The organism is Sphingomonas sp. (assembly GCF_035998645.1).
GTDB lineage: Bacteria > Pseudomonadota > Alphaproteobacteria > Sphingomonadales > Sphingomonadaceae > Sphingomonas.
The window spans coordinates 446,102-557,342 of the sequence record NZ_DASYHL010000002.1; the positions used below are offsets into that span (position 1 = coordinate 446,102).

112 protein-coding genes and 2 tRNA genes (1 of these 114 only partly in view) are annotated in these 111,241 nt (G+C 67.4%); 63 read left to right on the forward strand and 51 right to left on the reverse strand.

Annotated elements, in window-relative coordinates; translation table 11 throughout:
- A protein-coding gene (feoB, locus tag VGN66_RS02440) for a ferrous iron transporter B (protein ID WP_327517252.1) crosses the window boundary here: on the forward strand, positions 1-1,326 show its 3' portion. Its footprint begins 522 nt before the window's first position; 1,326 of the gene's 1,848 nt are visible here — the last part of the coding sequence; its start codon lies off the left edge, out of view; it ends in the stop codon at positions 1,324-1,326.
- A 760-nt stretch (positions 1,327-2,086) separates the two neighbouring features.
- Here the strand turns inward: feoB and VGN66_RS02445 are convergent.
- Positions 2,087-2,260 (reverse strand): DUF4169 family protein, encoded by a 174-nt coding sequence (locus tag VGN66_RS02445; RefSeq protein WP_327517253.1) that lies wholly within the window; start codon positions 2,258-2,260, stop codon positions 2,087-2,089.
- Between the two features lie 35 nt (positions 2,261-2,295).
- Here VGN66_RS02445 and ssb point away from each other — a divergent pair, with 35 nt between their 5' ends.
- Positions 2,296-2,874 (forward strand): single-stranded DNA-binding protein, encoded by a 579-nt coding sequence (ssb, locus tag VGN66_RS02450; RefSeq protein ID WP_327517254.1) that lies wholly within the window; start codon positions 2,296-2,298, stop codon positions 2,872-2,874.
- A gap of 79 nt (positions 2,875-2,953) precedes the next feature.
- Here the strand turns inward: ssb and VGN66_RS02455 are convergent.
- A tRNA-Leu gene (locus VGN66_RS02455) sits at positions 2,954-3,040 on the reverse strand.
- Between the two features lie 119 nt (positions 3,041-3,159).
- On the opposite strand from VGN66_RS02455, the gene VGN66_RS02460 reads away from it, so the two are divergent.
- The gene (locus tag VGN66_RS02460) at positions 3,160-4,518 is read left to right on the forward strand and encodes an MATE family efflux transporter (protein WP_327517255.1); all 1,359 of its coding nucleotides are present in this window, start codon (positions 3,160-3,162) and stop codon (positions 4,516-4,518) included.
- On the opposite strand, the gene VGN66_RS02465 is transcribed toward VGN66_RS02460, so the two are convergent.
- A complete protein-coding gene (locus VGN66_RS02465) occupies positions 4,490-5,170 on the reverse strand; it encodes an MJ0042-type zinc finger domain-containing protein (protein ID WP_327517256.1) in 681 nt (226 codons plus the stop codon). The genes VGN66_RS02460 and VGN66_RS02465 overlap by 29 nt on opposite strands.
- A 185-nt stretch (positions 5,171-5,355) precedes the next feature.
- On the opposite strand from VGN66_RS02465, the gene ftsE reads away from it, so the two are divergent.
- From ftsE to VGN66_RS02485, 4 genes are read left to right on the forward strand one after another with little or no spacing between them, the layout of a single operon-like run.
- On the forward strand, positions 5,356-6,063 hold the full coding sequence (ftsE, locus tag VGN66_RS02470; protein WP_327517258.1) for a cell division ATP-binding protein FtsE: 708 nt from the start codon (positions 5,356-5,358) through the stop codon (positions 6,061-6,063).
- Positions 6,063-6,950 (forward strand): cell division protein FtsX, encoded by an 888-nt coding sequence (locus VGN66_RS02475; RefSeq protein WP_327517259.1) that lies wholly within the window; start codon positions 6,063-6,065, stop codon positions 6,948-6,950. The genes ftsE and VGN66_RS02475 overlap by 1 nt, the downstream gene beginning before the upstream one ends.
- The gene (locus VGN66_RS02480) at positions 6,947-7,489 is read left to right on the forward strand and encodes a YdcF family protein (RefSeq protein WP_327517260.1); all 543 of its coding nucleotides are present in this window, start codon (positions 6,947-6,949) and stop codon (positions 7,487-7,489) included. The genes VGN66_RS02475 and VGN66_RS02480 overlap by 4 nt, the downstream gene beginning before the upstream one ends.
- Positions 7,482-8,180: a lysophospholipid acyltransferase family protein gene (locus VGN66_RS02485; protein ID WP_327517261.1), complete on the forward strand. Its 699-nt coding sequence runs from the start codon at positions 7,482-7,484 to the stop codon at positions 8,178-8,180. The genes VGN66_RS02480 and VGN66_RS02485 overlap by 8 nt, the downstream gene beginning before the upstream one ends.
- Here the strand turns inward: VGN66_RS02485 and VGN66_RS02490 are convergent.
- On the reverse strand, positions 8,177-8,926 hold the full coding sequence (locus VGN66_RS02490; protein WP_327517262.1) for a prephenate dehydrogenase/arogenate dehydrogenase family protein: 750 nt from the start codon (positions 8,924-8,926) through the stop codon (positions 8,177-8,179). The genes VGN66_RS02485 and VGN66_RS02490 overlap by 4 nt on opposite strands.
- Positions 8,923-10,029 (reverse strand): histidinol-phosphate transaminase, encoded by a 1,107-nt coding sequence (gene hisC / locus VGN66_RS02495; protein ID WP_327517263.1) that lies wholly within the window; start codon positions 10,027-10,029, stop codon positions 8,923-8,925. The genes VGN66_RS02490 and hisC overlap by 4 nt, the downstream gene beginning before the upstream one ends.
- A 77-nt stretch (positions 10,030-10,106) precedes the next feature.
- Between hisC and VGN66_RS02500 the strand changes: the two genes are divergently transcribed.
- The 6 genes from VGN66_RS02500 (at position 10,107) to VGN66_RS02525 (ending at position 18,954) form a co-directional block, all read left to right on the forward strand.
- The gene (locus VGN66_RS02500) at positions 10,107-11,669 is read left to right on the forward strand and encodes an NAD(P)/FAD-dependent oxidoreductase (RefSeq protein ID WP_327517264.1); all 1,563 of its coding nucleotides are present in this window, start codon (positions 10,107-10,109) and stop codon (positions 11,667-11,669) included.
- Positions 11,670-11,701: 32 nt separating this feature from the next.
- On the forward strand, positions 11,702-12,817 hold the full coding sequence (gene metX, locus VGN66_RS02505; RefSeq protein ID WP_327517265.1) for a homoserine O-acetyltransferase MetX: 1,116 nt from the start codon (positions 11,702-11,704) through the stop codon (positions 12,815-12,817).
- A complete protein-coding gene (locus VGN66_RS02510; protein WP_327517266.1) occupies positions 12,814-13,146 on the forward strand; it encodes a DUF6881 domain-containing protein in 333 nt (110 codons plus the stop codon). Before metX ends, VGN66_RS02510 begins: the two co-directional genes overlap by 4 nt.
- Positions 13,143-13,733: a methionine biosynthesis protein MetW gene (gene metW / locus VGN66_RS02515; protein WP_327517267.1), complete on the forward strand. Its 591-nt coding sequence runs from the start codon at positions 13,143-13,145 to the stop codon at positions 13,731-13,733. Before VGN66_RS02510 ends, metW begins: the two co-directional genes overlap by 4 nt.
- A gap of 77 nt (positions 13,734-13,810) precedes the next feature.
- Entirely contained in the window at positions 13,811-17,008 is a 3,198-nt protein-coding gene (locus VGN66_RS02520; RefSeq protein WP_327517268.1) for an amidohydrolase family protein, read from the forward strand.
- 119 nt (positions 17,009-17,127) lie between these two features.
- A complete protein-coding gene (locus VGN66_RS02525) occupies positions 17,128-18,954 on the forward strand; it encodes a family 43 glycosylhydrolase (protein WP_327517269.1) in 1,827 nt (608 codons plus the stop codon).
- Here the strand turns inward: VGN66_RS02525 and VGN66_RS02530 are convergent.
- A complete protein-coding gene (locus VGN66_RS02530; protein ID WP_327517270.1) occupies positions 18,951-19,940 on the reverse strand; it encodes a LacI family DNA-binding transcriptional regulator in 990 nt (329 codons plus the stop codon). The two genes, VGN66_RS02525 and VGN66_RS02530, sit on opposite strands and share 4 nt — an antisense overlap.
- A 179-nt stretch (positions 19,941-20,119) precedes the next feature.
- Here VGN66_RS02530 and VGN66_RS02535 point away from each other — a divergent pair, with 179 nt between their 5' ends.
- Positions 20,120-22,417, forward strand: a complete 2,298-nt coding sequence (locus VGN66_RS02535) for a glycoside hydrolase family 3 N-terminal domain-containing protein (protein WP_327517271.1) — start codon at positions 20,120-20,122, stop codon at positions 22,415-22,417.
- A gap of 85 nt (positions 22,418-22,502) precedes the next feature.
- On the opposite strand, the gene VGN66_RS02540 is transcribed toward VGN66_RS02535, so the two are convergent.
- From VGN66_RS02540 to VGN66_RS02560, 5 genes are read right to left on the reverse strand one after another with little or no spacing between them, the layout of a single operon-like run.
- On the reverse strand, positions 22,503-23,837 hold the full coding sequence (locus VGN66_RS02540; protein ID WP_327517272.1) for a glycoside-pentoside-hexuronide (GPH):cation symporter: 1,335 nt from the start codon (positions 23,835-23,837) through the stop codon (positions 22,503-22,505).
- Positions 23,834-27,247 (reverse strand): chromosome segregation SMC family protein, encoded by a 3,414-nt coding sequence (locus VGN66_RS02545; RefSeq protein WP_327517273.1) that lies wholly within the window; start codon positions 27,245-27,247, stop codon positions 23,834-23,836. The genes VGN66_RS02540 and VGN66_RS02545 overlap by 4 nt, the downstream gene beginning before the upstream one ends.
- 27 nt (positions 27,248-27,274) lie before the next feature.
- Positions 27,275-28,015 carry a thioredoxin domain-containing protein gene (locus VGN66_RS02550; RefSeq protein ID WP_327517274.1) on the reverse strand — a complete coding sequence of 247 codons (741 nt, stop codon included), beginning with the start codon at positions 28,013-28,015 and terminating at the stop codon, positions 27,275-27,277.
- A 29-nt stretch (positions 28,016-28,044) separates the two neighbouring features.
- Positions 28,045-28,746: a DsbA family protein gene (locus VGN66_RS02555; protein WP_327517275.1), complete on the reverse strand. Its 702-nt coding sequence runs from the start codon at positions 28,744-28,746 to the stop codon at positions 28,045-28,047.
- Positions 28,746-29,258, reverse strand: coding sequence for a DUF721 domain-containing protein (locus VGN66_RS02560; RefSeq protein ID WP_327517276.1), 513 nt, complete (start codon positions 29,256-29,258; stop codon positions 28,746-28,748). The genes VGN66_RS02555 and VGN66_RS02560 overlap by 1 nt, the downstream gene beginning before the upstream one ends.
- A 27-nt stretch (positions 29,259-29,285) precedes the next feature.
- On the opposite strand from VGN66_RS02560, the gene mutY reads away from it, so the two are divergent.
- From mutY to nudC, 3 genes are read left to right on the forward strand one after another with little or no spacing between them, the layout of a single operon-like run.
- Positions 29,286-30,335 carry an A/G-specific adenine glycosylase gene (mutY, locus tag VGN66_RS02565; protein WP_327517277.1) on the forward strand — a complete coding sequence of 350 codons (1,050 nt, stop codon included), beginning with the start codon at positions 29,286-29,288 and terminating at the stop codon, positions 30,333-30,335.
- Positions 30,332-31,627 (forward strand): serine hydrolase domain-containing protein, encoded by a 1,296-nt coding sequence (locus tag VGN66_RS02570; RefSeq protein ID WP_327517278.1) that lies wholly within the window; start codon positions 30,332-30,334, stop codon positions 31,625-31,627. Before mutY ends, VGN66_RS02570 begins: the two co-directional genes overlap by 4 nt.
- Entirely contained in the window at positions 31,627-32,505 is an 879-nt protein-coding gene (nudC, locus tag VGN66_RS02575; protein WP_327517279.1) for an NAD(+) diphosphatase, read from the forward strand. Before VGN66_RS02570 ends, nudC begins: the two co-directional genes overlap by 1 nt.
- Here nudC and VGN66_RS02580 read toward each other — a convergent pair.
- The gene (locus tag VGN66_RS02580) at positions 32,502-32,936 is read right to left on the reverse strand and encodes an MAPEG family protein (RefSeq protein ID WP_327517280.1); all 435 of its coding nucleotides are present in this window, start codon (positions 32,934-32,936) and stop codon (positions 32,502-32,504) included. The two genes, nudC and VGN66_RS02580, sit on opposite strands and share 4 nt — an antisense overlap.
- A gap of 204 nt (positions 32,937-33,140) precedes the next feature.
- Here VGN66_RS02580 and rpmF point away from each other — a divergent pair, with 204 nt between their 5' ends.
- The 5 genes from rpmF to VGN66_RS02605 all read left to right on the forward strand — a co-directional run bounded on the left by rpmF (position 33,141) and on the right by VGN66_RS02605 (position 36,138).
- On the forward strand, positions 33,141-33,320 hold the full coding sequence (rpmF, locus tag VGN66_RS02585; RefSeq protein WP_327517281.1) for a 50S ribosomal protein L32: 180 nt from the start codon (positions 33,141-33,143) through the stop codon (positions 33,318-33,320).
- A 26-nt stretch (positions 33,321-33,346) separates the two neighbouring features.
- Positions 33,347-34,378 (forward strand): phosphate acyltransferase PlsX, encoded by a 1,032-nt coding sequence (gene plsX, locus VGN66_RS02590; RefSeq protein WP_224922064.1) that lies wholly within the window; start codon positions 33,347-33,349, stop codon positions 34,376-34,378.
- A gap of 23 nt (positions 34,379-34,401) precedes the next feature.
- Positions 34,402-35,370, forward strand: a complete 969-nt coding sequence (locus tag VGN66_RS02595) for a beta-ketoacyl-ACP synthase III (protein ID WP_327517568.1) — start codon at positions 34,402-34,404, stop codon at positions 35,368-35,370.
- Positions 35,371-35,507: 137 nt separating this feature from the next.
- Positions 35,508-35,807: an integration host factor subunit alpha gene (locus VGN66_RS02600; RefSeq protein ID WP_327517282.1), complete on the forward strand. Its 300-nt coding sequence runs from the start codon at positions 35,508-35,510 to the stop codon at positions 35,805-35,807.
- Between the two features lies 1 nt (position 35,808).
- Positions 35,809-36,138, forward strand: a complete 330-nt coding sequence (locus VGN66_RS02605; protein WP_327517283.1) for a MerR family transcriptional regulator — start codon at positions 35,809-35,811, stop codon at positions 36,136-36,138.
- On the opposite strand, the gene VGN66_RS02610 is transcribed toward VGN66_RS02605, so the two are convergent.
- The 5 genes from VGN66_RS02610 to VGN66_RS02630 all read right to left on the reverse strand — a co-directional run bounded on the left by VGN66_RS02610 (position 36,139) and on the right by VGN66_RS02630 (position 41,371).
- A complete protein-coding gene (locus tag VGN66_RS02610) occupies positions 36,139-36,678 on the reverse strand; it encodes a histidine phosphatase family protein (RefSeq protein WP_327517284.1) in 540 nt (179 codons plus the stop codon).
- Complete coding sequence (locus VGN66_RS02615) at positions 36,675-39,395, reverse strand: ATP-dependent DNA helicase (RefSeq protein ID WP_327517285.1); 2,721 nt, start codon at positions 39,393-39,395, stop codon at positions 36,675-36,677. Before VGN66_RS02615 ends, VGN66_RS02610 begins: the two co-directional genes overlap by 4 nt.
- Positions 39,396-39,437: 42 nt before the next feature.
- The gene (locus tag VGN66_RS02620) at positions 39,438-39,704 is read right to left on the reverse strand and encodes a hypothetical protein (RefSeq protein WP_327517286.1); all 267 of its coding nucleotides are present in this window, start codon (positions 39,702-39,704) and stop codon (positions 39,438-39,440) included.
- Positions 39,705-39,773: 69 nt separating this feature from the next.
- Positions 39,774-40,433 carry a COQ9 family protein gene (locus tag VGN66_RS02625; protein ID WP_327517287.1) on the reverse strand — a complete coding sequence of 220 codons (660 nt, stop codon included), beginning with the start codon at positions 40,431-40,433 and terminating at the stop codon, positions 39,774-39,776.
- Entirely contained in the window at positions 40,430-41,371 is a 942-nt protein-coding gene (locus VGN66_RS02630; RefSeq protein ID WP_327517288.1) for a DMT family transporter, read from the reverse strand. Before VGN66_RS02630 ends, VGN66_RS02625 begins: the two co-directional genes overlap by 4 nt.
- Positions 41,372-41,429: 58 nt before the next feature.
- Between VGN66_RS02630 and VGN66_RS02635 the strand changes: the two genes are divergently transcribed.
- On the forward strand, positions 41,430-42,518 hold the full coding sequence (locus tag VGN66_RS02635) for an alkene reductase (RefSeq protein ID WP_327517289.1): 1,089 nt from the start codon (positions 41,430-41,432) through the stop codon (positions 42,516-42,518).
- Between the two features lie 21 nt (positions 42,519-42,539).
- On the opposite strand, the gene VGN66_RS02640 is transcribed toward VGN66_RS02635, so the two are convergent.
- From VGN66_RS02640 to gltX, 9 genes are all read right to left on the reverse strand, one after another.
- Positions 42,540-42,977: a hypothetical protein gene (locus tag VGN66_RS02640; RefSeq protein WP_327517290.1), complete on the reverse strand. Its 438-nt coding sequence runs from the start codon at positions 42,975-42,977 to the stop codon at positions 42,540-42,542.
- Positions 42,974-43,516, reverse strand: a complete 543-nt coding sequence (locus tag VGN66_RS02645; RefSeq protein WP_327517291.1) for a GNAT family N-acetyltransferase — start codon at positions 43,514-43,516, stop codon at positions 42,974-42,976. The genes VGN66_RS02640 and VGN66_RS02645 overlap by 4 nt, the downstream gene beginning before the upstream one ends.
- A complete protein-coding gene (gene ribH, locus VGN66_RS02650; RefSeq protein WP_327517292.1) occupies positions 43,513-43,929 on the reverse strand; it encodes a 6,7-dimethyl-8-ribityllumazine synthase in 417 nt (138 codons plus the stop codon). The genes VGN66_RS02645 and ribH overlap by 4 nt, the downstream gene beginning before the upstream one ends.
- Positions 43,929-45,068 (reverse strand): 3,4-dihydroxy-2-butanone-4-phosphate synthase, encoded by a 1,140-nt coding sequence (ribB, locus tag VGN66_RS02655; protein WP_327517293.1) that lies wholly within the window; start codon positions 45,066-45,068, stop codon positions 43,929-43,931. The genes ribH and ribB overlap by 1 nt, the downstream gene beginning before the upstream one ends.
- On the reverse strand, positions 45,055-45,663 hold the full coding sequence (locus tag VGN66_RS02660) for a riboflavin synthase (RefSeq protein ID WP_327517294.1): 609 nt from the start codon (positions 45,661-45,663) through the stop codon (positions 45,055-45,057). Before VGN66_RS02660 ends, ribB begins: the two co-directional genes overlap by 14 nt.
- A gap of 3 nt (positions 45,664-45,666) precedes the next feature.
- Positions 45,667-46,629: a bifunctional diaminohydroxyphosphoribosylaminopyrimidine deaminase/5-amino-6-(5-phosphoribosylamino)uracil reductase RibD gene (gene ribD / locus VGN66_RS02665; protein WP_327517295.1), complete on the reverse strand. Its 963-nt coding sequence runs from the start codon at positions 46,627-46,629 to the stop codon at positions 45,667-45,669.
- Positions 46,626-46,982 (reverse strand): hypothetical protein, encoded by a 357-nt coding sequence (locus VGN66_RS02670; protein WP_327517296.1) that lies wholly within the window; start codon positions 46,980-46,982, stop codon positions 46,626-46,628. Before VGN66_RS02670 ends, ribD begins: the two co-directional genes overlap by 4 nt.
- 43 nt (positions 46,983-47,025) lie before the next feature.
- Positions 47,026-47,697, reverse strand: coding sequence for a TonB family protein (locus VGN66_RS02675; RefSeq protein WP_327517297.1), 672 nt, complete (start codon positions 47,695-47,697; stop codon positions 47,026-47,028).
- 314 nt (positions 47,698-48,011) lie between these two features.
- Complete coding sequence (gene gltX, locus VGN66_RS02680) at positions 48,012-49,361, reverse strand: glutamate--tRNA ligase (RefSeq protein ID WP_327517298.1); 1,350 nt, start codon at positions 49,359-49,361, stop codon at positions 48,012-48,014.
- 87 nt (positions 49,362-49,448) lie between these two features.
- On the opposite strand from gltX, the gene VGN66_RS02685 reads away from it, so the two are divergent.
- A tRNA-Val gene (locus VGN66_RS02685) sits at positions 49,449-49,524 on the forward strand.
- A gap of 35 nt (positions 49,525-49,559) precedes the next feature.
- On the opposite strand, the gene VGN66_RS02690 is transcribed toward VGN66_RS02685, so the two are convergent.
- On the reverse strand, positions 49,560-49,922 hold the full coding sequence (locus VGN66_RS02690; RefSeq protein WP_327517300.1) for a hypothetical protein: 363 nt from the start codon (positions 49,920-49,922) through the stop codon (positions 49,560-49,562).
- Between the two features lie 107 nt (positions 49,923-50,029).
- Positions 50,030-50,599, reverse strand: coding sequence for a helix-turn-helix transcriptional regulator (locus VGN66_RS02695; protein WP_327517301.1), 570 nt, complete (start codon positions 50,597-50,599; stop codon positions 50,030-50,032).
- Positions 50,600-50,692: 93 nt separating this feature from the next.
- Here VGN66_RS02695 and VGN66_RS02700 point away from each other — a divergent pair, with 93 nt between their 5' ends.
- Complete coding sequence (locus VGN66_RS02700) at positions 50,693-51,172, forward strand: DUF6456 domain-containing protein (RefSeq protein ID WP_327517302.1); 480 nt, start codon at positions 50,693-50,695, stop codon at positions 51,170-51,172.
- A gap of 4 nt (positions 51,173-51,176) precedes the next feature.
- On the opposite strand, the gene VGN66_RS02705 is transcribed toward VGN66_RS02700, so the two are convergent.
- The 3 genes from VGN66_RS02705 to VGN66_RS02715 are packed head-to-tail and all read right to left on the reverse strand — an operon-like array spanning position 51,177 to position 54,577.
- A complete protein-coding gene (locus VGN66_RS02705; RefSeq protein ID WP_327517303.1) occupies positions 51,177-51,647 on the reverse strand; it encodes a hypothetical protein in 471 nt (156 codons plus the stop codon).
- A 3-nt stretch (positions 51,648-51,650) separates the two neighbouring features.
- Positions 51,651-52,076 carry a hypothetical protein gene (locus VGN66_RS02710; protein ID WP_327517304.1) on the reverse strand — a complete coding sequence of 142 codons (426 nt, stop codon included), beginning with the start codon at positions 52,074-52,076 and terminating at the stop codon, positions 51,651-51,653.
- 41 nt (positions 52,077-52,117) lie between these two features.
- Positions 52,118-54,577, reverse strand: a complete 2,460-nt coding sequence (locus tag VGN66_RS02715) for a DUF2339 domain-containing protein (protein WP_327517305.1) — start codon at positions 54,575-54,577, stop codon at positions 52,118-52,120.
- A gap of 104 nt (positions 54,578-54,681) precedes the next feature.
- Between VGN66_RS02715 and dapF the strand changes: the two genes are divergently transcribed.
- Both dapF and VGN66_RS02725 read left to right on the forward strand, forming a co-directional pair.
- Positions 54,682-55,626, forward strand: coding sequence for a diaminopimelate epimerase (gene dapF / locus VGN66_RS02720; RefSeq protein WP_327517307.1), 945 nt, complete (start codon positions 54,682-54,684; stop codon positions 55,624-55,626).
- Between the two features lie 88 nt (positions 55,627-55,714).
- On the forward strand, positions 55,715-57,097 hold the full coding sequence (locus tag VGN66_RS02725; protein WP_327517309.1) for an ADP-ribosylglycohydrolase family protein: 1,383 nt from the start codon (positions 55,715-55,717) through the stop codon (positions 57,095-57,097).
- 844 nt (positions 57,098-57,941) lie between these two features.
- On the opposite strand, the gene VGN66_RS02730 is transcribed toward VGN66_RS02725, so the two are convergent.
- Entirely contained in the window at positions 57,942-58,334 is a 393-nt protein-coding gene (locus VGN66_RS02730) for a hypothetical protein (RefSeq protein WP_327517310.1), read from the reverse strand.
- A gap of 232 nt (positions 58,335-58,566) precedes the next feature.
- Here VGN66_RS02730 and VGN66_RS02735 point away from each other — a divergent pair, with 232 nt between their 5' ends.
- Both VGN66_RS02735 and VGN66_RS02740 read left to right on the forward strand, forming a co-directional pair.
- Positions 58,567-59,193, forward strand: coding sequence for a hypothetical protein (locus VGN66_RS02735; RefSeq protein WP_327517311.1), 627 nt, complete (start codon positions 58,567-58,569; stop codon positions 59,191-59,193).
- Positions 59,183-60,502 (forward strand): DNA-packaging protein, encoded by a 1,320-nt coding sequence (locus tag VGN66_RS02740; RefSeq protein ID WP_327517312.1) that lies wholly within the window; start codon positions 59,183-59,185, stop codon positions 60,500-60,502. Before VGN66_RS02735 ends, VGN66_RS02740 begins: the two co-directional genes overlap by 11 nt.
- 69 nt (positions 60,503-60,571) lie before the next feature.
- Here the strand turns inward: VGN66_RS02740 and VGN66_RS02745 are convergent, their stop codons facing one another.
- Positions 60,572-61,018 carry a hypothetical protein gene (locus VGN66_RS02745; protein ID WP_327517313.1) on the reverse strand — a complete coding sequence of 149 codons (447 nt, stop codon included), beginning with the start codon at positions 61,016-61,018 and terminating at the stop codon, positions 60,572-60,574.
- Positions 61,019-61,314: 296 nt separating this feature from the next.
- Here VGN66_RS02745 and VGN66_RS02750 point away from each other — a divergent pair, with 296 nt between their 5' ends.
- From VGN66_RS02750 to VGN66_RS02770, 5 genes are all read left to right on the forward strand, one after another.
- Complete coding sequence (locus VGN66_RS02750) at positions 61,315-62,055, forward strand: NRDE family protein (RefSeq protein WP_327517314.1); 741 nt, start codon at positions 61,315-61,317, stop codon at positions 62,053-62,055.
- Between the two features lie 109 nt (positions 62,056-62,164).
- Positions 62,165-62,836 carry a spermidine synthase gene (locus tag VGN66_RS02755; RefSeq protein WP_327517315.1) on the forward strand — a complete coding sequence of 224 codons (672 nt, stop codon included), beginning with the start codon at positions 62,165-62,167 and terminating at the stop codon, positions 62,834-62,836.
- Between the two features lie 38 nt (positions 62,837-62,874).
- A complete protein-coding gene (locus VGN66_RS02760; protein WP_327517316.1) occupies positions 62,875-63,999 on the forward strand; it encodes a phage portal protein in 1,125 nt (374 codons plus the stop codon).
- Between the two features lie 65 nt (positions 64,000-64,064).
- The gene (locus tag VGN66_RS02765; protein ID WP_327517569.1) at positions 64,065-64,313 is read left to right on the forward strand and encodes a DUF6127 family protein; all 249 of its coding nucleotides are present in this window, start codon (positions 64,065-64,067) and stop codon (positions 64,311-64,313) included.
- 65 nt (positions 64,314-64,378) lie between these two features.
- Positions 64,379-64,768: an HK97 family phage prohead protease gene (locus VGN66_RS02770; protein WP_327517570.1), complete on the forward strand. Its 390-nt coding sequence runs from the start codon at positions 64,379-64,381 to the stop codon at positions 64,766-64,768.
- Here VGN66_RS02770 and VGN66_RS02775 read toward each other — a convergent pair.
- Positions 64,761-65,048, reverse strand: coding sequence for a hypothetical protein (locus tag VGN66_RS02775; RefSeq protein ID WP_327517317.1), 288 nt, complete (start codon positions 65,046-65,048; stop codon positions 64,761-64,763). The two genes, VGN66_RS02770 and VGN66_RS02775, sit on opposite strands and share 8 nt — an antisense overlap.
- 199 nt (positions 65,049-65,247) lie before the next feature.
- Here VGN66_RS02775 and VGN66_RS02780 point away from each other — a divergent pair, with 199 nt between their 5' ends.
- From VGN66_RS02780 to VGN66_RS02860, 17 genes are all read left to right on the forward strand, one after another.
- Positions 65,248-66,303 (forward strand): phage major capsid protein, encoded by a 1,056-nt coding sequence (locus VGN66_RS02780; RefSeq protein WP_327517318.1) that lies wholly within the window; start codon positions 65,248-65,250, stop codon positions 66,301-66,303.
- Between the two features lie 134 nt (positions 66,304-66,437).
- Positions 66,438-68,081 carry a hypothetical protein gene (locus tag VGN66_RS02785; protein WP_327517319.1) on the forward strand — a complete coding sequence of 548 codons (1,644 nt, stop codon included), beginning with the start codon at positions 66,438-66,440 and terminating at the stop codon, positions 68,079-68,081.
- Positions 68,082-68,443: 362 nt separating this feature from the next.
- Positions 68,444-68,722: a hypothetical protein gene (locus tag VGN66_RS02790; RefSeq protein ID WP_327517320.1), complete on the forward strand. Its 279-nt coding sequence runs from the start codon at positions 68,444-68,446 to the stop codon at positions 68,720-68,722.
- Positions 68,722-69,261: a head-tail connector protein gene (locus tag VGN66_RS02795; RefSeq protein ID WP_327517321.1), complete on the forward strand. Its 540-nt coding sequence runs from the start codon at positions 68,722-68,724 to the stop codon at positions 69,259-69,261. The genes VGN66_RS02790 and VGN66_RS02795 overlap by 1 nt, the downstream gene beginning before the upstream one ends.
- Positions 69,258-69,662 (forward strand): tail completion protein gp17, encoded by a 405-nt coding sequence (gene gp17 / locus VGN66_RS02800; protein WP_327517322.1) that lies wholly within the window; start codon positions 69,258-69,260, stop codon positions 69,660-69,662. Before VGN66_RS02795 ends, gp17 begins: the two co-directional genes overlap by 4 nt.
- A 13-nt stretch (positions 69,663-69,675) precedes the next feature.
- On the forward strand, positions 69,676-70,083 hold the full coding sequence (locus tag VGN66_RS02805; protein ID WP_294017498.1) for a phage major tail protein, TP901-1 family: 408 nt from the start codon (positions 69,676-69,678) through the stop codon (positions 70,081-70,083).
- Entirely contained in the window at positions 70,080-70,388 is a 309-nt protein-coding gene (locus VGN66_RS02810) for a gene transfer agent family protein (RefSeq protein WP_327517323.1), read from the forward strand. The genes VGN66_RS02805 and VGN66_RS02810 overlap by 4 nt, the downstream gene beginning before the upstream one ends.
- The gene (locus VGN66_RS02815) at positions 70,388-70,576 is read left to right on the forward strand and encodes a phage tail assembly chaperone (RefSeq protein WP_327517324.1); all 189 of its coding nucleotides are present in this window, start codon (positions 70,388-70,390) and stop codon (positions 70,574-70,576) included. Before VGN66_RS02810 ends, VGN66_RS02815 begins: the two co-directional genes overlap by 1 nt.
- Positions 70,569-71,120, forward strand: a complete 552-nt coding sequence (locus VGN66_RS02820) for a tail tape measure protein (protein ID WP_327517325.1) — start codon at positions 70,569-70,571, stop codon at positions 71,118-71,120. Before VGN66_RS02815 ends, VGN66_RS02820 begins: the two co-directional genes overlap by 8 nt.
- 123 nt (positions 71,121-71,243) lie before the next feature.
- Positions 71,244-73,526, forward strand: coding sequence for a DUF2460 domain-containing protein (locus tag VGN66_RS02825; protein ID WP_327517326.1), 2,283 nt, complete (start codon positions 71,244-71,246; stop codon positions 73,524-73,526).
- A gap of 75 nt (positions 73,527-73,601) precedes the next feature.
- Positions 73,602-74,303 carry a DUF2163 domain-containing protein gene (locus VGN66_RS02830; RefSeq protein ID WP_327517327.1) on the forward strand — a complete coding sequence of 234 codons (702 nt, stop codon included), beginning with the start codon at positions 73,602-73,604 and terminating at the stop codon, positions 74,301-74,303.
- Between the two features lie 113 nt (positions 74,304-74,416).
- Positions 74,417-74,674 carry a hypothetical protein gene (locus VGN66_RS02835; protein WP_327517328.1) on the forward strand — a complete coding sequence of 86 codons (258 nt, stop codon included), beginning with the start codon at positions 74,417-74,419 and terminating at the stop codon, positions 74,672-74,674.
- A gap of 1 nt (position 74,675) precedes the next feature.
- Complete coding sequence (locus tag VGN66_RS02840; RefSeq protein ID WP_327517329.1) at positions 74,676-76,814, forward strand: phage tail baseplate protein; 2,139 nt, start codon at positions 74,676-74,678, stop codon at positions 76,812-76,814.
- Positions 76,815-76,819: 5 nt separating this feature from the next.
- Positions 76,820-77,329 carry a DUF2793 domain-containing protein gene (locus VGN66_RS02845; RefSeq protein ID WP_327517330.1) on the forward strand — a complete coding sequence of 170 codons (510 nt, stop codon included), beginning with the start codon at positions 76,820-76,822 and terminating at the stop codon, positions 77,327-77,329.
- Between the two features lie 102 nt (positions 77,330-77,431).
- On the forward strand, positions 77,432-78,565 hold the full coding sequence (locus VGN66_RS02850; protein WP_327517331.1) for an OmpA family protein: 1,134 nt from the start codon (positions 77,432-77,434) through the stop codon (positions 78,563-78,565).
- Positions 78,566-78,694: 129 nt separating this feature from the next.
- Positions 78,695-79,033, forward strand: a complete 339-nt coding sequence (locus tag VGN66_RS02855; protein WP_327517332.1) for a transcription initiation protein — start codon at positions 78,695-78,697, stop codon at positions 79,031-79,033.
- On the forward strand, positions 79,033-79,698 hold the full coding sequence (locus VGN66_RS02860) for a phytanoyl-CoA dioxygenase family protein (protein ID WP_327517333.1): 666 nt from the start codon (positions 79,033-79,035) through the stop codon (positions 79,696-79,698). Before VGN66_RS02855 ends, VGN66_RS02860 begins: the two co-directional genes overlap by 1 nt.
- Here the strand turns inward: VGN66_RS02860 and VGN66_RS02865 are convergent.
- Positions 79,687-80,412 carry a folate-binding protein gene (locus VGN66_RS02865; protein ID WP_327517334.1) on the reverse strand — a complete coding sequence of 242 codons (726 nt, stop codon included), beginning with the start codon at positions 80,410-80,412 and terminating at the stop codon, positions 79,687-79,689. The genes VGN66_RS02860 and VGN66_RS02865 overlap by 12 nt on opposite strands.
- A 44-nt stretch (positions 80,413-80,456) precedes the next feature.
- On the opposite strand from VGN66_RS02865, the gene VGN66_RS02870 reads away from it, so the two are divergent.
- A complete protein-coding gene (locus tag VGN66_RS02870; RefSeq protein ID WP_327517335.1) occupies positions 80,457-81,782 on the forward strand; it encodes a dihydroorotase in 1,326 nt (441 codons plus the stop codon).
- Between the two features lie 214 nt (positions 81,783-81,996).
- Here the strand turns inward: VGN66_RS02870 and VGN66_RS02875 are convergent, their stop codons facing one another.
- Positions 81,997-83,829 carry an ABC transporter ATP-binding protein/permease gene (locus VGN66_RS02875; protein WP_327517336.1) on the reverse strand — a complete coding sequence of 611 codons (1,833 nt, stop codon included), beginning with the start codon at positions 83,827-83,829 and terminating at the stop codon, positions 81,997-81,999.
- Between the two features lie 84 nt (positions 83,830-83,913).
- Here VGN66_RS02875 and VGN66_RS02880 point away from each other — a divergent pair, with 84 nt between their 5' ends.
- On the forward strand, positions 83,914-84,144 hold the full coding sequence (locus VGN66_RS02880; RefSeq protein ID WP_224922121.1) for a hypothetical protein: 231 nt from the start codon (positions 83,914-83,916) through the stop codon (positions 84,142-84,144).
- Positions 84,145-84,159: 15 nt separating this feature from the next.
- Here the strand turns inward: VGN66_RS02880 and VGN66_RS02885 are convergent, their stop codons facing one another.
- Genes VGN66_RS02885 through crtY form a run of 5 tightly spaced genes read right to left on the reverse strand, consistent with a single transcriptional unit; the run spans position 84,160 to position 88,763 of the window.
- On the reverse strand, positions 84,160-85,107 hold the full coding sequence (locus tag VGN66_RS02885) for a phytoene/squalene synthase family protein (protein WP_414713171.1): 948 nt from the start codon (positions 85,105-85,107) through the stop codon (positions 84,160-84,162).
- On the reverse strand, positions 85,104-85,685 hold the full coding sequence (locus tag VGN66_RS02890; RefSeq protein WP_327517337.1) for a TIGR00730 family Rossman fold protein: 582 nt from the start codon (positions 85,683-85,685) through the stop codon (positions 85,104-85,106). Before VGN66_RS02890 ends, VGN66_RS02885 begins: the two co-directional genes overlap by 4 nt.
- Positions 85,682-86,125: a T6SS immunity protein Tdi1 domain-containing protein gene (locus VGN66_RS02895; RefSeq protein ID WP_327517338.1), complete on the reverse strand. Its 444-nt coding sequence runs from the start codon at positions 86,123-86,125 to the stop codon at positions 85,682-85,684. The genes VGN66_RS02890 and VGN66_RS02895 overlap by 4 nt, the downstream gene beginning before the upstream one ends.
- The gene (locus tag VGN66_RS02900) at positions 86,122-87,603 is read right to left on the reverse strand and encodes a phytoene desaturase (protein WP_327517339.1); all 1,482 of its coding nucleotides are present in this window, start codon (positions 87,601-87,603) and stop codon (positions 86,122-86,124) included. The genes VGN66_RS02895 and VGN66_RS02900 overlap by 4 nt, the downstream gene beginning before the upstream one ends.
- The gene (crtY, locus tag VGN66_RS02905; protein ID WP_327517340.1) at positions 87,600-88,763 is read right to left on the reverse strand and encodes a lycopene beta-cyclase CrtY; all 1,164 of its coding nucleotides are present in this window, start codon (positions 88,761-88,763) and stop codon (positions 87,600-87,602) included. Before crtY ends, VGN66_RS02900 begins: the two co-directional genes overlap by 4 nt.
- A gap of 108 nt (positions 88,764-88,871) precedes the next feature.
- On the opposite strand from crtY, the gene VGN66_RS02910 reads away from it, so the two are divergent.
- The 5 genes from VGN66_RS02910 (at position 88,872) to VGN66_RS02930 (ending at position 96,275) form a co-directional block, all read left to right on the forward strand.
- Positions 88,872-89,636 carry an SDR family oxidoreductase gene (locus tag VGN66_RS02910; protein WP_327517341.1) on the forward strand — a complete coding sequence of 255 codons (765 nt, stop codon included), beginning with the start codon at positions 88,872-88,874 and terminating at the stop codon, positions 89,634-89,636.
- 120 nt (positions 89,637-89,756) lie between these two features.
- On the forward strand, positions 89,757-90,323 hold the full coding sequence (locus VGN66_RS02915) for an HNH endonuclease (RefSeq protein WP_327517342.1): 567 nt from the start codon (positions 89,757-89,759) through the stop codon (positions 90,321-90,323).
- Between the two features lie 57 nt (positions 90,324-90,380).
- Entirely contained in the window at positions 90,381-91,976 is a 1,596-nt protein-coding gene (locus VGN66_RS02920; RefSeq protein WP_327517343.1) for a serine hydrolase, read from the forward strand.
- A 60-nt stretch (positions 91,977-92,036) separates the two neighbouring features.
- Entirely contained in the window at positions 92,037-94,085 is a 2,049-nt protein-coding gene (locus tag VGN66_RS02925; protein WP_327517344.1) for a S9 family peptidase, read from the forward strand.
- An 84-nt stretch (positions 94,086-94,169) separates the two neighbouring features.
- A complete protein-coding gene (locus tag VGN66_RS02930; protein WP_327517345.1) occupies positions 94,170-96,275 on the forward strand; it encodes a PBP1A family penicillin-binding protein in 2,106 nt (701 codons plus the stop codon).
- Here VGN66_RS02930 and VGN66_RS02935 read toward each other — a convergent pair.
- The 8 genes from VGN66_RS02935 to VGN66_RS02970 all read right to left on the reverse strand — a co-directional run bounded on the left by VGN66_RS02935 (position 96,272) and on the right by VGN66_RS02970 (position 106,581).
- Positions 96,272-96,973, reverse strand: a complete 702-nt coding sequence (locus VGN66_RS02935; RefSeq protein WP_327517346.1) for an SDR family NAD(P)-dependent oxidoreductase — start codon at positions 96,971-96,973, stop codon at positions 96,272-96,274. The two genes, VGN66_RS02930 and VGN66_RS02935, sit on opposite strands and share 4 nt — an antisense overlap.
- Positions 96,970-97,638 (reverse strand): glutathione S-transferase family protein, encoded by a 669-nt coding sequence (locus VGN66_RS02940; RefSeq protein ID WP_066658930.1) that lies wholly within the window; start codon positions 97,636-97,638, stop codon positions 96,970-96,972. The genes VGN66_RS02935 and VGN66_RS02940 overlap by 4 nt, the downstream gene beginning before the upstream one ends.
- Before the next feature lie 48 nt (positions 97,639-97,686).
- Positions 97,687-98,037 (reverse strand): hypothetical protein, encoded by a 351-nt coding sequence (locus VGN66_RS02945; protein ID WP_327517347.1) that lies wholly within the window; start codon positions 98,035-98,037, stop codon positions 97,687-97,689.
- Positions 98,038-98,041: 4 nt separating this feature from the next.
- A complete protein-coding gene (gene gltB / locus VGN66_RS02950) occupies positions 98,042-102,550 on the reverse strand; it encodes a glutamate synthase large subunit (protein WP_327517572.1) in 4,509 nt (1,502 codons plus the stop codon).
- Between the two features lie 8 nt (positions 102,551-102,558).
- Positions 102,559-103,188: a DUF2059 domain-containing protein gene (locus VGN66_RS02955; protein ID WP_327517348.1), complete on the reverse strand. Its 630-nt coding sequence runs from the start codon at positions 103,186-103,188 to the stop codon at positions 102,559-102,561.
- Positions 103,189-103,196: 8 nt separating this feature from the next.
- Positions 103,197-104,648 (reverse strand): NAD(P)-dependent oxidoreductase, encoded by a 1,452-nt coding sequence (locus VGN66_RS02960; protein ID WP_327517349.1) that lies wholly within the window; start codon positions 104,646-104,648, stop codon positions 103,197-103,199.
- 141 nt (positions 104,649-104,789) lie between these two features.
- Entirely contained in the window at positions 104,790-105,590 is an 801-nt protein-coding gene (locus tag VGN66_RS02965) for an undecaprenyl-diphosphate phosphatase (RefSeq protein ID WP_327517350.1), read from the reverse strand.
- A gap of 61 nt (positions 105,591-105,651) precedes the next feature.
- Positions 105,652-106,581: a complex I NDUFA9 subunit family protein gene (locus VGN66_RS02970; RefSeq protein ID WP_327517573.1), complete on the reverse strand. Its 930-nt coding sequence runs from the start codon at positions 106,579-106,581 to the stop codon at positions 105,652-105,654.
- 120 nt (positions 106,582-106,701) lie between these two features.
- On the opposite strand from VGN66_RS02970, the gene pdxH reads away from it, so the two are divergent.
- Positions 106,702-107,280 (forward strand): pyridoxamine 5'-phosphate oxidase, encoded by a 579-nt coding sequence (pdxH, locus tag VGN66_RS02975; protein WP_327517351.1) that lies wholly within the window; start codon positions 106,702-106,704, stop codon positions 107,278-107,280.
- A complete protein-coding gene (locus VGN66_RS02980) occupies positions 107,277-108,188 on the forward strand; it encodes a cation diffusion facilitator family transporter (protein WP_327517352.1) in 912 nt (303 codons plus the stop codon). The genes pdxH and VGN66_RS02980 overlap by 4 nt, the downstream gene beginning before the upstream one ends.
- Here VGN66_RS02980 and mnmA read toward each other — a convergent pair.
- Positions 108,185-109,294, reverse strand: coding sequence for a tRNA 2-thiouridine(34) synthase MnmA (gene mnmA, locus VGN66_RS02985; protein WP_327517353.1), 1,110 nt, complete (start codon positions 109,292-109,294; stop codon positions 108,185-108,187). The genes VGN66_RS02980 and mnmA overlap by 4 nt on opposite strands.
- A gap of 114 nt (positions 109,295-109,408) precedes the next feature.
- Between mnmA and VGN66_RS02990 the strand changes: the two genes are divergently transcribed.
- The 3 genes from VGN66_RS02990 to VGN66_RS03000 all read left to right on the forward strand — a co-directional run bounded on the left by VGN66_RS02990 (position 109,409) and on the right by VGN66_RS03000 (position 110,437).
- Positions 109,409-109,633, forward strand: coding sequence for a hypothetical protein (locus tag VGN66_RS02990; RefSeq protein WP_224922140.1), 225 nt, complete (start codon positions 109,409-109,411; stop codon positions 109,631-109,633).
- 100 nt (positions 109,634-109,733) lie between these two features.
- Positions 109,734-110,033, forward strand: coding sequence for a DUF1153 domain-containing protein (locus VGN66_RS02995; protein WP_224922141.1), 300 nt, complete (start codon positions 109,734-109,736; stop codon positions 110,031-110,033).
- A 143-nt stretch (positions 110,034-110,176) separates the two neighbouring features.
- Positions 110,177-110,437 carry a GlsB/YeaQ/YmgE family stress response membrane protein gene (locus VGN66_RS03000; RefSeq protein ID WP_066658922.1) on the forward strand — a complete coding sequence of 87 codons (261 nt, stop codon included), beginning with the start codon at positions 110,177-110,179 and terminating at the stop codon, positions 110,435-110,437.
- An 89-nt stretch (positions 110,438-110,526) separates the two neighbouring features.
- On the opposite strand, the gene VGN66_RS03005 is transcribed toward VGN66_RS03000, so the two are convergent.
- A complete protein-coding gene (locus VGN66_RS03005) occupies positions 110,527-111,237 on the reverse strand; it encodes an SIMPL domain-containing protein (RefSeq protein WP_327517354.1) in 711 nt (236 codons plus the stop codon).
- Positions 111,238-111,241 lie beyond the last annotated feature (4 nt).

Below are 111,241 nucleotides of genomic sequence, written 5' to 3' on the forward strand. Positions count from 1 at the left end.
GCCGCCGCGCCTGCCGTGCCCGAAGCGGATATCACCCATTTTCAGCGCGACGCCCGCCGCATCGCCGCGCTCGCCATCACCGATCAGCCGCGTGGCCGCGCCTTCACCCGCGCCGTCGATAACGTCGTCCTTCACCCCGTCGCGGGCTGGATGATCCTGATCGCCATGTTCTTCGTGATGTTCCAGGCGGTGTACAGCTGGTCCGAAGCCCCGATCGGCTGGATCGAGGGCGCTCAGGAATGGCTCGGCGTCCAGGCGCAGGCCAATCTGCCCAGCGGCTTCATCAGCGACCTGATCGTTCAGGGAATCATCGCCGGCGTCGGATCGGTGGTGGTGTTCCTGCCCCAGATCCTCATCCTGTTCTTCTTCATCCTGCTGCTCGAAGCGACCGGATACATGGTCCGCGCCGCCTTCCTGATGGATCGCCTGATGTCGCTGGTCGGCCTGTCGGGCCGCGCCTTCATCCCGCTGCTCTCGTCGGTCGCATGCGCGATCCCGGGCATCATGGCCGCGCGCTCGATCGACGATCCCAAGGAGCGGCTGACCACGATCCTGATCGCGCCGCTGATGACCTGCTCGGCGCGTGTTCCGGTCTATATGCTGATCATCGGCGCGTTCATCCCCGCGCGCGATGTCGGCCCGGGCATTGGCTTGCAGGGGCTGGTGCTGTTCGGCCTCTATGTCTTCGGCATCGTTGGCGCGATCCTCGCGGCCTTCGTGCTGCGCCTGACCGCGACGCGCGGCAAGAGCGGCGGCTTCATGATGGAAATGCCGCGCTATCAGCTTCCCTCGATCCGAGACCTGCTGATCGGCTTGTGGCAGCGCGCCTATGTCTTCCTGCGCCGCGCCGGCACGATCATCATGGGCGTCACCGTCGCGCTCTGGCTGCTCGCCTCCTACCCGGTGGCACCCGAAGGCGTGAAGCAGAGCGAATATTCGATCGCCGGCCGCATCGCATCCGGCCTCGAAGTCGTGCTCGCCCCGATCGGCTTCAACCATGAAATGAGCCTTGCGGTGATCCCGGCCATGGCCGCGCGCGAAGTCGCGGTATCGGCGCTCCAGACCGTCTACGCGATCGACGCCCCGGACGAGGAAACCGGCGCAGCGGCGCTCGGCGACCGCCTCGCCGAAAGCTGGCCGCTCCCCACCGCCCTCGCCTTCCTCGCCTGGTTCGTCTTCGCCCCGCAATGCCTCTCGACCATCGCGGTAGCACGGCGCGAAACCAATGGCTGGAAATGGCCGATCGTGATGATCGTCTATCTGTTCGCGGCGGCCTATGCGGCGGCGGGGCTGACCTATTGGGGGGCGAAGGCGCTGGGGCTTTAGGGGGCGTCGTCGGGCTCCATCGCCTCAAGCGGGGAGCTAACGGTCATCGCATCCTGGTAGCCTGCCTTTCGGCTAACGACCGCGTTGCGGATATTATCGCGTAGCGCCCAGCCAAGCCATGCCACACAACAAGGCCAAGATGAGCGCTAGATAATTTCCCAACTTGATTCGACCAACACCTACAAACACAAAGCTGGCGCAAACAAGTGCGCCAATCACCACGTATTCTCCGAGGTTGAACTCCCCCAAGACGCACCCGCTTTGAGGGATGCATCCTTGCGCTGCGAACCAGCCCTCCTGGTACTTCGTTTCCATTATCTTGCTGATAAAAAGGGTGGCGGCAATGATCGGGAGTAAAAAGGGAGTGGTGCGCCGAACTGCCGACACAAAACGGCCAGATGTCATTGCGGCGACTTAACTCGTCCAAGGTCCGTTTTCCACCCACTTTCCGACATTGCGCCTCTCAATCAGACTGGCTGAAACCGGACATTCGACAAAAGCAGAAATTTGCCGACGCCGCTTTGTCGATCTGGGACTTGCGCCTCGGGAAAGGCGACACCCCAAATCGGACCAATGACGCGTAAACCCGCGACATGTTCACTTCGCCCAATCCGCAGCGCCGCCCAACGCTGCCGGATTCGGCCAGTTCAACCTTTCGCGAATGCCTATAAGCGCTTCACATAACACGATAATATCCAACATGTTTCCTACATGTTCTCATTATGCTATACCCTGATCATGGCCAGGCCAAAGTCGAACCTCATTCCCGCCGCGCGCCGTCCAGATTTTCGGAAATCCGGGCGCGCTCGGCTTCGTCCGCCGCTTTCTGCGCCTTGGTGCGCCCGAATTTGGCGCGGTTCTCCACAGCCTTTGCGGCACTCTGTGCCTTCGCGCGTGCCTTGCGCGCCTTGTTCAGGTTAAGGATATCGGCCATTCGTCCCTCGATATCGATTTACAAGCGGAGTGAATATGGCGGGCAGCGTCAATAAGGTCATCCTGGTCGGCAATCTCGGGCGCGATCCCGAAAGCCGGTCCTTTTCCAACGGCGGCAAGGTGGTCGAACTGCGCGTCGCCACTTCCGAATCGTGGAAGGACCGCAACAGCGGCGAGAAGAAGGAGCGCACCGAATGGCATACGGTCAAGCTGTTCTCCGAAGGACTCGCGAACGTTGCCGAACGCTATCTGCGCAAGGGGTCGAAAGTCTATCTTGAGGGCCAGCTCCAGACCCGCAAATGGCAGGATCAGCAGGGCCAGGACCGCTATTCGACCGAAATCGTGCTGCAGGGCTTCGATGCCAAGCTGGTGATGCTCGACGGACCCGGCGGCGCGCAGGGCGGTGGCGCTGGCGGTGGCGGCAGCCGTGGCGGCGATGACTGGGGCGGCGGCGACGATTCGTTCGCGGGCCAGTCGAGCAGCCGTGGCGGTGGCTATGGCGGCGGTAACGCGGGTGGCGGCTTCGGCGGCGGCGCGGCGCGCGGTGGCGCGGCCAGCGGCGGCGCTGCGGGCGGCGGCTTCCCCGACGATCTCGACGACGACGTGCCGTTCTGATGTGGACTACCGGCGCGTGGCCCATGCCGCGCGTCGGTTTACCCCTTAAGGGGTTGGTTCATTTGAATTTTTAATGAAATGGTGCGGCCAAGAAGACTCGAACTTCCACGGGCTTTCGCCCACAACGACCTCAACGTTGCGCGTCTACCAATTCCGCCATGGCCGCACGGATTTCGCACACCGGATGAGACCGGAGGCGGGTAAGGCAGCGGCCCCTAGCAAAGGGCCGGGGGGCATGCAACCTCCCTTTTTTCCGCGGCAGTCTGCGGCTAAGGCGGCGGCCCCATGACGCTGACCCCCGAAACCCGCGCGGAAATCCGCCGCATCCTCGCGCTGGCCTGGCCGGTGGTGCTGACTGGCCTCAACTGGACGATCCTCCACGTCACCGACGTGATCGTCGTCGGGCTGGTCGGAACGCATGAGGTCGCCGCACTCGGCGCGAGCCGCACGCTGACCTTCATCGGCATCGTCGTGGCGCTGGGCTGGCTCACCGGCGTGCTCGTCTTCTCCTCCCGCGCCGACGGAGCCAAGGACCTTCCCGCGACCGGCGCGGTGCTGCGGCAGGGCCTCGTCCTCGGCGGCATCCTCGGCCTGATCAGCGGCGCGCTGCTGTTCGTCTTCGCCCTGCCAATGCTGCGCGGCGTCGGCGTCGATCCCGGCATCGCCCCCGAAGCGGCGCGGGTCGTTCAGGTGATGGCGCTCGCCTACCCGTTTCAGCTGATCATCGTCGCCGCGAGCTTCTTCCTCGAAGGCGTCAGCCGCCCGCGCCGCGTGATGGCGGTCAACCTCTCGATCCTGCCGCTCAACGCGGTCCTCGCCTGGATCCTCGCCACCGGCCAGTTCGGCCTGCCACAGTTCGGCGCGGTCGGCGCGGCCAGCGCCACCGTCATCGCCACGATCGTCGGCGCCGTCGCCATGACCATCGCCGCGCTCACTCTGCCCCGCGCGAAAGAGCGCGGCGTGCGCGACTGGAGCGACCTCGGCACCCCCGCGATGTGGCGCGGCGTAGGGCGGCTGCTGGCGTTCGGCGCGGTGCCTGCAGTCGCGTCGGGGCTGGAACTGGCCGGCTTCTCGATCCTGATCGCGCTGTCGACCCAACTCGGCGATTCGGTCACGCACGCGTTCCAGATCGTGTTCTCGGTCCACAACGTCACCTTCGCCTTCGCGCTAGGCTTGGGGTCCGCTGTCGGCGTGCGCGTGGGCAATGCGGTTGGGGAGGGCGTGCCGGCACAGGCGGGACCCCGCACCGCCATCGGCGCGGTGCTGGCGGCGCTGATCCTCGGCCTGCTCGCGCTTCCGCTGACGTTCGCGCCGCTGCTGATCGTGTCGGGTTTCCCGGCATCGGCAGAGGTCGCGACGCTCGCCGCGCTGATGCTGGCGCTGTGGGCACCGTTCATCCTGTTCGACGGGCTTCAAGTGGTGTTCGTCTATGCGCTGCGCTCGCTGGGGGATCAGGTCGCGGCGGGGATTAACGGCATCCTCGCCTTCTTCGTGCTGACCGGCGCGATCGGGCTGTGGACGGTCCAGCATGGCTGGGGACCGATGGGGCTGGTGTGGGCGTCGGGCAGCGGCATGGTCGCCGCCGCATTGCTCAACGGCGGGCGGCTATGGTGGACTATCCGCCGCCTTCGCCGGAAAAGCTGAACTGGATCGTCTTGCCCGTCGGCGGCACGTCGAGCTTGCCGCTGTTGAAGTCGAGGCTTCCGCCGGCGGGCAGCGTGCGCGGGTCCGGCGTGATCGTCCAGCTATAGACGATCGTGTTGTTCGCATCGCGCAGCTCGGCCAGGATGTTGGGGACGCGCTGCGTCTCCTTGGTCGGGTTCATCACCTGTCCGCTGACCACGAACAGCTCGCCGCCATTGAGGCGCGGCTTGCGCTCGACCGACTGGGCGGTGAAGATCAGCGGGGTCTGCGCCGCGCCGATCCGCAGGCCCAGTTGCGAGGCTAGGCCGGGCGCGCCGGTCCAGATGATCGCGCCCGCACCCAGTGCCATCGACAGGCCGGCGATGGCGGCGGCGGCGGTCCAGCGCTTCTCGGGATTGCGGCGCGGCTTGAATGGCGGCTCATGCGCGAACGGGTCGTATTCGCGCGGCTTGTCCTCGACCGGGGCTGGCTGCGAATAGGCGTCCGCCCGCACCACATCGGGGGCGGGCTTCGCGACGCTCGCCGCGCCACCGGCTGGGGCCTGGAACCAGCTATGCTTGCAGCTGGCACAACGCACCGTCCGCCCGTCACCGCCGATGGCGGTATCGGGGACCAAATAGCGCGTTCGGCATTCGGGGCATTCGAGGATCATGGCGGCACGCGTTGCTAGGCAGCCATCAACCCAAAACGGGCAGCCGCCAGTCCCGAATCTAAACACCCGCCGCGCGGGAATGGCAAGGCCCGAGTCGCGCGGCTGCGGCTATGCTTGAGCGGGCCGGTTGGCTGTGCGATGGCTGGCCTAGGGGCAGAAGGATCAGGAGCGGCCGACGCCGGCACATGGCCAATATCGTTCAGTTTGAGAATGTCGGCCTGCGCTATGGCACCGGGACCGAAACGCTGAGCGACGTCAGTTTCACGCTCAGCGCAGGCGCGTTCTATTTCCTGACCGGCGCATCGGGCGCGGGCAAGACGTCGCTGCTGAAGCTGCTTTACCTCGCTCAGCGGCCGACGCGCGGCGTGGTGCGATTGTTCGGCGAAGATGCTGGCGCGCTGCCGCGCCGCCGCCTGCCGGGGTTTCGCCGCCGCATCGGGGTGGTGTTCCAGGACTTCCGCCTGCTCCCGCACCTTTCGGCCTATGACAATATCGCCCTCCCGCTGCGCGTCGCCGGGATGCCGGAAGGCGAGATCGAGGCGCCGGTGCGCGAGATGCTCGCCTGGGTCGGCCTCACCGATCGCGGCAAGGCCAAGCCGCCGACGCTGTCGGGTGGCGAGCAACAACGCATCGCCATCGCCCGCGCCGTGATCACCCGGCCCGAGATGCTGGTGGCGGACGAGCCGACCGGCAACGTCGATCCCGACATGGCCGAACGGCTGCTGCACCTGTTCGATTCGCTCAACCGGCTCGGCACCACCGTCGTGGTCGCGACGCACGACTTCCACTTGCTCAACCGCATTCCCGACGCGCGGATGATGCGGATTGAAAAGGGGCGGCTGCTCGACCCCACCGGCGCGCTACGCTTCCCGCCCGATCGGGGGGAGGCATGATGGCGATCGGGCGACCGCGACCGCATCATCGCTGGCTCGATGACGGGCAGCGGACCCGTGCGATGGTGTGGATCATGGCGATCATGCTGTTCCTGACCGTGCTCGCCGGAGCGCTTGGCTTTGGCATGGCCGGTGCGGGGCGGTCGCTCGACCGGCAGCTCGCCGGACGGCTGACGGTTCAGCTGGTCGAGGCGGACGCCGCGCGGCGCGACGCCAATGCCCGCGCTCTGGTCGAGCGCATCCGCGCGATTCCCGGCGTGACTCAGGTGAGCGAGGTCGATCGCGCGCGGCTGGCCGAGCTGCTGCGCCCCTGGCTCGGCGATACCGGGCTCGATGCCGAGCTGTCAATGCCCGCGATGATCGATGTCGATCTGCGCGCGGGCGATCCGGCGCTGATCGCGCGGGTGCGCCAGACCGCACTCGCGGTGTCGCCCGCGGCGCGGGTGGACCAGCATGCGCAATGGCTGTCGCCTGTAGCCGGCTTCATCGCGACGCTAACCTGGGCGGCGGCGGGGCTGGTGCTGTTGATGGCGACGGCGACCGCAGCGGTGGTGCTGCTTGCGGCGCGCGCGGGGCTCGATACGCATCGCGACACGATCGCGGTGCTGCATATGCTGGGCTCTACCGACACTCAGGTGGCGCGCCTGTTCCAGCGCCGCATCGCGCTCGACACGCTGCTAGGCGGGGTGATCGGGACGATGGCGGCATTGGGCGCGGTATGGCTGCTCGGGCGGCAGACGTCGGCGCTCGGCTCGGAACTGCTCGGCAGCATCGCGCTGGCCGATGCCGACTGGGTGCTGCTCGCGCTGGTGCCGCTCGCCTTCGCGCTGCTGGCGATGGCGGCGGCGCGGGTCGCGGTGCTGCGGACCTTGGGGCGCACGCTGTGATCTGGCGCATCCCGCTCCTGCTCATCCTCGCCTGGGCGATCGGCTTCGGCCTGTTCATGCTGTCGCTGGGCAAGCCGCTCGATTCCGAAGTGAAGACCGACGCCATCGTCGTCCCGACCGGTGGACCGGGGCGAATCGATCGCGGGATCGCGCTGCTTCAGGCGAAGAGCGCCAAGCGCATGCTGATCACCGGCACCGACCCGACGGTGCGCCCGATCGAACTGGCGGTCGAGTACAAGACCTCGCCGCGCCTGTTCCGCTGCTGCATCGATCTGGGGCATGAGGCGGTCGACACCCGCTCCAACGCCGATGAGACCGCCGCATGGGTCGCGCAGCATGGCTATAAGTCGATCCGGCTGGTCACCGCCGACTGGCACGTCCCGCGCGCCAAGCTCGAACTCGCCAACGCGCTCGGCCCCGATGTCGAGATTCGTGGCGATGGGGTTCGCACCACCGCCAGCTGGTCGATGCTGCTGCGCGAATATCACAAATATCTGGTGCGGCGCTTCGCCTTGCTGTTCGGGATCGGCAATGGCTGACCGTATCCGCACGCTGATCTTCTCGATCATCTTCTACGGCCTGTCGGTGCCGATCGTGCTTGCCGCACCGATCATCGCCCTGTTCGGCACGCAGCGAATCCGCCGCTATTCGATGGCCTGGGCGGGCCTTGGGCTGTTGCTCGCGCACCAGATCCTCGGCATTCGGGTCGCGGTCGCGGGGCAGCGCGCCGAAGGTCCGGCGCTCTATGCGGTCAAGCATCAGGCGATGTATGAGACGCTGGCGATGGCCGCGATGCTCGATGCGCCCGCAATCGTGATGAAGCAGGAACTCGCGCGCATCCCGGTCTGGGGCTGGGTCGCGCGGCAATATGGTGTGATCGTGATCGACCGCGCCGGATCGGCGAAGGCCCTGCGCGCGATGATGAAGGAAGCCCGCGCCGCAGTCGAGGAGGGCAGGTCGGTGGTGATCTTTCCCGAAGGCACCCGCACGCCTCCGGGCGAAACACCGCCGCTGCGCTCGGGCTTTGCCGGCCTCTACCGCGCGATCAAGCTGCCGGTGATCCCGGTGGCATGCGAGACTGGGAAGGTCTGGCCGCGCCAAGGGCCAAAGCGTCCCGGCACCGTCACGTTCCTGTATGGCGATCCGCTTCCACCCGGCCTGCCCCGCGAGGAAATCGAAGCAGCGGTGCATCGCCGGATCAACGCGTTCGAGCCGGGTTTCGCGGATTAATCCGCCGCGCTGCGGTTTCCGGCGTTGAGCGCGCGGGCGAGCAGGCCGTTCGCCTCGCCGATGAACTGCTGTGTGATCTCGCCCGCGAACGGGTTGAGGTTCTGAATCGCGAAGAACAGCTCTTCGCTATCATCGCCGATCAGCGCGCACAGCTCGAGCAGATGCTGGTAGCTGTCGGTCTTCAACTCCTCATCCGGGATGCGGACATTGACCAACGTCCGGCCGATCAAATGCGTCAGCGCCTGAACATAGGCCATTTCGCGGTCATGCTCTTCGGCGCTGGTGATCGAGACCTTGAGGCCGAGCTTGCGCCCGAATTCGGCGACGCGGTGGTGGCGCTCGCCGCGCACCGGACAGACCACCAACGGCTGCCCCGCCAGCCCGCGCCGCGCGCTCTGCGGCCCGAACAGCGGGTGGGTGGCGACGATGTCGACACTGTCGGGCAGTGCCTCCGCCATCCAGCGCGCGGGCAGCATCTTGACCGATGCCACGTCCACGACCAGCGCGCCGGGCCGCACATGCGGGGCGACCGCCGCGAGCGTGCCCTCGATCGCCTGCACCGGCACTGCGAGCATGACGACGTCACTCGCGGCCACGTCTTCCAGTGTCGCGGTGGCGACACCGACTCGCGTCGCATCCTCGGCAACGTCGCGCGAATCATGCACCACCACCGTGAAATGATCGCGCAAATGCGTGGCGGCGAGCTGACCGAACCGCCCGAAGCCGATGATGCCGAAGCGCTTCATTCGGCGTCGGCGGCGGCCACCAGCTGCTGCAGGATCGCCGCGACCGCGCGCGTGTCTTCCTCATTGCCGATGGTGATGCGCAGCCCATGGGGCAGGCCCTGACCGGGCAGCCAGCGGACGATATAGCCCGCGTCCATCAGCCCCTTATAGGCCGCTTCGCCGGTCAGCTTGCCTTCGAACAGCACCAGCACGAAGTTCGCCTGGCTCGGTACCGCGCGAAGGCCAGCATTGCCGAGCTTGGCGATCTCGTCGCTGAACCAGCGGCGCCATTGGGCATTCTCCGCCTTGCAGCGCGCGACGAAGTCGTCGTCATTGAGCGCCGCGATGGCGGCTGCGGTCCCGGCGATGGTGATGCTGAACGGCAGGCGGATGCGGTGCATCGCTTCAATGATCGCAGGCGCGCCATAGCCCCAACCGATGCGCTCGGCGGCAAGCCCGTACATTTTGGAGAAGGTGCGCGTGACCAGCACGTTGGACGCAGTCATCGCCAATTCCATGCCGCCATCGTCGATGTCGCCATCGATATATTCGGCATAGGCATGGTCGAGCACGAGCAGGATGTCGTCGCGCAGCCCGGCGTGGAGGCGCGCGATCTCTTCGCGGCTGGCATGGGTGCCGGTCGGGTTGTTGGGGTTCGCGACGAACACGATGCGGGTCTTGTCGGTGACGCTGGCAAGGATCGCGTCGACATCGGTCGCATAATCCTTGTCGGGCGCGACCACCGGCACCGCGCCGACGCGCTTGGTCGCGATCGGGTACACGGTGAAGCCGTAGTTCACATAGATGATCTCGTCGCCCGGCCCGGCGAACGCGCCCGCGGCAAGGTGCAGCACCTCGTCCGATCCATTGCCGTAGATGATCCGATCGGGATCGAGCCCGTTCTTGGCGGCCAGCGCCTCACGCAATTCGGTGCCGCTGGCGTCGGGATAACGCTCGAGGCTGCTTGCGGCGGTCGCAAATGCGGCGCGTGCAGCCGGCGAGGTGCCGAGCGGATTTTCGTTCGACGACAATTTGATCGCCTTGCGGCCATCATCGGTTTTCGACTTGCCCGGCACATAGGGGGCAATGTCCATGATCCACGGCTTGGGGGTCGGTCCAGTCATGGCCGACCCCTTTGCCCAATGGTTACGCAATAGCAAGGTCGTGGCGCTAATCCCGGGGCAACGAAACCGGGGGTGGGATGCGAAGCGGGGGTCTGTTCTGGAGTGCATTGGCGGCGGCGCGGCGGCGGAATCTGGCCGCTGCCGGCGAAGCGGCACCGGTTCCGGCCCAGCCCGGCACCACGCGCCGTGCGTTGCTCAAGGGCTTTGCCGCCGGGGGTGTCGCTGCGGCGATCCCCACTGCAGCACCGGCGCGCACCGGCATCGGTCGGGTCGCAATCGTCGGCGGCGGTATCGCCGGGCTGACCGCGCTCCACCATCTGCGCGAGGCGGGCGTCGATGCCCGGCTGTACGAAGCGGGCCGGCGGCTAGGCGGGCGCATCTTCACGCAGAAGACCAGAACCGCGCCCGCGTTTGAACTGGGTGCCCAGCTGGTCAACAGCGACCATCACGATCTCCGCACGCTCGCCGAGCGGTTCGGCGCGGAACTGGTCGACCGAAAGGCTGAACCGCATCGCAGCATCGTCGTCACCGCTGGCCGCACCGTGGCAGAGGTCGAGCTGGCCGACGCGCTCGGCCCGATCGCGGCACAGATCGGTCGCGATGCCGACCGGATTGACGCCGACCCCGCTGCCTTGCGCGCATTCGATGCGATTTCGGTCGCGGACTATCTCGATCGTCATGCGGGGTTGCTGCCCGCTCCTTGGGTGCGCGGTCTGCTCGAGGCGACGGGGCGGACCGAATATGGTGCCGAGCCTGACGCGACCTCGGCTTTGTCGCTGCTGTTCAACCTGCCGACGGTAGACGGCGAACGCGCCGACATTCTGGGCGGGTCGGACGAGCGCTATGCCATTGCCGGGGGCAGCAGCACGCTGATCGACGCGCTTGCCGCACGCTATGCCGGGCAGATCGAAACCGGCCGCGTGCTGCGCCGGGTCGCTCACGCGACGGGCGGCGTCACGCTGAGCTTCGCCGATGGCGCAACCGTGCGCGCGGATGCGGTGATCGTTGCAGTCCCGGCCCCGAGGACGCGGCAGATCGACTTTGCGGTGCCGCTGCCGGTCCAGTGGCGCCGATTCATCCAGGCGATGACGCTTGGGCGGAACGAGAAAATTCTCGCGGTCGCCGACTCGGCACGCTGGCGCGACGCGATTGGCGGGGGCGGCGATGTGTGGCATGCCGGGGCGCGCGGCAGCTGGGCGAGCGGTTGGGACGGCAGCGTGCGCGGTGTCGAAGGGCCACCGGTGTGGACCTGGTATCTGGGCGGCGACGCCACCGATGATCGCATCTCCGCACAGACGCTCGCGGCGCGCTATGCGGCCGATGCACGCACGGCGCTCGGCGATCTTGCCGCCGCCTGTGCCGGTGCGCCGGTGCGGCGCACCGCTTGGCATCGCGATCCGCTGATCGGCGGATCTTATGGCTGCTATCCGCCCGGACACCTCACTCGCTTCGGGTCGCTGCTGTGGATGGAGGGCGAGGACGGCGCGGCGGTGCAGTCCGCCCCGGCGCTTGGTCGCGTGATTTTTGCCGGCGAGCATCTGTCCGACGCCTTCCCTGGTTACATGAATGGCGGCGCGCAGACCGGGCGGCTGGCGGCGCAGGCGATCCTCGGCCGAACCATCCCCGCGCGAACCGCTTGAACGCGGACCGCGCGGCTTCTAGGCACGCGGCGATGTCTGACGATGTGCGCTTTGGCCTCGACCGCCGCGTGACGCTTCCGGGGCCGCTGCGCCTCGACGGGGGCGTGCTGCTGTCGCCGGTCGAAATCGCCTACGAAACCTATGGGCAGCTCGCGGCGGATGGCGGCAATGCGATCCTGATCTGTCACGCGCTGACCGGCGACCAGCATGTCGCGTCGACCCACCCGATCACCGGCAAGCCCGGCTGGTGGACGCGCATGATCGGGCCGGGCAAGCCGATCGACCCCGCGCGGCACTTTATCGTCTGCGCCAATGTGCTGGGCAGCTGCATGGGGTCGTCCGGCCCGGCGACGGTCAATCCGGCGACCGGCGCGCCGTGGGGGATGAGCTTCCCCGTCATCACCATCCGCGACATGGTCCGCGCACAGGCGATGCTGCTCGACCATCTCGGCGTCGCCAAGCTCAAGGCCGCGGTCGGCGGGTCGATGGGCGGCATGCAGGCGTTGAGCTGGCCCGCCACCTTCCCCGACCGCGTCGAGGCGGCGGTGGTGATCGCATCGACCGCACGGCATTCGGCGCAGAACATCGCCTTCCACGAAGTCGGGCGGCAGGCAGTGATGGCCGATCCGCGCTGGAATGGCGGCGCCTATTATGAGGGCGAGCCGCCTGCGTCGGGCCTCGCGGTGGCGCGGATGGCGGCGCACATCACATATCTGTCTGAAGAGGGACTGACCGAGAAATTCGGGCGCAAGCTGCAGGCGCGGGAGGCCAAGACCTTTGGCTTCGACGCGGATTTTCAGGTCGAATCCTATCTTCGCCATCAGGGGTTGAGCTTTGTCGACCGGTTCGACGCCAACGCCTATCTCTACATCACCCGCGCGATGGACTATTTCGACCTCGCCGAGGAGCATGGCGGCGTGCTCGCCAACGCCTTCCGCGAGACCAAGGCGCGCTTCTGCCTCGTCAGCTTCGACACCGACTGGCTCTACCCCACGCGCGATTCGCGCAGCATCGTCCATGCGCTCAACGCCGCCGGCGCGCCGGTCAGCTTCGTCGAGCTGTCCTCACCCTTTGGCCACGACGCCTTCCTGCTCGAAGCGCCCGAACTGAACCGCGTGGTCGACGGGTTTTTGAGGGCTGGCGAGTGAAGATCGCTAGCCGTCCGCCTGAGGGAAAGCTCGCCTACTATCGCTGCAGTTGGCTTCATCTCCATGATGATGAGCCGGTCACCCTCTGGTATGAGGTTGATCATGCCGGGAACGTTCTTCGGGTGATCGAGATTTTTGCGACAGGCAAGGTCCTGAGGGATAACATTGCGAGCTATCCCGATGGCGCTAGTCAATTTGGGTTTGGCACTCTGATTGGCGATGACTTCTATCGACTAGAATTTGAATGGCCGCATGCTGAGGATACCGATCCAACGGTGATGCTGGACGCATCAGCATACGAGTTTAATGCGATATGGGGGGCAGAATGACCGCGCTCCGTCCCGACCTTGCGATCATTGCGTCCAACGTCACGCCGGGCAGCCGGGTACTCGACGTCGGCTGTGGCGACGGCGCGCTGATGGCGGCGCTGCGTGACCGGCGGGGATGCGATGCGCGCGGTCTGGAGATCGACGCGCATAATGTCGCGTCGGCCGTGGGACGCGGGCTTTCGGTGATTCAGGGCGATGCCGACACCGATCTGGCCGATTATCCTGACGCCAGTTTCGACTATGCGATCCTCAGCCAGACGCTGCAGACGACGATGCGGCCGCATGTCGTGCTCGATCACTTGCTGCGCATCGGTGAGCGCGCGGTCGTGTCCTTTCCCAATTTCGCGCATTGGCGGGTGCGGCTGTCGCTGCTGTGGGGCGGGCGGATGCCGGTGACGCGGCTGTTGCCGGTGGCGTGGTATGAGACGCCGAATATCCACCATGTCACCATCGACGATTTCCGCGCCTATGTGCGTGAGCGCGGGATCACGGTCGAGCAGGCTTGGTTTTTGTCGGGAGACCAGCTTACCAGCTCTGCGGCGGCAAACTTCCGCGCGGAACATGCCGTCTTCCTCCTGAAGCGCTGATTTTCGATGAAGCGCGGGTGACGGGTCCGGTTTCGGCCGTTACCAACTGCTCCCAGAACATATTCAGGGAGTCCCATATGCGTCAGTCGGTCGCCGGCGTCCTCGCCGCGCTCTTCGTCATTGGTCAGGCAAACGCGCAGGACAAGCCCGCCGAAAAGCCCAAATGGGACGTCAACGCGCCGCAGGGCGCGACGCTGAAGCAGGCGAAGATCGACACCGATGAAGGCACCTGGATCGACGTCGATGTCAGCCCCGATGGCAAGAGCATCGCCTTTGCGCTGCTCGGCGACATCTACACCATGCCGATCGCGGGCGGCACGCCGACGCGCGTGGCCGAGGGGATGGCGTGGGAAGTGCATCCGCGCTTTTCCCCCGACGGCCGCCGCATTGCCTTCACTTCCGACCGCGGCGGCGGCGACAATATCTGGATCATGAATGCCGACGGCAGCGACAAGCGTCAGCTGACCAAGGAGGATTTCCGCCTGCTCAACCAGCCGAGCTGGTCACCGGACGGGCAGTATATCGTCGCGAAGAAGCATTTCACCACCGGCCGTTCGCTCGGCACGGGTGAGGTGTGGCTGTATCACGTTTCGGGCGGGGCTGGGGTGCAGTTGGTCAAGCGCCCGAACGAGCGCCACCAGAAGGAACTGGGCGAGCCGATCTATTCGGCGGACGGCAAGGGCGTGTATTTCACGCGCAACATCACGTCCGGCCCGATCTTCGAATATGCGCAGGATTCGAACACCAATTTGTTCAACATCGAGCGCTATGACCTCGAGACCGGCGAGACGACGACTGCCGTGTCGGGTCTGGGCGGATCGGTGCGCCCGGCGCCCTCGCCCGACGGCAAGTCGATTGCCTTTGTCCGGCGTGAAGCGGGCAAGTCCAAGCTGTGGGTCAAGGACCTGGCAAGCGGTGCCGAGCGGATCGTCTATGGCGCGCTAGATCAGGACGTGCAGGAAACCTGGGCGGTCACCGGCGTCTATCCCAACATCGACTGGACGCCCGACAGCAAGTCGATCGTGTTCTGGGCGGGCGGCAAGATCCGCCGCGTCGATACCGATGGTGCCAACGCCGCAGTGATCCCGTTCCGTGTCGCTGACACCCGCGCAGTCGCCGACGCCCCGCACCCGCAGATCGCGGTCGCTCCGGCGAGCTTCACGACGAAGATGCCGCGCTTCGCCACCGTCTCGCCCGATGGCAGCCAGCTGGTGTTCGAGAGCCTGGGCAAGCTCTGGGTCAAGCCCGTCAACGGTGGTACGGCCAAGCGCCTGACCAACCTGGCCGATGGCACTGGCATGGAGCTGTTCCCTTCATGGTCGCGCGACGGGCGGTCGATCGTGTTCGTCCAGTGGAATGACGAAAGCCTCGCCTCGATCCGCGTGGTCGCCGCGTCGGGCGGCGCGGCGCGCAGCGTGACGCAGCAGCCGGGCCACTATGCGCGGCCGCAATTCTCCCCCGACGGCAAGACGATCGTGTTTGAAAAGGGCGATGGCGGCGGGCTGACCGCACCCAAATGGGGTGAGAACCCCGGCGTCTATCGCGTCGCGACCGCTGGCGGCGCGCCGGTGATGGTCACGCGCAGCCTGTCGCGCCCGCAATTTGGCGCATCGAACGCCCGCATCTTCATGGTCGAGGGCGGCGAGAAGCTCCAGCTCGTCTCGACCGACCTGAACGGTGAGGGCAAGCGCGTCCATGCCGCAGGTGAACTCGCCACCGAATTCATCGTCGCACCGGACGGCAAGAGCGTCGCCTTCCGCCAGAATTATCAGGTGTTCGCGATGCCGCTGATGCCCGGTGGCCAGCAGGTCGCGGTCGCACCCAAGGGCGATGCGCTCCCGGTGGTGCGCGTCAGCAGTGATGGCGGCGATTACATCACCTGGTCGGGCGATGGCGCGCGGCTGCACTGGAGCCTCGGCCCGACGCTCTACACCGCCGACCGCAGTGCATTCTTCGCCTCGGCACCCGGTGGCACCAAGGTCACCGTGACCCCGCGCACCAGCTCGATGGCGATGGAGGTCGAGGCGGCCAAGGCGCGCGGCACCGTGGCGCTCACCGGCGCGCGGATTGTCACCATGGCTGGCGCTGATGGTGGGGTGATCGAGAACGGCACGATCCTGATCGAGGGCGATCGCATCGTCGCGGTCGCGCCGACCGCTGCGATCCAGCTTCCCGCTGGGACCAAGATGGTGGATGTCGCCGGCAAGACGATCATCCCCGGCCTCGTCGATGCCCACGCGCACGGCCCCTATGGTACCGACGAGCTGATCCCGCAGCAGAACTGGTCGCTGCTCCAGAATCTTGCGCTCGGCACCACGACGCTGCACGACCCGTCGAGCCAGGCGGCCCACGTCTTTGCCGCGGCAGAGATGCAGCAGGCGGGCAAGATCCTTGCCCCCCGGCTCTTTTCGACCGGAGAGATCGTCTATGGCGCGCGTGCCGCGGGCGTGTACGCGCAGATCGACAGCTATGACGATGCGCTCAACCATGTCCGCCGCCTGAAGGCGCAGGGTGCGTACTCGGTGAAGAACTACAACCAGCCGCGCCGTGAGCAGCGCCAGATGGTCGTCGCCGCCGCGCGGGCGGAGGGGATGCAGGTCGTGGCCGAGGGCGGGTCGCTGTTCGGCATGGACATGAACCTGATCGCCGACGGCAACTCGACGCTGGAGCATAATGTGCCCGGTGAGGTGTTCTACAAGGACGTGCTGCAGTTCTTCGGCCAGAGCGACACCAACTACACCCCGACGCTGGTCGTCACCTATGGCGGCCTCGCCGGCGATCCCTATTGGCGGCAGGCGACCAATGTCTGGGAAAACCCGCTGATGGTCCACACGCCCCCGGCGCAGCTGCGCGCCGATACGATGCGGGTGACCAAGGCGCCCGAAAGCAACTTCGTCGATGACGAGGCCGCGCGAGAAGCGAAGAAGGTGATGCAGGCCGGCAAGCTGGTCGCGATCGGCGCGCACGGGCAGCAGGCCGGAATCGGTGCGCATTGGGAGCTGTGGTCGTTCGTGCGCGGCGGCATGACCCCGGTCGAGGCGCTGCGTACCGGCACGATCGATTCGGCCAAGTCGCTGGGCTACGCCAAGGATGTCGGGTCGCTGGAGCCGGGCAAGCTGGCCGACCTGCTGGTCCTCGACGCCGATCCGACCGCGGACATCCGCAACAGCGACAAGATCCACCGCGTCATGCTCGGCGGGCGGATGTACGACCCGCGCACGATGAACGAGGTCGACACCGGCACTGCGAAGCGCCGCGCCTATTGGTGGGAGTGACCATCTAAAATCCTCCCCCTTGCGGGGGAGGATTATCTTGTGCTGACGGGTTTCTTCCTGAATTGTAACCGGTTACAGGGCCTTCGTGCTCGTCGCGGCGCAGGTTTGGGAGATGGTCGGTGCGTGCAAGCCTTGCTTTGGTGTTGGTCAGCCTGTGCACAGCGGGGACTGCGACCGCGCAGCCGGGCAAGCGCACCTACGCCAACCCGATCGATCTCGATTACCGCTACAATTATGAGCAGGTGAACGAGGATATCTCGTACCGCACCGGCGCCGATCCGGTGATCATCCGGCACAAGGGCGCTTACTATCTCTTCCAGACGCTGGCCGAGGGCTATTGGCGCTCGACCAATCTGATCGACTGGACCTTCATCACCCCCAGCCGTTGGGAAAAGGGCGGGTTCGTCGCCCCCGCCGCCTGGTCGGACGGCGAGCGGCTGTATCTGATGCCGTCGATGATGGAGCCGGGGTCGGTCTACGTCTCTGACGCGCCGGAGACGGGCAATCTCGACTATTTCGTGCGCCGCATGCCGCGCCTGCCGGGCCAGGTCTGGCCGGGTGGTGAGGCGAACATGAAGCCGGGCGATGTGCCGCCGGGGCCATGGGATCCTGCGCTGTTCCTGGACGACGATGGCAAATGGTATTTCTATTGGGGATCGTCCAACGTCTTCCCGCTCTATGGCCTTGAGATCGAGTTCAAAGACGGCCGGATGATCTACAAGGGCCGCGCGACCGAGGCGTTCAAGCTCGACCCCGACAATCACGGCTGGGAACGGTTCGGTCAGGATCATTCGGGTACCCTGCCCGACGGCACGCCGATCAAGCCGTTCATGGAAGGCGCCTGGATGACCAAGGTCGCCGGCACCTATTACCTTCAGTACGGCGCGCCGGGGACCGAGTATAACGCCTATGCCAATGGCGCGTACGTCTCGAAATCGCCGCTCGGTCCGTTCGAGTACGCGCCGTGGAATCCGGTCGCCTACAAGCCCGGCGGGTTCGTCGAGGGCGCGGGGCATGGATCGACGGTGCAGGATCACCACGGCAATTGGTGGAACAGCGGCACGCCGTGGCTCGGCCATAACTGGACGTTCGAGCGGCGGATCAACCTGTTCCCGACGCGGTTCGAGGCGGATGGGCAGATGTGGGCCTCGTCGCGCTTCGGCGATTTCCCGCACTGGATGCCCGAGGGCAAGGTCGAGGATATCGAGGGGCTGTTCACCGGCTGGATGCTGCTGTCGTATCGCAAGACGCTGACCGCATCCTCGACCTTGGGTGAGTTCCACGCGAGCCGTGCGGCGGACGAGAATCCGCGCACCTTCTGGGTCGCCGCGAGCAAGAAGCCGGGCGAGATGCTGACGATGGACCTTGGCGCGGCAAAGACGGTCCGCGCGATCCAGGTCAATTTCGCCGACTATAAGTCCGGCCGCTATGGTGATGCGCCGGACATTTACACCGAATTCCGGCTCGAAGGGTCGATCGACGGCAAGAGCTGGTCGAAGCTGGCAGAGACTGAGGCCCCGCGCCGCGATCGGCCCAACGCCTATTTCCAGCTCGAGGCGCCGGCGAAGGTCCGCTTCGTCCGCTACGTCCACGGCCATATCGGCGGCGCGCATCTGGCGATCAACGACCTGCGCGTGTTCGGTACCGCCGATGGCCGCGCGCCCGCGATGCCGGGTGCGGTGGCGGCCGTGCGGGACACCGACGAGCGCAACGCCAAGATCAGCTGGCGCAAGGTGCCGGGTGCGACCGGCTATAACGTGATGTGGGGCATCCGCCCGGATCGGCTGACGCTGACCTATCAGGTGTTCGCGGATGAGTTGGGTGATGGCCCGCAGGCGAAACTCGATCTGCGCGCGCTGAACAAGGGCGTTGGCTATTATGTGGCGGTGGAGGCGTTCAACGAGACCGGGGTCTCGAAGCGTAGCGCGCCGGTGAAGGTGCGTTAGCCCGCGCTCGTCGCCCGAACGACCAGTTCGGCCTGGTGTAACTCGGCGCGCGTGTCCGGCCCTTCGCCCTCGAGCACGTCGATCACCCGGCCGATCGCCTCCTCGCCCAGTTCGGCGATCCGCACGCGCATCGTGGTGACGCCGAGATAACGGGCGAGCGGGATGTCGTCGAAGCCGGTGACGGCGACCCGGCCCGGAACGTCGATCCCGGCGGCGCGCAGTCCGTTGAGGCAGCCGATCGCCATCATATCGTTCGCCGCGAACACCGCATCGCTGTCGATCTGGCCCGTCACGATCGCGCGCGCGACGGCCTGACCGCCCTCTTCCGCGAAATCGCCGGGCAGGATGATCGGCTCGACCCCGGGCAGGTGCCGGGCGATGCTGGCGCGAAAGGCGCTGGCGCGTTCGCTCGCATCGATATTGCCCTCTGGCCCGGCAATATGAACGATCCGCCGCCGTCCGGTCGCGACCAGATGCGCGACCATCGCATCGGTCGCTGTGTCATTGTCGAGGTGCACGGTTGCCAGATCGGTGATCGCGCGCGGGCCGTGGATGACCAGCGCCGGGAGGCCGGTCGGCAGCGCGCGGCGCAGCATCGCTTCGGACAGATGCGGTGCCATCACCACCAGCCCGTCGACGCGGCCGCGCATCGCCCGCAACGCCATCGCCGCCTGTTCGCTATCGTCATGCATCACCGACAACAGCATGACATAGCCGCGCCGGCTCGCTTCGCGGTCCAGCCCGCGCACGAACTCGCTGAAGAACTCGCCATGCAGGTCGGGCAGCACGACCCCGATTGCATGCGCGCGGGCGAGGCTGAGGCTGCGCGCGCCGGCATGGGGGACATAGCCAAGCTCGGCGGCAGCGGCGATCACCCGCTCGCGGGTCTCGGCGCGGACATTGCCCAGCCCGTTGAGCGCGCGCGAGACCGAGGCGATCGACACCTGCGCGTGCCGTGCCACATCCCGAATCGTCGCCTCACCCATGCCGTCCCACCCCCATTTTGAGAACGTTCTTCTCCACCGGGTCATTCGCGATTGCAAATCCGATCGTTAGGCGGCATGTAACCGGTTACGGTTTGCCGCGACAACCTCAATCCGAGGCGCGCCATCCATCCGTATTTGCCGTACCCTTGCCGGTGCGCCCCGTTCAGGAGAGGACCAACATGCTCGACACCCGGATTTCCCGCCGCGCCGCCCTGATGGGTGCAGGTGCGGTCGCCGCATGGCTGCACAGCCCCGCGCGCGCGCTGATGGGTGAAGCCGGCAAGATCGAGGTCCCCGGGTTCGTTGACGCGCTGATCGCAAAGATGACGATCGCGGAAAAGGCCGGACAGCTCAGCCTGATGGCTGCGGCATGGGGCGGCGGCGCAGCGATCGCGATGAACCCGCCGAGCGGCTCGAACGCCAATTTCGGCCAGCAGGTCGATGAAGTGCGTCAGGGCCGCATCACCGGTGTGTTCAACGGCAACAATGCCCGCATGTGCCGGGTCATGCAGACCGCGGCGATGCGGGAGTCGCGCCTCAAGATTCCGCTGATCTTCGCCGCCGACATCATCCACGGCCATCGCACGGTCTTCCCGGTCCCGCTGGGCGAGGCGGCGAGCTTCGAGCCGCTGCTGGCGCAAAAGGCTGCGGCTGCCGCGTCGTTCGAGGCGGCGGCTGCCGGCATCGACTGGACCTTTGCGCCGATGGTCGACATCGCGCGCGACCAGCGCTGGGGCCGCGGCGTCGAGGGTTCGGGCGAAGACGTGCTGCTCGGCAATCTGTTCGCCGAAGCGCGCGTGCGCGGATTCCAGGGCAAGAGCCTCAAGGCGATCGACACGATGATGGCGTGCGCCAAGCATTTCGCCGCCTATGGCGCGGCCGAAGCGGGGCTCGACTACAACACCGTCGACGTGTCCGAGCGCACGCTGCGCGAAGTCTATTTCCCGCCGTTCCAGGCTGCGTTCGCTGCCGGGGCGCCGACCACCATGGCCGCGTTCAACGAGCTGTCGGGCGTCCCCGCGACCGGCAATGAATGGCTGATGCGCAAGATTCTGCGCGACGAATGGGGCTTCGACGGCTTTGTCGTGTCCGATTACACCGGCGACATGGAAATGATCGCGCACGGCTACGCCGCCGACGCGCGCGAGGCGACCAAGCTCGCCTTCATGGCCGGTGTGGACATGAGCATGACCAGCGGCTTCTACCGCGACCACCTGCCCGACCTGGTGGAAAAGGGTGAGGTGCCGATGGCGCGGGTCGATGAATCGGTGCGCAAGGTGCTGGCGCTCAAGGCGAAGCTCGGCCTGTTCGAAGACCCGTTCCGCCGCATCGATGAAAAGCGTGAAGCGGCGCGGACGCGGACCAAGGAAAGTCTCTCGCTGGCGCGCGATGCGGGCAAGCGTTCGATCGTGATGCTGAAGAATGACGGCGACCTGCTGCCGCTGCCCAAGAGCGGCAAGAAGATCGCGATCATCGGCCCGTTCGCCGAGGGGCAGCACGACCTTAACGGTCCGTGGTGCGTCTATGGCGACAACAAGCAGGCGATCGATCTGGCGACCGGCGTGCGCAATGCGCTGGGCAAGACGGCACCGGTCACGGTTACGCTGGGTTCCAAGGTCGAAGAGCCGCTCGACGGCGGCATCGCGGCGGCGGTGGCGGCGGCGAACGCGGCCGACGTCGTGCTGCTCGCGATCGGCGAGAGCGAGAACATGTCGGGCGAGGCGCAGTCGCGCACCAGCATCACCGTTCCGGCCCCGCAAATGGCGCTGGCCGAAGCAGTCGCGGCGACCGGCAAGCCGATCGTGGTGCTGCTCAAGAACGGCCGCGCGCTGGCGCTGGAGGGGGCGGTCAAGAATGCGCCCGCGATCCTCGTCACCTGGTTCCTGGGATCGGAGAGCGGCAATGCGATCGCGGACGTGCTGTTCGGCGACTATAGCCCCTCGGCGCGCCTGCCGATCAGCTTCCCGCGTGAATCGGGGCAGCAGCCTTATCATTATGCGCACAAGCCGACCGGCCGCCCGAACCCGAGCGACGACAAGCTCGAGCCATACAAGACGCGCTGGCGGACCAGCCCCAACTCGTCGCTGTATCCGTTCGGCCATGGCCTGACCTACGGCAAGGTCGAGTATGCGGGGCTGACGCCGCAGGCTGGCACGCTCGGCTGGGACGGCGAGATCGCGTTCACCGCGACGATCACCAACCGCGGCACCCGCGCGATCGAGGAAGTGGTGCAGATCTACATCCGCGACCGCGCGGCGAGCATCACCCGCCCGGTGCGTGAGCTAAAGGCCTTCCGCAAGCTGGCGCTGGCTCCCGGCGCGAGCGAGACGGTGCGCTTCGTACTGCGCCGTCGCGACCTGCAGTTCATCGGCATGGACCTCAAGCCCACGGTCGAACCGGGCCTGTTCGACGTGTGGATCGCCCCGTCTGCAGAAGCGCAGGGCGTGCATTCGACCTTCACCCTCGTAGCGGCCTGACGGCCGCGCGCCCCGGACCTGGTCCGGGATTCGGCACCGCTCCAGCTCCCCCTCCTCCCCCGGGGCGGTGCCGAATTAGGGGGCGTTAGCGGCGCAGATCCTTGACGATTTGCGCGTGCGCACCGCGCGCTAACGGGTTGAGCGCCATCATCACACACGAGAATACGAGAAAGGCGAGGGGGACCGCGCCGATGGTCAGGCGCATCGCGGTGAGGGTCGCAGCGCTTTGTTCGACGTTGGCGACATAGCCGGCGGCATCGAAGCCGAAGCCGATGATCGCAGTGGCGATGCCGATCGCGACCCGCTGAAGCAGCGCCGCCATGCCAAACACTGCGCCCTCGACCCGTAAGCCCGTGCGCTGTTCGCCATATTCGATCGTGTTGGGCAGCATCGCCCAGAACACGAAGTTCAGCCCGACGATCATCGCCTGCATCGCCATCAGATACGCCTGCATCACCCCGGCGCGGTGGATGTCGAACAGGGCGAAGGCGGCGAGTCCGGCGCTGGCGAGACCGGCGGCGAGGAACCACAGCCCGCGCGCGCCGATGCGGCGGCGCAGCAGCATCCACAACGGCACCGACACCGCACTGACCACGCTCATCGACGCCAGCGCCAGCTGTCCGCTCGCCTCATCGTGCAGGAAATATTTGAAGTAATAGAGGACGGACTTGTTGAGGATCGTCACCGCGACGATCACCGCCATCATGGCGAGGTTCAGCGTGACGAAGGCGCGGTTGGCGGCGATCACGCGCAATGCGGTGAGCACCGGCACCGGCTCCGCGCGGTCAGGGACATCGGCCTCGCGATAGCTCAGGCCGACAAAGGCGAGGATCGCGGCCCCAGCGAGCGCGAACAGGATCGCCGCGCCGAAATAGGCGTCGGCGGCGCGTTCGGCCCCGAGTAGTCCGGCACCGAGCGGGACGGTGCCGAGCGCGACGACGATCGCGGCGAGCGTGCCCGATAGCATGCGCACCCCGGCAACGAACGCGCGGTCGTTGCTGTCCGCGCTGACCCGCGCGCTCATCGCCAGATAGGGGACGTTCAAAAAGGCATAAGCGGTGCGGAACAGGATATGCCCGGCAAAAATGCCAACCATCCCCCAGATGCCCGGCGCGAGCGGAGGCAAATAGGCGAGCATGAAGCCAAGGCCCAGCGGCACGCCACCCAACGCGATCAGCCGCCCCAGCCCCCCGCGCGGCTCATGCCGGTCGGCGAGCAGCCCGGCGGCGAAATTGGCGATCCCGTCCCATACCGATGCGGCCAGGAAGATCGTCGCTGCCACACCGACCGGTAGCCCCAGCGCGTCGGTGTAATAGAACAGCAGGAAGAGCATCGCGCTCTGCCAGTAAAGGTTGAACGCAAAGTCCCCGAACCCGAACAGCGCGAGGCGGAAGCGGGTGGGGCGGGTCGCGGCGTTCACTCCGCCGCCAGCAGCGATTCGGCGCCGCCCAGATCGACCGAGACGAGGCGGCTGACCCCGCGTTCGACCATCGTCACGCCGAAGAGGCGGTGCATGCGGCTCATCGTCGCGGCGTTGTGGGTGACGATGAGGTAGCGGGTCGCGGTTTCGCGCGTCATCGCTTCGAGCAGGTCGCAGAAGCGTTCGATATTGGCGTCATCGAGCGGCGCATCGACCTCATCGAGAACGCAGATCGGTGCGGGGTTGGTGAGGAACAGGGCAAAGATCAGCGCGACCGCAGTCAGCGCCTGCTCGCCACCCGAGAGCAAGGTCAGCGACTGGAGCTTCTTGCCCGGCGGTTGCGCCATGATCTCAAGCCCCGCCTCGAGCGGATCGTCGGAGTCGATCAGCGCGAGATGTGCCTGGCCGCCGTTGAACAATGTGGAAAACAGGCGGCGGAAATGCTGGTCGACCGCCTCGAATGCGGTGAGCAGGCGTTGCCGGCCCTCGCGGTTGAGTGTGCCGATGCTCCCGCGCAGCCGGTGGACCGCCTGAATCAGCTCGTCGCGTTCGGCAGCGGCAGTCTGGGCGGCGGTGGTGAGTTCAGCCAGCTCGGTCTCGGCGACGAGGTTGACCGGCCCGATCCGCTCGCGCTCGGCGATCAGCCGGTCATGCGCGGCGGATTCATCCTGCGGGCCGCGCACGCTGTCGGGATCGAAGCCGACGCGTTGCGACAGGACGGGTGGCGGACATTCGAAACGCTCGCCCGACAGGCGGTTCATTTCGACTCGGCGCAGGTCGTGGTTCTCGGCACGCGCGACGGCACCGGCGCGCTGCTCCCGGGCCTCGCCCAACGCATCGCCGGCGGCGCGGACGGCTGCTTCAGTGCCGCGCAGTTCGGCTTCAGCTTCACGCTCGGCGAGCTGGGCGGCGGCGCTTTCGATACGCGCTTCTTCGCTCGCGCGTTCGGCCTCGGTGAGCGCAGCGTCTAGTTCGGCGGGGCGGCTGGCGAGTGCCTCGGCGGCGTCGGCGAGTTCGATCGCGCGGGCGTCCATTTCGGCGATGCGTCGCGCAGCTTCGCCAGCACGTGAGGTCCAGCTGCCCCGTTCGGCCTGCGCGGCGGCGAGGCGTTCGCGCGCTGCGGCGATGTCGCGTTCCAGAGCGCCGCGCTCGGCCCGCGCGGTCGCGGCGGCGGTGCGGCGCCGTTCGGCTTCGGACGACAGCGCGCCGACCTTCGCGCGGATTTCGCTGCCATCAGGCAGCGCGGCGCGCGCGGCTTCGGCGCGGGTGACCTCGCCAGCGGCTTCCTCCTGCTCGGCGGCGGTCCGGGCGCGGCGGCCCTCCAGATCGGCGCGCTGGGCATCGAGCCGCTCGATCGCGGCGGCGGCGCGGTCTTCCGCGCGGGTTGCCTCGCGCCCGGTCGTCTCCGCGCTGTCGAGCAGGCGGCGGCAGTCGGACCCGGCGCGCTTCGCCTCGGCGATCTCGGTCTCGATTCGCGTCAGTTCGGTGTCGGCGGCATCGACCGCGCGCACGGCGGCGGGGCGGACTTTCTCGATCGCGTGGAGGCGGTTGACCCGCTCCAGCCGCTCCGCCGCTGCTGCGCCGCCCGAGCGCGCGACATAGCCGTCCCAGCGCCGCAGCACGCCCATTAGCGTCACCAGCCGCTGCCCGACCGCGAGCGGCTGGCCGTCGTCGCTCTCTGCAACCAGCACCTGTGCCAGCCGCCGGGCAAGTGCGGGCGGGGCGGTGACATGGGCGGCCAAAGGGGTGGTCGCGCGCGGGGGTGGCGGGTCGCCGGGCAGTGCCTCGGCCCCTGCCCAATGGCGCTCGCCCGTCGGGTCGAGGCCCGCCTCCAGATCATCACCCAGCGCGGCGGCGAGCGCGCGTTCATAGCCCGGCGCCACGGTCAGTCTGTCGAGCAGCCGTTCCTTGCCGCTGGGCCGCGTGGCTTTGGACAAGGCCGCTGCTTCGCTGTCGAGCTGGGCGAGTTCGGCATGTGCCTCGGCGCGAGTGGATTGGGCGCGGCTGCGCGAATCGATCGCGGCGCGTTCGGCGGCATCGGCGCGTGCGAGGCCGGTGCGTGCGGATTCGGCCTGATGTGTTGCCTGCGCCCGTGCATCGGCAGCGCGCTGGCGTTCGGCGGCGAGCGGGGCAGGATCGCCGAGCGCGCGGATTTCGGCATCGACCCGCGCGGCCTCGCGCGTCGCGCGTTCGGCGCGGGTGCGGGCGGCGGCGAGCGCGGCGTCGGCGACGCGGGTTTCGGCGGCCTCGGCGGCTTGTGCAGCGAGTGCCTGTGCCAGCGCCACCTCGGCATCGCGCGCGGCGCGCTCGGCGTCGGTCAGCGCTGCATCGAGATCGGGCATGCGCGCCGTTGCTTCGGCGATGCGCGACTCGAGCGCCTGCGTCTCGCTGTCGAGCCGGGCGAGCGCGTCGGCGGCGTCGCGGGCAAGTGCGCCTTCGCGCTCCTTGTCGGTTTCCAGTCGCGCGGCCGAATCGCGCAGTTCGGCGATCCGCCGGTCGATCGCGGCGCGTTCGCTGCGCAGTGTCGCGAGCCGGTGCATCGCCTCGCTTGCCCGGTCGCGCTGCGCCAGCGCGGCGGCACGGGCAGTGGCGAGCGTGGTCGCGACCGCCTGTTGCGCGGCGAGCGCGCTTTCCTGTGCCGCCGTGCGTTCGGCGACCAGCGCCTCGGCCGCGGCGGCTTCCTTCTTGGCCGCATCTGCGGCGGCAGCAGCATCGCGCCAGCGGGCGAAGATCATCCGCGCCTCGGCCACGCGGATTCGGTCGGACAGCTCGCGATAGCGCTCCGCCTGTCGCGCCTGCCGCTTGAGCGCGGCGGCGCGGGCCTCCTGGTCGGAGATCATCTCATCGAGTCGGGTGAGATTGGTCTCGGTCGCGCGCAGCTTTTGCTCGGCGTCCTTGCGCCGGACATGCAGGCCGGAGATGCCGGCGGCCTCCTCGAGCATCTGGCGGCGCTCGCCGGGCTTGGCCTGAATGATCGCGCCGATCCGCCCCTGGCTGACCAAGGCCGGGGAATGCGCGCCGGTGGCGGAGTCGGCGAACAGCAGGCCGACATCCTTGGCGCGCACGTCGCGGCCATTGATGCGATAAGCCGAACCCGCACCGCGTTCGATCCGGCGGACGACTTCCAGCTCGCCTTCATCGGGGCCGCCGGCCTGTTCGGCGAGGATCGAGACTTCGGCAAAGTCGCGCTGTGGACGGGTCGCGGTGCCCGCGAAGATCACGTCCTCCATCCCCGCACCGCGCATGGATTTGGCGCTGTTTTCGCCCATCGCCCAGCGCAACGCTTCGAGCAGGTTGGACTTGCCGCAGCCATTGGGGCCGACGATGCCGGTCAGCCCCGGCTCGATGCGCAGGTCGGCGGGGTCGACGAAGCTTTTGAACCCCGTCAGGCGGAGCCGCTTGATCTGCATATCAGCGGCCCCGCCCACGGGTCATGGTCAGGCGCCTGCTGCCTTCAGCGCGGTTTCGACCTGCGGCCAGGTGCCGGTGTTTTCCAGCACCTTGCCGTTGAGGATGAAGGTCGGGGTGCCGGAGATGTTATACTCCTTCTGGCCAGTCTCGGCCGCCTTCACCAGCGCTTCGGTCGCGGCCTGATCGGCGAGGCACGCGCGCGCCTGTGCCTCGGGCACGCCGCGCTGCTGAACGAAGGCGAGATAGCCGAACTTCTCCGCCACTGCGGCAACGCGCTGCTGCGGCGGCATGGCTTCGACCTGCTGGATGAAGGGGTCGCCCTGCTTCGGACCGTTGCTCATCAACGTCTGCTGTTCGGCGAACATCTGGTCGAGGATCGGGAAGAAGGTGGCGGGACCCGCGCACTGGCCGGCCAGCGCCGCGCCGACGTCGATCTGGTTGAGCAGGAAGTCGCGGAATTCGAAGCTGACCTTGCCGGTCGCGATATAGGCCTTGAGCGGCTCCATGCCGGTGATCGCGAAATTGGCGCAATGGCCACACGTGCGCGATCCATATTCGATCAGCTTGATCGCCGCGTCGGGGTTGCCCATGCGGAACCCGCCCTCGGGTGTCTTGACGACGGTGTCGACCCACTGAGTGCCCGAGGGGGCAGATACGCCTGCGACCGGGGCGGCCGGCGCGGCGGCGGTGTTGTTCCCTGCGTCTTCGCCGCCGCCGCAGCTGGCCAGCGCCATCGCCGATACCAGGCCGATTGCAATTCGCTTCAAGTCACGTCTCCACGCTTTGGGGGGATAGATCAGCGCGCGCCGGCGGCACGCAGTTCGGGTTCGAGTGTATCCCAATGGCCACCGCCACCGGTCTTGCCGTTGATCACGAAGGTTGGCGTGCCCTTGATCACCTTCCACGATGCCTCGGCCATCGCGCTCAGGCGGCCGAGGTCGGCCGGGTTGGCAAAGCACTCGTCGATCCGCGCCTGGGTCATGCCGCGACCGCGCATCAGCGGGCTGAGGCCCGACGCTTCGGCCACCGCCTTCAACCGGGCCAGTGGCGGCTGCGACTGGAGCGCCGGCTCGTTGGTCTTCCACCATTGCGAGCCGATCCGGAACCACGAGCGCTGATCGGCAAAGATCGCGTCGGTCGCCCCGGAAAAGCCCTGCGGTCCGGCGCAGCGGGCGAGCAGCGCGGCCGCCATGTCGATCGGGTCGCGCACTGCGTGCCGCACTTCGATCCGCACCGATCCGCGGCGGACATAGCCGTTCTTCAGCGGCAGTTTCGATTCGGCAATGAACTCCGCGCAATGGCCGCAGCTGTAGCTGATATATTCGACCAGCTTCACCTTCGCCGCCGGATTGCCGATCAGATAGGCGCCGGACGGGGCCTGCACGACATGCGTCGACCAGTCGCGCGCTGCGGGCGCCTTTTTGGGCTGTTGCGCGGCTGCGCCGCAGGCAACGACGGCGGCAACGGCAAGCGGCGCGAGGACGGCGAACAGACGCATCAGTCGATCTTTCCAAGTTTGAGCACGGGCGCGGCGACGCCCGCTGCGAGCCCTTCAAGCACCGCACGCAATTCGGGATCGACAATCGCGCGCAGGCTGTCGCCGAGTTCGGCGGGGATGGGGGCCGCGGGCAGCGGCGCGGTGGGTTTTGCCGGGCGGGTGACCTCGCCCTGGCGGATTGCGACGCGGGCGACTGCGGGATAGCCGAAGAAGCGGTTCACCCGGTCGACGATCTCGGGTGCGATATGCTGCATCATCGGGGCGTGGGCGCCCTGAACGACCAGGCTGAGGACGCCGTTCGATCGCTCGCCGCGCGGGAAGCGGATCGATTCGGGTGACGAGACGCCAGCATAGCGCTCGCCGACGATCTCGCTCCAGCGGCTGAGCACCGCGCTCTGGATGAAGCCGAACTTGCGGAACGCGACGCGGCCGACATCGGGCACCAGATCCGCGACGGCGCGAACACGGTTGCTGCGGCGGGGTGCGTCGGGGGTGGCGCGCGGCTTACTCATCGGCGTCGTCCATGCCATAGGCGGGGCGTGCCCGACAATGTTTCTCGCGACATCGCCGATCTGCTGCTCGCCTGGTATGATGCCAGCGCCCGGGTGCTGCCGTGGCGCGCGCCGCCGGGGACGCCGCCGCCCGATCCGTATCGCGTGTGGCTGTCCGAAGTGATGCTGCAACAGACTCAGGTCGCGGCGGTGATCCCCTATTTCGAGAAATTCACGACGCGCTGGCCCGATTTCGCGAGCCTCGCGGCTGCGCCGGATGCCGAGGTGATGAGCGCGTGGGCGGGGCTGGGCTATTATGCTCGCGCGCGCAACCTGCTCGCCGCCGCGCGGGCGGTGGCGGGGGAGCATGGCGGGCGGCTGCCTGCGGACGAGGCGACGTTGCGCACCCTTCCCGGCTTCGGCGCCTATACGGCGGCGGCGGTGGCGGCGATCGCGTTCGGGCAGCGCGCGGTGGTGGTCGATGGCAATGTCGAGCGGGTGGTGACGCGGCTGTTTGCGGTGGCGGAAGCCCTGCCGGGGGCGAAGCCGCAGGTCCGGGCGCTGACCGATTCGATCACGCCGGACGCGCGCGCGGGCGATTTTGCGCAGGCGATGATGGATCTGGGCGCGACGATCTGCACCCCGCGCAATCCCAAATGCCTGCTGTGCCCGCTTGCCCAATCCTGTGCCGCGCGGCGGGCCGGGACGCCGGACGCGTTTCCGGTCAAGGCGAAGAAGCGCGCGCGGCCGGTGCGCTACGGCACGTTTTTCTGGCTCGAAGTGGACGGGGCGGTGCTGCTGGTCCGGCGCCCGGACAAGGGACTTTTGGGAGGCATGCGTGCGCTGCCGACAGGACCGTGGAGCGACAACCCGCCGGGGCTGGCCGATGCGCCGGTCGCGGCCGACTGGACGTTGCGCAACGCGGCGATCCGCCATGTCTTTACGCATTTCGAGCTGAACGGCGTGCTTGCGACTGCAACACTCGCGCGTCACATAGGCGCGGTCGAGGGCGAATGGTGGCCGATCGAGCGACTGGATGAGGCAGGACTTCCGCGGCTGTTCGCCAAGGCGGTCGAGGCGATGGAGAGCGAAGCATGAAGCGGACCTGGATGATCGGTGGCGCGGCGGCGCTGGCGCTGGCGAGCACGCAATCGGCGGCGTTCGGACAGGCGGCGACTGCGACGCGGACGGCGGCTCCGGTCGAGGCGCTGGCGAAGGACTATGTCGCGCAGAACCGCACCCAGGGCATCGTCGTTGCCTATGGTGTCGGCGATTCGGCGCCAGTCTTTGCCAGCGCAGGCCGCATCGCGGTGGAGGCCGACGCCGCTGCTGCCACGCCCGACTCGCTGTGGCGCGTCTATTCGATGACCAAGCCGATCACCGCCATGGCGGCGATGATGCTGGTCGAGGACGGCAAGCTCAAGCTCGACCAGCCGATTTCCGACTTCTTCCCCGGTTTTCGCACCATGAAGGTGCTGACCGATCCGGCCAACAGCCTCGACAGCCGGCCCGCGACGACGCAGATCACGGTGCGGCATCTGGTGACGCACACCGCCGGCCTTGGCTATTCGATCATCACCAAGGGGCCGCTGCTCAAGGAATATGAGCGGCTCGGCATCACGCCGGCTGCGGTGAACGCGGCGCTGGAAGCGCAGGCGCGGCCGCTGCGCCCCACCAGCCTCAAGGAATTTGCCGAGCGCGTCGCGACGCTGCCGCTGATCGCCGAGCCGGGCACGAAGTGGAGTTACTCGATCAGCCTCGACCTGCTGCCCGCGATCATCGAGGCGGCGGCGGGGATGCCGTATGAGCAGTTCCTGCAGACGCGGATGCTGACGCCGCTCAAGATGACCTCGACCTATTGGACGGTGCCGCAGTCGGAGATCGGGCGATTCGCAACCAACTATGCCTGGGCGGGCGAGAACCGCATTCCGTTCGATCCGGCCAAGACCTCGGCGTGGCTGACGCCGCCGTCCTTCCCCTATGGCGGCGCTGGCCTCGTCATGTCGGCGCGCGATTATGACCGTTTTCTGCACATGCTGGCGAACGGTGGCGCGGTTGATGGCGTGCGGGTGATGAAGGCGGAGACGGTGCGGCTCGCCATGTCCGATTTGCTGCCCGCAGGCGTCACCTTTGGTGGCGCGCCGAGCGGAAGCGGCGGGGCGGCGGGGCCGAAGATGGGCTATGGCGCGGGTGGTTCGGTGCAGCTTGAGGATGTTCCGGGCGGCGCGGGCAAGGGCACCTATGGCTGGGGCGGCGCGGCGGGTACGGTCGCGTGGGTCGATCCGTCGAAGAAGATTCGCGGGACGGTGATGGTCAATTACTTCCCGTCCGACAAATGGCCGCTGCGCGCCGATGCGGTCAAAGCCGTTTACGCCCAAGCAGCGCGCTGATGCGGCTTGAAGTCGGGTTCACCGGCGGGGTGCTCGACCGCGCCGACCGCGAGCGGAACAACCCTGAAGCACTTGCCGCAGCGTTGGGTGACTGGCGCGCGCGGCTGCTGAGGCTCAACGGGCTCGATCCCGAGCTGGACGGCGAAGGGCGGCTGGTCTGGGCGAGTCTTGCCGACCTGCCCGACGACGCTGAGCCTTTGTTCCTCGGTTATATCGACGGCAAACCGCATTTCGTCCCGCTGCGCATGGGCGAGCGGCATGGCGCGGCGCGGTCGCCGGCCTTGTTCGCGATGCTGGGGCTGATGCAGCCCGATCAGGCGAGCCTCTATGCCTGCGCGCGCAGTCTGGTCGACTGGCACCAGCGCCATGGCTTTTGCGCGGCCTGTGGCAGCGCGACCGATATCTTCCGCGCGGGCTGGGCGCGGCGTTGTTCCGGTTGTGGTGCGGAGCATTTTCCGCGCACCGACCCGGTCGTGATCATGCTCGCCGAACATGACGGGCGCGCGCTGCTCGGGCGGCAGGCGGCATGGCCCGCAGGGCGCTATTCGGCGCTCGCCGGGTTCGTCGAGGTCGGCGAATCGGTCGAGGAAGCGGTTGCGCGCGAGACGCTCGAGGAAGCGGGTGTCCGGGTATCGGACGTACGCTACATCGCCAGCCAGCCCTGGCCATTCGCGTCGTCGCTGATGATCGCCTGTATCGCGCGTGCCGAAGATGACACGCTATCGCTCGACACCACCGAGATCGAGGACGCGATGTGGGTCACGCGGGATGAGGCGCGCGCGGCGCTGGCGGGTGCGCCCGATGCCCGGTTCATCGCCCCGCCGCGCTACGCGATCGCCCATACGCTGTTAGCCGCGTGGGTCGAGCAAGCCTCTTAACCCGACACCTCGACCATCTCGATCGTTTCCGATTCGCTGAATGCGAAATAGGGGATGGCGGCGGCATAGCCGGCCAGGCCGATCGTCACGAGCAGGGTGACCGCGATGCCGATGCTACGGCCCGGCATCCAGCCGTCCATCCCGAATGCGTGAAGGATGCGCCCGGCGACAAACAGCGCCGCGACCGCCCACAGCCAGGTCTCGGTCCCGACCGCCAGTTCGATCAGCGCGATCAGGATCAGCACGAACGGGGCGTGCTCAACGAAATTGAGCTGGGCGCGCATCCGCGCGGTCAGCCGGGTGCTGCCCCCGTCACCGACCAGGATTTTCTCGGCGCGCCGCACCTGCCCGACTCGGAACGTGAGCCAGGCATTGAGCAGCGCACAGGCCGAAGCAGCGGCTAGCGTCACCGGCAGGATGATTGCGTCCATGGATTGCTTCCCCCAATAAGGTGTCTTCGGTGCCACGCCGCGCGCCGCCTTGCAACTTGAACGGAAATCGGTATAGGCGCTCGCTCGCTTCGCGACTGGCCCAGGGCTGTCCGGCGAGTGCCGGACCCCGGCGCTTGCCCGTTCGCCGTCATGGGCGTATCGCGATCCAGGTTTTAAGACGACAGTTCAAGAAGGTTTGCCGAAATGGCCGTCCCCAAGAGAAAAGTTTCGCCCAGCCGCCGTGGCATGCGCCGGTCGCACGACGCCCTGACGGTCCAGGCCTTTCAGGAGTGCCCGAACTGTGGCGAGCTGAAGCGTCCGCACGTGCTGTGCGGCTCATGCGGCCATTATAACGGCCGCGAGATCGTCTCGGTCGAGGGCTGAGCCCAAGCAATCAAGGACCGTTGGCCATGACCTCAAGCGCACGAATCGCCGTCGATGCGATGGGCGGCGATGAGGGGCTGGCGGTCATGCTCGCCGGAGTCGCGCGTGCGCGACGCCGGTTCGATGGCATGCGCTTTCTGCTCGTCGGCGACGAAGACGCGATTCGCGAGGGGCTGAAGTCCCATCCCAACCTCTCCGTTGCGTCGGAAATCGTCCACGCGCCCGAGGTTGTGACCGCCGCCGACAAGCCGAGCCAGGCGATTCGCCGCGCCAAGACGACGTCGATGGGCATTGCGATCGACCTGGTGAAGCGGGGCGATGCCGCCGCTGCCGTGTCGTCGGGCAATACCGGCGCACTGATGGCGATGGCAAAGCTGTCGCTGCGCACAATGCCCGGTATCGATCGCCCTGCGCTTGCCGCGCGGATGCCGACGCTGGGCGATAATGATGTGGTCATGCTCGACCTGGGCGCGAATACCGAGGTCGACAGCCGCAACCTCATCCAGTTCGCGGTCATGGGCGCCGCATATGCGCGCACCGTGCTCGACCTCGAATCGCCCCGAGTCGCGCTGCTCAACATCGGCACGGAAGAGCTCAAGGGCACCGACATCATCCGCGACGCCGCGCAGAAATTGCGCGCCGCGACGCATCTTCCGCTGCGCTTCACCGGGTTCGTCGAGGGCAATGCCATGTCGCGCGGCAATGTCGACGTGATCGTGTGCGACGGGTTTTCGGGCAATATCGCGCTCAAGACGGTCGAGGGTACGGCGCGATTCGTCGGCGACCTGCTGCGCCGCGCCTTTTCCAGCTCGATTCGCTCGAAGATCGGCTTTCTGATCTCGAAGCCGGCGACCGATTTGCTGCGGCATCACCTCGACCCCAACAATCATAATGGCGCGGTCTTTCTCGGCCTCAATGGCATTGTCGTGAAGAGCCACGGCAGCGCCAACGAAGTCGGGGTCGAAACCGCGATCGGCGTCGCCGCCAAGATGGTGCGCGACGATCTGACCCGCCGCATCGCCGAGGATCTCGGCAATTTCGAGGCCCAGGCAGCATGAGCGAATCGAGCGCCGTCGCAACGATGCGGCGTGCAGTGATCACCGGAACGGGATCGGCGTTGCCGCGTCGCCGCGTGTCGAATGCCGAGCTGGCGGAGCGGGTCGATACCACCGACGAATGGATCGTCGAGCGCACCGGAATCCGCTTCCGCCATATCGCCGGTGATGACGAGACGACATCGACCCTCGCCACCGATGCGGCGCGGGCGGCGCTGAGCGCGGCGGGGATCGACGCGCAGGCGGTCGACCTGATCGTGCTCGCGACCGCGACCCCCGACCAGACGTTTCCGGCCAGTGCAACCCGGGTGCAGGCGGCGCTGGGCATCGACGATTGCGTCGCGTTTGACGTGGCGGCGGTCTGCTCGGGCTTTCTCTACGCGGTGCAGGTCGCGGAGAGCATGATCCGCGCGGGCAGCGCCAATTGCGCGCTGGTGATCGGTGCGGAAACGTTCAGCCGCATCCTCGACTGGGAAGATCGCACCACCTGTGTGCTGTTCGGCGACGGCGCCGGCGCGATCGTGATGGAGGCGCAGGATACGGCGGTCGATGGCGGGCGCGGCGTGCTCGCGACCAAGCTGCACGCCGATGGCCGCCACAACCAGCTGCTCTATGTCGATGGCGGCCCGTCGACCACTGGGACGGTCGGCAAGCTGCGGATGAAGGGCAAGGAAGTGTTCCGCCATGCGGTGGTCAACCTTGCCAGCGTGATGACCGAAAGTCTGGTCGCGGCGGGACTCGACCCGGAAGACGTTGACTGGGTGGTGCCGCATCAGGCCAATGCCCGCATCCTCGACGCGACGGCCAAGAAGCTTGGCCTGGCGCCGGAGAAGGTCGTGGTAACGGTCGACCAGCATGCGAATACGTCGGCCGCTTCGGTGCCGCTCGCGCTCGACACGGCGGTGCGCGACGGGCGGATCAAGCAGGGCGACCTGCTGGTGCTCGAAGCGATGGGTGGCGGCTTTACCTGGGGCGCTGCGGTGGTCCGGTTCTGATCGGGTATTGGTACCATTCCGGTCCCGCCGAGGCGACGTCGCTACCGTAGTATCACGGTATCGTAACGCGGGCGCAACGATGGTTGCACCATTCCCTCAATGTGTTACGGTAACAAGACGGGGCTGGAGGGTTTAGAATGACATCCGCTGCGACGCTGACCAGGGCTGATCTCGCCGATGCGCTGCATCGCGACGTGGGGCTCTCGCGCGCCGATGCTTCCCGGCTCGTCGAACAGATCCTCGGCCATATGTGCGAGGCGCTGTCCAAGGGCGAGAATGTCAAGATTTCGGGCTTCGGCAGCTTCGTGCTGCGCGATAAGGGTGAGCGGATCGGGCGCAACCCGAAAACCGGGGTAGAGGTGCCGATCGCACCCCGCCGGGTGCTCACCTTCCGCGCCAGCCAGATGCTGCGCGACCGGATCGTCAGCGGGGGATGATATGGCAGCCGGTCCGGATAAGGGCCCCGAAGCCTTCCGGACGATCGGTGAGCTTGCGCAGGAAATCGGGCGCCCTCAGCATATATTGAGATATTGGGAAACGCGGTTCGCCCAACTCCGCCCGCTGCAGCGCGCGGGAGGACGACGCTATTACCGGCCCGACGATGTCGCGCTGGTGCGGCGCATCGACTCGCTGCTCAGTCGTGAGGGTTATTCGATCCGCGGAGTCCAGCGCCTGCTCGATGCCGAGCGGGGTGCGCGGCGCGGGCGCTCCGACTCGCTGCGCGCAGTGCGTGACGCGCTGCAGGATGCGTTGAACGAGGATCGCTGATCAACTCTCCGGGCCGAGTGCCGGGTCGAGGTCGCGGGGGCGGACAAAACGCACCAACGTGCCGGCGCTGGAGCGAATCGCGCCCCAATCGTCCGTGTCGAACGTGATCATCGCCAGCGCGGCGGTCGGGAATTTCTCCTCCACCGAATCGCGCAGCAGGTCGCCGACGCGGTCGGGGACCAGCATCAGCACCAGATCCTCAAGCCCCGGATTATGGCCGATCAGCAACGCGCTGTCGGCGCCTGCGGGCAGTTCATGGACCACGTCGAGCAAGGTCGAGGCCGAGGCGAGATAGATGCGGCGGTCCCATTCGGGGGCGAGCGCGCTGCCATAGCCGGTCTCGACCTGTTCGACCGTCTCGACGATTCGGGCAGCGGGTGAGGCGACGACATGATCGAATGCCAGTCCCTCGCTGCGCATATGGCGGCCAACGGTTACTGCGGCGCGTTGCCCGCGCGCATTCAACGGCCGGTCGAAATCGCGGGCGACGGCATCGTCCCAGCTCGACTTGGCGTGGCGCAGCACCGTCAACGTCTTCATCGGCCCTCCCGATCGGCGGTTTCGCGCGCCTTCTGCCCCAGCGATGCGACGGAGGAAAGACGCCGCACGCGCTCGACCGCTTCATCCAGCGTGAGCCGGCGTATCGGGGTACCCGCAGGGAAGGCGTCGAGCAGGCGCGATGGGGTCGCCGCGGAGAGCAGTACAAAGGCCCCCGAATCATCGGCGCGCCGGATCAGCCGCCCGAACGCCTGTGCCAGCCGCGCGCGAACGATGCGGTCGTCATAGGCGCTTCCGCCATTGGTCAGACGGCGGGCGGCGTGGAGTACGCTCGGCTTGGGCCAGGGCACGCCCTCCATCACCACCAGCCGCAGCGAGTGGCCGGGCACGTCGACGCCATCGCGTAAGGCATCGGTGCCGATCAGCGAGGCGCGCGGATCGTCGCGGAAGATGTCGACCAACGTCCCCGTGTCGATCGGGTCAACATGCTGGGCGTAGAGCGGGAGCCCTTCGCGCGCGAGGCGGTCGGCGATGCGGGTGTGGACAGCGCGCAACCGCCGGATCGCGGTGAACAGCCCCAGCGTCCCGCCCTGCGCCGCGACGATCAGCCGGGAATAGGCGGCGGCGAGCGCGCCCATGTCGCCGCGCTTGATATCGGTGACGATCAGCACTTCGGCCTGACGCGGATAGTCGAACGGCGACGGTGCTTCGAACCGCTGTGCCGGGTTGAGCAGATGCTGTGCCCCGCTGCGCTGTTCGGCGACGTCCCAGTCCCCGCCCGCGCGCAGCGTTGCTGAGGTAACCAATGCGCCGTGCGCCGGCTTGAGCACCGTTTCGGCAAAGGGCTTGCTGGGGTCGAGCCAGCGGCGGTGGAGGGCGATGTCGATTTCGCGGCCTTCGATGCGTTCCACGGCGAGCCAGTCAACGAAGTCGGCGCTCGCCGGGCCGCCGATGCGCGCGACGAGCGAGAGCCACGCGGCGACGGTTTCGGCACGCCAGCCGAGCGAGGCGATCGCCCCCTCGATCCGCGCGCGCGCTTGCCCGTCCATCCAGTCGGGCGCTTCGTCGAGCACCGCCTCCAGCCGTCGCCCGAGCGCCATCAGCGGGCGCAGCAGCGATTCCAGCGCGGCGGCGGCGGGCGGGATGGCGTCGATCAGCGGCGCGTCGGGCTCGGCCAGTTCGGTCTCGATGCCATAGCCCGCCTCGCCCGAGCCATCGGCGTCGCGGGCATAGACAAGGCCGCGGACGGCCGCGAGCAGCTGCTCGATTGCGCCGAACGGCTGGCCCTCGGCCAGGCGCTGGAGCCAGCCATCGGAGGGCAAAGCGCGGGCGGCATCGACCGCCTCAGTGATCGCGCGCGCGCCGGCATCGTCATAGCTGGCGACATCCGACAGGCGCGCGGCCAGGCCACGGCGGCGACCGCGCGATCCGCTTTCCGGGCCGGTGACCCAGCGGCGCAGCTCGATCGTTTCCTGTCCCGACAATGCGACGCTGAACATCGCGTCGGCGGCGTCGAACAGATGATGGCCCTCGTCGAACACATAGCGGGTCGGGCGCGTCGCGGTTTCGCGCCCGCGGGCGGCGTTGACCATCACCAGCGCGTGGTTGGCGATCACGATATCGGCCTCGGCGCTCGCCCGCGCGGCGCGCTCGATGAAGCATTTGCGGTAGTGCGGGCAGCCGGCATAGACGCACTCGCCGCGCCGGTCGGTCAGCGCGGTCGATCCGTTGCGGCGGAACAGCACGGGAAGCCAGCCGGGCAGGTCGCCGCCGACCATGTCGCCATCGGCGCTATAGGCCGCCCAGCGCGCGACCAGCTGCGCGAGCACGGCAGCGCGGCCCGCAAACCCGCCCTGCAGCGCGTCCTCGAGGTTGAGCAGGCAGAGATAATTCTCGCGGCCCTTGCGCGTGACGATCCGCCGCTTGCGCTCCTCCGGATCGGCGATCAGCCGCTCGCCTTCATGGCCGAGCTGGCGTTGCAGCGCTTTGGTGAAGGTCGAAATCCACACCGCGCCATCGGCCTGCTCCGCCCACAGCGAGGCGGGGGCGAGGTAACCCAACGTCTTGCCGATGCCGGTCCCGGCCTCGGCCAGCACCAGATTGGGCGAATCGCGCATCGTGCGCGGAGCGAAGGCGCTTGCCGCCGCTTCGGCATAGAGCCGCTGGCCGGCGCGGGCTTCGGCGCCGGCCCCGGTCAGCGCCGCGAGCCGATCGCGCACCGCTTCAGGATCGAGCGTCACGGTGCGCGGCGGGGTGCGCGGCGCGCCCTCGCTCCATTCGGGCAAGCGCGAGAACAGCCAGCGCTCGGCCTTTTCGGGCTTGCTCAGGCGCTGCGATACGGCCGGTGCCCAGCTCCAGCGCAGCCGCGCGAGCGATTGGGCACCGTGCCACGCCCCCTCGCGCTCCGGCCAGTCAGTTTCGGCAATGGCCAGCATCGCCTCGGCCGCGTCGCGCAGGAATGGTGCGACACTGGCGTCGTCGGCGGGCTCGGCTATGCCGAGCGTGCGGGCCAAACCGCGCGGTGTCGGCACCATGAACCGCGCCGGGCGCAGGAAGGCGAACAATTCCAGCAGGTCGAGGCCGGACAGGTCGGGATAGCCCAGCCGCTGCGCCGCGAGCGGCGCGTTGAGCAGGATCACCGGCGTGTCGGCGGCGATCCGCACCGCCTCACCCCGCCCGATGCTGCGCGTGCCTTCGGCGGTCGCGATCCAGATGCCGCCATGGCTGGCGTGCAGCGCGGGATAGGGAAGTGGAGTCACAATACGCCCCGCCTCACCAGGTGAGGCGGGGTCGGCCCCGGATCAGGCGTCGGGCGATCCGCCCGGCTGGTGGGTATGGACGACATGCACCTGCACCGGCTGATCGACATGGGTCGCTGCGGTCACCAGTCCCCAGATCCACGCGCCCAGCATCATCGGGCCGCCGATGATGACGCCGATCACGGTGAGCGTGAGGAACAGGCCGACGAAATAGATGATCAGCTGCGCGATGCCCGCGCCGGTCTTGCCGATGACCAGGCTGCCCACGCCCGGAATGAAAAAGTTGAGAATGATTGCCACGGCCTTCATCGGTCGTTCCCCCGTCTAACAAGGGGGCCAGCCTAAGCAGCTTCTGCGAGCGGGGCAATCGGTGCCGATTCACCGCGCGGTGTAGCGCAGCCGGCCGATGAAACGCGACATGCTGAAGCGATGGTCGGTCCGCGACGCCAGCTTCGCCTTGGCCTTTTCGAACTGCATGATGTTGTCGATCCGGCGGGAGAGGAAGGCGCGGGTGTCGGCCTGCCCCTCGCTCTCGTCATTCAGGAACACCGCGATCGTCGCGGCGTAGATGCCGCCGAGCATCGCGCGCTTGGTATAATGGTTATAGTCGGTCGCGGTGTCGCCCGCGCGCCGCCACATCGCATCGGCCGAACGCCAGCCGAGCCGGGCGGCGCGCGCGGCGTTCTGCGGCATCGCGAGGATCGCGACCGCGCGGCGCAGTGCCTCCCGATCCGGGGCGAGGATATCGAGTCGTGCCTCGACCAACGCAGTGATCCGGGCGCGGATTTTCATCGATGCGAGCGTTTCGGGGGGCAGGCGACTGGCCATCTCACGGTCGACATGCGCGAACCACAGGTCGATCATCTCGACCGGCTTGGCCGGAATGGCGAGCCGGGCAATGTCGTGATCCGCCCCGATTGCGTCGGCAGCAGCGGTGACCGCGTCCGCGCTCCACCCGTCAAAGGCAGCATTGGGGGCGAGGCGCGGCGCAAGCGCGTCGCGAAGCTCGTCCAGCGTCATGTCGGCAACCTGGGTCATGTTCCCGTTTTAGCCTCTGCCTCGCTCGACGCAACCTGTCCCGGAGGGCTTTTGCCGCGTCGGACCAGGACGAGGGCGACCGCGACCAGTGCCGCGCCGATGAAATCGGGTACGCCCAGCCGCTCGTCATAGACGATCCACCCGACCGTCCCGGCGACGACCGGCTGGGTCAGCAGGGCGATGCCGACGACCAGCGGCGAAAGATGGCCGAGCGCGTAGATCAGCAACCCCTGCCCGATGACCTGGCTGGCGAGCGCGAGGCCGACGAGAATGCCCCAATTCTGCGGCCAGATCTGCTCGCCCAACACCCACGCGAAGATCAGCATCGGGAGCGTCCCGAACAGGCTGGACCAGGCGAGCGCGGGAAGCGGTGCCATCGCCGCGCGGGCGCGGGCCATCATGATGAAATAGACGGTATAGAGTGCCCCTGCGAGCAGGCAGAGCAGGTCGCCGACCAGATTCTGGGGCGAAAGTTCATAGGAGCGTCCGAGCAACAGCCCCGCGCCGATTGCTGCAAGGGCAAGCGCCAGCCCTTGTTGGCGCGTCGGCCAGGCGCGCGCGATAAGAAATCCCCAGATCGGGTACATCAAGGTCGCCGAGTTTCCGAAAAGCGCCGCATTGGCGAGGTTGGTCCGAAGAATCCCGACATGCCATGCAGCAAGGTCGCCTGCGAAAACGACCCCGGCAATCACCAATACGCCCCATAGCCCGCGCGTCCCCCGCATCGCGCCGCCGCGGCTGACGAGGATGATCGCGAACAGGAACGGGACGCCGAGCGCGAGTCGCCAGAAGCCAGCTGCGACCGGCCCGACATCGGCGGCGCGGACGAACCATGGGCCGAACGCGAGCGCCAGATTGCCGATCAGCAGCGCGGCGAAGGGCAAAGCAGACGCGCTTTGTTGCGGTGCAGCTTTTCTTGGAGGGGCAGACTCGTGCATCGCGCCTTTAGCGTCCTATCTGTTGCATTATGCAACCCAATTGGAGGGAAATTCACTGATGCCCGACCTGTTCGATCCCCTGACGCTGGGCGCGATCACCGCACCCAACCGCGTGCTGATGGCGCCGCTGACCCGCGGCCGTGCCGATCGCGATGCGGTGCCAACCGCGATGATGGCCGACTATTATGCCCAGCGCGCTTCGGCCGGGCTGATCATTTCCGAAGCGACCGGGATCAGCCGTCAGGGACTGGGCTGGCCGTTCGCACCCGGCCTGTGGAACGATGCGCAGGTCGAGGCATGGAAGCCGGTGATCGCGGCGGTTCACGAGGCAGGCGGACGGATCGTCGCGCAGCTGTGGCATATGGGGCGTCAGGTCCATAGCTCGGTCATCGGCGAGCAGCCGGTTTCGTCCTCGGCCACGCAGACCAAGGGGCATATGCACACCTATGAGGGGCGTCAGCCTTCGGAGGTCGCGCGCGCGCTCGACCTGTCGGAGATTCCCGGCATCCTCGACGATTATGCCCGCGCCGCCGAGAATGCGCGCAAGGCCGGGTTTGACGGGGTGCAGATCCATGCCGCCAATGGCTATCTGATCGACCAGTTCCTGCGCGACGGCGCGAACCAGCGCAGCGACGCCTATGGCGGCAGCATCGACAACCGCATCCGCTTGCTGAGCGATGTGGCCGAGCGGGTCGTCGCGGCGATCGGTGCGGACCGCACCTCCGTGCGCCTGTCGCCCAATGGCGAAAGCCAGGGCGTCGATGACAGCGATCCGCATGCGCTGTTCCTGCCCGCCGTAAAGCGCCTGTCGGAACTCGGCATCGCCTTCCTCGAACTGCGTGAGCCGGGGCCGGAGGGGACGTTCGGTCGGACCGAGGTGCCCAAGCTGAGCCCGGCGATCCGTACCGTGTTCGACGGGCCGCTGGTGGTCAATTCGGACTATGTCACCCGCGAGGAGGCGCAGGCCGCGCTCGACAGCGGGGTGGCCGACGCGGTGAGCTTTGGCCGCACCTTCCTTGCCAATCCCGACTTGCCCGAACGGCTGCGCACCGGCGCGCCGCTCAACGAGGGGAATATGGCGACGTGGTATAGCCAGGGGCCGGAGGGGTATATCGATTACCCGGCGCTGGCGAAGCAGGACGCGTAACCCACCGAGCTGGGGTGTTTCCTAACCCCGCTCCACATCATCCAGGCGCGCGGTGATCCATTGGCGGATCGCCGCGCGCAATTTGGGTTGCAGGGCGAGCACGAACGGCACGACGATCAGCCAGGGGAAGAACAGGAAGGCGATCGAAAAGGCGAAGAACAGGCCGATCAGCCAGCCGCCGATCGCCTTGCCGATCCTGTCGTTGAACCGGTCGCCCATCACGATCCGGCGCGGTGCCTTGAGGTCGTAGAGTGGCGAGGTGGTCAGGACCTGCGCGCCGCTGCGGTCGTCGATGCGGCGCGGTTCGGTTTCGGTGATCGGGCGGTCTGGCGCCAGCTGACGATCAGGCGGGACGATGGGGCCGGGCGCACTGGCGGGCTGTCCGGTCAGCGTATCGATCACCACCAGCCGCCGGTCGCGCTCGACGACCTTGTAGCGGCTGGGTGGGACTTCGGTCACCGTGCGGCTCGTTCGGCGCGCCATTGTTCGGCGCTCTGCCCCCAGGCGTCGACGGTGACGTCGGCATAGGGGGCGGGAAGCGGGACCCGGCGCAGATTGGTCGACCCCAGCCGTTGGGCGAGGCGGATCGAGCGAGTGTTTTCGGGCGCGATGGTGTGGATCACCTCGCTCCAGCCAAGCACATCGACGGCATAGTCCATCGCCGCGACCGCGCCTTCATAGGCATAGCCGCGCCCGGCGAATTCGCTCGCGACGCCCCAGCCGACTTCGGTGCCCGGCCAGCCTTCGGGCATCCACGGGCCGAGGCGACCGACCCATTTGCCGGTCGCGCGTTCGATCACGCTGAACATCGCGAACCCGTTGATCTCCCACGCGCCGGCCATGGTGCACAGCTGGCGCCAGGCGACGCTGCGTTCGACCGGGCCGCCGAGATGTTCGGTCGCGACTGGATCGGCGGAGAAGGCCGCCCAGCCGTCCAGGTCCTCCGCCGCCGGCCGGCGCAGGATCAGCCGTTCGGTGAAGAGGATCGGGTGGGTCATAGTCTTTGTTTGAGCGCCAGCATCGCGATGGCCGCTTCGGCGGCGCCACCGCCCTTGTCGAGCTGCGCGGGATCGGCGCGGCGGATCGCCTGTGCCTCGTCCTCGGTGGTGAGGATGCCGTTGCCGATCGGGATGCCGTCCATGGTCAGCGCCATGATGCCGCGCGCGCTTTCGTTCGACACGATCTCGAAATGATAGGTCTCGCCGCGGATCACCACGCCGAGCGCGACATAGGCGTCGTAGCGCTGCGTTTCTTCGGCCAGCACGATCGCGCCGGGCAGTTCGAGCGCGCCGGGGACGGTGACGGTTTCATGGGCATGGCCCGCCGCCTCGATCGCGGCGCGGGCACCGGCGAGGAGCATGTCGTTGAGATGGTCGTAAAAGCGCGCTTCGACGATCAGGATGTTGGCCATTATTCGGCTCCCAAGTCGATCGCGCGCTCACCGACGATGCGCAGGCCATAGCCGTCGAGCCCGACGAGCGTGTGATGGGTGTTGGTGAGTAGCACCATTTCCTCGACCCCCAATTCGTTGAGGATCATCGCGCCGACGCCGTAATCGCGCAACTCCTCCATATCGACTTCGGTGCGCTTCCCGGCCTTGCGCTCGATCGCCATGGTGAAGGCGTCGGCGCGCGGCTTGTTGATCACGACAACGACGCCTGCGCCCTCTTCGCCGATGATCTCCATCGACCGCTGGAGCAGGCGGCCGCGGTCGCCCGCCTCGCCGAACACATCGGCGAACGGCGACAGCGCGTGCATGCGGACCAGCGTCGGCTTGTCGGGCGTGACGCGGCCCTTGACCAAAGCGAGCTGCTCGGTCCCGGTGGCCTTGTTCCAGAAGGCGATGCTGCGCCAGTCGCCGCCCCAGCGGCTCTGGAACACGGTTTCCGCGCGCCGTTCGACCAGATGATCGTAGCGGCGGCGATACGCGATCAGGTCGCGGATCGTGCCGATCTTGAGGTTGTGCAGCTGGGCAAAGGCGACGAGGTCGTCGAGCCGCGCCATCGTGCCGTCGTCCTTCATGATCTCACAGATCACGCCCGACGGGCTGAGCCCGGCGAGGCGGGAGACATCGACCGCCGCTTCGGTATGGCCGGCGCGCACCAGCACCCCGCCCTCGCGCGCGATCAGCGGGAAGACATGGCCGGGCGAGACGATGTCGGCGGCGTCCTTGGTCGCGTCGGTCGCGACCGCGATGGTGCGCGCGCGATCGGCGGCGGAGATGCCGGTGGTAACGCCCTCCTTCGCCTCGATCGAGACGGTGAAGGCGGTGCCCATGCTGGTGCCGTTGTGCCGCGCCATCGGCTCAAGCCCGAGCTGGTCGGCGCGCCCCTGCGTGATCGCGAGGCAGATCAGCCCGCGGCCGTGCTTGGCCATGAAGTTGACCGCGTCTGGGGTCGCCATCTGGCCGGGGATGACCAGGTCGCCTTCATTCTCGCGGTCTTCGTCATCGACCAGGATGAACATGCGGCCGTTGCGCGCCTCGTCGATGATCTCATCGGGCGAAGAGAGGAAGGCGTGCGGAAGACGGCTGACTTCAGGACTGGCCACGAGCGGCCTCCATACGTTGGAGATAGCGTGCGAGCACGTCGATCTCGAGATTGACCGCCTGACCCTGGGCCAGCGCGCCGAGCGTGGTCACGGCCTGGGTGTGCGGGATGAGGTTGATCGCGAAATGCGCGGTGCCGTCGGGCTGATCGGCCACTTCGTTCACCGTCAGCGAGACGCCGTCGATGGTGATCGATCCCTTGGCCGCGATGAACGGGGCGAGGCTGGCGGGCACCGATATGCCGATCCGCTGCGAATCGCCTTCTGCGCACAGGCCGAGCACCGTGCCGACGCCATCGACATGGCCGGTGACGATATGCCCGCCGAGTTCGTCGCCGACCTTGAGCGCGCGTTCGAGGTTGAGGCGCTGTCCGGCGACCCACTGAGGGGCGGTGCGCGAGACGGTTTCGTGCGACACATCGACCGCGAACCAGCCCGGCCCCTTGTCCACCACGGTCAGGCAGACGCCTGAACAGGCGATCGACGCACCCATGTCGACGGTCGCGGTGTCATAGGCGGTGGTGATGCGCGCACGCAGGTCGCCGCGAGTTTCGATCGCTTCGATCGCGCCGACATCGGTGATGATTCCGGTGAACATATCCTATCCTCTGGCGCGCTCGTAGACCTCGAGCCGGTCGCTGCCAAGCATGCGTGCGTCGTGCAATGTCCAGCGGCCATGCGCCGGGTCGAGGGTGGCGAGGCCGAGATCGGCGAGCCCCGGCTTGCCGCCAAGCAGGACCGGCGCGCGGTAGAGCAGCAGCCGGTCGACCAGATCGGCGCGGAGGAAGGCAGCGGCGGTCTGTGCGCCGCCCTCGACCAGTAGGTGGTCGACGCCGTCGAGGTCGCCAATCGCCTCGGGCGCGGCGAGTCGCTCCCAGCCGGGGACGTGGCTGGAGGAGAGCAGGATGCGGCGTGGGCTGCGATCCTCAAGGCCGGGGACGCGGACGTCGAGCATGGGCGCATCGGCATCCAGCGTGCCGCGCCCAACGAGAATCGCCTCGTGCCGCGCGCGCTCAAGATGTGCGTGCTGGCGGGCGCGCGGGCCGGTGATCCAGCGGCTAGTCCCATTGGTGAGCGCGATGCAGCCGTCGAGCGAGGTGGCGAGCTTGAGCGTGACGCATGGCCGGCCCAAGGCGCGACGGGTCAGGAAGCCCGCCATGCTGCGCTCGGCCTCACCCGCGCGAATTCCGGCCGTCACCGCGATACCCGCTGGCTCAAGGCGCGCGATGCCGCGTCCGTCGGTGCGGGGATCGGGGTCGCGCAGCGCGATGACCGCGCGCGCGATTCCCGCCGCAACCAGCGAGTCGGCACAGGCCGGACCGCGCGGCGAGTCATGCGCGCAGGGTTCGAGCGTCACGTAAGCGGTCGCACCGCGCGCTGCCTCGCCCGCCTGGGCCAGCGCCATCGCTTCGGCATGGGGGCGGCCGCCGGGCTGGGTCCAGCCGCGTCCGACGACGCGACCCTCTCCCACGATCACACAGCCGACATTGGGATTGGGCGCGGTACGGCCCCGCGCGCGCTCGGCAAGCGCGAGCGCGGCACCCATCCACGCGGCGTCGTTCAAATCCCGTATTCTTTCAGCTTGTCGTCGATCTTCTTGTATTCGCGCTTCTTCTTTTCCGCCTTCGCCTTTTGCTCGGCGATGCGTTTCTGGCGGATCGGTTCGTCGATCTTTTGCTGGGCGATGATCTCGTCGATCGTCCGATCTTCGCGCCAATTCTGGAAATAGACGATCTCGCGCTTATACGGCTTCTCGAAATACGAGTCCTTGTAGAAGCCGAACAGGACCAGACCGGTAGTGATCGCGGCGGCGAGCAGGAACCATAGCTGGTAGCGGTGGCGGATGCGCAGGACGTTGCGCAGATCCGCCAGCGCGCCGACCGTCGAGACGGGGCGATCGGGTTTGAAGAACCTCATGGCGGCCAAGATAGGGATTTCGGCGCCACGGGGCCAGTCCCTCTCAATCCACCAATTTGAAACTCAGCGTCATCGTCATCCAGTCCTCATAGGGCACGCCGTCGCGCGTCGCGGGCTTGAAGCGCCAGCGGGACAGGGCATGGCGGCGGGTGGTTTCGGACAGGCCCTTGCTCGGCGTGCGGAGGATCTCGATCGCCTTTACCCGGCCATCGACGCCGACGAGCACGCGCGCGGTCAGCTTGCCTTCGGTCTGATTGCGGATTTCGGAGCTGGGATAGGGCGGCTGGAGCGAGTCGGCGTAGCGCGGATCGACCGTCGCGCCGATCATCACCGGCGGCTTGGGTGGGTCGGCGACAACGCCGCCACCTGAGAGCGGGCCGGGGTCGGCGGGCGGGTCGCTGGTGATCGAAGTATATTCGGTGGTTGATGTGAAGTTGCCCGCCGCAGTCCGCGTCTCGACCAGCGGGTCCGGCTGATGCGGCGCGGGGGTGGTGCGACGCTCGACCACCTTGTTCGTCTCCGGCTTTGGCGGCGGCGGGGTCGGCTTGGGCTGGTCGATTGGAACATCGATGATCTTGATCGGCGGATCGGTCAGGATCGGGATGACCGATGGGCCGACAAGGGTTGCGCCGAAGCCGACAGCGGCAAGGACGAGGAGCGAAGCGCCGGCACTGGCCGGGCGCGATGCGGAAGGCTGATAGCGGTTGGTGTGCATGACAGGCTCTCCATCATTCCGGTCTTTGCCGGTGATATAGATGATATACCATCACACAAGAGTTGCAAAATCCTTTCTTCGTGGCGAGCGGGGGTGAACTGGTGCCGATTGAGAGAAAGCAGGTCTGGAGCAACGCCCATTAAACCCGACTCACACAGCCGCTTGTGCTGAGCTTGTCGAAGCACCGAGTACCACGCTTGTTGGGAGCGGCCCTTCGACAATGACCAGGTGGAACGTCCCCCGGACGTTCCAGCCAAAGCCGGGGGCTTTGGCGACCTGATCATCAGGGCAAACGGCTGTAGAGAGATCCAGATTTAACGCGCGATGCTCTTGCCGCGCAGCCGCTCGATCGCTCGATCGCGGCCGATCAGGGGGAGCAATGCTGCCATATCCGGTCCCGAGTCGCGGCCGGTAAGCGCGCGGCGCAGCGGGTGGAACAGCGCGCGGCCCTTGCGCCCGGTCGCCTCCTTGAGCGCGCCGGTCAGCGCGTGCCAGGGGTCGGCGGTCCAGTCGATCGTCGCTGCGACCTGCGCCGCAGAGGCGAGGAACGCGGCGTCCTCCGGATCGGGGGTGGCGTCGACCGGACCTGCAACCACTTGCCACCAGTCACCCGAACCCGCGACCGTTTCGAGGTTCGGGCGGATCGCGTCCCATGCCGCAGCGTCCATGCCATTCGGCAGCCGATCGGCGACGGCTTCGAACGGCAGCTGGTGGACGATGCGCGCGTTGATATGCGCCAGTTCGGCTTCATCGAACCGCGCGGGCGCGCGGCCGAATCGGGCGAAGTCGAACCCGGCGATCAGCGGGGCGCGGTCGGCATGCGGTTCCACCGGGTCGCTGGTGCCAAGCCGCGCGAGCAGGGCGATGATCGCCTGCGGCTCGAGCCCGGTGTCGCGGAAATGGTCGCAGCCGAGCGAGCCGAGTCGCTTCGACAATTTCCCTTCGCTCCCGGTCAGCAGCGCTTCATGCGCGAAGGCGGGCGGGGCGGCATCGAGCGCGGCGAACATCTGGACCTGCGCGGCGGTGTTGGACACGTGATCTTCGCCGCGCACGACATGGGTGATGCCCATGTCGATATCGTCGATGACCGAGGGCAGCAAATAGAGCCACGACCCGTCGGCGCGGCGAATGACCGGATCGCTCATCGTCGCCGGATCGAAGCGCTGGGGCCCGCGGATCAGGTCGGTCCATTCGATCGGCGCGCCTCCGTCGAGTTTGAAGCGCCAGTGCGGTCGGGTCCCCGCAGCCTCCAGCGCGGCGCGGTCGGCGTCGCTGAGCGCCAGCGCGGCGCGGTCGTAGATCGGGGGCAGGCCGCGCCCGAGCTGAATCTTGCGCTTGAGCTCAAGCTCCTGCTGGCTTTCATAGGCCGGATAGATGCGGCCCGCCGCGACGAGTTCGGCAAAGCGGCTCTCGTACAGGTCGAAGCGCTGCGACTGGCGCTCCTCGCCATCGGGATCGAGGCCAAGCCAGGCGAGATCGGCGCGGATCGCGTCGACATAGGCCTCTTGCGAGCGTTCGGCGTCGGTATCGTCGATGCGCAGCAGGAAGCGCCCACCGGTCTTGCGCGCCCACATCCAGTTGTGGAGCGCGGTGCGGATATTGCCGACATGCAGGTGGCCGGTGGGGCTGGGCGCGAAGCGGGTGACGACGGGCGTGCTGGTCATCCGCGCGCGCTAGCCGATTTGGTGGCGCGATGGAAAGCGCCGCGCATCTTTACGCGCGCGGCGGTTGCGCCTATCGGGGCGCGGTCCGGGCGCTTAGCTCAGTTGGTAGAGCATCTCGTTTACACCGAGAGGGTCGGCGGTTCGAGCCCGTCAGCGCCCACCAGATACTCCGGATTCGGGTTCAGCCGTAGAACCAACTCAATTGGCGGTGATCGACGATTTTCCGCCGGTCAGCTTCAGCGTGACATAGCTGTTGTCGCAGACATTGGCGCTGCTGAAGACCATTGTCGTGGCGTCTTCAAAGGTCGCGCGCAGGTCGAATCGGCATTGGCTGGACGGGCGATCGAACCGCACGGTCGTCTTCGCGCCGGGCTTGATCACCGGCGAGCGGCGTGCCGCCTCTTCCTCCAATCCAGCCTTCCAGTCCGCCGATCCGGTCGGTGCGATTTCGATCGTCTTGATCGGCTTGCCCGTGCCGTTGGTCAGGACGAAGTCCCAATCCTCGGCAAGTGCAGGTGACGCGACGAACAGGGCCAGCGTGAGCCCGGTCAGGTAGTGCATTGGCATCCCTCCCCTAAAAGGACGGACGTCAGCATGCGCCTGCGTGACGCGCGACGCAAGATAGGGGGAAATGCGGATGGCCGTGCGTGCAGAAGCGCCCCGCAACGCTAAAGCGACCGGACTAGGCGGGTGGCGCAGGCGATCCAGGGCGGGTCGGCGACCACCTGTTGCCGCGCGCCGGGGCCGAGGGGCAAGATGTTGAGCCGTCCGCCTTCGCCTTCATGCGCGATCAGACGGCCGAACAGGAAGCGGCCCGCCGGGCGGGGGATCAGCACGTCGCGGTTGAGCGCCTGACCGAAGGCGGCGGGGGCGAGGCGGTGGCACCAGATCTCGTCGCCTGCGCGATAGTCGCCGATGCTGCCACTGACCGTGACCGCCACCAGATCGGGCTCCGCGACCGGCGGTGCGACGGTGGCGGGGCGGCGCAGCGCCTGTGCCCCGCTCGAATCGAGGCTGGCGGCGACCGGGATGTCGGGGCGATCGGGCAGGCGGACGAGGTCGGCGGCATCGACGCCAAGCGCGGCGGCGATGCGGTTGAGCCAGACCACCGATACGGTGCGGGTGCCGGTCTCAAGCCGCCCGATCGTCTGCGCCGTGGTGGGCGGATCGCAGCGCTGTGCGACTTCTTCCAGCGTCAGGCCCTTGGCGCGGCGGACTTCGCGGATCGCGGTGATCAATGGCGGCTCCTGATAACCGATACGGTTAAACTGCTTTCCTACAAGCGTGACTCAATGGCAAGTCCGATTCGCAAGTGCGTGAAGGAGCGGCGAATGCGGGAACTGGTCGAGCGGACGATCGAAGATGGCCATGTGGTACGGCATGCCCCGGTGCGGCGAACCGGGCGAAGGGTGACTGTGAATGACGCCGAATCGCCGCTGGCGTGGTTGCGGGCGAGGGGAATGGTCGATGCGCGCCAGTTCGAGGCGGGCGAGCGGCTGCGCGACGATTACGAGATGGCGGCGCTGGGGCCGCGCGTGACGATGCGCTGGGATGCGGCACCGGCGGCGCGGCGCGGCGGCGGGCCGGGAGTCGGACTCGACCCGACCGAGGCGCAGATCGCGGCGAAGCGGCGGTTCGATGAGGCGATTGCGGCGGCGGGACGTGGGCTGGCGGACATATTGTGGCGGGTGATTTGCGCGGGGGAGAGCGTCCCGACGGCGGAAAAGGCGCTGGCGTGGCCGGCGCGCGCGGGTCGGCTGGTGCTGACCCTCGCGCTCGACCGCCTTGCCGACCATTACCGCCTGCCGTGACCGTTCAGTTCATCAGCAGGAGCACGTCGGTCGCATCGGCACCGCGATTGGCGACGCGGGCGACGAGCGATCCGCCGCCTGCCGGGATGCGGCAGGTGAGCAATGCGCCGCCGCTGCTGTCCGCGCAGAGCTGGCGACCCGCCGCGTCGAGGATCGTCAGCGCAACCGGCGTAGTGCCGATGCGGCGGACGGCGATGGTCGCGGCGGCATCGGCACTGCGGGTGATCGGCAGCGACCAGGTCGCGCCAGCGGGGACGGTCTGGCGGATCGAGCTGGGGCCGGAACCGAGCACGCCGCGCGACGCTTCAGCCTCTGCCTCCGCGACCTCGGCGAGCAGGCTGGGGTCGCCTGCCGCCAGCGTTCGCGCTTCGGCGCGCATCTCGCTGCCGGTGACGGGGCGTGGACGATCTTCGCCTCGAACGGGCAGCGCGGCGACGGTGAGCGCGAGGGCGATCAGGCGGAGGGCGGCGCGCATCGATCAGGCCGCGTTCGCTGGGCGGGGGCCGGTCCAGACCGGTGTGCCGACGCGGAACCGGACTTGCGGTGCCGGGGTGGCGGACAGGCCGATGCCGTTGCCGCGATAGCCGACGACCCAGCTCTCGGCGGCGTAGCAAGTGCCGCGCGCCGGGCGGGCATAGCCGTATTGCACGGCGTCGATCTCGGCGAGCATCGCGGGATCGCTGCGGGCGAGCAGGCGCGCCTCGGCATAGAGCGCGGGGGCGGTGGTCGCGCCGCGGACGAACATGCTGCGGGGAAGAGTGGCGAGCAGCTTGGCCGCTTCGAGCATCGCCAGCGGATCCTGTGCGGCGCGGGCATAGCTGGCGAGCTCACCCGACAGAGCGATGTTGCGGGCGGCGTCGAGATCGGTGTCGGCGGGGTCGACGATGTGGACGGTGCGGGTCATCTGGGCCTCCTGTTGCTGTGAGGCCGTTGATGCCGTCCGGGTCAGGCGTCCGCCACTGACGCTTTCGGTCGCGCGGCGAGGAAGCGGCGATAGACCCACCCGATGCCGATCAGCGCGATGCCGAGGCCGAGGAAGGAGAGGATGCGGAGCAACCCGTCGAGCGCGGCGGCGTCGATCAGGAACACCTTCACTGTAACGAAGGTGAGCAGACCCAGCCCGGCTAGGCGCAGGTCGCGGCTGCCCGAGCGGATGCCAAGCGTCAGCCCGGCAAGCGCAAGGAGGAGGAGGGCAGCGGAGTAGCCATAATTTTCTCCGGTGCCGATCGGGCCGGTGATGATGCCGCCATGCGCGGCCTGACGGACGGCGGCGAGGGCGGCAACCAGGGCGGCGGCGATGGCGGCGCGGGTCGCAAGCGGCTGGGGCAGGAAGCGGTAAAGCCAGAAACCGCCGAGCGCCGCGTGCAGCGCGAGCGGGAAGATGGCGACCTGCTGCGCGACGAAAATGGGGTTGAGGACGATCAGGTCGAACCAGAGCAGGCGGCCGAGCGCGAGGCCGAACAGGGGCAGCGCGATGGCGGGGAGGCGGCCGCGCAGCACGAAGGCGGCGGCGAACAGCGCGTGGGTGATCGCTGCGCGCTCGATGAAGCCAAGGCTTTCGAAACGGATGTCGCTGGCGATGGCGAGCGGGAGCTTGGCGAGATGGTAGAGCAGCAGCAGCGCGGCGGTGATGCCGATGCCGAGCGCTGCGTTGCGCAGCCGACCGAACTGGCGCGAATCCGGGGCGAGCAGCGCGATGGTGGCGATCAGCGGGACGAGCGCGCGGAGTGCTTCGGCGAGGGGTGGCAGGAGCGAATAGGTGACGCCTTCACCGGCGAGCGACTGGGCGATGAGCAGGGCGTAGTCGAGGATCGACTCGATCGCGGCGATCAGGATCGCGGCGATGCCGAGCGCGGGCAGGGTGAGCAGCGCACGGTCGCCGGTGTGCCGCGCCCACAGGCCGATGGCGATCGTGGCGATAGCGAAGACCGCACCGACCCACTCGATCGCGAGCAGCTGGCCGGCGGCGGTTGCGAACAGGATCGCTGCGGCGAGCGCGCCGCCGATGAGGCCGGGGTCATTGCTGTCGATCGCGGTGCGGCGGCGCCAGCAAACGAAGCCGGTAAGCGCGGCGGCGATGAGTTCGACGATTGCCCATTGCCAGTCGGCAAGGCGCGATGGCTCAAGCAGGTTGGCGAGCAGGACCGGTCCGGCGATGCCGCCGAGCGCGATCACCGCCCAGCTGCGCGCGCGGTCGAGCAGGACAAGGCCGGGGGCGGCGAAGAGCAAGGCCAGGACCGGCGCGGCGATGAAGGTCGCGCCGTGGTCGGGGGCGACCAACGCCGCGGCGAGCAGGGCGAGCGAGAGGCCGAGCGCGGCGAGCGCTCCGGGCAAATGGCGTTCGTCGCGCCAGGCGAGGATCAGCGCGGCGGCGGCGAGGACGAGGTAGAAGCTCCAGGCAAAGCCGTCGAACTGCAGCGCCGGCGCGAAGATCAGCAGCTGGATCAGCCCGGCGACGAGCGGGGCTGTGCGTAGCCAGGCGCTGGTGACCCCGGCGCGCGGGAGGGCGAGCGTGGCGGCAAGCGCGAGGGCGATGACGAAGGCCGCAGGGCCGGTCAGCCGGGTCGGCTCCAGCGCGACGAGCAGGAAATTGACCCAGCCAAAGCCGACCACCGTCGCGGCGAGCGCGAGCCAGCCCCAGCCGCGGTGAATGGCGAGGCCGAACAATGCCGCAGTGAACAGGCCGAGATAAGCGAGCAAAGGCCCGATTCCGGCGGCGTCATAACCGGCGACCAGCGGGGCGATGAAGCCCCCGGCGAGCGCCAGCACTGCGGTGGGCGGGCCGTGGCGCAATGCGAGGAACAGGCCGAGCGCGGTGACGCCGATCATCAGGACGAAAGCGGGAAGTGGGCCGATCAGGTGATACAGCGCGGCGGCGATGTAGAGCGTCGCGTAGCTGCTGGCGATGCCGGCGCCGGCGAGCGCCTGGGCGACGCGGGGGTCTTCGGCGAGCGCGGGGATACGGCGGGCGGCTTCGCTCGCGCCGACGAGAACGACCGCGAAGAGCGCGGCGAGGATGGTGCGGACTGCTGGCGTGAGCAGGCCGATTTCGACGGCGTAGCGGACGAGGAAGAAGCCCGCGACGACCAAGGCGACCGCGCCAATCCAGACGGGAAGGCGTGCGCCGATCAGCGATTCCAGGCTGGGGCGGTCAGTATCCGGCTCGGGTGTGGGGGCGGGCGGCGCTGGCGGGGCTTCGACGCGTTTGACCGGCGGGGTGATGGCTGGGCGCGGGGGTGTGGCCTCAGCGATGGGAGCGGGTTCCGCCGCGCGGGTCGGCTGGGGCTCTGCCCGCGGGCTGCGTTCGAGCCACTCGATCCGCCGCGTCAGCGCCCGCAGCCGCTGGCCCTGCGCCATCGCCACGATGCCGAGCGCCACCACGGCGAGGAACAATATGCCGTCCATTCCGGACCTTGTGGCAGCTTGGCCGCAGTCGCGCCAGCGCCGGTTTGCGGCGGGCAAGACGAACTGCAGTTGCGTGCGCGCCGAGGCGGCGTAGAGGTCAGTATATGGAACTGAGCTTCACGAAATGTCATGGGTCGGGGAATGATTTCGCCCTTTTGGACGCCCGCGCCATCGAGCTAGACGATGCGGGTTGGGGGCGGATTGCGCGGGCGTTGAGTGACCGGGCCGGGCCGGTTGGGGCAGATGGGATTTTGCTTCTGAATCAGGGAGTTGATGGGTCGGATTTTTCGATGCGGGTGATCAATGCAGATGGGTCCGAACCAGAGACTTGTTTGAATGGGTTGCGGTGCGTGGCTCGGGCGGGGTTTGAGGCACTTGGGCTGGATGCGGCGCGGGTGCGGTTGCGGACGAGTGGGGCGCACGTGGCGCGTGAGGAGAGCCTTGCGCCGGGCGTTTATACTGTGCGCGAGACGGTGGGGCCGGTGGCGACCGATCCGGCGGTGGTGGGGTTGCGGGTTGCTGCGCCGGTGATCGAGGCGGTGGTGCCGGGACTGCCGAGCGACCGCGCCTTTACCGCGCTGGCGATGCCGAACCCGCATCTGATCGCGTTCGTCGAGCGGGTCGATGTCGCGGAGCTGGTCGCGCTGGGCAGCTGGTGCGAGGCGGGGCCGGCGCTGCTGGTCGATCGCGCCAATGTGAGCTTTGTCGAAGTGCGCGGCGATGACCTGTTCGTGCAGACATTCGAGCGCGGGGTCGGGCTGACCAATGCGTGCGGGAGCGCGATGGCGGCGTCGGCACATGCCGCGGGGCTGACCGGGCGGTTGCCGTTCGGAGAATGGCTGACGGTGTTCAACCCCGGCGGTCGGGTGCGCGCGCGCGCCGAGGGGCCGGCGGGGGGCGACGCGGTGACGATCGCGGGCAATGCGACGTTCGAATGGGACGGGGTGATCGAGATCGACCCGGCGACTGGTACTGCGGGCGCGCTGCGCGTGGTGCGGCGGCGCGAGGACGAGGTCGCGGCCTGGGCGGCGGCGGTCGGAGCGCCCTGACGCCTCGACCTTAGCGTTCTGCGCCAATAGGAACAGGCGACGATGCGAAGGGCGGCGAGGTCCGACCCCGGTTCGAGGAGAGAGACTGTTGCGCCGCCTGATGCTGCCTGCCCTGATCATGTGCCTGTCCGCCTGTTCGACGACCGCGCCGGGACCTGCGGCAAAGATGGCGGCAGCGCAGCCCGCCGCGCTGGAGATCGACCGCGCCGGCTATGCCCGGCGGATGGAGGGGTTTTGGCTCGGCCAGAGCATCGCCAATTGGACCGGGTTGGTCACCGAGATGGACAAGATCGGCGGCGACGGGCCGCATGGCCGATTCTACACGCGCGACGATTGGGGCCAGCCCGACCAGCCGAGCATCTTTGACCCGACCAAGCCGAGCCCGATTTCACCGACGATCGATTTCGTGCTGCGCGGCCCGGGCGAGAGCTGGGGCGCGGATGATGATACCGATATCGAATATATCTATCAGGAGGCGCTGCTGAAGCACGGCACCAGCATCCTGACGCCGCAGCAGATCCGGCAGGCGTGGATCGACCATATCTATGACGAGAAGCAGCCGACGCCGTACGGCAAGGACGAAACCGGCAACCAGAATTATCTGTGGGTGTCGAACCAGCGCGCGCACGAACTGATGCTGGCGGGCGTGCTGCCGCCCGAAACCTCCGACCCTGCGCGCAACGAACATTGGGAGATGATCGACGCGCAGCTGTCGACCGAGATTTTCGGCCTGTTCGCGCCGGGCCGCCCCGACATCGCGCTGCGCATGGCCGATCTGCCGATCCGCACCACAGCGCGGGGGGGCGCCGCTGATATTTCGCGCTTCCATGTCGTGCTCCACGCGCTGTCGGCACAGGTCGATCCGGCGCGACCGCTGGGGCCGCAATTGCGTGACATCGCCGCGCAGGCGAGCCGGGTGCTGCCCGAGGGGGGCTATCCGCTGGCGATGTACCGGTTCGTGCTGGGGCAATATGAGAGCGGGGTGCGCTGGGAAGCGGCGCGCAACGCGGTCTATCGCCGCTATCAGGTAGAAATGGCGGATGGCTACGACATCTCCGCGCGCAAGATCTACTGCAATGGCTGTTTCGCGGGGGGCATCAATTTTGCGGCGGGGTTGGTCAGCTATTTCTATGGCGAGGGCGATCTGCGCGAGACAATCCGGATCGGCACGCTGGCGGGATGGGATTCGGACAATCCCACCGCGACGTGGGGCGGGCTGATCGGGTCGATCATGGGCCGCGAGCGGATCGAGGCTGCGTTCGGGCGGAAGCTGTCGGGGAGCTTTCACATCCATCGGACGCGCAAGGGGTTTGCGAATAACGGGTACGACGAGTTCGCGGCGATGGGGACGCGGGCGCTGGGGATTGTCGATCGTGCGGTGGTCGAGGAGGCCGGGGGGCGGGTTGATCCTGTGCGGGGGCGGTGGGTGATTCCGAGGGCGGAGGGGGTGTGGGGGCCGGGGGGTAAGTAGGGGCTGTTTTCGGGTGCCTTGCGGACCTCCTGAAACTGAGACAATTTCGTGCGATGCGGAGGCCATGGTTCATCAGCGCGCCGATCCTGACATGCCTTGTCAGTTGTTCGAACGAGCAACCCCGGCCCAAAGCCTGTAATGGCTCCGCGTTGGCGGTTTACCAGCCGGATGAGGGGCCACGCTCTGCTCAACATGCACTGAAAATTGCTCGCGATCTTTCTACGGCTTCGGTCATGACGCCGCATGGGCGCGTTACGCACAAGGTCGAGCAGTGCGGGGAGCGTGATCGCGATTGCATCATTTTTCCCATTTCGATTTCGAAGCCACCCGATGGAAAAGCAACGTGGGACACAGCGGCGCATTCATGCCGGCGGGTCGGCGCACAGGGGGACGCGGTCGTCTACTCCTGTCGTGATTTGCAGGGCGGGTGGGCAACGCGATTTTCGATGGACGCCCCGAGGGGCGTGACCTCCTTTGTTCGCCACCACCCGCAATTTGGCAGCTTCCGCTCGACCTTGACCTCGGCATGCGGCTTGTTTTCAACCTAGCCGGGCCGCTGGGCCGCTTCTCCCCCAATGCTGCCATGCCGGTAATCGCCCGCGTGTTCTGGGGCCCTGTCGCCCCTAGCGGCTCAGTCGCGTGTAGTGCGGTGGATGCTGAAACAAGTTCAGCATGACAGAAGGAGGGGTGTTGGCGTCCTGGCGGTTGCTTCGTCGGGCCTTGCTGCGACTGGGCTGCTTGGCAAAGGTAGCCTTGTCCCGGGTCAAGCCCGGGATGACGATTGTAGAAGGAGGTGGCTGGCGCGCTCACCCAACGCCAACTTACGCCTCTGGAAGAGGGGGATTTAGCCCTTTGTCTTGGCCGGCTTCTTTGCCTTTTCCGGCGGGTCGCCGTCGATCTTGACCAGTGAGTCGAGGTGGCATTCGCCGTCGCGGGGGACGATGATGCTGGCGTGGCGGTCGATGCCGCCGATGCCGGGTGAGGGCTTGAAGGCGATGCGCGCGGCCCAGGGCAGTCCCTGACACGGGGCGAAGAAGGTGCCGCGATACCATTGCCGGCCGGCGCGCAGATAGATGACATCGTCACCCTCAGCCCGAAAGTCGCGAACCGAAGACGGAAAGGGAATGCGCGCCTCTTTGGCAGCGGGCGCCGCAGCGTCCTGCGCGGTGGCGGGGAGGGCGGTGGCGAGGAGGGCCAGTGGGGCGAGCAGGGCGGCGGGGGCGCGGCGGTGGGTCATGGGTGGAGCATGGCACAGAAGCGATGAACCGGCGATGGATGATTGAACGAACCAAATGGGAACAAAGCGCTTGACATCGTCACGCTCATTCGGTACATAACAGGAACGCTGAAGAATTGCGAGTCGCGGCGATCGGGTCGCTGAGCGCAGTCTTTGGGGGATTGGAAATCGGGTGAAGTCGGGCCGGGGCGGGGACGCCTGTCGGCCCGATTTGCGTTGGGGAGGGGCGAGAATGCCGATGGGATGCCGCATCAATCTGGATGGACAGCGGGTGGCGACCGGCAAAGGTGCGCGCGCCCGTTGGAGCAAGGCGATGCGAGTCGCGTTTCTCGACCACCTCGCTGCCACATGCAACGTCGCCCAATCGGCTGCCATTGCGAATGTGAGCGTGGAAACCGTTTATGCGCACCGGCGACGCGACGCCCGTTTCGCCGAGCAGTGGGAAGCGGCACTGGCGCTTGGCTATCAGATGGTCGAGACGCTGCTGCTGGGCCATGTGATCGCGGGCAACCGCACCAGCGATCACGTCAATACTCAGCAGTGCGAACAGCCGCTGATCGATTTCGACGCAGCGATGCGCTTGCTCGCGGCCCATCGCAGGCCGGAAGCGAAGCCGCGAAAGGGCGGACCCCCGCTGCAATTTGCCGCTCCTGACGAGACCGACGCCGTGCTGCTCAAGCGACTGAAGGTGATCGAGATGCGGCGCGCGCGTGAGGCGCAATGTGCCGCGCCGGTGGCCGCAGGCACGGCCGGGTTGCTGGCGCAGGATGCGGGCGCGGGCGCGGGCGATCCGGTCCCGGCACGCGATGCGGTGATCGATCACGCCCCGCAGGCGGAGGGTGCGCGCGATGGCGAGTGATGCGGAGATCGGCGCGTTCATCGACCGACTGATCGCGCTGCCCGATGAAGAACGCGGCTATGCGGTGCGCGGGATGACGAAGCCGATGCGGCGCGAGTTCCTCGCGCGGTGGAAGCTGTGGGCGCATGGCGGACAGCTGATGCCGCCGGGTGACTGGCGGGTGTGGCTGATCCGTGCGGGGCGCGGCTTTGGCAAGACGCGGGCGGGGAGCGAATGGGTCAACCAGCTGGCGCTGGACGAACCCGAGGGACGCTTTGCGCTGGTCGGCGCGAGCCTGGACGAAGTGCGGCGGGTGATGATCGAGGGGCAGTCGGGGCTGATCGCGACCGCGCGGTCGGACCGGCAACCGGTGTGGAAGGCGAGCGCGCGTGAGCTGCACTGGCCGTCGGGCGCGGTCGGCTTTGCCTATTCGGCGGAGTCGCCCGAGGGGCTGCGCGGCCCGGAGCATCATGCCGCCTGGGCCGATGAGCTGGGCAAATGGGGCCGCCGGGGCGATGCGGCGTGGGACAATCTGGCGATGGGATTGCGGCTGGGCGAGCGGCCGCGGGTGCTGGTGACGACGACGCCGCGGCCGACGCGGCTGATGCGGCGGGTGATGGCGCTGCCGAGCTGTATCGAGACGCGCGGGGCGACGCGGGACAATCCGCATCTGCCGGCGAGTTTCGTCGCGGCGATGGAGGCCGAATATGGCGGCACGCGGCTGGGGCGGCAGGAGCTGGACGGCGAATTGCTGAGCGATGTGCCGGGGGCGCTGTGGACGCGGGCGATGATCGAGGCTGCGCGCGGCGTGACGGTGGATGCGCCGGTGCGCGTGGTGGTCGGCGTCGATCCGCCGGCGAGCGCGGAGGGCGATGCGTGCGGGATCGTCGCGGTGGCGATCGATGCTGTCGGGCGGCTGTGCGTGCTGGAGGATGCGAGCGTTGGCGGCCTGTCGCCCGAGGGCTGGGCACAGGCGGTGGCGGCGTGCGCCGACCGGCATGGCGCGGATCGGGTGGCGGCGGAGAAGAACCAGGGCGGCGACATGGTGGAGAGCGTGCTGCGCGCGGCGGCGGTGGCGATGCCGGTGCGGCTGGTCCATGCCAGCCGGGGGAAGGCGGCGCGGGCGGAACCGATCGCGGCATTGTATGAACGGCGGCGGGTGCGGCACGCGCGGGCCTTTGCGGCGCTGGAGGATGAGCTGTGCGGGCTGGTGCGCGGCGGCGATTATGCCGGGCCGGGGCGCTCGCCGGATCGCGCCGATGCGCTGGTGTGGGCGGCGTGGGAGCTGGTGTTCGGGTGGAAGGGCGAGGTTGGGGTGCGGGGGACGTAGGGTTTGAGGCGTTGCGGGCCAGAGCCGGAACGATGATCGCTTCGTCAGCTATTGGGTGGGAAGCGGCCCTTAACCGGGACCGACTTCCGGCTCAGAACCTGCGAACTCCAGTCCACAGGCTGTTTCGAGCGCTTTGTTGGCCCTCAACAGCAAGGGCAGGACTTGGGTCTGTTCGTCATGCGGGATGTCAGTCCCGATCTTGCTCCAGCGGTGAACGACATGGGTCTTGCCGTTAGGAAGCAGAGCAAGGTCAAGCGAATAGCCGTATTGAACAGGCGGCGCAAAATAGTTGAACTGAGTCACTTCAGTGCCGCGCGGGAAGCCACGGGCGAAGCGCCCTCCTTCGCTAACGTAGGTCGCGCGGCTGACCTCAGATGCAACGGTTTGCAACGCCTGTTCCACGCACTGGCTATCGACCCGCCCGGAGAAGTCCTTCTCCCAGCCTACATGAACACCGGGATCGCAGGCAGAGACCAACAGTCCTGCGGTAGCCGGGATCAGAAGACGAAGGTTCATGGGTGTCGAATGCATCAACGGGCCTATGTCGGCAACGGGGTCGTTAGCCGACCGTCCGCTTACAGCCAGATGGAGGTTCGGACGCCTTGCGCTTCAATCCTCCCCCGCCAGGGGAGGCGTCAGCGGAGCTGACGGAGGGGGCGGAAGCACGACGGCAAGAGGCTCAAGCGCACAGCCGTCCTCCCCCTCCGTCGGCCCGGATCAAGTCCGGGCCGCCACCTCCCCCTGGCGGGGGAGGATTTTTGGATGTCGATACGCCCTAGCTGTGGCCACTTACCCTCGCTAAGCCTCCGCGCATGTGCGTGCTGGCGTTGGCGTGGGGGATGCATCCCAATTGGCGGTTGGTCGCTGCGGGGAACCGTGACGAGCGGCATGCGCGCGCGACTGCGCCGCTGTCGCGCTGGATGGCGCCCAAGCCTGCCAACACCCCGGTCATTGGCGGGCGCGATCTGGAGGCTGGGGGCAGCTGGCTGGCGGTGAACGAGGCCGGGCGGCTGGCGGCGGTGACCAATGTGCGGGGTGAGGCGGTTGATCCGGCGCGGTTGTCGCGCGGGGGGCTGGTGACCGATATGCTCGCCGGGCATGAGCCGGAGGATCTGAACGCGTATAATCCGTTCAACCTGATCGCGGTGGACCGCGACGGGCCGATCTATCTGTCGAACCGGCCCGATCCGGTGCGGCGGCCGCTGAGCCCGGGGATGCATGGGCTGTCGAACGGGCTGTTCGACACCTTGTGGCCCAAGACGATCCGGGTGCAGATGGCGCTGACCGCGTGGCTGGAGGCGGGGAGTTCGTCGCTGGAGCCGCTGTTCGCGGCGCTCGCCGATGAGCGGCCGGCGGGGGCGGCCGAGCGCTATGAGCCCGATCCCTATGAGCCGGTGGATTCGCCGGTGTTCATCCGCAACCCGGTTTATGGGACGCGGGCGAGTACGGTGGTGACGGTGGATCACCTGGGGCGCGGGCGGATTGCCGAGCGGCGGTTTAATTCGACCGGGCTGCTCGAGGGTGAGAGCGTTTTGAGTTTTACGTGGGCGTGATTTGCGGGTTTCGGCACCGGCCCGCTCCCCCACCCGGCCACCCAGACGGTACACTTGGTGGGTGGCCGGGTGGGGGAGCGGGCCGGTGCCGCCAACAAGGGAAAAGACGATGACACCTCGGGAGCTGATCGGTGTGGCCGAGGTGCCGGGCGGGGAACCGTTGCGGCTGGTGCGGCACGGGCGGGATCACATCATCATGCTCGAGCGCAACGAGCTGATGTCGAGCCGGATGAGCGGATCGGAAGAGGCGCTGGCGGATATGACGCTGGACCGGCTGAGCGATCCGGTGAGCGCGCGGTTGTTGATCGGCGGATATGGCATGGGATTTACGCTGCGCGCGGCGCTCAGGCGGCTGGGGCCGAAGGGGTGGGCGTGTGTGGTCGAGTTGGTGCCGGGCATCATCGAATGGGCGCGCGGGCCGATGGCGGAACTGGCCGACGGGTGCCTGGATGATCCGCGCACGCAGCTGGTGATGGGCGATGTCGGCGCGGAGATTGCGCGCAGTCGGGGCAGCTGGGAGGCGATCCTGCTGGATGTCGACAATGGGCCGGACGGGCTGACGCGCGACGCGAATAACGGGCTGTACACGATGCGCGGGCTGGAGCGGGCGCGGGCGGCGCTGGCTCCGGGCGGGGTGCTGGCGGTGTGGTCGGCGGGGCCGGACCCGGCCTTTACGCGGCGGATGCGCGATGCGGGGTTCGAGGTTGAAGAGGTGCAGGTGCGGGCGCGGCAGAATGGCAAGGGACCGCGGCACGTGATCTGGTTCGGTAAGAAGCGCTAGGCGCTCAATCGCCGCGAGGCGATCACGGGAGATCAATTATGAAATGGTTCGGGCGGAAGTCCGGGCGCGAGGGTTCGCGTCCGGTGTTGGCGCGTGGGCAAGGCGCGGGCGCGGTGCTGGGTGAGTGGCCGCAGAGTTATGAGGCGCAGGTGCGGGCCGGCTATGCCGCCAACCCGGTGGCGCAGCGGGCGGTGAAGATCATTGCCGAGGGCGTCGCGGCGGCGCCGGTCGCGGCGAGCGATGCGGCGCTGCTGAAGCTGGTCACGACGCGGAGCCAGGGGCAGGAGCTGGGGGCGACGATCGCCGCGCAGCTGTTGCTGCATGGCAATGCCTATGTGCAGTTGCTGGGCGATGGCTCGGGGGGTGTCGCGGAGCTGTTCGCGCTGCGGCCCGAGCGGGTGAGCGTCGAGACCGATGCCGGGGGGTGGCCGGTCGGCTATCGCTATCGTGTCGGCGGGAGCGTCAGGGTGATCGCGGCGGAGGATGCGGCGGGGCGGCCGCAGGTCGTACATTTGAAGGCGTTCAACCCGGTCGACGATCATTATGGGCTTGGCTGCCTGGGCGCGGCGTCGGGGGCGATCGCGATCCACAATGCGGCGACGCGGTGGAACAAGGCGCTGCTCGACAACGCCGCGCGACCTTCGGGGGCGCTGGTGTACGAGCCGGGGGACGGGAGTGCGCTGTCGCCATCGCAGTTCGAGCGGTTGAAGAGCGAGATGGAAGCCGGCTTCGCTGGGGCCGCCAATGCCGGGCGGCCGATGCTGCTGGAGGGCGGGCTTAAATGGCAGGCGATGAGCCTGACGCCGGCCGACATGGATTTCGTCGGGCTGAAGGCGGCGGCGGCGCGCGAGATCGCGCTGGCGTTCGGCGTGCCGCCGATGCTGATCGGCCTGCCCGGCGACAATAGCTATGCGAACTATCGCGAGGCGAACAAGGCGGTGTGGCGGATGACGATCCTGCCGCTGGCGGACAAGATCCTGACCGAATTGGCGCAGGGGCTGTCGCCGTGGTTTCCCGATGCGCGGCTGGGGGTCGCGGTCGATAAGGTGTCGGCGATGGCCGAGGACCGCGAGCGGCTGTGGCGCAGCGTCAGCGGGGCGGAGTTCCTGACCACCGAGGAGAAGCGCGCGATGCTGGGGATTGGCCAGGGGATCGGGGCGTGAGCGCGCCGGTCGACGGCAAGCTGCTGGCGCAGCTGATCGCGCAGGGGTCGGCCGAGGGCGCGGATATGGCGACGCTGCGCGCGGTGGCGGAGGAAGCGGGCGAACTCGGGGCGAGCCGGGCGCTGGCGCGGCTGGGGCTCGACGATCCGCATGCCGGCAAGGACATGGGCGAGTTGCGCGAGCTGTTGGAGGCGTGGCGCGATGCGAAGCGGTCGGCGGTGAAGGCGGTGGCCGGGTGGGTGGTGCGGATGCTGCTGGCGCTGGTCGTGGTGGGGCTGGCGGTGAAATTGGGGTTTTGGGGGGTGGGGAAGTGATGCAGCGTCAGGTGCGGCTCGGTGCCTTGTCTCCCTCCCGCGAGCGGGAGGGGAGTGAAGGTGCGATGCCCGGCGTCCGCTTTGCCGGTTATGCGGCGGTGTTCGATGTGCCGGACCGGGGCGGGGATGTGATCCGGGCCGGGGCGTTTGGCGAGAGCGTGCGGCGGGTGCCGTTGCTGTGGCAGCATCGCGGGCGACCGGTCGGGGTGATCGAGGCGATCGGGGAGGATGCGCGCGGGCTGCGTGTGATGGCGCGGGTCGATGCGCCGGAGCTGGCGGTATTGGTCGCGCGGGGCGCGGTGAATGGCCTCAGCTTTGGGTATCGGACCGTGAAGGCGCGGCAGGGGCGGTGGCGCGAGATCGAGGCGCTGGAGCTGTGCGAGGTGAGCCTGGTGGCACGGCCGATGCAGGCGCTAGCGCGGGTGCATGCGGTGGAGGCACCCGCGGCTAGCTAAGCCGGCGGGCGTTGGCGCGCACTTTGCGGCGGTAGTGGGCGAGTGCCTTGCGGGTGGTGGTGGCGGGGCTCATGCCCATGGCGCCGGTCATCATCGCCATCTGAAGTTCGAACGCAGCGGTCATTTTTTCGGAGACCATCAATTCGGTCTCGCGCTGCGCTTCGGGGCCGCCCTGGGCGATCTTGGTTGCGCGCAGGCCGATCACGGCTGCGGATTCCCAGCCGAGGGACCAGGCGTCGAATCCGGCGTTCATCCAGCTTCTGTTCGATCGTTTGGACATTTGGAATTCCCGGAGTGACGGTGCGTCGCGGTCCTAACGATACAGGATCGTGGATGGGCCCGCATGGGCGCGAATATGGCGGATAGCCGATTCATTTTCTGAGACGACGGGGTTCGCCGGACGCGGGCCCCCTCCACCATCGCTTTGCGATGGTCCCCCTCCCCGTTCCGGGGAGGATTTTTGATGGTGGGAGAAGATCATGGAAACGAAGGCGGATGTCCTCGAACAGTCGTTCGAGGCGGTGGAAGCGGCTGGGGTGCCGGTGGCGCGGCCGATGTTGAGTGGCGCGCGCAGCATGGGTGGCGCGGCGTTCGAGGGGTTTTTGCGCAGCGGCAGCGGCGCGCTGGAGATGAAGGCGCTGTCGGGCGTGAGCGGGGCCGAGGGCGGTTATGCCGTACCGCGCGAGATCGACGCATTGGTCGATGCGACGCTGGCGAGCATTTCGCCGATCCGTGCGATCGCCAATGTCGTGACGGTGGGTAGCGCGGGGTATCGCAAGCTGGTCGCGTCGGGCGGGACCGAATCGGGCTGGGCGAGCGAAACGGCGACGCGCGACGAGACCGATACGCCGGTGTTCAACGAGATCGCCCCGCCGATGGGCGATCTGTTCGCCAATCCGGCGGCGAGCCAGGCGATGCTGGACGATGGCGCGTTCGATGTCGAAGCGTGGCTGGCCGACGAGATTGCGCGCGAATTTGCGCGGGCCGAGGGGGCGGCGTTCGTCAGCGGCAACGGGACGAACAAGCCCAAGGGGTTTCTGAGCTATGCCACTGCGGCGACCGGCGATGACGCGCGGGCTTTCGGGACGCTGCAGCATATCGTGTCGGGTGCGGCGGGCGCGTTTGCGGCCAATCCCGAGGAACGGCTGATCGACCTGGTTCAGGCGTTGCGGCCGCCATATCGGCAGGGCGCGGTGTTTGCCATGAATTCGGCGACGCTGGCGCGCATCCGCAAGTTCAAGACTAGCGACGGCGCGTTGCTGTGGCAGCCGTCGCTGAGCGCGGGGCAGCCGGCGAGCCTGCTCGGTTATCCGGTGGTCGAGGCCGAGGACATGCCCGACATCGCGGCCAACTCGCTGTCGATCGCGTTCGGCAATTTCAAGGCCGGGTATTTGATCGCCGAGCGCGGCGAGACGCAGATCCTGCGCGATCCGTACAGCAACAAGCCGTTCGTGCACTTCTATGCCACCAAGCGGGTCGGCGGTGCGGTGACGAATTCGGAAGCGATCAAGATCATGAAGTTCGCCGCATCCTGATGCGGCGCGACGGAGCGCGGTTTGCAGGGTGGAAACCATTGCGATTCTGCGGTTCGTTGCACCCCTGATACCGTCGGGCCGGGGCGAAGCGGGCGCCCCGGCCGGTTCCGACATTTTTCCGCAGGAGCACAGACATGGCTGATTTGATTTACGCAGACCTGGTCGAGGAAACGACAACGACGACCGGGACCGGCGCGATCACGCCGGGCGGCGCGGTGACCGGATCGCGCAGTTTTGCGTCGGTACTGAGCGAAGGCGACCAGTTTTACTATGCGATCGACGGCGCGCCCGCAGATGCGAGCGTGTTCGAAGTCGGCATCGGCACCTTTACCAGCGGGACGATCGTGCGCGATCCGATCGTCTCGTCGGACGGCACCAGCGCCGTCGATCTGCCGGCCGGTACCAAGACCGTATCGCTGACCGTCGCCGCCGAATTCTACGAGACGGTTCAGGCGCATGACGTGTTCGCGGCGTGGCAGGCGATGCCCGGCAACGCGACGGGAACGGTGACTGACTTTCTCAACGCGATGGCGAATGTCGACGGGCTGGTGCTCGATCCGCCCGTGCTGGAAAGCGGCATCTTCAGCCAGCTGGTGATCGACCAGCAGGCGCCGGTGTCGGGCATGACCAACAGCCAGGGCGGCAATGACGCGGTCAACCTGCGCCTGATCCAGAACGGATCGCTGGTGACCAATGGTCCGACCAGCCAGCCCAATTACTACAACACCGTCCTGTCGCTGGGGTTCAACCAGACCAACGCCTTTGCCCCGCTGAACACCGACATGCCGTCGGCATCCTATCGGATCGAAAGCAAGTTCGCGCAGGGCGCGCCGAGCGATCCGTTCATCGTCGAGTTTCACAGCTCGATGTTCCCGGCGAGCGACCCGAACAACGAGTATCGGCTGTTTTCCGGGACGGTGCCGCATCTGGTCAGCGACTGGGACGGGGTCGGCGCGGACTATACGATGCGCGCGAACAATTACCGCTTTACCAGCGGTATGGGCGATGACCGCATCAACATCCGGCTGGGGGCGGTCGGCAACGAGGTCGAACTGAAGGATAATGGGGCGGGCAAGCCGCATCCGTGGCTGTTGTTCGGGACCAACAATCGCGCGGTGGCGCAGCAGAAGAATGCCGCGGGCAATGCCTATCTGCCGCTGCCCTATCGCAACCAGTTCGACAATCATCATCTGGGCGGTGGTGCATTGTACCTGGTGACGCCGACCCAGCCGACGCCCTCGGGCGACAATGCTGGCTTTGTGCTCAACCTGACCAGCGGGGTGGCGAACGGGACGGCGATCCGCGTCTATATCCCGACGATCACGGGTGGTGATTTCAACGCGCAGTTCACGCAAGGATCGGTCACCGGCAAGCTGGCGCAGGTGGTGTACAACACGAATGGCAGCGCGATGCTGGACCTGCAGGTGCTGAACGGCACGGGGTCCGATGCGCTGCTGGGCTTCACCAACAATGGCGGCGGGGGCAGCTTCACCATCGGTTATGACAATAGCGATGGCGACAAGCTGAAGATCGAGAAGAGCTATCGGTCGGTCGGCAATGCCGCGAACCTGTTCGTCGAATTCGATCCGACGATCAACGTCGCTTATTTCGCCAAGCCGCCGAAGCTGCCGAGTCACGCAGTGTCGGCCTTGCCTGCCGCCGCGACGGTCGGCGCGGGTGCGATGGCATATTGCACCAATGAAAGCGGCGGGGCGGTGCCGGTCTTTTCCGATGGCACCGACTGGCGGCGGGTGACCGATCGTGCGGTGGTAAGCTGATGCGCGCGGCGATCGGCGCGGCACCGCTTGCTGCTACGCCGATCGCCGGACGGCGCCGCCGGGCGGGACCATCCGGTGCAGCCTGGGCGGTTCCGTTGGCGGCGAGCGGACTGATCGCATCGGACGCGCGCGATGCGCGCGCCGGGGCGGTGCGTAGCGACGCGGGGGCGGGGGATCCTGCTCGGCTGGAGCGCATCCGGCTCCGGCTGGAGGCAGTGGCGGCTGGCGGCGGCCGGACGGAGCATCGGGTGCGAGCGGTCGCACCGGAGACTCGCGCAGACTGACATGGTCGGCGAAGTGCGATGATGAGGGGGCGGTCCTGCGGGGCCGCCCCCTTTTTTCTTGGGAGCAGGGGGCGAGCGATGGGCATCTTTCTGAAGGATCCGGCGGCGGCGCTGGACTATGCGATCGACTGGGCGGCGATTGCGGGCGCGGCGGGGCTGAGCGCGAGTAGCTGGGCGGTCGAGCCGGTGCATGACGAGGGGCTGGCGGTGGTGGCGGAGGCGGTCAGCGGGCCGCGCTGTGCTGCGACCGTTGAGGGCGGGCGTCCAGGGATCGTCTATCGCCTGACCAATCGGGTGAGCTGGAGTGACGGGCGGCGCGATGCGCGCTCGCTCGACGTGCGGGTGGAGCGGCGGTGATGGTCGAGACGATCGTGCCGCCCGAGACGGCCCCCGTCGCGCTGGCGGAGCTGCGCGCGTTCCTGCGGATCGAGGGGGTGGATGGCGATGCCGAGCTGGCGGCGCAGCTGCGCGTTGCGACCGAGCTGTGCGAGGGGTTTATCGGGGCGCCATTGCTGGAGCGGACGCTGCGCGAGACGCTGGCGGCGCGGGCGGAGTGGCAGGCGCTGAGTGTATCGCCGGTGCGGGCGGTGACTTCGGTCGATGCGCTGTTGGGTGATGGCAGCGCGGTGGCGCTGGGACTTGAAACCTATGGAATCGATATCGATGCGACGGGGCGCGGATGGGTGCGCTGTGCGGCCGGCGTGGGGCGGGTTGCGGTGACCTATCGCGCGGGGAGCGCGGGTGACTGGAACGCGGTGCCCGAGCCGGTGCGGCACGGCATTCTGCGGCTGGCGGCGCATTTGCGGATGGATGGCGATGGCGTGCCGCCGGCGGCGGTGACGGCATTGTGGCGACCGTGGCGGGTGATGCGGCTGGGCGCGGGGGCGGTGCGATGAGCGCGGCGGTGGTGCTGACGGAAGCGATCCGGGCGGCGCTGACTGCTCACCGGCCGCTGTCGGATCAATTGGCGGGGGTGTTCGATGCGCCGCCGGTGCGTGCGGCGACGCCGCATGCGGTGATCGGTGAAGCGTTGCTGAGCGACTGGAGCACCAAGGACATGGCCGGGCGCGAGGCGCGTGTTGTTGTGAGCTTGCACGATGCCGGGGAGAGCCCGGCGCGGTTGCGGCGGCTTTTGGGCGAGCTGGAAACCGCTGTGGCCGCGATGCCGCGGGCGATCGGCGGCGGCTGGGAGCTTGCGAGCCGGGTGCTGTTGCGCGCGCGGATCGAGCGGAAGGGCGAGGGGCGCTGGGTCGCGACGAGCGAGTGGCGGCTGCGGATGTTGAAGAGCGGGATCTGAGGGAGATCGAGTCATGGCGGTGGAGAAGGGAAGCGCGTTCCTGTTGAAGGTGGGCGATGGCGGGTCGCCGGTCGCCTATGCGACGGTGGCGGGGCTGCGCACGACGCAGCTGAGCGTCAATGGCGAGGCGGTGGCGATCACGTCGAAGGATTCAGGCGCGTGGCGCGAATTGCTGTCGGGCGCGGGGGTGCGATCGGTCAGCGTGTCGGCGGCGGGGGTGTTTACCGGGTCGGCGGCGGAGACGCGGATCCGGGGCAATGCGCTGAGCGGGGTGATCGACGATTATCGGCTGAGCTTCGAGAGCGGGGAGACGATGACCGGTCGGTTCCTGGTCACGCGGCTGGACTATGCCGGGGATTTCAACGGGGAGCGGAGTTACACGCTGAACCTGGAGAGCTCCGGGCCGGTGGTGTCGGCATGAGTGCGAATTCGGCACGGGGCGAGGCGTGCGTGCGGGTTGCGGGGGTGGAGCTGGTGTTGCGCCCGTCGTTCAGCGCGCTGGTTGCCGCCGAGCAGGAAGTGGGACCGTTATTTGCGCTGGTCGAGCGGGCGGCTGAGGGGCGGCTCGGGCTGGGCGAGATAGTCGCGTTGTTCTGGCATTGCCTGAAGGACCGGCCCGAGGGGCTGACCCGTGAGGCGTTTGGCGAGGGGGTTGCGGCGGGCGGACTTGCCGGCGCGACCCCGGCGCTGCGCGTGCTGATCGGGCAGATTCTGGCGGGGCGATAATGTTCGCCGAGCGCGCCGCGCTGTTGGCGGGGCAGGCGGGGGTGGCGTTCGGGTGGACGCCGGAGCTGTTCTGGAATGCGACCCCGGCCGAGCTGGCGGCACTGGTGCGGGCGGTGGCTGGCGAAGAGGTCGCGCCGCCCGATCGCGACACGATCGCGCAGTTGATGGAGGCGTTTCCCGATGGATGACGAGATCGAAAATATGATGGTGCGGGTGCGCGCCGATACGCAGGGCTTTGCTCGCGATGTCGCCGAGATGCGTGCGGCGATCGACGGGCCATTGCAGGCCGGGGCGGACCGGGCGGGGCGCGCGGTCGAGACGGCGCTGTTGCGCGCGGTGCGGACGGGCAAGCTCGGCTTTGAGGATTTGAAGCGGGTGGCGTCGCAGGTGCTGGCCGAGATCGCCGCGGAGGCGGTGCGCGGGGGGATGGCTGCGATCTTTGGCAGCGGCGGGATTGCCGGGGCGATCGGGGGGCTGTTTGGACTGCCCGGCCGCGCGACCGGTGGGCCGGTGGCACCGGGGCGGGGCTATATCGTTGGCGAGCGCGGGCCGGAGCTGTTCGTGCCGACGACGAGCGGGCGGGTCGAGGTGCCGGTTCAGGGTGGCGGGCGTGATGTGCGGGTTGCGATCACGATCCATGCGCCGGGCGGCGGTGAGGCTGCGGGGGCGCTGCGGCAATCGGGGCGGCAGGTGGCGCGGGCGGTGAAGGCGGCGCTGGCGGGGGTTGAGTGAGTTGTCCCCCTCCCGCTTGCGGGAGGGGTTAGGGGAGGGCGTGTCTGTTGAGCGCGGGTGCGTGTGGACAGGCCCTCCCCCGGCCCCTCCCGCTTGCGGGAGGGGAGAAGAAGGGGAAGCGACATGGCATATTGGCTGGCGTCCGAGCGGACGGTGCAGGTGGCGGGGGTGATCTCGCGCTTTGATCCCGCCTATTGGACGGTCAATTTCCCGCGGCCGATGATGGCGAGCGTCGTGACCACCGCTCCGGACGCATTGCGCGTGGATGCGGTATTCTATCGGCAAAGCGATCTGGCGGGGCTGATCTGGGAGAGCGTGGATCGGCATGACCACCCGCTGCTGTCCTATGAGACCAGCCGGGATTATCGTGGGTGCCGGTTGCGCTTTCGGTGGCGATCCGGCGGGGTGATGCCGCTGGATGCGGTCAATGGACCGGTGCTGACGATCGAGGGGCGCGATGCGGCGGGGGTGGCGCGCGCCTGGTATGTGCGGCTGTGGAACTATGCAGAGGGGACGCCGGAGGATTGCGTCGTCGGCATCGACTTTGCCAGCGTTGCGGGCGGGTTCGTGTTGCCGGGTGAGGCTGATCCGGTTTGGGCCGGCGATATCGACCGGATGTTCGTTAGCCTGGTGCCGCCGGGTTACACCGGTGACGATGCGGCGCTAGTGGCGCCGGTCGAGGGCTGGGTCGAGCTGTCGGAGATTGCGGTCGAGGGGCCGGGGGCGGTGCTGGCGATCGGCGATATGGTGGTGCCCGAACATGGGCTGTCGATCTGCTCGGGTTATGACGACAGCTATCACCTGACCCCGGCGCGGCTGCTGCGCAATGCGCTGCACCTGGGGTATCGCGGGGACATCGTTCACTATGTGGGGATGAGCCATTATTTCCGGCTCGAGGCGGCGTCGGGGGGCTATTTTGCGAGCCTGAGCGGCGGGGTGCTGAATGGCCCGTGCGTGGCGTGGCATGCCGATTTCGCGACGCGGGCCAGGGCGCTCGGGTTCGGGTTGATCTGGTCGCTGTCCTACGAATTGTTCGACGCGCATTGCTGGGGCGACTGGAAGCAGCGGGCGTTCGATGGATCGCCCGCGCTGACCGGGTGGGAGCCGCCCTCGACCCTGTTGTCGCCGGCGCATGCCGGGGTGATGGGGTATTTGCAGGCGGTGGCGGCGGCGTTTGTCGGGATTGCGCAGGATGCGGGGCTGACGGTCAAGTTTCAGGTCGGTGAGCCGTGGTGGTGGGTGATGGCGGATGGCCGGCTGTGCATCCATGACGATGCGGCGAGAGCGGCTTTGGGCGATCCGGCGGAGCAGAATGTGCGGGATGATCCCGACATCGATGTGCTCGACGCGGCGGGGGCTTTGCTGGCGGATTCGACGGCAGCGCTGGGGGCTGCAGTGCGCGGGGTGGCACCCGAGGCGGAGCTGTTGCTGCTGGCCTATCTGCCCACCGTGCTGGACCGGGACGCACCCGAATTGATGCGGGCGAATTTGCCGGTCGGCTGGGCCTTTCCGGCGTTCGATGTGCTGCAGCTGGAGGATTATGACTGGGCAGCGGCGGGCAATGCCGTGGCGAGCGCGCGCGGCGTGGCGCTGGCGGAGGCGCGGCTGGGCTATTCTGTTGAGAGGCAACATTATTTCGCTGGGTTCGTGCTGAACCCGGAGGATGCGGCGCAATGGCGCGGGATTGCCGCGGCGGCGGATGCGGCGCGTGCGCGGGGCGTGGCGGCGACCTTTATCTGGGCGTTGCCGCAGGTGATCCGCGATGGATTTGTGACCTTCGATCAGGAGGATGAGATGCAGGCGTTCGATGATGTGCTGTTCCCGATTGCGCTGGGGCGCGAGGCGGAGGTGGCGCCGGAGGTATCGACCGCGATCCTGACCAGCGCGGGCGGGCATGAGGCGCGCAACGCGGCCTGGGCGCAGGCGCGGACGCGGTACGATGTCGGGCCGGGGGTGCGGAGCGAGGCGGATATTCGGGCGCTGCTGGGGTTTTACCGGGCCCGGATGGGGCCGGCGCGGGCGTTCCGGCTGCGCGATCCATTCGATGACTGCTCGAATGACGAGGGTGCGCCGGGTCCGCTCGATCAGCTGATCGGGACCGGGGATGGGGCACAGCAGGCGTTTGCGTTGGTGAAGGCCTATGGCGATGTGGCGCGGCGGATCACGCGGCCGGTGGCGGGGAGCGTGCGGGTTGCAGTCGATGGCGTCGAGACGGCGGCGTTTGCGATCGGCGCGGGCGGGATGGTCGTGCTGGACGAGCCGCCGGATGAAGGCGCGCTGGTGACCGCGGGATTCCGGTTCGACGTGCCGGTGCGGTTCGCGGAGGATTCGCTGAGCGTGAACCGCGCGACGTTCATGGCGGGGGCGGCGCCGAGTGTGCCGTTGGTCGAGGTGCGCGAGGGTTAGGGTGGCGGCTCGCCGCCGGGCGAAACGAAGCCTGAAGGTCGGCTGACACCGGCGAGGCGGTCGATCTCACGGTCGGTGGATGGGTTCCACTATCGCGCGGCGCCGGGGATGACGCCGTCGGCGATCCGGCGCGGCGCGGGGCTGGATGCCGATAGTATGGATGTGACGGGCGCGCTGACTGGCGCTGCGATCAGCGAGGCCGATTTGCTTGCCGGGCGCTGGGACGGGGCGCGGATTACGCTGTTCGCGGTCTACTGGACGGCGCCGGGCGAGGTGGTCGCGTTGGGCAGCGGGACGATCGGGGCGGTCGAGACACGCGATGGCGTGCTGACCGCCGAGTTGCGCGGGGCGGCGGCGGCGCTGGATGCGCCGGTGGTCGAGATGACCTCGCCCGAATGCCGCGCCGAGCTGGGTGACAAGAGATGCCGCGTGGCAATGGCGGGGCGGCGGCGGTTTGCGCGGGTGATCGCGGCGGACGGGGCGGTGCTGACGCTCGATTGCGAGGAACCTGTCCCGGGGGGATGGGCTGGCGGGCGGCTGCGTTGGATCGGCGGGGCGAATAGCGGGCTGAGCGATGTGATCGCGGCGTCGGCGGGGGATGTCGTGACGCTGCGCCGGGCGCCGCGCTTCGATGCTGTGGGGGCGTTGGTGGAGGTGAGCGAGGGATGCGACAAGAGCGTTGCGACGTGCGCGGGTCGGTTCGGCAATGCGGCGAATTTCCGGGGCGAGCCGTATCTGCCGGGGATCGACCTGCTGACGCGCTATCCGGGCGTATGAGTCCGATCGAGCGGGCGCGGGGCGCGATCGGAGCGCGGTTTCGGTTACACGGGCGATGTGTGGCGCATGGGCTGGACTGTGTTGGGCTGGCTGGGCTGGCTTTTGGGATCGCGGTGCCGCGGGGATATGCGCTGCGTGGGGGCAGTGTTGCGCAGGTGATCGCGGCGGCGGAGGCGGCGGGGCTGGTGCGGGCTGATGATGCACGCGTCGGCGACCTGCTGTTGCTGAATGCCGGGGCGGGGCAGCTGCATCTCGCCATCGCGAGCGAAGCGGGCGTGATCCATGCCGATGCGGCGCTGCGCCGCGTGGTCGAGCGGCCGGGCGTGCCGCCCTGGCCCGAACTGGCGCGGTGGCGACGGGAGGGAGGGTGAGATGGCGACTCTGGTGCTGACTGCGGTCGGCGGTCTGATCGGCGGGCCGATCGGGGCGATGCTGGGCGGGCTTGCGGGGCAAGCGGTGGACCGCGAATTGCTGTTCAAGCCCAAGGGACGCGAGGGGCCGCGGCTGACCGAGCTGGCGCTGCAGACGTCGAGTTACGGCACGCCGATCCCGAAGCTGTTCGGGACGTTGCGGGTGGCGGGGACGGTGATCTGGGCGACCGACCTGGTCGAGCGTCGCCAGCGGGAGGGCGGCAAGGGGCGGCCGACCGTGACCAGCTATAGCTATACCGCGTCGTTCGCGGTGGCGCTGTCGGCGCGGCCGATCCTGTCGGTTGGGCGGGTTTGGGCGGACGGCAAGCTGCTGCGCGGCGCGGCAGGTGACTGGAAGGTGCGGACCGGGTTCCGGCTGCATGCAGGGGGCGAGGATCAGGCGGTCGATCCGCTGATCGCTTCGGCCGAGGGCGTCGGGCTGGCACCGGCGCATCGCGGCATTGCCTATGCCGTGTTCGAGAATCTGGAGCTGGAGGAGTTCGGCAATCGGATTCCTTCGCTGAGTTTCGAGGTGGTGGCCGATCCGGGTGCGGTGGCAGCGGGAACGATCGTCGCGGCGTTGTCCGGCGAGGTGGTCGGGGCGGGCGAGGCGGTGCTGCCGATTGATGGCTATTCGGGCTATGGCGAGAGTGTGCGCGGGGCGATTGCGCCGCTGATCGAGGCGAGCGGGGCGTGGCCGGTTTCCGTGGGTGACGGGTTCGTGCTGGCGTGCGGTGCGGGCGGGGCGGCAACGATTGCCGATCCGGGGGCGGCGGGGCGTGGGGTCGAACGGTCGATCGAGTCGCCTGACCGGGTGCCACGGCGAATTGTGCTCAGCCACTATGATCCGGCGCGCGACTATCAGGCCGGGGTGCAGAGCGCGTCGGATCCGCAGGGGCAGGATCGCGAACGGCGGATCGAGTTGCCCGCAGCGCTCTCCGCCGGAGCAGCCAAGGGTATTGCCGCTGCGGAGTTGATCGGGGCGGATCTGGCGCGGACGCGGCGGGTGGTGCGGCCCGGCTGGTCGGCGATGGGGATTGCGCCGGGCGCGCGGGTGACGGTTGCGGGTGAGGCGGGGCAGTGGCGGGTGATCGAGTCGCGGATCGAGGCGGGTGAGGTTGCGCTCGCTCTCACCCCCCTCGTGCCCACAGCGAGCGCCGCAACGGCGAGTCCGGGGCGGGTGAGCCCGGCACCGGATCGGGTGCACGGCGCCACCGTGCTGCATGGATTTGAAATTCCGCATCTGGGCGACGGGCTGTTGAGCGCACCGCGCCTGATGATCGCGGCGTGCGGGACTTCTCCGGGCTGGCGCAAGGCGGTGCTGTCGTTGAGCAGCGACGATGGTGCGCGATGGGAGGCGATCGGGGGGACAGCGGCGCCGGCGGTGATCGGGGCGGTGGTGGAGCCTGCGGGCAGCGCGAGTGCGCTGATCGAGGATCGCGCATCGCAACTGGTAATCGAGCTTGCCCATGCGGAGATGGAGCTGGCCGATGCGTCGCCCGAGGCGCTGGATGCCGGTGCGAATCTGGCGCTGGTCGGGGCGGAGCTGGTCCAGTTTGCGCGGGCGGTGCCAATCGGTGCCGGGCGCTGGCGACTGAGCGGTTTGTGGCGCGGGCGGCGAGGGACCGAGGATGCGATCGGCGCGATGGCTGCCGACGACCGATTCGTCCTGATCGAGCGCGAGACGTTGGCCGTGCAAGATGGCCGGGGAGCTGTCGGCGCGCGGCTTAAGGTGATGGCGACGGGGGTGGGCGATGCCGAGCCGGTCGAGGTCGGCGTAACCCTCACCGGCCGCTCGGCGACTCCGCCGGCGCCGGTTGCGCTGCATGCGGTGCCGGACGCGGGGGGAAGGATGCTGCGCTGGACGCGCCGCAGCCGGGCCGGATGGCGGTGGAGTGACGGCACCGACGCGCCGCTGGGCGAGAGCGTCGAGCGCTATCAGTTGCGCGTGATGGTTCCGGGGCAGCCCGAGGTGATCGCGATGAGCGATGTGCCCGAATGGCGGCTGAACGGCAGCGGTACTGCAACCGTGGAGGTGCGGCAGGCGGGCGATCATGGCCTGTCCCCGCGCGCCACGCTGATTCTCGACGCGATGGAGTGAATGACATGACAGCGACAACCCGATTCGCCCTGCCCCTGCTGCACGCCGGGCAGGCGCAGAAGGAAATGTTTCACAATGAGGCCGTCGTCAGGATCGATGCGCTGATGCACCCCTATGTACTGGGCGTCGGCGTCGATTCACCGCCTGCCACACCCGAACCGGGTGACGCCTGGATCGTGGGGGATGCGCCGACCGGCGATTGGGCGGGGCGTGATGGCGAGATTGCGTGCTGGACCGAAGGCGGATGGCGATTTGCCGTACCGTGCGCGGGGATGGAGGTCTGGGCCGAATCCCTTGCCCAACCCGTGCGCTATCGTGTCGCAGAAGGCTGGCAGATCGGCGTCATTGGCGGCAGCCGGATCGAGGTCGGTGGGGTGCAGGTGATCGGCGCGCGGGCGGAGGCGGTTGCCACGCCCGCTGGTGGTGCTATCGTCGATGAACAGGCGCGCGACGCGATCGCGGCGATCCTCAATGCGCTGCGCGCGCATGGGCTGATCGCTACCGCCGAACTGTGACGTTCCGGCAACAGTCCCCGGATTTTGTTCGCTTGCGCGGAAACTTTCCAGAGGTTAGGAAGTTAGCGCTGTCCGAAGTGGCAACTAAGAAAGGGGATTAAGATGCGGAAGCTTGCCGTAACTCTGGCACTTGCTTCGACCGCGCTCACCACGCCCGCCCTCGCACGCGACGACGCGTGGTATGTGGGCGTCGAAGGCGGTGCGATGATCGTCGAAGACATTGATTACGATATCGGCGCTACGGCGTCCGCTGGCACCGTCGACCATGACTATGGTTTTGACGTTGGCGGCACGATTGGCTACGACTTCGGCGGTTTCCGCGCCGAGGCCGAGGTCAGCTACAAGCGCGCAACGGTCGATGGCTATCGCTCGTCGCTCACCACGCCGTACTACACGTCGACCGGTGCGCTGGCGAACATCGCGCCTGGCTCGTTCGACTATGCTGGCGGCACCTCGACCGCACTCAGCTTCATGATCAACGGCATGCTCGACTTCGGCGAAGATGATGGCCTTCAGGGCTTCATCGGCGGCGGTGCCGGCGTGGCGCGCGTCAAGGCTGACTATGCGCTCAACACCCGTGGCGCGTTCCTGGACGACTCCGACACCGTCTTCGCCTGGCAGGCGATTGCGGGTCTGCGTCAGCCGGTGACGGACAACATCGACGTCTCGCTGAAGTATCGCTTCTTCAACGCAGACAACGTCAAGCTGGTCGACGTGACCGGTCGTCAGTTTGACGGTCGCTACCGTTCGCACAGCCTGCTTGGTGGCGTGACGTTCAACTTCGGTGAGCCGGCTGCTCCGCCGCCGCCGCCGCCTCCGCCCCCGCCGCCTCCGCCGCCTCCCCCGCCGCCTCCGCCTCCGCCGCCTCCGCCGCCGGAAGTGGTCTGCACCCCGGGGCCGTACATTGTCTTCTTCGAGTGGGACAAGTCGGACATCACGCCGGAAGCAGCAGGCATTCTGGACAACGCCATCTCGGCGTATCAGAACTGCGGCAATGCGCAGGTCATGCTCGCCGGTCACGCTGACCGTTCGGGTGCAGCCAGCTACAACGTCGGCCTCTCGCAGCGTCGTGCGGACTCGGTCCGTTCGTACCTGTCGGGTCGCGGCATCGCCGACGGCACGATCAGCACGGAAGCGTTCGGCGAAAGCCGTCCGCGCGTGGACACCGCCGATGGCGTCCGCGAACTGCAGAACCGCCGCGTGGAAATCACTTACGGTCCGGGCTCGGGCATGTAAGCCGCGCGGTCCACTCTGTGGATCGACAAGATTTGGGGAGGTCGGGAAACCGGCCTCCCTTTTTCTTTGTGGCGGATGGGTCGGGCTGGCTCACTTGCTACTGCCGGGACCGCGCGGCATCATCATCGCGTGACCAAGTATCTGATCTCATTCCCAAGCGCCGCGATGCAGGTGTCGCAGGCCGAGCTTCCAGCCGTCGGCAACGCCGCGCGGGCGGTGGTCGAACAGGCAAAGCGTGACGGGGTGTATGCCTTTGCCGGCGGGATCCACGAAGGCGTCGACTCCGTGCGGGTTGGGGCAGACGGGACGGTCTCCTCCGAACTCTATCCGGACAGTCGCGTGACAGGGGGCTTCACGGCGCTGGAACTCTTGACGCTGGCCGACGCATTCGAATGGGCGTCCCGGATGGCGTCTGCGTGCCCCTGCGATCAGGAGTTGCGCGGGTTCATGTACGATCAGACGAACTGATGCTCGGCGATTTCGCAACAAGCGGGGCGATGCGGCTGGATTCGGCTGCCAACGACCAGCTCGCCGAGTTTCAGGCCGCACTGGCGGGCACGCCCACCGATCGGGCGGGCGTGCGGCTGGCGCGTGCCGCTGGGCTTGAGCAGATGCTGGGGCCCACCGGGGCGATCGGTGCGCCGATCGCGCGATTCGCGGGAACGGACGCGCGTGCGGTACGCGCAATTCTGTTCGACAAGAGCGACCGGGTGAACTGGTCGCTGGCATGGCATCAAGACCGCACGATCCGCGTTCGCGCGCGGCGCGAGGTTCCGGGCTTTGGACCTTGGACGGTCAAGGCGGGATTGCTCCATGTCGCCCCGCCATTCGAGATCCTCGAGCGGATGGTGACGATCCGCATTCATCTGGACGATGTGCCGCTCGACAACGCGCCGCTGCTGATTGCGCCGGGTTCGCACCGATTTGGTCTTGTGCGTGAAGATCGAATCGCGGCGGTCGTCGGCCAGTGCGGAGTTTACGCCTGTACCGCGCGGGCGGGTGATATCTGGGTATATGCCACGCCGATCGTGCACGCATCCGATGCCGCCGCGACGCCGCGCAGGCGCCTAGTGCTGCAGATCGACTATGCCGGGTTCGACTTGCCCGGCGGCCTTGAATGGTCAGGCATCTGAGCCGAGCGCGGCGGTGAGCCAGTCCGGCAGGATCGCATTGCCCAATGACTCGACGCGGCGATGTTCGACCATCAGGTTGAGATCAGGATAGGTGGCGCGGGTGCGGTCGCTGGGCTCGCCGAATGGCGCGACGACGAGGCGCCGGTTGACCTTGGCGCGCCAGTTCATCCGCGCGGTATTTTCCTGACCGACATAGCAGCCCTTGGAGAAGCTGACGCCGTTCAGTTCGGCGGCGTTGCATTCGAGCCAGAGGGTTTTGTCCTGGCCGAGTTCATCTGCGCCCTCGGTTACGCCGAGGTGGAGGCGGTGTTCGTGCCAGCCCGATGCGGGTTCCCCATCGGCTTCCCCGAGCCAGCGATAGCCAAGTGCGGCGAGCCGCGGATCGGGCGCGCCCATTCCGGACTCAAGTGACCAGTGGACGCCGCCCTCGGTGGCCGCGATCGTGATCGGGCGGCGCAGGCGGTAGATCGACAGCCGGCGGATCAGGGCGACGCGCTGCGTCGCTTCACAATCGATCAGGATGTCGTCGCCATTCGCCCACAGGATGAAGTCGAACAGCGCCTTTCCCTGCGGGGACAGCAATCCCGCCCAGAGCGGTGCGGTCGGCTGCACCGCATTCACATCCTGCGTCACCAGCCCCTGCAGGAAGCCGCGCACATCCTCCCCGGATACACGGATCAGGGCGCGGTCGGGGAGCAGGGTGGCATCAGTCATGGCGAACAGGTAGGAGGCGGGGCAGGCAAGCGAAAGAGGCTGATATGGCGACGTTCGATCTGAAGCTCACCGGTGGCACGGTGCATCTGCCCTCCGGTCCGGCGCAGGTGGATGTCGGCGTGCGCGACGGGAAGATCGTGGCGATTGGTGCGAGCGGGGACGCGGGCGAGACGATCGACTGCACCGGGCTCGACGTGCTGCCCGGCGTGATCGACAGTCAGGTGCATTTCCGCGAGCCGGGGCTTGAGGCGAAGGAAGACCTGGAATCGGGCAGCCGCGCCGCGGTGCTGGGCGGCGTGACCGCGGTGTTCGAGATGCCGAACACCAAGCCGAATACGGACAGCGCCGATGCGGTGAACGACAAGCTCGCCCGCGCGAAGGACCGCATGTGGTGCGACCACGCCTTTTACGTCGGCGCGACCAACAGCAATGCCGAGCATCTCGCCGAGCTGGAGCGCTTGCCCGGCACCGCAGGGGTCAAGATTTTCATGGGCGCGTCGACCGGCGATTTGCTGGTGTCGGACGACGCCAATCTGGCGCGGGTGCTGGCATCGGGACATCGCCGCGTCGCGATCCACGCCGAGGACGAGTTCCGCATGAACGACCGCGAGGGCGAGCGGGTGGCGGGCGATCCGTCCTCGCACCCGGTGTGGCGCGATGACGAGAGCGCGATCCTGGCGACGCGGCGCATCCTGAAGCTGGCGCGGGAAGCGCGGCGGCGCATCCATGTGCTGCATGTGACGACCCCGGCGGAGCTGGAATTGCTGAGCCAGCACAAGGACATCGCGACGTGCGAGGTGACGCCGCAGCATCTGACGCTGGCCGGGGAAGATGCCTATCCGCGCCTTGGCAGCTATGCCCAGATGAACCCGCCGATCCGATCGGCCGCGCATCGCGACGGACTGTGGCACTGGCTCAATCAGGGCGTGCCGGACGTGCTGGGGTCGGACCATGCGCCGCATACGATCGAAGAAAAGGCCAAGCCCTATCCGTCATCGCCGAGCGGGATGCCGGGGGTGCAGACGCTGTTGCCGCTGCTGCTCGACCATGTGGCGAAGGGGCGCACGACGCTGGCGCGGCTGATCGATCTCACCAGCGCGGGACCGCAGCGGGTGTTCGGGCTGGTCGGCAAGGGGCGGATCGCGGCTGGGTATGACGCGGATTTCACTGTCGTCGATCTGAAGAAGCAGTGGACGGTCGAGGAAAGCTGGCTTGCGTCGCGTTGTGGCTGGTCGCCGTTTACCGGGGACACGCTGACCGGGAAGCCGATGGGCACGATCATTCGCGGACGGCGGGTGATGTGGGACGGGCAGTTGGCGAACGCGGCGCATGGCCTGCCGGTGCGGTTCGAGGCGGTCGAGTTCGGGTGAGCCACCGTTTCATGGGAGAGCGTTATTGAGCGGCGGTTGTCCGAAATGCGGGCATGCCGTGGGCACTGTGACCGAGAACAGTGTCGGCCCATTGCTTGAGATCTTCTGCGACGAATGTGGGGTCGTTGAGCATATTCATATCTCAGGCCCACCGGACCCTCGTGCAACCTGGTCCATTCCCAAACCTGGCGAGAAATTTCTGCTCGGCTGAGTTCTACTCCGCCGCGTCGGCCACAGCCTCCCGCTCAGCCTGTTGCCGCGCCCACATTTCGGCGTAGGTCCCGCGCTGCTCCAGCAGCTGCGCATGCGTACCCTGTTCGGCGATCTGACCGTTCTCCAGCACCACGATGCGGTCCGCGTTGACCACGGTCGACAGGCGGTGGGCGATGACGATGGTGGTGCGGTCGCGCTCGATCGCCTCCAACGTGTCGAGGATTTCCGCCTCGGTGCGCGAATCGAGCGCGCTGGTCGCTTCGTCTAGGATCAGGATCGGCGGGTTCTTGAGCAGGGTGCGCGCGATGGCGACGCGCTGCTTCTCGCCGCCCGACAGCTTGAGGCCGCGCTCGCCCACGCGGGTTTCGTAGCCGTCGGGCATCGATTCGATGAAGCCGGCGATCGCCGCGCCGCGTGCGGCCTGTGCGACCTCGTCCGGCCCGGCGCCTTCGCGGCCATAGGCGATGTTGTAGCCAATCGTGTCGTTGAACAGCACCGTGTCCTGGGGCACGATGCCGATCGCGGCGCGCAGAGACGCCTGCGTCACCTGCGAAATATCCTGCCCGTCGATCGTCACGCGCCCGCCGGTGAGGTCGTAGAAGCGGTAGAGGATGCGCGCGAGGGTGGACTTGCCCGCGCCCGAGGGGCCGACGATCGCGACGGTCTGGCCGGGGCGGATTACGAGGTCGATGCCCTTGAGGATGTCGCGACCGGGATCGTAGCCGAAGCGGACACCCTCGAACCGCACCTCGCCGCGATTCACGGTCAGCGGCGACGCGTCGGGGATGTCCTTCACCTCGGCATTGGTGTCGATCAGGTCGAACATCGCGCCCATGTCGATCACGCCCTGGCGGATCGTGCGATAGACCCAGCCGAGCATGTCGAGCGGGCGGAACAGCTGGCTGAGCAGGGTCGAGACGAATACGACATCGCCCGCGGTGAACTCGCCGGTGGACCAGCCCCAGGCGACCACCGCCATGCCCGCACCGAGCATCACATTGGTGATGAGCGACTGGCCCATGTTGAGCCAAGCGAGCGAATTTTCCGACTTTACCGCGGCCTTGGCATAGGATTCGACCGCACGTTCGTAGCGGTCGGATTCGCGCTGCTCGGCGCCGAAATACTTCACCGTCTCGAAATTCAGCAGCGAGTCGACCGCATGCGCGACCGCGCCGGTGTCGAGATCGTTCATCTGCTCGCGCAGTTTGGCGCGCCAGTCGGTGACCCAGCGGGTGAAGGCGATGTAGATGATGACCATCGCCATGGTCGACGCGACCAGCCACCAGCCGAACTTGCTGCCGAAAATCTGGAGCACCAGCGCGAGTTCGAGGATCGTCGGCGCGATGTTGAACAAAAGGAAATAGAGCATCGAATCGATGCTCTTGGTCCCGCGTTCGACCACCTTGGTGACGGCACCCGTGCGGCGTTCGAGGTGGAAGCGCAGCGACAGCTGGTGCAGGTGGCGGAAGGTGACGATTGCGAGGTTCCGGGTCGCCTCCTGCCCGACCTTTTCGAACACCGTGTTGCGCAGATTGTCGAACACGGTGGTGAACAGCCGCGCGGCGGCATAGCCGACGACCATCAGGACCACGAAGGTAATGACGCCGCGCTCGCCGCCCCCTTGCTGACTTGGCGCCATCGCATCGACCACCGCCTTCAGCGCATAGGCTGCGCCATAGACCTGCAGGACCTTTGACAGCACGACCAGCGCCAGCGCGATGATGATGCGCGCCTTCAGCCCCGGAGCACCGTCGGGCCAGAGATAGGGAAGGAAGCGCCGGAGCGTGGCGAACAGCGGGCGTTCGCCGCCGGAGCGGGCGGTATCGGGAGGCATCGCCGCTATCTGGGGCCGCAGCGATCGGGATGCAATGAAACAAACCGGACCCGCCATCCGTTATGCATGGCGAGGAGCGAGACGATGGAACCGGTTTTCTATGTAATGGCCATTCTTGGCTGCGGCGACTTCCAGGATCAATGCCAGCAGGCGCGTGTCGAGCCAGTCCGGTATCAGAGCGCGGCACAATGCCAGGCGGCAATGGCGCAAGTGCTGCCGCGCCACACCGATCTCTCCTATCCTACGATCGCCGCTAGCTGTCAGCGCAGTGGTGAGACGATGGCCCGCGCCGAGACGAAGCCGCGTCATTACTAAGGCGTGTCGGGCTGCCTAGCGCGGCCTTGTCCACAGCTCAGTAGCACGCGGGCGCGGGGGATATAGTTTTCGCCGCGCCAGCGACTGACCATAAGCGCGCGCGATCCAGCCGATCTTCTGTGCCTTGCTGGTGCTGGCACGATGATCCCAGGCATGGTCGCCACGTGAAACGACCTCTCGTGCGATGCCGCCATAAATCCCGGCCGCTGCCAGCACCGCCCAGGCCGATCGAAAGCCGAGCGCAGGCGTGCCGAGCCGTGCGCTCTCCTCATGCGCCTGCGCCAGTTCGCCCAGCCAGCGCGCCATGACGGTCAGTCGCGAGCGGAAGGGCGGCTTCATATGCTGGCCGGGCGGGATATCCATTTCGACCAGCCAGTCCATCGGCAAATAACAGCGACCGATCGCGTCGTCCGCCTCGATATCGCGCGCGATATTGGCGAGCTGAAAGGCGAGGCCGAGGTCGCAGGCGCGGTCGAGCGTCGCATCGTCGTCCGGATCGACCCCCATCACCACTGCCATCATGCACCCGACCGCGCCCGCGACATGGTAGCAATATTGCATCAGGTCGTGCTCGGATCGCGGGAACCAGCCCTTGGCGTCGAGCGCGAAGCCCGCGACCAGATCATGCGCGAAGCGGTGCGGCATGCGCGTTTCGGCGGAGACGATGCGTAGCGCCTCGAACGCCATTTCCCCGGTCGGCTCACCCGCAAGCGCCTTGTCGGTCAGCGTGCGGATGCGCGCGAGTGCGGCGGCGGGGTCCTCGACGACGCGGGCGTCATGGCCAAGCTCCTGTCCATCGGCGATATCGTCGCACGCGCGGCACCAGGCATAGAGCAGCCAGGCGCGCTCGCGCGTGAGCGGATCGAACAGCTTGCTCGCCGCCGCGAAGCTCTTCGAGCCCTTGGCGATGCTCTCCCGCGCGGCCGCCACGACGGCGTCGCGGCTCGGCGCGGGCAGGGTCACAGGTCCTTGCTGCCGATCTGGCCGACGGTCTGCGTCGGGACATGCGCCGCCATCTTGGCGAGCAGCCCATCGAGCTGGTCGTCGATGATCAGGATCGAGCGGTGCTGGGCGCGCAGAAAGCCGACCTCCCCCATCTTGGCGACGAATTCGATCAGCCCGTCATAATAGCCCGCGACATTGAGCAACCCGACCGGATTGGCGTGATAGCCGATCTGCGCCCAGCTCATCGCTTCCCACAATTCGTCCATCGTGCCGGTGCCGCCGGGCAGGGTGATGAAGCCGTCGGACAGGTCGGTGAACGCCTGTTTGCGTTCGTGCATCGTGCGCACGACGTGCAGTTCGGTGCAGCCGCGATGCGCGACTTCGGCATCGACCAGCGCCTGCGGGATCACGCCGATCACCTCGCCGCCCGCCTCCAGCGCGCTGTCGGCGATCGCGCCCATCAGGCCGAGCCGCCCGCCACCATAGACGACGCCGATGCCGCGCTCGGCCAGAGTGCGCCCGACGAACCGGGCATTCTCGATATAGACCGGATCCGCCGGGGTGGCAGAGCCGCAATAGATGGCGAGGCGTTTCATTCTACAACCTTCAACTGCACAGCTGACCCCTCAGGCAGATGGCGCGTCTGCTGTTCAAAGTCACCAGTGAAGCGGATCAACTCTGCAATTGGGATCGTGCACAGATTGTCATGGCTGTAGTCCCCTTGCAGCAGGGCGTGGGTCTTCAGCGAATAGCATCGCCCCGCTTCCGGTGCGCCCAGTCTGACGCGTGCCGCATCGACCAGCGCCATTGCCTCCCAGATTTCCCGCACTTCGGCGTCGCGCATATATGCGAAGAGCGATGGTTCGTCGCTTGCGACCCGATCCAGCGATCGCAATTCCGGGTCAAGATACCAGAAGGCACCCTGAGCGTCCCGGACGATTAGATGGCCGAACGGGCTCACGGCGGTAACTGCCGCAGCATCGATGCCCGTCCAGCCCCAGCCTTCGCGCACCGCACCGAGCAGTTCTGTGTTCACGGCTGCGTTTGCTCCAGCATCAGCGCGGCGGTCGCCTTGGCGCTGCCGACCACGCCGGGAATGCCCGCACCCGGATGGGTGCCGGCACCGACGAAATAGAGGTTCGGGATCGAATCGTCACGGTTGTGCGCGCGGAAATAGGCGCTCTGCGTCAGCACGGGTTCGAGGCTGAACGCGCTGCCCAGATGCGCGGCCAGATCGTGCTGAAAGTCGGTCGGCGCATAGCTGAACTTGGTGACGATCCGGTCATGGATGTCGGGGATCAGGCGGCGGCCGATCTCGTCGAGGATGCGCTTTTCGAGCAGCGGGCGGACGGTATCCCAGTCTACCGGCGCCTTGCCCATGTGCGGCACGGGGGCGAGCGCGTAGAAGGTTGAATGCCCCTCCGGTGCCATCGACGGATCCGTGACGGTCGGGTGGTGGAGGTAGAGCGAGAAATCCTCGCTCAGCACGCCATGATCATAGATGTCGGCGAGCAGCTCCTTATAGCGCGGGCCGAACAGGATCATGTGGTGCGGAATGCCGGGCCAGCTGCCCTTGATCCCGAAATGCACGACGAACAGCGAGGGCGAGAAACGCTTGCGCTCGAGCTTGCCGGCGGTGCGCTGGGCACTGCGCGAGCTTTTGAGCAGGTCGCGATAGCTGTGGACGATGTCGGCGTTGCTCGCGACCGCATCGGCCTCGAACCGCGCGCCCGACTTGGTGCGCACCGCAGTCGCGCGCTCGCCGAGCGTCTCGATCTCCTCGACGCCGTCGCCAAGCATCAGCTTGCCGCCGAGCCGCTCGAAATGGCGGACCATGCCGGCGACCAGCCGGTTGGTGCCGCCCATCGCGAACCACACGCCGCCATCGCGCTCGAGCTTGTGGATCAGCGCATAGATCGCGCTGGTGGTCATCGGGTTGCCGCCGACCAGCAGCGTGTGGAACGACAGCGCCTCGCGCAGTTTCTCGTTCTTCACAAAGGTCGAGACCATCGAATAGACGCTGCGCCACGCCTGATATTTCATCAGCGCGGGCGCGGCCTTGATCATCGAGGTGAAGTCGAGAAACGCGACATGGCCGAGTTTTTCATAGCCCTCGCGATACACCCCGGCCGAATAGTCGAGGAAGCGGCGATAGCCGGCGATGTCGGCGGGATCGAGCTTGGCGATCTCAGCCGTCAGCACCGTATCGTCATTGGTGTAGTCGAAATTGGTCCCGTCGGGCCAGTTGAGGCGATAAAAGGGCGAGACCGGCGTCAGCGTGACGTCATCGGCCATGCGATGGCCCGACAGCGCCCACAGCTCTTCCAGCGCTTCCGGCGCGGTGATGACGGTGGGACCGGCATCGAAGACAAAGCCGTCCTTCTCCCAATAATAGCCGCGCCCGCCGGGCTTGTCGCGCGCCTCGACCACCACCGTATCGACGCCTGCGGATTGCAGGCGGATGGCCAGCGCCAGCCCGCCAAATCCGGCCCCGATCACCACTGCGCGCTTCATTTGCTCGATCCCCTGATCGCTGCGAGCGCGCGCTTGATCGGCACCGGCGGCTTGCCGGAGAGAACACGGGCGCGATCGAATAGGCTGGATTGGGCGCCATAGAAGCGAGCGACAAGCCCCGCGTCCAGACGATAAAATCGTTCAAGTACGCGATAGCGCTCGGCCGGTTCTGCGGCGCGGAACAGCATTGCGGAGAGCATGCGGTAGAATCCGCGCTGACGCCAGGCGCGGCGCGCATGGCCATAGGTCAGGTCGTGCAGTGCCGCGCCCGACAGGTCGCGCGCATTGCCGATCAGCGCGGCGAGCCGCACTGCGTCGGGCAGCGAATAGCCGGTTATCGGCTGAAACAGCCCGGCGCGCATCCCGGCCTTGGCCACGCGGTTGCCGCCCGACCTCCAATATTCGTCGAAATCGCCGCCAAGGGGAATGGGTAGCGACCCCATCTCCTCGCGCATCACGCCCTCGACGACGAGGCCGCGCGCATTCGCCCAGGCGTCGATCCGCTTGGTATAGGCGGCGACATCGATATCGGGCGTGTCGCTGTAATAGGTGTCCTCAAGGAACAGCCGCGTCGCTGCAAACGGCAGGGCGTACATGAAGCGATAGCCGTCAATTTGCGCGACGGTCGCGTCCATGATCAGCGGGCGCTTGAGCGCGTGCGGCTCGGCTAGCGCCAGCTCGCGTCCGACGAATTTCTGCCAGCCCAGCTCGAGCTTCGACAGGTCGCCGGGGCCGCGGCAGTCGATCACGCCGCCCGCCTCGATCCGGTCGCCATCGGCGAGCACGACCGCGCGCGCGCTGGCACCCAGCACCTTGCGCCGGGTCATCACCGCGCCCTCGGGCATGGCGGCGCGGACGACCTGATCGAACCGGTCGGATTCGATCGAGTAATAAGGTGCCTTCAGCGTGCGGGCATGCGCCGGGAAATGGACGTCGTAGCTGGTCCAGCCATAGGAGATCAGCGGCGCAACCAGCCAGCGGTCGGCCGGCGCCACGTCGCTGGCGAAGAAGGACCACAGGTGGTTGCCGCCAAGCGCGCCCGACCCTTCGACCAGGCGGATATCGAGCGTCGGATGCTGGCGGCGCAGCGCGAGCGCGATCAGCCCGCCCGCCAAGCCTCCTCCGACAATGGCAACGTCGCAATGAATGATCGCTGGCATCGTCGCCGCCTAGCGGATCGCCCGGCATGGTGAAAGCCCCGCCCGCAGCACGTACGAACCTTTCCGTCGCACCCGCGCGTTGCGCTGCAGCAGAAATTGGAGGCGTGGATGCGAACGGCGATCGTGACGGGCGGGGCACAGGGGATCGGACGCGGCGTGGTCGAACGGCTGCTCGGCGATGGCTGGGGCGTGATGGCGATCGACAGCGACAAGGTTGCGCTGCGCGAACTGGCCGAGGCGCACGCGCCGCGCCCGCTGTTCACCCATCAGGCGGATGTTGGCGATGAGGATGCGGTCGCGGAGGCGTTTGCGGCCTTTGCGCGCTGGAGCAAGGATCGCGACGTCGACGGGCTCGACCTGCTGGTCAGCAATGCCGGGATCGCCGATCCGGTGAGTGGCCCGATCGAGAAACTGAGCCTTGCCAGCTGGCGGCGCTGGCAGGACAGCCATCTTACTGGCGGCTTTCTGATGACGCGGGGCGCGGTGCCGCTGTTGCGGGGACGTGGCGGCGCGATCGTCTTCATCGCCTCGACCCGCGCATTCCAGTCCGAACCGGAGACCGAGGCCTATGCCGCCGCCAAGGGTGGGCTGGTGGCGCTGACCCATGCGCTTGCGGTCAGCCTTGGCCCGGATATTCGCGTCAACGCGATCTGCCCCGGCTGGATCGAAACCGGGCCGTGGCAAAAGGCATCGGCGCGGTCGGAGCCTGAGCATCGCCCGATCGATCGCGAACAGCACCCGGTCGGCCGGATCGGGACGCCCGACGATATCGCCGACGCGGTGGTGTATCTCGCCGATCATGCCGGCTTCACCACGGGCCAAGCGCTGGTGATCGATGGCGGGATGAGCCGCCGGATGATCTACGCCGCGTAATCGCCACTTCGCGCAAACCGGCCCTTGACCGCGAGTCGCGCGGCGTGCTGTCATGGCAGTGTCACGGCTGGCGGCGAATAAGCCCCGGTCGCGAGCGACGCGCGGCGAGAGAGGGGGACCATGTACCATCCCGATCTAATCCGACATCCTGAGGGGTGCCCGGCGCTCGTTCTGAATGCCGATTATACGCCGCTGTCCTATTATCCGCTCAGCGTCTGGCCATGGCAGACCGCGATCAAGGCGGTGTTCCTCGATCGCGTCGACATCGTCAGCCATTATGAGCGCGAGGTGCGCAGCCCGACCGCGTGTATCAAGCTGCCCAGCGTCATCGCGCTCAAGCAATATGTGCGGCCGTCGCAATTCCCGGCGTTCACGCGCTTCAACCTGTTCCTGCGCGACAAGTTCGAGTGCCAATATTGCGGCAGCCACAAGGACCTGACGTTCGACCATGTCATCCCGCGCGCGCAGGGCGGGCGGACGACGTGGGAGAATGTCGCGACCGCCTGCGCGCCGTGCAATTTGAAGAAGGGCGGGCGCACGCCGAAACAGGCGGCGATGCCGCTGTTCATGGCGCCGATCCGCCCGACCAGCTGGCATTTGCAGGAACATGGCCGGCGGTTTCCGCCCAATTATCTTCACGATACCTGGCGCGACTGGCTCTACTGGGATGTCGAGCTGGAGGCCTGAGGCCGTTTCGGTGCGGCGCGACTTGCTCTAGACAGGCTCCGGAAACGGAGGATTGGCATGAGCGGTTTTGTGGTGGGTCGGCGGACGGCGCTGGCGCTTGGGGTGGGCGGCGCGGCGAGCCTGGCGTTCCCCGCCTGGGCGCAGCAGGCCACACCCGCACCGCTCGACACAGCGGTCGACACGATCGTCGCGAACTTCATGCGCGCATTCGAAACGCCCGGCATCGCGGTCGCGGTGGTGCGCAAGGGACAGCCGGTGTGGCTCAAGGGCTATGGCGTGCGCACCATGGGCCGCGCTGCCCCGGTCGATGTCCACACCCGGTTCGGCATCGCGTCGAACAGCAAGGCGTTCACTGCGGCCGCGCTGGCGATGCTGGTGGAGGAGGGCAAGCTCGGCTGGGACGACCGGCTGACCCAGCATATGCCCGAGTTCAAAATGGCCGATCCCGCGGTCACCAGCCTGTTCAACGTCCGCGATCTGCTCGTCCATCGTTCGGGCCTGCCGTTGGGCGCGGGCGACCTGCTCTATTTCCCGCGCTCCAACCGCACCGTGCAGGATGCGGTGCGCGCGCTGCAGTTCCTTCAGCCAGTGCGCCCGTTTCGCGGGGGCTATGACTATGACAACATCCTCTACATCGTCGCAGGCGCGCTGATCGAGGCCAAGTCGGGGATGAGCTGGCGCGACTTCATCCGCACACGGATGCTCGAGCCGCTCGGCATGGCCGATGCAGTGCCGTCGCTGGAGTTGCTCAAGACGACCAACGTCGCGGGGCGCCATGCGCGACTGGGGCCGCCGGTGCGCGGGGTCGGACCGATGCAGGTGATTGAGCCGGACGAATCGCCGGTGGTCGATGCCGGGGCCGGGATCAACGCCAGCATCGCCGACGTCGCCAAATGGCTGGAGGTGCAGCTGGCGCTCGGCGCGTTGCCCAACTGCAAAAAGCTGTGGAGCGCGGAGAGCGCGGCCGCGATGTGGAGCCCGCAGGTGGTGGTGGCATCGAGCGATGGTCCGACCGACCTCAACCCCGTGCGGTCGATCATGCAGGGCTATGCGCTCGGCTGGTTCGTTCAGGATTATCGCGGCCGCCGCCTGATCAGCCACTCGGGCGGCCTGTCGGGACAGGTGACCCAGACCGCGCTGATCCCCTCGGCCGGGATCGGCGTCGCGGTGCTCAGCAATACCGAGGACAGCGTCTCGGGCGGCATCCGCAACGCGCTGCTCGACCATCTGCTGGGCGTCCCGGCCTATGACTGGGTCGCCAACTATGTCGCGCGCAACAAGCTGGCCGCCGAAAGCGCGGTCGCGGCGCTGGGCGATGGCGATGCGCAGCGGCCTGCTGGCGGCCCCAGCCTGCCGCTCGCCGCTTATGCCGGACGCTATCGCGATGCCTGGTATGGCGACATCACCGTCAAGGAACGCGGCGGCGCGCTCCACATCGACTTCGCGCCGCACCCCCAATTCGCCAGCCGCCTCGATCCGTGGGGCACGGACGCGTTCCGCACCCGGATGACGCCGGGCAAGGGCGAGGATGCGGTGGTCAGCTTTGCCGTCGCCAACGGCAAGGTCACCGGGGTGACAATGAAGGCGCTCTCCCCGCTCGCCGATTTCAGCTATGACTATCACCACCTCGCCTTCGTGCCGGTGGTCGAGTAGCGTGTTATTGCAATAACACACCGGTTCGTTATCCTGGTCTCACCAACTGGAGGGAACACCATGAAACGACTCACCATCGCACTGCTTTCGGGGGCCGCGTTGCTCGCCGCCGGAACTGCCGCCACCGCCGGACCCGCGCCGCAATCGGGTGCCGACACGCTGATCCCGCGCGACAAGATTTTCGGCAACCCCAGCCGCGCCGGGGGACAGATCAGCCCCGATGGCCGCCACGTCAGCTGGCTCGCGCCCGTCGATGGCGTGATGAACGTGTGGGTCGCACCGATCGGCAACCTTGGTGCCGCCAAGGCAGTGACGAAGGAAGCCAAGCGGGGGCTCCAGAACTATTTCTGGGCCCCTGATGGCGCGCATATCATCTACCTCCAGGACGCCGGCGGAAACGAGAATTTCCGCGTGCATTCGGTCGATATCGCGACGCTGAAAGATACCGCGCTGACCAAGGCGGGCGACAAGGTGCGCGCGCAGATCCAGGGGGTGAGCAAACTACGCCCCGATGTCGTGCTGATCGGCCTGAACGACCGCAACCCGCAGTTTTTCGACCTGTACGAGGTCAATTACAAGACTGGCGCGACCAAGCTGGTGATGGAAAATCCCGGCTATGGCGGCTGGGTCACCGACAATCAGCTCAAGCCCCGCTTCGCCTTTCAGCAGGTGCCGGGCGGCGGCAGCAAATATTTCCGGCTGGGCGCGGACGGCAAATGGGCCGAGGTGCTGACGGTCGCGAACGAAGATTTCTTCACGACGGCACCGATCGGGTTCAACCGCGACGGCACGACGCTGTACTGGGTCGACAGCCGTGGCCGCGACAAGGCGGCTTTGGTCAAAATGGACGCAGCAAGCCTGAAGACCGACGTGATCGCGGGCAGCGACAAGGCGGACATTCAGGGGCTGCTGACCGACCCCGAGACCTATGAGCCGATCGCCTATTCGGTGAATTATCTGAAGAACGAATGGACCCCGCTCAACGCCGAGGCGAAGGGCGATCTGGACTTCCTCAAATCGAAACTGCCGGGTGAGGTTTCGATCGTGTCATCGACCGATGACGGGTCGAAGCTGATCGTCGCGGCGAGCGCGGCGGAGCAGCCGGCCACCGCCTATATCTATGACCGCAAGGCGAAGAGCGTGACCAAGCTCTACGAGACGCGGCCCGACCTGTCGGCCTATCCGCTCCAGCCGATGTGGCCGGTCGAGATCCCGACCGGCGACGGCAAGACCCTGGTCAGCTACCTCACTCTGCCGCCGGGTGCTGACGCCAACAAGGACGGCAAGGCGGACAGGCCGGTGCCGATGGTGCTGTTCGTCCATGGTGGCCCATGGGCGCGTGACGGCTATGGCTATAACAGCGCGCATCAATGGCTCGCCAATCGCGGCTATGCGGTGCTCAGCGTCAATTTCCGTGGTTCGACCGGGTTCGGCAAGGGCTTCGTCAACGCCGCGATCGGCGAATGGTCGGGCAAGATGCACCAGGACCTGATCGACGCGGTCGACTGGTCGATCGCGCGCGGCGTGACGTCGAAGGACAAGGTCGCGATCATGGGCGGCTCCTATGGCGGTTATGCGACGCTGGTCGGCCTCACCTTCACGCCGGACAAGTTCGCGTGCGGTGTCGACATCGTCGGCCCGTCGAACCTCAAGACGCTGATGGAGAGCTTCCCGCCCTATTGGCGCCCGATCCTTGAGGGCACCTTCTACAAGCATATCGGGGACCCCAGTAAGCCCGAGGATCTGAAGCGCATGATGGCGCAATCGCCAATCACCCGCGTCGACGCGATCACCAAGCCGCTGCTGATCGGTCAGGGCGGCAATGATCCGCGCGTAGTGAAGGCCGAGAGTGACCAGATCGTTGCGGCGATGAAGGCGCGGAAACTGCCGGTGACCTACATCAACTATCCTGACGAGGGGCATGGCTTTGTCCGGCCCGAGAACCGCCTGTCCTTCTTCGCAATCAGCGAGGGGTTCCTGTCCAAATGTCTGGGTGGCCGGGCGGAGCCGATGGGCGACTTTACGGGGTCGAGCATCGAGGTGCTCGAAGGCGCGCCCGATGTGCCGGGCCTCGCGGCGGCCGCACCCAAGCCGGCTGCGGCGAAATGAGCCGGGCGCCCGCCATGCCGCATCGCCGCGCATGGCGGGCGCTTGCCCATACTGTCATAAGGGCCTAATACAGTGCCCGGTTCCATGCGTTACGACACCCTTTATCCCGAGATCTCGGACCCCCGCGGCCCGACGGTCCCACCCCAGCCTGCGGCTGGCGGGGGCGCACAGCCGCCGCTTGGCGACTATACCGTCAACCTGCCCATCATCGTCCGGCGGCGGAAATGGCGCTGGGTGCCGCGCATTCTGGCGGTGCTGATCCTGTTGTTTCTGGCTGCGGTTGCCTGGTTGGTGTTCACTGCGCCGCTCTCCAAATCGCTCGAACCGCCCGTGCCGCCGTCGATCACCTTGCTGACGGCCGAAGGCACGCCGATCGCGCGCACCGGCGCGGTGGTCGGCAAGCCGGTCGATGCGGCGCAACTGCCGGAGCATGTCGTGCAGGCGTTCGTCGCGGTCGAGGATCGCCGCTTCCGATCGCATTGGGGCGTCGATCCGCGCGGCATCCTGCGCGCCTTCGTCAACAACATGTTCACCGACAATGGCCGTCAGGGTGGCAGCACGATCACGCAACAGCTCGCCAAGAACGCCTTCCTCAATTCCGACCGCACCTTTGGCCGGAAATTTCAGGAAGTGCTGATCGCCTTCTGGCTTGAGGCGTGGCTGACCAAGGACGAGATCCTCTCGCGCTATCTGTCCAACGTCTATTTCGGCGACAACCAATATGGCCTCGACGCCGCCGCGCGCCATTATTTCAGCCGCCCGGCGACCGACCTGACCGTGGCGCAGGCGGCGATGCTGGCGGGGCTGGTCAAGGCGCCGTCGCGGCTCGCCCCGTCGTCGAACCTGTCCGGCGCGCGCGAGCGGCAGGCAGTGGTCGTGAGCACGATGGTCGATGCCGGCTTCCTGACCGAGGCGGAGGGCAAGGCGGTTCAGCCCGCGCGCCTGCGCCTGTCCAAGGTCAAGACGCTGCCGAGCGGCACTTATTTCACCGACTGGGTGTTGCCTGAGGCGCGCGACCGGTCGGGTGAGATCGCCACCAACACGACGGTGACGACGACGCTGGAGGCGCGGATGCAGCGTGCCGCCGAACGCGCGGTGCGCAATGCCGGGCTGCGCAAGGCGCAGGTCGCGATTGTGGCGATGCGCCCCGATGGCCGCGTGATCGCGATGGTCGGCGGCAAGAATTACGCGGCCTCGCCCTTCAACCGCGCGACCCAGGCGCAGCGTCAGCCGGGATCGACGTTCAAGCTGTTCGTCTACCTCGCCGCGTTGCGCTCAGGGATGACCCCGGACAGCATCGTCCGCGACGAGCCGGTGACGCTCGGCGACTGGAGCCCCAAGAACAGCGATGGGCGCTATCGCGGCCCGATTACGTTGCGGGAGGCATTCGCGCGGTCGAGCAACGTCGCCGCCGCGCGGCTGACCCAGCGGGTCGGCGTTCCGGCGGTGATCCGTGCTGCGCGCGACCTTGGCATTACCAGCGCGATCCCAAGCGAGGCCTCGATCGCGCTCGGCACGTCGAGCGTGTCACTGATCGAGCTGACCGCCGCCTATGCCGCAATCGCCAGCGGTACCACGCCGGTGCGCCCGCGCGGGCTGGCCGATGCCGACGAACCCGGCTGGGCCGAGCGGCTGACCGGTGCCACCCGGTCGCTGTCGCGGCGCGAGCTGGAGGGGATGCGCGAGCTGCTCGCCGCGACGGTGAGCGAGGGGACCGGGCGCAGTGCGGCACTGGCGATCGACACATTCGGCAAGACCGGAACGACGCAGGACAATCGCGACGCGCTGTTCCTCGGCTATTCCAACGGCATCATCACCGGCGTGTGGATGGGCAATGACGACAACAGCCCCAATGCCGGGCTGGCCGGCGGTGGTGCCCCGGCGCGGGTGTGGCGCGACTTCATGAGCCAGGCGCTGGGCGTCGCGGCGCGTCCGCGGCCCGAGCCCGTGGTCGAGAATGTCACCGACATTCTGGTCGATGAAGGCGAGAACTTCATCGAGGACGGGATCGAGCTCGAGGGCAGCTTTGGCGGCCGCGAGCTTGGCGTGCGCGTCAACCGCGACGGCAGCATCGAAATGACCCGCCCGCGCCGCGAGGGGCCGCCGGAAGACGAGTTCGTTGACGAGCCGCGTGATCGCGGTCGGCGCGACGAACGGCGGCGGGAACAGGTACCCGAGGACGAGTTCTAGGCGGGAATTTTTACGCCGTCCCAGGCGAAGCACTTGCCGGTGTCGCCGGGCTTCAACGCCTCGATCACATCGAGCAATTGCAGCGCCGCGCGCTCGGCGTCGAACAGCTTGCCCGGTGCGACCGTCCCGCGAAACGGTGCCGACAGCTTCGTATCCACCGTGCCCGGATGCAGCCCGACCACGATCGACCGGTCATTGCGGCGCGCGGCGTCGATCGCGAAATTGCGGATCAGCATGTTGAGCGCCGCCTTGGACGCGCGATAGCCGTGCCAGCCGCCAAGGCGGTTGTCGCTGATGCTCCCCACCCGCGCCGACAGCGCCGCGAACACCGGAGTGCCGGTGCGCGGCATCAGCGGCAGGAAATGCTTGGCGACCAGCGCCGGGCCAATCGTGTTGACCGCGAACACGCGCGCCAGCCAGTCCGGATCAAGGTCGCGCAGCGCCTTTTCCGGCCCTCGCTCGCCCTCGCTCAAAATGCCGGTCGCAACGAAGATCAGCGATGGGGACGGCCCGGCCGCGACCCGCGCCGCGGCGGCGGCGATGCTCGCTTCATCGGTCAGGTCGAGCTGCGCGTCTCCGGTCAGCGACCGGCCGAAGCGCCAGACCTTGGCATAGGTCGCTTCCTCATCCAGCGCATCCGCGAACGCGCCGCCGATTCCGCCGCTCGTACCGATGACGACCGCGCTCGCCGCGCTCACAGGTCGAGCTTCTCGTAATCCGCCGGCGGGTTGATCCCCTCCATCCGCTCGGCGAGCAGCGGGCGGAAGCTCGGGCGGCTCTTCATGCCCACATACCAGCGCTTGGCCTGCTCATGGCTCTTCCAGTCGATCCCGCCCAGATAATCGGCGACGCTGATCTGCGCCGCGGCGGCAAGATCGGCGAGGCTCATCGTCGCGCCACCCAGCCAGGTGCGGTGGTCGAGCAGAAAGTCGATATAGTCGAGATGCGCGACCGCCGCCTTCATCGCCTCACGCAATGCGCCGCTGTCGGGCGTGGCGCGCTGGACGATGCGCTTGATCATCCGCTCGTTGAGCAACGGGCCGGTAATGTCGCGGAAAAACTGGTTGTCGAACCAGCTGACCAGCCGCCGGATCTCCGCGCGGTCGGCGGCGGTACCGTTGAGCAGGGCAGCCTTGCTCACCGTTTCCTCGAAAAACTCGCAGATCGCGACCGAATCGATCAGCACGACCCCGCGGTCATCCGCCATCACCGGGGTCTGCCCCGCCGGGTTCATGTCGAGGAATTCATCGCGCCGCGCCCAAGGCGATTCGCGCACCGGCTCATAGCCGACGCCCTTCTCACCCAGGACGAGCCGCACCTTGCGCGAGAAGGGGCACAGGGGGAATTGGTAGAGTTGCCACATGGCGACCGGCATAGGCGCGTGGGGCGTGGGGCGTAAAGGGAGGAAGGCTTAGATCACGCACCGATCGCCGACGATCCTCCATTGGACGCGTCCGCCATTTGTGCGGGTCGCGATCAGCCTTACACGGTCCCCTCTGTTATAGGTCGGTACGCAGCCCGCAGCAGCGGATACCCAGACGTCGCGACCATCATCCAGACGCATGGAAAAGTTCGTCCGTGTCACCGTCCGCTGATACTTGTTGATAGGTACGAACGGCTGGGCGGACACAACCGTGGCGCTGGTCGAGATCGGCTCTCCATCGCGGTCAGGCTGACGCGCCCAGGCCATTAGAAAGATCAAGCAAATCAGCCCGCCAACCGCGACCGCAGCTCCCACCTCTCCACGATCGATGTGGAGCATCAGCTCACTCCGCCGCAACCATCTCCACGCTGTCATCCAGCGGATGCGCCAGCCGCGTCAGCATCTCCTTCGGCACCACCTGCCAGAAATGGCCACGCGCCCGGTCCCAATCCTCGAGCAGGCCGCGTGACCATTTGCTGTCGGTCGCTTCGGCATGGTCGGTGATCAGGTTCTTGAGCACCGCCTCCCAATGCAGCGACGACAGCCGCTGCCACACGATGCTCTCGCCATTGGCGCGCGCGTCGAAGCTGCGGCTTTCGTCATAAATGAACGCCATGCCGCCGGTCATGCCCGCGCCGAAATTCGCGCCAACCTCGCCCAGCACCACCGCGACGCCGCCGGTCATATACTCGCAGCCATTGGCGCCACAGCCCTCGACCACGACCTGCGCGCCCGAATTGCGCACCGCGAACCGCTCGCCGGCCTGACCTGCGGCGAATAGGCGGCCTGAGGTCGCGCCATAGAGCACGGTATTGCCGATGATCGTATTGTCCTGGCTGGCGAGCGGCGAGCTGACCAGCGGGCGCACGATGATGGTGCCGCCCGACAGGCCCTTGCCGACATAGTCATTGGCGTCGCCGAATACCTCCAGCGTCACGCCCTTGCACAGGAAGGCGCCGAGCGACTGGCCGGCCGATCCGCGCAGGCGGATCTGGACGTGCCCGTCGTTGAGCTTCGACATGCCGAAGGTCCGCGTGATCTCGCTCGACAGCCGCGTGCCGACCGCGCGGTGGGTGTTGCGGACATTATAGGCGAGCTGCATCTTCTCGCCGCGTTCGAACACCGCCTTCGCGTCGGCGATGATCTGCGCGTCGAGGCTGTCGGGCACCGCATTGCGCCAGGTCGACAGGCTGAAGCGCCGCTCGCTCTCGTCCGCGTCCACCTTGGCGAGGATCGGGTTCAAGTCGAGATCGTCGAGATGCTCGGCACCGCGGCTGACCTGCCGCAGCAATTCGGTGCGGCCGATCACCTCGTTGAGGCTCTTGCAGCCGAGCTTGGCGAGGATCTCGCGCACTTCCTCGGCGATGAAGGTCATCAGGTTGATGACCTTTTCCGGCGACCCGGTGAACTTCTGGCGCAGCCGCTCGTCCTGCGTGCACACGCCGACGGGGCAGGTGTTGCTGTGGCACTGACGCACCATGATGCAGCCCATCGCGACGAGGCTGAGCGTGCCGATGCCGAATTCCTCGGCGCCCAGGATCGCGGCGATGACGATGTCGCGCCCGGTCTTGAGCCCGCCATCGGTGCGCAGCCGCACCCGGCCGCGCAGGCCATTGAGCGTCAGCGTCTGGTTGACCTCGCTCAGCCCCATTTCCCACGGCGTGCCAGCGTACTTCACCGAAGTCTGCGGTGACGCGCCGGTGCCGCCGACATGGCCGGCGACGAGGATCACATCGGCATGCGCCTTGGCGACGCCCGCCGCGACGGTGCCGATGCCCGCGCTGCTGACTAGTTTGACGCACACCCGCGCGCGCGGGTTGATCTGCTTGAGGTCGTAGATGAGCTGCGCCAGATCCTCGATCGAGTAGATGTCGTGGTGCGGCGGCGGCGAGATCAGCGTCACGCCGGGGGTCGAATGGCGTAGCCGGGCGATGAACTCGGTCACCTTGAATCCAGGCAGCTGCCCGCCCTCGCCGGGCTTGGCGCCCTGCGCGACCTTGATCTCCACTTCCTCGCACGCGCCGAGATATTCGGCGGTGACGCCGAAGCGGCCCGACGCGATCTGCTTGATCGAGCTGTTGGCGTTGTCGCCGTTCGAATAGGGCTTGTAGCGAACCGAATCCTCGCCCCCCTCGCCCGACACCGCCTTGGCACCGATGCGGTTCATCGCGATCGCCAGCGTCTCATGCGCCTCGGGCGACAGCGCGCCCAGCGACATGCCCGGCGTCACGAAGCGCTTGCGAATTTCGGTGATCGCCTCGACCTGATCGATCGCGACGCCCTCGGTCGGGAAGTTGAACTCCAACAGGTCGCGCAGATACACCGGCGGCAGATCGCGCACCCCGCGCGCGAATTGCAGATAGGTCGAATAGCTGTCGGTCGACACCGCAGTCTGCAGCGTGTGCATCAGCTGCGCCGAGTACGCATGCGTCTCGCCGCCATGCCGCTGGCGGTAGAAGCCGCCGATCGGGAGCGTGGCGACCGCGCTGTCATAGGCGGCATCGTGGCGCATCTGGGCGTTCAGATGCAGCGAGGCATAGCCTTCGCCCGAAATCTTCGCGGGCATGCCGGGGAAGAAGTCGTTCACCAGCGCGCGGCTGAGCCCAACCGCCTCGAAATTATAGCCGCCACGATAGCTGGAGATTACCGCGATCCCCATCTTCGAAATGATCTTGAGCAGTCCCTCGTCGATCGCCTTGCGGTGGTTCTTCAGGCATTGCTCGAACGACAGGTCGCCGAACAGCCCGCGCGCATGGCGGTCGGCAATCGCGGCTTCGGCCAGATAGGCGTTCACGGTGGTCGCCCCGACGCCGATCAGCACCGCATAATAATGCGTGTCGAGGCATTCGGCGGTGCGGATGTTGACGCTGGCATAGCTGCGCAGCCCCTTGCGCACGAGGTGCGTGTGCACCGCCGCCGCCGCCAGCACCCCGGCAATGGCGATGCGATCGGGGCCAACGGCCTCGTCGGTCAGGAAAATCTCGGTCTTGCCAGCGCGCACCGCCTGTTCGGCCTGAAGCCGGATATCGGTGATCGCAGCGCGCAGCGTCTCCGGGCCGCCCCCGGCGGGGAAGCTATAGTCGATCTCCGCCGCCTGCGCGCCGAAATAGCTCTTCAGCCGCGCCCAGTCGCCATTGGTCAGCACCGGGCTTTCGAGCACCAGCACCTTGTTCGCGGTCTCGGCCGTATCGAGGATGTTGGCGAGATTGCCGAACCGCGTCTTGAGCGACATCACATGCCGCTCACGCAAGGAATCGATCGGCGGGTTGGTCACCTGGCTGAAATTCTGACGGAAGAACTGGCTGATCAGGCGCGGCTTGTCGCTGATGACCGCCAGCGGCGTGTCGTCGCCCATCGACCCGACCGCTTCCTTGGCGTCGGTCACCATCGGCGACAGGATCAGCTCCATATCCTCCAGCGTCTGCCCGGCCGCGACCTGACGGCGGGTCAGTTCGGCGCGCGTCCATGCCGACGCCGCATCGGTTGCGGCGGGCAGGTCGTCGATCCCCATGAACTCGCCGATCATCGACGCGTAATCATATTCCCCGGCGATGCGGTCCTTGACCTCGCCATCGGTGTAGAAGCGCCCTTCGTCCAGATCGACCGCGATCATCTGGCCCGGCCCCAGCCGCCCCTTGGCGACCACGGTCGCTTCGGGAATCTGGACCATCCCGGTCTCCGAGCCGACCACCAGCAGACCGTCGGACGTGCGGGTGTAGCGCAGCGGACGCAGCGCATTGCGGTCGACGCCGGCGACGGCCCAGCGGCCATCGGTCATCGCGAGCGCGGCGGGGCCGTCCCACGGCTCCATCACGCTGGCGAGATATTTGTACATCGCCAGATGCTTGTCGGGCATCGCGTCGACCGCCTGCCACGCTTCGGGCACCAGCATCAGCTTGGCGGTCGGCGCATCGCGGCCCGAGCGACAGATCGCCTCGAACACCGCGTCCAATGCGGCGGTGTCGGACGCACCCGCCGGGATCACCGGCTTGATATCCTCCGAATGCTCGCCGAACGCGGTCGCCGCCATCTTGATCTCGTGGCTCAGCATCCAGTTCTTGTTACCGCGGATCGTGTTGATCTCGCCATTATGCGCGAGGCAGCGGAACGGTTGCGCCAGCCACCATTGCGGGAAGGTGTTGGTCGAATAGCGCTGGTGAAAGATCGCGACGCGGCTGACGAAGCGTTCGTCGCGCAGGTCGGGGTAGAATTCCGACAGCGATTCCGCGAGGAACAGCCCCTTGTAGATGATCGATCGGCACGACAGCGAACAGATATAGAAACCGCTGATCTGCGCGGCGATGACCTGCTTCTCGATGCGACGGCGGACGAGGTAGAGGTTCTTCTCGAACTCCGCCTCGCTCTGTGCGTCGGGCATCGGCCCGGCGATCATGATCTGCTCGATCTCCGGCCGGGTCGCCTGCGCCTTTTGCCCGATGACCGAGACATCGACCGGCACCTGCCGCCAGCCATAGATGGTGTAGCCGGCATCGATCAGCACGCTTTCGACGATCGTGCGGCACGCCTCCTGCGCGCCCAGATCGACGCGCGGCATGAAGATCATGCCGACCGCAAGCCGGTTGGGCAGCACGCGATGCCCGCTGGCGAGCACCGCATCGTCGAAGAAGCGCAACGGCAAGTCGACATGCAGCCCCGCGCCATCGCCGGTCTTGCCATCGGCATCGACCGCGCCGCGATGCCACACCGCCTTCAACGCATCGATCGCACCCTGCACCACGCGGCGCGAGGGCTGTCCATCGATCGCCGCGACCATGCCCACGCCACAGGCATCGCCCTCGAATTCGGGGCGGTACATGCCTTCACGGGCGAGGCGTTCGCGTTGGGTTTCCATCGGTTCAGTCACTTGGAAGCATCCTGCTTGGGCGGCGGGGGCAGATGGGCCATGGCCTTTTCGGCCTTGGCCATGATCGCCGGCATCGCCTTCATCAATTCGGGCATGGCAGCAGTCATTTCCTGCATCACCTCAGGGTCCATGAAGGTCGCGAGATAGTCGGCGGAAAATGCCTTGCCGGTTGGCGTCGAGAAGAAGTTATCGAGCTCGGTCAACTGGGCCGTAGTGAACTTGCGGGCGAAAGCGCGGGACAGGCCTGCGCGCAGTCCCGGTTCGATCTTGTCGAACACAACGCCCATTTCTTCGGACATGACCCGGGACATGATCGTCATGCGCTCGCGAAAATGCGGATCGGCCTTGGCCATGGCGTCGCCCACGCGCAGGTCGCTTCCCGCGCCGTCCTTCCCGGTCAGCTCTCCCGCGGTCATGCCCATCATCTGCCCCATCATCGCTTCCATCATGGCGGGGAACTGATCGCGCATCATCCGCAGATAAGTGCCGGGAGGAACCAAGGCGGTGGCGACCCGTTCGGCGGCGGCCAAACGGGCGGGATCGATTTGAGACGCTGCGGCGGGCGCGACCGGCGCGGTTTGCGCCAATGCGGGGGCAGCAGCGCTGAGCGCGGCGGCGAGGATCAAAGGGCGGATCATGCTGCAACCTTTCCGGCGGCGACCGCCATCTTCTGCGCCTTCAACCAAGCATGCATCCGCTCGCTCACATCGCGCCCGTCGCGGATCGCCTGCACCACGAGGCTCGCGCCCTTGACGATGTCGCCCGCCGCAAACACGCCGTCGAGGTTGCTCATCATCGTGCGCGCGTCGGTGCGCACCGTGCCCCAGCGGGTGACGCCCAGCGCGGGCGCGTTGAACAGGACCGGCAGGTCTTCGGCATCGAAGCCAAGCGCCTTGATCACCAGATCGGCGGGGACGTCGAACTTCGCGTCGGGATCTGGTTCGGGCGCGCGGCGGCCGCTGGCGTCGGGGGCGCCGAGCCGCATGCCGACCGCCTTGACCGCGCTCACCTGCTCGCCGCCCTCAAATGCTTCGGGGGCGGAGAGCCAGACGAATTCGACGCCTTCTTCCTCGGCATTGGCGGTTTCGCGCTGGCTGCCCGGCATGTTGGCGCGGTCGCGGCGATACAGGCACTTCACCGATTCCGCGCCCTGACGGATCGCGGTGCGGACACAGTCCATCGCGGTGTCCCCGCCGCCGATCACCACGACGTTCTTGCCCGCGGCATTGAGGCTGCCATCCTCGAACGCCGGGACGCTGTCGCCAAAGCTCTTGCGGTTCGAAGCGATCAGATAGTCGAGCGCATCGACCACGCCGTTCGCGCCGACGCCCGGCGCCTTGATCACGCGCGGCTTGTACACGCCGGTCGCGATCAACAGCGCGTCGTGCTTCTGGCGCAGCTGCTCCAGCGTCGCATCCTTGCCGACGTCGAAACCGAGGTGGAAGACGATGCCGCCCGCCGCCAGCCGGTCGGTGCGGCGGGTGACGATGTGCTTTTCCAGCTTGAAGCCGGGGATGCCATAGGTCAGCAGCCCGCCGGCGCGATCGTGCCGGTCATAGACGTGCACGTCATAGCCGAGCACGCGCAGATACTCCGCCGCAGTCAGGCCCGCCGGACCCGCGCCGATCACGCCGACCGACTGGCCGCGCGCGGGGCCGGGCTGCAACGGCTCGACCCAGCCCTGATCCCAGGCGGTGTCGGTGATGAACTTTTCGACCGACCCGATCGTGACCGTGCCGTGGCCGGAGGATTCGATGACGCAATTGCCCTCGCATAGCCGGTCCTGCGGACAGATGCGGCCGCAAATCTCGGGCATGGTCGAGGTGCTGTTGGACAGCTCATAGGCTTCGCGCAGCCGCCCCTCGGCGGTCAGGCGCAGCCAGTCGGGGATGTGGTTGTGGAGCGGGCAGTGCACCGAGCAATAGGGCACGCCGCATTGCGAACAACGCCCGGCCTGATCCTCGGCAGTGGGCGGCGCATAGCGCTCCGCGATTTCGCGGAAATCCTCCGCCCGCAGCTCAGGATCGCGCTTGGGCGGAAATGCCTGCGCACGATCGACGAATTGGAGCATCACATCCTTTGCCATGCGGCGCGGATGGCAGGATTTCCCTGCTGAGTCACGTAAAAATGGCAAAGTAGGTCAACTATGCTGCCCTATTAACCGCTGTTTTTGAAATGCGCTAACCGGTCGCGCAACATCATTTCAAATGTAGGTCCGTATCGGTCCTTAGCGCAGTGACAGGAAGAGGATGGCCACCGCGCCAAGTACGATTCGATACCAGGCAAAGGGGGCAAAGCCGAAGCGGCCGACGATCTTCACGAACGCCTTCACCACCAGCAATGCGACGATGAACGACACGCCCAGCCCGATCGCGATGCCGCCAAGGTCGTCGGCGCTCAGCAGGTCGCGGTCCTTGTACAGAGAATAGGCGGTCGCCCCGGCCATGGTCGGCACGGCGAGGAAGAAGCTGAACTCCGCCGCCGTCTTGCGCTCGACCCCCATCAGCAGCGCGCCCATGATCGTCGCGCCCGACCGGCTGACGCCCGGGATCATCGCGATGCACTGGACCAGCCCGATCGTGACCGCGGTCGTGAGCGGCATCGTCTCGACCCGCTCGACCTTCACCACCTTCACCATCCGCTCGATCACAAGAATCACGATGCCCCCGACGATCAGCGCCACCGCGACGGTCATCGGCGACTGGATCAGCGCACGGATCCCCTCATACGCGACCGCGCCGATCAGCATCGCGGGCAGAAATCCGATCAGGATGTTGCGGGTGAACCAGATCGCCTCGCGCTCCCCACGCAAAAGGCCCATGCCGATGCCCCAGAAGCGCCGCCAATAGGCAACCAGCACCGCGAGGATCGCGCCAAGCTGGATCGCGACCTTGAACGCCACCGATCCTTCGCCGGTAAAGCCAAGCAGCTCCCCCGCAAGGATCAGATGCCCGGTCGACGACACGGGCAGGAATTCGGTCAGCCCCTCGATAATGCCGAGGATGATGTAGATTGCGATGTCGCTCACGGCGCGGGTCCTCCGCCGGGTGCGCCCGGCTGTTCAAATCTGCCGGCGGTGGCAGCGGCGGTCAGGCGTGGCGCGCGTCCGCAAACCGGCCATGTTTGCGATACTGGACCAGCCAGTGCGGCGCGACTGCGGCAAGCGGGGTGGGCGCGATGTCGAACGCGGCAAGGCCGTCGCCCGATGCGACATTATCCTGCTGCAGCATCAGCCACTGGTCCCAGCTGATCGGCGCGCCCGGCAGGAAGCCGAGCGACGCCAGCGCGGCACCGGCAACATCGGGCAGCTCGACCACCGGCTTGTCGCGCCCGATCGCGCCGAGCAGCCAGCGGTGGAACTCGGTGAAGCTCATCGCGTCCGGACCGCCCAGATCGAATGTCTGGCCGGCATAGCGTGCAGGCTCGGCGATCGCGCGGGTCACGGCCTGCGCGACATCGGCGACCCATACCGGCTGGATCTTGGTCCCGCCCTTGAGCACCGGCACGAACGGCAGCGATGCGGCGAGCGCGGCGAAGCGGTTCACGAACTGATCCTCGCGCCCGAACATCAGGCTGGGGCGCAGGATCGTCGCGGACGGGAACGCCGCGCGCACCGCCGCCTCGCCATCGCCCTTTGACCGGCCATAGGCCGACGGCGACTCGCTATCGGCGCCGATAGCGGACATCTGGACGAAACTGGTCGCGCCCGCCGCCGCAGCGGCCTTGGCCGCATTGCCCGATCCGCGCGCGTTGACCACATCCATGCTGTTGCCGAACACGCCGACCAGATTGACCACCGCATCCGACCCGGCAAGCGCGCGGGTAAGGCTGTCGGGGCGGGTCACGTCGGCGACGACGAACTGGGTCTGGCCAAGGCCGCCCAGTGGCTTGAGGAACCACGCCGCGCGCGGATCGCGCTGCGCAATCCGCACCCGCGCGCCGGCCTTCAGCAGCGACTGGGCGATATAGCGTCCGGCGAACCCGCCGCCGCCGATCAACGTCACCAGCTTGTCCTTCATCGCGTCCTCGAACAATTTGACCAAAGCCTGCGCTCCCCATGCCGCGCGATGCACCAAAGGGCAATGCCGGGATCACCGTTCCCCCTCCCGCTTGCCGCGCCAAGGGTCTATGGCGGTGGCATGACCGACGATCCCTTTGCCCTGTTCGACGCCTGGTATCGCGAGGCACGCACCACCGAGATCAACGATTCCAACGCCATGGCACTGGCGACGGTGAGCGCCGATGGTCAGCCATCGGTGCGGATGGTGCTGCTCAAGGGCCATGGGCCGGAAGGCTTCACCTTCTATACCAACCGCGACGGCCGCAAGGCGGGCGAGCTCGAAGCCGTTCCGCGCGCTGCGCTGCTGTTCCACTGGAAGTCCCTGCGCCGCCAGATCCGGATCGAAGGGCCGGTCAGCCGCGTGGCCGATGCCGAGTCCGACGCCTATTTCGCCAGCCGCAGCCGCGATTCGCAGCTCGGCGCATGGGCCAGCGACCAGTCGCGCCCGCTGCCCGACCGTGCGACCTTTGAAGCGCGGTTTGCGCAGATGCAGGCGCGGTTCGACGGCGGCGATGTGCCGCGCCCGCCGCACTGGGGCGGCTATCGCGTGACGCCGAGCCGACTTGAGTTCTGGATGGATCGCGAACACCGCCTGCATGAGCGTCGCGTGTTCGTCCGCAATGGCGACAGCTGGGACGAAGGCCTGCTTTACCCATGAGCGCCACCCCGACCCGGGCGGCAATCGCAAGCGTCTGTGCGGCGCTGCTGCTCGGCGGGCTCAAGGCTTATGCGGCGTGGACGACCGGATCGGTGGCGATGCTGGCCAGCCTGTCCGACTCGGTGCTCGACCTGATCGCGTCGCTGGTGACGCTGGCGGGGGTGCGCATCGCCGCGCAGCCCGCTGATGCCAACCACCGCTTCGGCCATGGCAAGGCTGAGGCGCTGGCGGCGCTGTTTCAGGTGGTGCTGATCTCCGCCTCCGCCACCTTCATCGCAGTGCGGGCGATCGAGCGGCTCAGCAGCGGCGAAGTCGCGGCCGATCCGGAGGCCGGGATCATCGTTTCGGTGATCGCGATCGGCGTGACGCTGCTGCTCACCGCCTATCAGGCGCGCGCCATCGCCGCGAGCGGATCGATCGCGATCCGCACCGACCGGCTTCACTATCAATCCGACCTGTTGCTCAACAGCGGCGTCATCGCCGCATTGGTGCTGGAATCGGTCCTGCACTTGCGTGGCGCGGACCCGGTGTTCGGCATCGGCATCGCGTTGTGGCTGCTCTGGGGAGCGTGGCATGCGGCGATCGACGCGATCGGCCAGTTGATGGATCGCGAATGGCCGCAGGAAAAGCGCCGCGCCTTCATCGCCTGTGCTGCGGCGATCCCCGGGTTCGAAAGCCTCCACGACCTGCGCACCCGCACCAGCGGATCGCAGGACTTCGCGCAATTCCATATCCATGTCCCCGCCACGATGAACGTCGCCGAGGCGCATGACGTGGTCGAAGCCCTCGAAGCCCGGCTCGAAGCCGAATTCCCCGGCACCGAAATCCTGATCCATGTCGATCCGGAGGGGCAGGTCGACCGCCCCGGCGATCCGCTGCGCGAGGCGAATGAGCTGGGCGGCGCCTAGACCGCGACCATCTCCGCGCGTTCGGTCTGCGTGATCCAGCCGCCGCCGAGCACGCGCTCGCCCGCATAAAGTACCGCCGCCTGTCCCGGCGCGACGCCATATTCGGGCGCGTCGAACACCACCCGGCCGCCATCGAGCCGCGCCGGCACGGGCCGCGCCATCGAGCGGACCTTGGCGCTCAGTGGGCCGCGATGGCTCCCCCCGATCCAGTTCAGCCCCTCGATCCGCGCGGCACTGACCGCGAGTGCAGACTTCGGCCCGACCACCACATCGCGCGTCGCCGGGTCGAGCCGCAGCACATAGAGCGGCTCGGGGCTGCCACCGATCTCAAGCCCGCGGCGCTGGCCGACGGTGAAATGGATCAGTCCCTTGTGCGCGCCGAGCTTGTTGCCCGCTTCGTCGATAATCGCCCCGGCGGTGTCGGCTTCCGGGCGCAATTTCTTGACCAGGCTGGCATAGTCGCCATCGGGGACGAAGCAGATGTCCTGGCTGTCGGGCTTGCCCGCAACGCCCAGGCCGATCTCCGCCGCGATCTCGCGCACCCGCGCCTTGGGCAGTCCGCCCAGGGGAAAGCGCAGGAAATCGAGCTGGGCGCTGGTCGTGGCGAACAGGAAATAGCTCTGGTCGCGCGCCGGATCGGCGCCCTTGTGCAGCTCCGGCCCCTCGGCACCCTCGACGCGCTGCACATAATGGCCGGTGGCGAGGCAATCGGCACCCAGATCACGGGCGAGCGCGAACAAATCGGTGAATTTCGGCCCCATATTGCATTTGACGCACGGGATCGGGGTGCGCCCCGCCAGATAGGTGTCGGCGAAATCGTCGATCACGGTCTCGCGAAAGCTGCTTTCATGGTCGAACACATAATGCGCAATGCCGAGGCGATCGCACACCGCGCGCGCGTCGCGGATGTCGCGGCCCGCACAGCAACTGCCCGCGCGCCCGACCGCTTCGCCATGATCATAGAGCTGCAGCGTGACGCCGATCGTCTCCGCCCCGGTGCGCGCGGCGAGCGCGGCCACGACCGAACTGTCGACGCCGCCGGACATGGCGACCACGATTCGCCGCTTCTCAAGCGGCCCGGAAAGCTGAAAATCGCCGGTGAACATCGCCGCGCACATAGTGGTTTCACGATAGCGATGCAAAAGCGCTGTGTTTACCGGGCTTTCAGCCTTCGCCGTTAAACGGGGTCAGATGAGTTCGACCGATGACAGCAGGCTCCAGTGGATCTGAGCTTCCGATTCGACCGCGATGTCGGGGCGACGCCGATCGCCGCGCCCGTCGCCGTTCTGCTCGCCGCGGCGGCAGTGCGTCAGTCTGCGAGCCGAACCGCGCGCCTGCAGATCCGACTCGATCGGCTGACACCCGCGCACGGATTGCTCGCGCCGCCGCATGGCGCGTTCAACCTGGCGGTCGAGCGCACGCTAACCCGGTGGCAAGTTCGATGAAGGCGCCGTTTACCGTGCCGTTTAGGCGAAGCGAAATCCGCGGACGTTATGACGGGCTTCAGACGCAGTTGGGGACCCCCCGCCCTGATCGAGGTATGGAATGATTGAAAACCAGAAGATCCGCCCAGCGAAAGTGATCGGTCCGCTCGGTGAGCCACTGACACTCGATTCGCTGCCGCCGCCCGAAACGACCCGCTGGGTCGTGCGGCGCAAGGCGGAGGTCGTCGCGGCGGTCAATGGCGGCCTGCTCAGCGTTGACGAAGTGTGCGAGCGCTATGGCCTGACGGTCGAGGAATTCGCCGGCTGGCAGCGCGCGATCGACCGCTCGGGCATGCCCGGCCTGCGCGTGACACGGATCCAGCACTATAAGTCGCTCTACGAGCGTCAGCAAAAATACTGACATGATCCCGGTGGCATAGGCCGGACTCTGACCCTCTCTCCCATCCGCCCGCGCCTCAAAACGCGGGCGGAACCATTTTCAGCCCCTGCGCGTCTTCGCCCCACATCGTTCGCAAATGTGCGAACGTCACAGTGGAGGACGACATGGACCTGGTTGGACTGATTGTCTGGCTCGTAATTGGCGGCGTGGTCGGCTGGCTCGCCAGCCTCGTGATGCGCACCGACGCCCAGCAGGGCATTTTGCTCAACATCGTCGTCGGTATCGTCGGCGCGTTCATCGGCGGCCTGCTGTTCGGCGGCTCGATCAACAGCGCGATCACCGTGATGACTTTTGTGTCGTCGCTGGTCGGCGCGATCATCCTGCTCGCGATCGTCAATCTCGTACGTCGCGGCTCGGTGCGTTAATCGCTTGAACCAACTTCGCTGGGTGCGGCATCGACCCGCTCAGCAACCAACAAAAAGGGGCCGTCCCGGCTGGGGCGGCCCCTTTTCCTTCACTTGAGCAGGAAGCGGACGCGGACGTTCGCGCTGACCTGCTGTTCGCCCGGCGCGATCTGGGTCGAATCCTTGGCTTCGGCGCGGACCATCATCTGCGGCACCGGGCCGGGCGTGCCACCGTCGCTACCTTCGCTGACCATCAGGATGCGATCGACCCGCATCCCGAGCGCGCGGGCATAGAGGGCGGCGCGCTCGCGGGCGCGCTTTACCGCGTCGACGCGCGCCTCATCCATCGCGGAATCGACCGCATCGATTGTCAGGCTCGGTCCGTCGATCTGGTTCGCGCCCTGCTTGACCAGCGTGTCGAGGATCGTGCCGCTGCGCGCGATCTCGCGAAACTTCACCGACACGCTGTTGCTCGCCTGATAACCGGTAATCACCGGCGGCTGATTTTCGGCATAGCGATATTGCGGGCTGAGCGAGATCGTCGCGGTTTGGATGTCGCGATCGGCGATGCCGGCGCCCTTGAGCGCGGTGAGCACCGATGCCATCTGCCGCGCATTGGCGGACAGCGCCTCGGCGGCGGTTGCGGCCTGGCTGACGACGCCGGCGCGGATCACCGCGATGTCGGGAACGCGATTGACCCGCCCCTCCGCCACCACATCCAGCAGCGTGCCTTCGGCAACCGTTGCGGTCGGGGCAACCTGCGCGGCAGCAGCGAGCGGAAAGGTCGCGGCGAGTGCGGCGGCGGTCATCAGTCGGATCATCTAA

Bases quoted from the DNA above. Each gene is read 5' to 3' on its own strand.
- VGN66_RS02810 (WP_327517323.1), top strand. From the start codon at position 70,080: ATGAGTGCGAATTCGGCACGGGGCGAGGCGTGCGTGCGGGTTGCGGGG.
- VGN66_RS02845 (WP_327517330.1), top strand. From the start codon at position 76,820: ATGACAGCGACAACCCGATTCGCCCTGCCCCTGCTGCACGCCGGGCAG.
- VGN66_RS02645 (WP_327517291.1), bottom strand. From the start codon at position 43,516: ATGACCCACCCGATCCTCTTCACCGAACGGCTGATCCTGCGCCGGCCG.
- VGN66_RS02700 (WP_327517302.1), top strand. From the start codon at position 50,693: ATGCGGGAACTGGTCGAGCGGACGATCGAAGATGGCCATGTGGTACGG.
- VGN66_RS02610 (WP_327517284.1), bottom strand. From the start codon at position 36,678: ATGAAGACGTTGACGGTGCTGCGCCACGCCAAGTCGAGCTGGGACGAT.
- VGN66_RS02930 (WP_327517345.1), top strand. From the start codon at position 94,170: ATGCGTTACGACACCCTTTATCCCGAGATCTCGGACCCCCGCGGCCCG.
- VGN66_RS03005 (WP_327517354.1), bottom strand. From the start codon at position 111,237: ATGATCCGACTGATGACCGCCGCCGCACTCGCCGCGACCTTTCCGCTC.
- VGN66_RS02860 (WP_327517333.1), top strand. From the start codon at position 79,033: ATGCTCGGCGATTTCGCAACAAGCGGGGCGATGCGGCTGGATTCGGCT.
- VGN66_RS02920 (WP_327517343.1), top strand. From the start codon at position 90,381: ATGAGCGGTTTTGTGGTGGGTCGGCGGACGGCGCTGGCGCTTGGGGTG.
- VGN66_RS02870 (WP_327517335.1), top strand. From the start codon at position 80,457: ATGGCGACGTTCGATCTGAAGCTCACCGGTGGCACGGTGCATCTGCCC.
- VGN66_RS02465 (WP_327517256.1), bottom strand. From the start codon at position 5,170: ATGATCCTCGAATGCCCCGAATGCCGAACGCGCTATTTGGTCCCCGAT.
- VGN66_RS02915 (WP_327517342.1), top strand. From the start codon at position 89,757: ATGTACCATCCCGATCTAATCCGACATCCTGAGGGGTGCCCGGCGCTC.
- VGN66_RS02795 (WP_327517321.1), top strand. From the start codon at position 68,722: ATGGTCGAGACGATCGTGCCGCCCGAGACGGCCCCCGTCGCGCTGGCG.
- VGN66_RS02750 (WP_327517314.1), top strand. From the start codon at position 61,315: ATGTGCGTGCTGGCGTTGGCGTGGGGGATGCATCCCAATTGGCGGTTG.
- metW (WP_327517267.1), top strand. From the start codon at position 13,143: ATGACCGCGCTCCGTCCCGACCTTGCGATCATTGCGTCCAACGTCACG.
- VGN66_RS02850 (WP_327517331.1), top strand. From the start codon at position 77,432: ATGCGGAAGCTTGCCGTAACTCTGGCACTTGCTTCGACCGCGCTCACC.
- VGN66_RS02535 (WP_327517271.1), top strand. From the start codon at position 20,120: ATGCTCGACACCCGGATTTCCCGCCGCGCCGCCCTGATGGGTGCAGGT.
- VGN66_RS02675 (WP_327517297.1), bottom strand. From the start codon at position 47,697: ATGCACACCAACCGCTATCAGCCTTCCGCATCGCGCCCGGCCAGTGCC.
- VGN66_RS02840 (WP_327517329.1), top strand. From the start codon at position 74,676: ATGGCGACTCTGGTGCTGACTGCGGTCGGCGGTCTGATCGGCGGGCCG.
- VGN66_RS02485 (WP_327517261.1), top strand. From the start codon at position 7,482: ATGGCTGACCGTATCCGCACGCTGATCTTCTCGATCATCTTCTACGGC.
- ftsE (WP_327517258.1), top strand. From the start codon at position 5,356: ATGGCCAATATCGTTCAGTTTGAGAATGTCGGCCTGCGCTATGGCACC.
- VGN66_RS02880 (WP_224922121.1), top strand. From the start codon at position 83,914: ATGGAACCGGTTTTCTATGTAATGGCCATTCTTGGCTGCGGCGACTTC.
- ribH (WP_327517292.1), bottom strand. From the start codon at position 43,929: ATGGCCAACATCCTGATCGTCGAAGCGCGCTTTTACGACCATCTCAAC.
- VGN66_RS02825 (WP_327517326.1), top strand. From the start codon at position 71,244: ATGGCATATTGGCTGGCGTCCGAGCGGACGGTGCAGGTGGCGGGGGTG.
- VGN66_RS02570 (WP_327517278.1), top strand. From the start codon at position 30,332: ATGAAGCGGACCTGGATGATCGGTGGCGCGGCGGCGCTGGCGCTGGCG.
- VGN66_RS02805 (WP_294017498.1), top strand. From the start codon at position 69,676: ATGGCGGTGGAGAAGGGAAGCGCGTTCCTGTTGAAGGTGGGCGATGGC.
- VGN66_RS02765 (WP_327517569.1), top strand. From the start codon at position 64,065: ATGGCGACGCTGCGCGCGGTGGCGGAGGAAGCGGGCGAACTCGGGGCG.
- dapF (WP_327517307.1), top strand. From the start codon at position 54,682: ATGGAACTGAGCTTCACGAAATGTCATGGGTCGGGGAATGATTTCGCC.
- VGN66_RS02945 (WP_327517347.1), bottom strand. From the start codon at position 98,037: ATGCTCCACATCGATCGTGGAGAGGTGGGAGCTGCGGTCGCGGTTGGC.
- ssb (WP_327517254.1), top strand. From the start codon at position 2,296: ATGGCGGGCAGCGTCAATAAGGTCATCCTGGTCGGCAATCTCGGGCGC.
- VGN66_RS02790 (WP_327517320.1), top strand. From the start codon at position 68,444: ATGGGCATCTTTCTGAAGGATCCGGCGGCGGCGCTGGACTATGCGATC.
- VGN66_RS02940 (WP_066658930.1), bottom strand. From the start codon at position 97,638: ATGTGGCAACTCTACCAATTCCCCCTGTGCCCCTTCTCGCGCAAGGTG.
- VGN66_RS02635 (WP_327517289.1), top strand. From the start codon at position 41,430: ATGCCCGACCTGTTCGATCCCCTGACGCTGGGCGCGATCACCGCACCC.
- VGN66_RS02755 (WP_327517315.1), top strand. From the start codon at position 62,165: ATGACACCTCGGGAGCTGATCGGTGTGGCCGAGGTGCCGGGCGGGGAA.
- VGN66_RS02980 (WP_327517352.1), top strand. From the start codon at position 107,277: ATGAGCGCCACCCCGACCCGGGCGGCAATCGCAAGCGTCTGTGCGGCG.
- plsX (WP_224922064.1), top strand. From the start codon at position 33,347: ATGACCTCAAGCGCACGAATCGCCGTCGATGCGATGGGCGGCGATGAG.
- VGN66_RS02760 (WP_327517316.1), top strand. From the start codon at position 62,875: ATGAAATGGTTCGGGCGGAAGTCCGGGCGCGAGGGTTCGCGTCCGGTG.
- VGN66_RS02670 (WP_327517296.1), bottom strand. From the start codon at position 46,982: ATGAGGTTCTTCAAACCCGATCGCCCCGTCTCGACGGTCGGCGCGCTG.
- VGN66_RS02625 (WP_327517287.1), bottom strand. From the start codon at position 40,433: ATGACCCAGGTTGCCGACATGACGCTGGACGAGCTTCGCGACGCGCTT.
- VGN66_RS02690 (WP_327517300.1), bottom strand. From the start codon at position 49,922: ATGCACTACCTGACCGGGCTCACGCTGGCCCTGTTCGTCGCGTCACCT.
- VGN66_RS02925 (WP_327517344.1), top strand. From the start codon at position 92,037: ATGAAACGACTCACCATCGCACTGCTTTCGGGGGCCGCGTTGCTCGCC.
- VGN66_RS02600 (WP_327517282.1), top strand. From the start codon at position 35,508: ATGACATCCGCTGCGACGCTGACCAGGGCTGATCTCGCCGATGCGCTG.
- VGN66_RS02475 (WP_327517259.1), top strand. From the start codon at position 6,063: ATGGCGATCGGGCGACCGCGACCGCATCATCGCTGGCTCGATGACGGG.
- VGN66_RS02910 (WP_327517341.1), top strand. From the start codon at position 88,872: ATGCGAACGGCGATCGTGACGGGCGGGGCACAGGGGATCGGACGCGGC.
- VGN66_RS02730 (WP_327517310.1), bottom strand. From the start codon at position 58,334: ATGACCCACCGCCGCGCCCCCGCCGCCCTGCTCGCCCCACTGGCCCTC.
- VGN66_RS02745 (WP_327517313.1), bottom strand. From the start codon at position 61,018: ATGAACCTTCGTCTTCTGATCCCGGCTACCGCAGGACTGTTGGTCTCT.
- VGN66_RS02530 (WP_327517270.1), bottom strand. From the start codon at position 19,940: ATGGGTGAGGCGACGATTCGGGATGTGGCACGGCACGCGCAGGTGTCG.
- VGN66_RS02960 (WP_327517349.1), bottom strand. From the start codon at position 104,648: ATGGCAAAGGATGTGATGCTCCAATTCGTCGATCGTGCGCAGGCATTT.
- VGN66_RS02630 (WP_327517288.1), bottom strand. From the start codon at position 41,371: ATGCACGAGTCTGCCCCTCCAAGAAAAGCTGCACCGCAACAAAGCGCG.
- VGN66_RS02620 (WP_327517286.1), bottom strand. From the start codon at position 39,704: ATGAAGGCCGTGGCAATCATTCTCAACTTTTTCATTCCGGGCGTGGGC.
- VGN66_RS02545 (WP_327517273.1), bottom strand. From the start codon at position 27,247: ATGCAGATCAAGCGGCTCCGCCTGACGGGGTTCAAAAGCTTCGTCGAC.
- VGN66_RS02580 (WP_327517280.1), bottom strand. From the start codon at position 32,936: ATGGACGCAATCATCCTGCCGGTGACGCTAGCCGCTGCTTCGGCCTGT.
- VGN66_RS02970 (WP_327517573.1), bottom strand. From the start codon at position 106,581: ATGAAGGACAAGCTGGTGACGTTGATCGGCGGCGGCGGGTTCGCCGGA.
- VGN66_RS02890 (WP_327517337.1), bottom strand. From the start codon at position 85,685: ATGAAACGCCTCGCCATCTATTGCGGCTCTGCCACCCCGGCGGATCCG.
- pdxH (WP_327517351.1), top strand. From the start codon at position 106,702: ATGACCGACGATCCCTTTGCCCTGTTCGACGCCTGGTATCGCGAGGCA.
- mnmA (WP_327517353.1), bottom strand. From the start codon at position 109,294: ATGTTCACCGGCGATTTTCAGCTTTCCGGGCCGCTTGAGAAGCGGCGA.
- VGN66_RS02740 (WP_327517312.1), top strand. From the start codon at position 59,183: ATGGCGAGTGATGCGGAGATCGGCGCGTTCATCGACCGACTGATCGCG.
- gltB (WP_327517572.1), bottom strand. From the start codon at position 102,550: ATGGAAACCCAACGCGAACGCCTCGCCCGTGAAGGCATGTACCGCCCC.
- VGN66_RS02815 (WP_327517324.1), top strand. From the start codon at position 70,388: ATGTTCGCCGAGCGCGCCGCGCTGTTGGCGGGGCAGGCGGGGGTGGCG.
- metX (WP_327517265.1), top strand. From the start codon at position 11,702: ATGTCTGACGATGTGCGCTTTGGCCTCGACCGCCGCGTGACGCTTCCG.
- VGN66_RS02715 (WP_327517305.1), bottom strand. From the start codon at position 54,577: ATGGACGGCATATTGTTCCTCGCCGTGGTGGCGCTCGGCATCGTGGCG.
- VGN66_RS02780 (WP_327517318.1), top strand. From the start codon at position 65,248: ATGGAAACGAAGGCGGATGTCCTCGAACAGTCGTTCGAGGCGGTGGAA.
- VGN66_RS02660 (WP_327517294.1), bottom strand. From the start codon at position 45,663: ATGTTCACCGGAATCATCACCGATGTCGGCGCGATCGAAGCGATCGAA.
- VGN66_RS02710 (WP_327517304.1), bottom strand. From the start codon at position 52,076: ATGACCCGCACCGTCCACATCGTCGACCCCGCCGACACCGATCTCGAC.
- VGN66_RS02775 (WP_327517317.1), bottom strand. From the start codon at position 65,048: ATGTCCAAACGATCGAACAGAAGCTGGATGAACGCCGGATTCGACGCC.
- VGN66_RS02500 (WP_327517264.1), top strand. From the start codon at position 10,107: ATGCGAAGCGGGGGTCTGTTCTGGAGTGCATTGGCGGCGGCGCGGCGG.
- VGN66_RS02520 (WP_327517268.1), top strand. From the start codon at position 13,811: ATGCGTCAGTCGGTCGCCGGCGTCCTCGCCGCGCTCTTCGTCATTGGT.
- gp17 (WP_327517322.1), top strand. From the start codon at position 69,258: ATGAGCGCGGCGGTGGTGCTGACGGAAGCGATCCGGGCGGCGCTGACT.
- VGN66_RS02460 (WP_327517255.1), top strand. From the start codon at position 3,160: ATGACGCTGACCCCCGAAACCCGCGCGGAAATCCGCCGCATCCTCGCG.
- VGN66_RS02555 (WP_327517275.1), bottom strand. From the start codon at position 28,746: ATGCGTCTGTTCGCCGTCCTCGCGCCGCTTGCCGTTGCCGCCGTCGTT.
- VGN66_RS02705 (WP_327517303.1), bottom strand. From the start codon at position 51,647: ATGCGCGCCGCCCTCCGCCTGATCGCCCTCGCGCTCACCGTCGCCGCG.
- gltX (WP_327517298.1), bottom strand. From the start codon at position 49,361: ATGACCAGCACGCCCGTCGTCACCCGCTTCGCGCCCAGCCCCACCGGC.
- VGN66_RS03000 (WP_066658922.1), top strand. From the start codon at position 110,177: ATGGACCTGGTTGGACTGATTGTCTGGCTCGTAATTGGCGGCGTGGTC.
- VGN66_RS02490 (WP_327517262.1), bottom strand. From the start codon at position 8,926: ATGAAGCGCTTCGGCATCATCGGCTTCGGGCGGTTCGGTCAGCTCGCC.
- hisC (WP_327517263.1), bottom strand. From the start codon at position 10,029: ATGACTGGACCGACCCCCAAGCCGTGGATCATGGACATTGCCCCCTAT.
- crtY (WP_327517340.1), bottom strand. From the start codon at position 88,763: ATGCCAGCGATCATTCATTGCGACGTTGCCATTGTCGGAGGAGGCTTG.
- rpmF (WP_327517281.1), top strand. From the start codon at position 33,141: ATGGCCGTCCCCAAGAGAAAAGTTTCGCCCAGCCGCCGTGGCATGCGC.
- VGN66_RS02785 (WP_327517319.1), top strand. From the start codon at position 66,438: ATGGCTGATTTGATTTACGCAGACCTGGTCGAGGAAACGACAACGACG.
- VGN66_RS02605 (WP_327517283.1), top strand. From the start codon at position 35,809: ATGGCAGCCGGTCCGGATAAGGGCCCCGAAGCCTTCCGGACGATCGGT.
- VGN66_RS02445 (WP_327517253.1), bottom strand. From the start codon at position 2,260: ATGGCCGATATCCTTAACCTGAACAAGGCGCGCAAGGCACGCGCGAAG.
- VGN66_RS02560 (WP_327517276.1), bottom strand. From the start codon at position 29,258: ATGAGTAAGCCGCGCGCCACCCCCGACGCACCCCGCCGCAGCAACCGT.
- VGN66_RS02875 (WP_327517336.1), bottom strand. From the start codon at position 83,829: ATGCCTCCCGATACCGCCCGCTCCGGCGGCGAACGCCCGCTGTTCGCC.
- nudC (WP_327517279.1), top strand. From the start codon at position 31,627: ATGCGGCTTGAAGTCGGGTTCACCGGCGGGGTGCTCGACCGCGCCGAC.
- VGN66_RS02770 (WP_327517570.1), top strand. From the start codon at position 64,379: ATGCCCGGCGTCCGCTTTGCCGGTTATGCGGCGGTGTTCGATGTGCCG.
- VGN66_RS02595 (WP_327517568.1), top strand. From the start codon at position 34,402: ATGCGGCGTGCAGTGATCACCGGAACGGGATCGGCGTTGCCGCGTCGC.
- VGN66_RS02995 (WP_224922141.1), top strand. From the start codon at position 109,734: ATGATTGAAAACCAGAAGATCCGCCCAGCGAAAGTGATCGGTCCGCTC.
- VGN66_RS02865 (WP_327517334.1), bottom strand. From the start codon at position 80,412: ATGACTGATGCCACCCTGCTCCCCGACCGCGCCCTGATCCGTGTATCC.
- VGN66_RS02900 (WP_327517339.1), bottom strand. From the start codon at position 87,603: ATGAAGCGCGCAGTGGTGATCGGGGCCGGATTTGGCGGGCTGGCGCTG.
- VGN66_RS02820 (WP_327517325.1), top strand. From the start codon at position 70,569: ATGGATGACGAGATCGAAAATATGATGGTGCGGGTGCGCGCCGATACG.
- VGN66_RS02735 (WP_327517311.1), top strand. From the start codon at position 58,567: ATGCCGATGGGATGCCGCATCAATCTGGATGGACAGCGGGTGGCGACC.